The sequence below is a fragment of the Leucobacter chromiiresistens genome (assembly GCF_900102345.1).
Lineage (GTDB): Bacteria > Actinomycetota > Actinomycetes > Actinomycetales > Microbacteriaceae > Leucobacter > Leucobacter chromiiresistens.
In genome coordinates this window covers 225,585-337,687 of sequence record NZ_FNKB01000001.1, presented here as the reverse complement: position 1 = coordinate 337,687, position 112,103 = coordinate 225,585, and the positions used below count along the sequence as shown (strand labels likewise).

The 112,103-nt window shown below is 71.4% G+C and carries 106 protein-coding genes and 1 tRNA gene (2 of these 107 cut by a window edge); 65 read left to right on the top strand and 42 right to left on the bottom strand.

Annotation, left to right across the window (positions count from 1 at the left end; all coding sequences use genetic code 11):
* On the top strand, window positions 1-412 hold the end of the coding sequence (locus BLT44_RS16095) for a biliverdin-producing heme oxygenase (protein WP_331270906.1). Its footprint begins 650 nt before the window's first position; the window shows 412 of its 1,062 coding nt (coding positions 651-1,062); its start codon lies beyond the left edge, outside the window; it ends in the stop codon at window positions 410-412.
* 100 nt (window positions 413-512) lie between these two features.
* Here BLT44_RS16095 and BLT44_RS01565 read toward each other — a convergent pair whose 3' ends face one another.
* From BLT44_RS01565 to BLT44_RS01545, 5 genes are all read right to left on the bottom strand, one after another.
* Entirely contained in the window at window positions 513-1,787 is a 1,275-nt protein-coding gene (locus BLT44_RS01565; protein ID WP_010155919.1) for an ATP-dependent DNA helicase, read from the bottom strand.
* 44 nt (window positions 1,788-1,831) lie between these two features.
* Entirely contained in the window at window positions 1,832-3,151 is a 1,320-nt protein-coding gene (locus tag BLT44_RS01560) for an MFS transporter (RefSeq protein WP_010155920.1), read from the bottom strand.
* A gap of 96 nt (window positions 3,152-3,247) precedes the next feature.
* A complete protein-coding gene (locus BLT44_RS01555) occupies window positions 3,248-4,138 on the bottom strand; it encodes a class C sortase (RefSeq protein WP_010155921.1) in 891 nt (296 codons plus the stop codon).
* Between the two features lie 29 nt (window positions 4,139-4,167).
* Window positions 4,168-5,550, bottom strand: coding sequence for a SpaH/EbpB family LPXTG-anchored major pilin (locus BLT44_RS01550; RefSeq protein ID WP_010155923.1), 1,383 nt, complete (start codon window positions 5,548-5,550; stop codon window positions 4,168-4,170).
* 94 nt (window positions 5,551-5,644) lie between these two features.
* Window positions 5,645-8,374 carry a SpaA isopeptide-forming pilin-related protein gene (locus BLT44_RS01545; RefSeq protein WP_143025945.1) on the bottom strand — a complete coding sequence of 910 codons (2,730 nt, stop codon included), beginning with the start codon at window positions 8,372-8,374 and terminating at the stop codon, window positions 5,645-5,647.
* A gap of 297 nt (window positions 8,375-8,671) precedes the next feature.
* On the opposite strand from BLT44_RS01545, the gene dnaK reads away from it, so the two are divergent.
* The 8 genes from dnaK (at window position 8,672) to BLT44_RS01505 (ending at window position 17,726) form a co-directional block, all read left to right on the top strand.
* Window positions 8,672-10,522 carry a molecular chaperone DnaK gene (dnaK, locus tag BLT44_RS01540; protein WP_010155925.1) on the top strand — a complete coding sequence of 617 codons (1,851 nt, stop codon included), beginning with the start codon at window positions 8,672-8,674 and terminating at the stop codon, window positions 10,520-10,522.
* A 2-nt stretch (window positions 10,523-10,524) separates the two neighbouring features.
* Window positions 10,525-11,133 carry a nucleotide exchange factor GrpE gene (locus BLT44_RS01535; RefSeq protein ID WP_010155926.1) on the top strand — a complete coding sequence of 203 codons (609 nt, stop codon included), beginning with the start codon at window positions 10,525-10,527 and terminating at the stop codon, window positions 11,131-11,133.
* Window positions 11,126-12,079, top strand: a complete 954-nt coding sequence (locus tag BLT44_RS01530; protein ID WP_010155927.1) for a DnaJ C-terminal domain-containing protein — start codon at window positions 11,126-11,128, stop codon at window positions 12,077-12,079. Before BLT44_RS01535 ends, BLT44_RS01530 begins: the two co-directional genes overlap by 8 nt.
* 84 nt (window positions 12,080-12,163) lie before the next feature.
* Window positions 12,164-12,586: a heat shock protein transcriptional repressor HspR gene (locus tag BLT44_RS01525; protein ID WP_196794984.1), complete on the top strand. Its 423-nt coding sequence runs from the start codon at window positions 12,164-12,166 to the stop codon at window positions 12,584-12,586.
* A complete protein-coding gene (locus BLT44_RS01520; RefSeq protein WP_010155929.1) occupies window positions 12,574-13,845 on the top strand; it encodes a class I SAM-dependent methyltransferase in 1,272 nt (423 codons plus the stop codon). The genes BLT44_RS01525 and BLT44_RS01520 overlap by 13 nt, the downstream gene beginning before the upstream one ends.
* An 89-nt stretch (window positions 13,846-13,934) precedes the next feature.
* The gene (locus BLT44_RS01515) at window positions 13,935-15,215 is read left to right on the top strand and encodes an MFS transporter (RefSeq protein WP_074689848.1); all 1,281 of its coding nucleotides are present in this window, start codon (window positions 13,935-13,937) and stop codon (window positions 15,213-15,215) included.
* A gap of 94 nt (window positions 15,216-15,309) precedes the next feature.
* Window positions 15,310-16,497, top strand: coding sequence for a glycosyltransferase (locus BLT44_RS01510; protein WP_010155932.1), 1,188 nt, complete (start codon window positions 15,310-15,312; stop codon window positions 16,495-16,497).
* 2 nt (window positions 16,498-16,499) lie between these two features.
* Entirely contained in the window at window positions 16,500-17,726 is a 1,227-nt protein-coding gene (locus tag BLT44_RS01505) for a glycosyltransferase (protein WP_074689847.1), read from the top strand.
* Here BLT44_RS01505 and BLT44_RS01500 read toward each other — a convergent pair.
* Window positions 17,723-18,364 carry a CHAP domain-containing protein gene (locus tag BLT44_RS01500; protein ID WP_143025943.1) on the bottom strand — a complete coding sequence of 214 codons (642 nt, stop codon included), beginning with the start codon at window positions 18,362-18,364 and terminating at the stop codon, window positions 17,723-17,725. The two genes, BLT44_RS01505 and BLT44_RS01500, sit on opposite strands and share 4 nt — an antisense overlap.
* A 225-nt stretch (window positions 18,365-18,589) precedes the next feature.
* Between BLT44_RS01500 and BLT44_RS01495 the strand changes: the two genes are divergently transcribed.
* A tRNA-Ser gene (locus BLT44_RS01495) sits at window positions 18,590-18,677 on the top strand.
* Between the two features lie 46 nt (window positions 18,678-18,723).
* Here the strand turns inward: BLT44_RS01495 and BLT44_RS01490 are convergent.
* The gene (locus tag BLT44_RS01490) at window positions 18,724-20,430 is read right to left on the bottom strand and encodes a long-chain-fatty-acid--CoA ligase (RefSeq protein WP_010155937.1); all 1,707 of its coding nucleotides are present in this window, start codon (window positions 20,428-20,430) and stop codon (window positions 18,724-18,726) included.
* 165 nt (window positions 20,431-20,595) lie between these two features.
* Here BLT44_RS01490 and BLT44_RS01485 point away from each other — a divergent pair, with 165 nt between their 5' ends.
* The 4 genes from BLT44_RS01485 to BLT44_RS01470 all read left to right on the top strand — a co-directional run bounded on the left by BLT44_RS01485 (window position 20,596) and on the right by BLT44_RS01470 (window position 24,148).
* The gene (locus tag BLT44_RS01485) at window positions 20,596-21,735 is read left to right on the top strand and encodes a YihY/virulence factor BrkB family protein (RefSeq protein ID WP_010155938.1); all 1,140 of its coding nucleotides are present in this window, start codon (window positions 20,596-20,598) and stop codon (window positions 21,733-21,735) included.
* Window positions 21,736-21,886: 151 nt separating this feature from the next.
* On the top strand, window positions 21,887-22,930 hold the full coding sequence (locus BLT44_RS01480; protein ID WP_010155939.1) for an iron-containing redox enzyme family protein: 1,044 nt from the start codon (window positions 21,887-21,889) through the stop codon (window positions 22,928-22,930).
* Window positions 22,927-23,127, top strand: coding sequence for a CDGSH iron-sulfur domain-containing protein (locus BLT44_RS01475; protein ID WP_010155940.1), 201 nt, complete (start codon window positions 22,927-22,929; stop codon window positions 23,125-23,127). Before BLT44_RS01480 ends, BLT44_RS01475 begins: the two co-directional genes overlap by 4 nt.
* A gap of 7 nt (window positions 23,128-23,134) precedes the next feature.
* Window positions 23,135-24,148, top strand: coding sequence for a glycosyltransferase family 2 protein (locus BLT44_RS01470; RefSeq protein WP_010155941.1), 1,014 nt, complete (start codon window positions 23,135-23,137; stop codon window positions 24,146-24,148).
* On the opposite strand, the gene BLT44_RS01465 is transcribed toward BLT44_RS01470, so the two are convergent.
* Entirely contained in the window at window positions 24,060-25,304 is a 1,245-nt protein-coding gene (locus tag BLT44_RS01465; RefSeq protein ID WP_040504946.1) for an aminotransferase class I/II-fold pyridoxal phosphate-dependent enzyme, read from the bottom strand. The two genes, BLT44_RS01470 and BLT44_RS01465, sit on opposite strands and share 89 nt — an antisense overlap.
* A gap of 69 nt (window positions 25,305-25,373) precedes the next feature.
* Between BLT44_RS01465 and BLT44_RS01460 the strand changes: the two genes are divergently transcribed.
* Window positions 25,374-25,724, top strand: coding sequence for a TIGR02611 family protein (locus BLT44_RS01460; RefSeq protein WP_010155943.1), 351 nt, complete (start codon window positions 25,374-25,376; stop codon window positions 25,722-25,724).
* A gap of 77 nt (window positions 25,725-25,801) precedes the next feature.
* Here the strand turns inward: BLT44_RS01460 and BLT44_RS01455 are convergent, their stop codons facing one another.
* The 3 genes from BLT44_RS01455 to upp all read right to left on the bottom strand — a co-directional run bounded on the left by BLT44_RS01455 (window position 25,802) and on the right by upp (window position 28,375).
* The gene (locus BLT44_RS01455; protein WP_010155944.1) at window positions 25,802-26,497 is read right to left on the bottom strand and encodes a DUF4870 domain-containing protein; all 696 of its coding nucleotides are present in this window, start codon (window positions 26,495-26,497) and stop codon (window positions 25,802-25,804) included.
* A gap of 171 nt (window positions 26,498-26,668) precedes the next feature.
* Window positions 26,669-27,364: a winged helix-turn-helix domain-containing protein gene (locus BLT44_RS01450; RefSeq protein ID WP_010155945.1), complete on the bottom strand. Its 696-nt coding sequence runs from the start codon at window positions 27,362-27,364 to the stop codon at window positions 26,669-26,671.
* Window positions 27,365-27,736: 372 nt separating this feature from the next.
* Window positions 27,737-28,375 (bottom strand): uracil phosphoribosyltransferase, encoded by a 639-nt coding sequence (gene upp / locus BLT44_RS01445; RefSeq protein WP_010155946.1) that lies wholly within the window; start codon window positions 28,373-28,375, stop codon window positions 27,737-27,739.
* Window positions 28,376-28,431: 56 nt separating this feature from the next.
* On the opposite strand from upp, the gene BLT44_RS01440 reads away from it, so the two are divergent.
* The gene (locus tag BLT44_RS01440) at window positions 28,432-28,866 is read left to right on the top strand and encodes a nucleoside deaminase (protein WP_010155947.1); all 435 of its coding nucleotides are present in this window, start codon (window positions 28,432-28,434) and stop codon (window positions 28,864-28,866) included.
* Between the two features lie 338 nt (window positions 28,867-29,204).
* On the opposite strand, the gene BLT44_RS01435 is transcribed toward BLT44_RS01440, so the two are convergent.
* The 5 genes from BLT44_RS01435 to BLT44_RS01415 all read right to left on the bottom strand — a co-directional run bounded on the left by BLT44_RS01435 (window position 29,205) and on the right by BLT44_RS01415 (window position 34,409).
* Window positions 29,205-30,299, bottom strand: a complete 1,095-nt coding sequence (locus tag BLT44_RS01435; protein WP_010155948.1) for an ABC transporter ATP-binding protein — start codon at window positions 30,297-30,299, stop codon at window positions 29,205-29,207.
* On the bottom strand, window positions 30,296-31,138 hold the full coding sequence (locus tag BLT44_RS01430) for an ABC transporter permease (protein WP_040504949.1): 843 nt from the start codon (window positions 31,136-31,138) through the stop codon (window positions 30,296-30,298). The genes BLT44_RS01435 and BLT44_RS01430 overlap by 4 nt, the downstream gene beginning before the upstream one ends.
* Window positions 31,135-31,980, bottom strand: a complete 846-nt coding sequence (locus BLT44_RS01425; protein ID WP_010155950.1) for an ABC transporter permease — start codon at window positions 31,978-31,980, stop codon at window positions 31,135-31,137. The genes BLT44_RS01430 and BLT44_RS01425 overlap by 4 nt, the downstream gene beginning before the upstream one ends.
* A 157-nt stretch (window positions 31,981-32,137) precedes the next feature.
* Window positions 32,138-33,268 carry an ABC transporter substrate-binding protein gene (locus BLT44_RS01420; RefSeq protein ID WP_010155951.1) on the bottom strand — a complete coding sequence of 377 codons (1,131 nt, stop codon included), beginning with the start codon at window positions 33,266-33,268 and terminating at the stop codon, window positions 32,138-32,140.
* Between the two features lie 178 nt (window positions 33,269-33,446).
* Window positions 33,447-34,409, bottom strand: a complete 963-nt coding sequence (locus tag BLT44_RS01415) for a cation diffusion facilitator family transporter (protein WP_010155952.1) — start codon at window positions 34,407-34,409, stop codon at window positions 33,447-33,449.
* A gap of 137 nt (window positions 34,410-34,546) precedes the next feature.
* On the opposite strand from BLT44_RS01415, the gene proC reads away from it, so the two are divergent.
* Window positions 34,547-35,434 carry a pyrroline-5-carboxylate reductase gene (gene proC / locus BLT44_RS01410; RefSeq protein WP_010155953.1) on the top strand — a complete coding sequence of 296 codons (888 nt, stop codon included), beginning with the start codon at window positions 34,547-34,549 and terminating at the stop codon, window positions 35,432-35,434.
* Window positions 35,435-35,493: 59 nt separating this feature from the next.
* Here proC and BLT44_RS01405 read toward each other — a convergent pair whose 3' ends face one another.
* The 6 genes from BLT44_RS01405 to BLT44_RS01380 all read right to left on the bottom strand — a co-directional run bounded on the left by BLT44_RS01405 (window position 35,494) and on the right by BLT44_RS01380 (window position 40,268).
* Window positions 35,494-36,312, bottom strand: a complete 819-nt coding sequence (locus BLT44_RS01405) for a hypothetical protein (protein WP_010155954.1) — start codon at window positions 36,310-36,312, stop codon at window positions 35,494-35,496.
* On the bottom strand, window positions 36,309-37,469 hold the full coding sequence (locus BLT44_RS01400; protein ID WP_029608176.1) for a hypothetical protein: 1,161 nt from the start codon (window positions 37,467-37,469) through the stop codon (window positions 36,309-36,311). Before BLT44_RS01400 ends, BLT44_RS01405 begins: the two co-directional genes overlap by 4 nt.
* Window positions 37,466-37,759: a hypothetical protein gene (locus tag BLT44_RS01395; RefSeq protein WP_010155957.1), complete on the bottom strand. Its 294-nt coding sequence runs from the start codon at window positions 37,757-37,759 to the stop codon at window positions 37,466-37,468. Before BLT44_RS01395 ends, BLT44_RS01400 begins: the two co-directional genes overlap by 4 nt.
* Window positions 37,756-38,124 carry an SAV_915 family protein gene (locus BLT44_RS01390; RefSeq protein WP_010155958.1) on the bottom strand — a complete coding sequence of 123 codons (369 nt, stop codon included), beginning with the start codon at window positions 38,122-38,124 and terminating at the stop codon, window positions 37,756-37,758. The genes BLT44_RS01395 and BLT44_RS01390 overlap by 4 nt, the downstream gene beginning before the upstream one ends.
* Window positions 38,125-38,236: 112 nt before the next feature.
* Window positions 38,237-38,902, bottom strand: coding sequence for a potassium channel family protein (locus tag BLT44_RS01385; protein WP_029608177.1), 666 nt, complete (start codon window positions 38,900-38,902; stop codon window positions 38,237-38,239).
* Complete coding sequence (locus BLT44_RS01380; protein ID WP_010155960.1) at window positions 38,895-40,268, bottom strand: TrkH family potassium uptake protein; 1,374 nt, start codon at window positions 40,266-40,268, stop codon at window positions 38,895-38,897. Before BLT44_RS01380 ends, BLT44_RS01385 begins: the two co-directional genes overlap by 8 nt.
* Window positions 40,269-40,490: 222 nt before the next feature.
* Here BLT44_RS01380 and BLT44_RS01375 point away from each other — a divergent pair, with 222 nt between their 5' ends.
* From BLT44_RS01375 to BLT44_RS01360, 4 genes are all read left to right on the top strand, one after another.
* On the top strand, window positions 40,491-40,955 hold the full coding sequence (locus BLT44_RS01375; protein ID WP_010155961.1) for an ArsR/SmtB family transcription factor: 465 nt from the start codon (window positions 40,491-40,493) through the stop codon (window positions 40,953-40,955).
* Window positions 40,956-41,070: 115 nt separating this feature from the next.
* Window positions 41,071-41,169, top strand: a complete 99-nt coding sequence (locus BLT44_RS01370; RefSeq protein ID WP_005504750.1) for a 30S ribosomal protein bS22 — start codon at window positions 41,071-41,073, stop codon at window positions 41,167-41,169.
* Between the two features lie 112 nt (window positions 41,170-41,281).
* The gene (locus BLT44_RS01365) at window positions 41,282-41,575 is read left to right on the top strand and encodes a glutaredoxin family protein (RefSeq protein WP_010155962.1); all 294 of its coding nucleotides are present in this window, start codon (window positions 41,282-41,284) and stop codon (window positions 41,573-41,575) included.
* 37 nt (window positions 41,576-41,612) lie between these two features.
* Window positions 41,613-41,915 (top strand): Dabb family protein, encoded by a 303-nt coding sequence (locus tag BLT44_RS01360; protein ID WP_010155963.1) that lies wholly within the window; start codon window positions 41,613-41,615, stop codon window positions 41,913-41,915.
* Between the two features lie 88 nt (window positions 41,916-42,003).
* On the opposite strand, the gene BLT44_RS01355 is transcribed toward BLT44_RS01360, so the two are convergent.
* Both BLT44_RS01355 and BLT44_RS01350 read right to left on the bottom strand, forming a co-directional pair.
* The gene (locus BLT44_RS01355) at window positions 42,004-43,335 is read right to left on the bottom strand and encodes a flavin-containing monooxygenase (RefSeq protein ID WP_010155964.1); all 1,332 of its coding nucleotides are present in this window, start codon (window positions 43,333-43,335) and stop codon (window positions 42,004-42,006) included.
* A gap of 192 nt (window positions 43,336-43,527) precedes the next feature.
* The gene (locus tag BLT44_RS01350; RefSeq protein ID WP_010155965.1) at window positions 43,528-44,439 is read right to left on the bottom strand and encodes a LysR family transcriptional regulator; all 912 of its coding nucleotides are present in this window, start codon (window positions 44,437-44,439) and stop codon (window positions 43,528-43,530) included.
* 159 nt (window positions 44,440-44,598) lie between these two features.
* Between BLT44_RS01350 and BLT44_RS01345 the strand changes: the two genes are divergently transcribed.
* The 7 genes from BLT44_RS01345 (at window position 44,599) to BLT44_RS01315 (ending at window position 53,101) form a co-directional block, all read left to right on the top strand.
* A complete protein-coding gene (locus BLT44_RS01345; protein ID WP_010155966.1) occupies window positions 44,599-45,021 on the top strand; it encodes a RidA family protein in 423 nt (140 codons plus the stop codon).
* Window positions 45,022-45,025: 4 nt separating this feature from the next.
* On the top strand, window positions 45,026-45,703 hold the full coding sequence (locus BLT44_RS01340) for a DUF1028 domain-containing protein (RefSeq protein WP_010155967.1): 678 nt from the start codon (window positions 45,026-45,028) through the stop codon (window positions 45,701-45,703).
* On the top strand, window positions 45,696-46,847 hold the full coding sequence (locus tag BLT44_RS01335) for a M20 family metallopeptidase (protein WP_010155968.1): 1,152 nt from the start codon (window positions 45,696-45,698) through the stop codon (window positions 46,845-46,847). Before BLT44_RS01340 ends, BLT44_RS01335 begins: the two co-directional genes overlap by 8 nt.
* Before the next feature lie 145 nt (window positions 46,848-46,992).
* A complete protein-coding gene (locus BLT44_RS01330) occupies window positions 46,993-48,456 on the top strand; it encodes an MFS transporter (RefSeq protein ID WP_010155969.1) in 1,464 nt (487 codons plus the stop codon).
* Window positions 48,453-49,943, top strand: coding sequence for an aldehyde dehydrogenase family protein (locus BLT44_RS01325; RefSeq protein WP_010155971.1), 1,491 nt, complete (start codon window positions 48,453-48,455; stop codon window positions 49,941-49,943). Before BLT44_RS01330 ends, BLT44_RS01325 begins: the two co-directional genes overlap by 4 nt.
* A gap of 160 nt (window positions 49,944-50,103) precedes the next feature.
* The gene (locus BLT44_RS01320) at window positions 50,104-51,540 is read left to right on the top strand and encodes an aspartate aminotransferase family protein (RefSeq protein ID WP_010155972.1); all 1,437 of its coding nucleotides are present in this window, start codon (window positions 50,104-50,106) and stop codon (window positions 51,538-51,540) included.
* 148 nt (window positions 51,541-51,688) lie between these two features.
* Window positions 51,689-53,101, top strand: a complete 1,413-nt coding sequence (locus tag BLT44_RS01315; protein WP_010155973.1) for a purine-cytosine permease family protein — start codon at window positions 51,689-51,691, stop codon at window positions 53,099-53,101.
* A gap of 24 nt (window positions 53,102-53,125) precedes the next feature.
* Here BLT44_RS01315 and BLT44_RS01310 read toward each other — a convergent pair whose 3' ends face one another.
* The 3 genes from BLT44_RS01310 to BLT44_RS01300 are packed head-to-tail and all read right to left on the bottom strand — an operon-like array spanning window position 53,126 to window position 57,040.
* Window positions 53,126-54,259, bottom strand: a complete 1,134-nt coding sequence (locus BLT44_RS01310) for an FAD-dependent oxidoreductase (protein ID WP_074689843.1) — start codon at window positions 54,257-54,259, stop codon at window positions 53,126-53,128.
* Window positions 54,256-54,963 (bottom strand): SDR family oxidoreductase, encoded by a 708-nt coding sequence (locus BLT44_RS01305; RefSeq protein ID WP_010155975.1) that lies wholly within the window; start codon window positions 54,961-54,963, stop codon window positions 54,256-54,258. Before BLT44_RS01305 ends, BLT44_RS01310 begins: the two co-directional genes overlap by 4 nt.
* Complete coding sequence (locus tag BLT44_RS01300; RefSeq protein WP_074689841.1) at window positions 54,956-57,040, bottom strand: FAD/NAD(P)-binding protein; 2,085 nt, start codon at window positions 57,038-57,040, stop codon at window positions 54,956-54,958. The genes BLT44_RS01305 and BLT44_RS01300 overlap by 8 nt, the downstream gene beginning before the upstream one ends.
* Before the next feature lie 186 nt (window positions 57,041-57,226).
* Between BLT44_RS01300 and BLT44_RS01295 the strand changes: the two genes are divergently transcribed.
* The 7 genes from BLT44_RS01295 to pdxT all read left to right on the top strand — a co-directional run bounded on the left by BLT44_RS01295 (window position 57,227) and on the right by pdxT (window position 65,471).
* Window positions 57,227-58,870, top strand: coding sequence for a TIGR04028 family ABC transporter substrate-binding protein (locus BLT44_RS01295; protein WP_010155978.1), 1,644 nt, complete (start codon window positions 57,227-57,229; stop codon window positions 58,868-58,870).
* Window positions 58,867-59,829 carry an ABC transporter permease gene (locus BLT44_RS01290; RefSeq protein ID WP_010155979.1) on the top strand — a complete coding sequence of 321 codons (963 nt, stop codon included), beginning with the start codon at window positions 58,867-58,869 and terminating at the stop codon, window positions 59,827-59,829. The genes BLT44_RS01295 and BLT44_RS01290 overlap by 4 nt, the downstream gene beginning before the upstream one ends.
* The gene (locus tag BLT44_RS01285) at window positions 59,826-60,689 is read left to right on the top strand and encodes an ABC transporter permease (RefSeq protein WP_010155980.1); all 864 of its coding nucleotides are present in this window, start codon (window positions 59,826-59,828) and stop codon (window positions 60,687-60,689) included. Before BLT44_RS01290 ends, BLT44_RS01285 begins: the two co-directional genes overlap by 4 nt.
* On the top strand, window positions 60,686-62,380 hold the full coding sequence (locus BLT44_RS01280; RefSeq protein WP_010155981.1) for a dipeptide ABC transporter ATP-binding protein: 1,695 nt from the start codon (window positions 60,686-60,688) through the stop codon (window positions 62,378-62,380). The genes BLT44_RS01285 and BLT44_RS01280 overlap by 4 nt, the downstream gene beginning before the upstream one ends.
* Window positions 62,381-62,400: 20 nt before the next feature.
* Window positions 62,401-63,735 (top strand): alkylhydroperoxidase domain protein, encoded by a 1,335-nt coding sequence (locus BLT44_RS01275; RefSeq protein ID WP_083351959.1) that lies wholly within the window; start codon window positions 62,401-62,403, stop codon window positions 63,733-63,735.
* Between the two features lie 81 nt (window positions 63,736-63,816).
* Entirely contained in the window at window positions 63,817-64,788 is a 972-nt protein-coding gene (pdxS, locus tag BLT44_RS01270) for a pyridoxal 5'-phosphate synthase lyase subunit PdxS (protein WP_010157888.1), read from the top strand.
* Window positions 64,782-65,471 carry a pyridoxal 5'-phosphate synthase glutaminase subunit PdxT gene (gene pdxT / locus BLT44_RS01265; RefSeq protein WP_074689839.1) on the top strand — a complete coding sequence of 230 codons (690 nt, stop codon included), beginning with the start codon at window positions 64,782-64,784 and terminating at the stop codon, window positions 65,469-65,471. Before pdxS ends, pdxT begins: the two co-directional genes overlap by 7 nt.
* Before the next feature lie 12 nt (window positions 65,472-65,483).
* Here the strand turns inward: pdxT and BLT44_RS01260 are convergent, their stop codons facing one another.
* Window positions 65,484-66,041 carry a helix-turn-helix domain-containing protein gene (locus BLT44_RS01260; protein ID WP_010155985.1) on the bottom strand — a complete coding sequence of 186 codons (558 nt, stop codon included), beginning with the start codon at window positions 66,039-66,041 and terminating at the stop codon, window positions 65,484-65,486.
* A gap of 65 nt (window positions 66,042-66,106) precedes the next feature.
* On the opposite strand from BLT44_RS01260, the gene BLT44_RS15820 reads away from it, so the two are divergent.
* The 6 genes from BLT44_RS15820 to BLT44_RS01230 all read left to right on the top strand — a co-directional run bounded on the left by BLT44_RS15820 (window position 66,107) and on the right by BLT44_RS01230 (window position 71,031).
* Window positions 66,107-67,135, top strand: a complete 1,029-nt coding sequence (locus tag BLT44_RS15820) for an NAD(P)/FAD-dependent oxidoreductase (protein WP_010155986.1) — start codon at window positions 66,107-66,109, stop codon at window positions 67,133-67,135.
* Window positions 67,135-67,788 carry a class I SAM-dependent methyltransferase gene (locus tag BLT44_RS15815; protein WP_010155987.1) on the top strand — a complete coding sequence of 218 codons (654 nt, stop codon included), beginning with the start codon at window positions 67,135-67,137 and terminating at the stop codon, window positions 67,786-67,788. Before BLT44_RS15820 ends, BLT44_RS15815 begins: the two co-directional genes overlap by 1 nt.
* Before the next feature lie 116 nt (window positions 67,789-67,904).
* Window positions 67,905-68,486 (top strand): SipW-dependent-type signal peptide-containing protein, encoded by a 582-nt coding sequence (locus BLT44_RS01245; RefSeq protein ID WP_010155988.1) that lies wholly within the window; start codon window positions 67,905-67,907, stop codon window positions 68,484-68,486.
* A 7-nt stretch (window positions 68,487-68,493) separates the two neighbouring features.
* Window positions 68,494-69,150 carry a SipW-dependent-type signal peptide-containing protein gene (locus tag BLT44_RS01240; RefSeq protein ID WP_231291524.1) on the top strand — a complete coding sequence of 219 codons (657 nt, stop codon included), beginning with the start codon at window positions 68,494-68,496 and terminating at the stop codon, window positions 69,148-69,150.
* Window positions 69,151-69,232: 82 nt separating this feature from the next.
* Complete coding sequence (locus tag BLT44_RS15730; protein WP_074689837.1) at window positions 69,233-70,441, top strand: signal peptidase I; 1,209 nt, start codon at window positions 69,233-69,235, stop codon at window positions 70,439-70,441.
* Between the two features lie 8 nt (window positions 70,442-70,449).
* Window positions 70,450-71,031 (top strand): hypothetical protein, encoded by a 582-nt coding sequence (locus BLT44_RS01230; RefSeq protein ID WP_176783257.1) that lies wholly within the window; start codon window positions 70,450-70,452, stop codon window positions 71,029-71,031.
* Between the two features lie 57 nt (window positions 71,032-71,088).
* Here BLT44_RS01230 and aspS read toward each other — a convergent pair whose 3' ends face one another.
* The gene (gene aspS / locus BLT44_RS01225) at window positions 71,089-72,432 is read right to left on the bottom strand and encodes an aspartate--tRNA(Asn) ligase (protein ID WP_231291525.1); all 1,344 of its coding nucleotides are present in this window, start codon (window positions 72,430-72,432) and stop codon (window positions 71,089-71,091) included.
* 154 nt (window positions 72,433-72,586) lie between these two features.
* On the opposite strand from aspS, the gene BLT44_RS01220 reads away from it, so the two are divergent.
* Genes BLT44_RS01220 through resB form a run of 4 tightly spaced genes read left to right on the top strand, consistent with a single transcriptional unit; the run spans window position 72,587 to window position 76,335 of the window.
* Window positions 72,587-73,231, top strand: a complete 645-nt coding sequence (locus tag BLT44_RS01220) for a histidine phosphatase family protein (protein WP_010155993.1) — start codon at window positions 72,587-72,589, stop codon at window positions 73,229-73,231.
* Complete coding sequence (locus BLT44_RS01215) at window positions 73,228-73,854, top strand: TlpA family protein disulfide reductase (protein ID WP_010155994.1); 627 nt, start codon at window positions 73,228-73,230, stop codon at window positions 73,852-73,854. Before BLT44_RS01220 ends, BLT44_RS01215 begins: the two co-directional genes overlap by 4 nt.
* Window positions 73,855-73,883: 29 nt before the next feature.
* Entirely contained in the window at window positions 73,884-74,684 is an 801-nt protein-coding gene (locus BLT44_RS01210; RefSeq protein WP_143026066.1) for a cytochrome c biogenesis CcdA family protein, read from the top strand.
* Complete coding sequence (gene resB / locus BLT44_RS01205; protein ID WP_010155997.1) at window positions 74,668-76,335, top strand: cytochrome c biogenesis protein ResB; 1,668 nt, start codon at window positions 74,668-74,670, stop codon at window positions 76,333-76,335. The genes BLT44_RS01210 and resB overlap by 17 nt, the downstream gene beginning before the upstream one ends.
* A gap of 267 nt (window positions 76,336-76,602) precedes the next feature.
* Here the strand turns inward: resB and BLT44_RS01200 are convergent, their stop codons facing one another.
* The 4 genes from BLT44_RS01200 to BLT44_RS01185 all read right to left on the bottom strand — a co-directional run bounded on the left by BLT44_RS01200 (window position 76,603) and on the right by BLT44_RS01185 (window position 80,761).
* Window positions 76,603-77,412, bottom strand: a complete 810-nt coding sequence (locus BLT44_RS01200) for an ABC transporter permease (RefSeq protein ID WP_010155998.1) — start codon at window positions 77,410-77,412, stop codon at window positions 76,603-76,605.
* 23 nt (window positions 77,413-77,435) lie between these two features.
* Entirely contained in the window at window positions 77,436-78,320 is an 885-nt protein-coding gene (locus tag BLT44_RS01195) for an ABC transporter permease (protein WP_010155999.1), read from the bottom strand.
* A gap of 85 nt (window positions 78,321-78,405) precedes the next feature.
* A complete protein-coding gene (locus BLT44_RS01190) occupies window positions 78,406-79,581 on the bottom strand; it encodes an extracellular solute-binding protein (protein WP_010156000.1) in 1,176 nt (391 codons plus the stop codon).
* Between the two features lie 118 nt (window positions 79,582-79,699).
* A complete protein-coding gene (locus BLT44_RS01185) occupies window positions 79,700-80,761 on the bottom strand; it encodes an ABC transporter ATP-binding protein (protein ID WP_010156001.1) in 1,062 nt (353 codons plus the stop codon).
* 175 nt (window positions 80,762-80,936) lie between these two features.
* Between BLT44_RS01185 and BLT44_RS01180 the strand changes: the two genes are divergently transcribed.
* Together BLT44_RS01180 and BLT44_RS01175 are read left to right on the top strand one after the other, a co-directional pair.
* Window positions 80,937-81,743 carry a FadR/GntR family transcriptional regulator gene (locus BLT44_RS01180; protein WP_010156002.1) on the top strand — a complete coding sequence of 269 codons (807 nt, stop codon included), beginning with the start codon at window positions 80,937-80,939 and terminating at the stop codon, window positions 81,741-81,743.
* Between the two features lie 36 nt (window positions 81,744-81,779).
* The gene (locus tag BLT44_RS01175; RefSeq protein ID WP_010156003.1) at window positions 81,780-82,520 is read left to right on the top strand and encodes a PDC sensor domain-containing protein; all 741 of its coding nucleotides are present in this window, start codon (window positions 81,780-81,782) and stop codon (window positions 82,518-82,520) included.
* A 16-nt stretch (window positions 82,521-82,536) separates the two neighbouring features.
* Here BLT44_RS01175 and BLT44_RS01170 read toward each other — a convergent pair whose 3' ends face one another.
* Genes BLT44_RS01170 through BLT44_RS01160 form a run of 3 tightly spaced genes read right to left on the bottom strand, consistent with a single transcriptional unit; the run spans window position 82,537 to window position 85,731 of the window.
* Window positions 82,537-83,667 (bottom strand): mannose-1-phosphate guanylyltransferase, encoded by a 1,131-nt coding sequence (locus tag BLT44_RS01170; protein WP_010156004.1) that lies wholly within the window; start codon window positions 83,665-83,667, stop codon window positions 82,537-82,539.
* A 4-nt stretch (window positions 83,668-83,671) separates the two neighbouring features.
* Window positions 83,672-85,216, bottom strand: coding sequence for an aldehyde dehydrogenase family protein (locus tag BLT44_RS01165; RefSeq protein ID WP_010156005.1), 1,545 nt, complete (start codon window positions 85,214-85,216; stop codon window positions 83,672-83,674).
* A 23-nt stretch (window positions 85,217-85,239) separates the two neighbouring features.
* The gene (locus tag BLT44_RS01160; protein WP_010156006.1) at window positions 85,240-85,731 is read right to left on the bottom strand and encodes a RidA family protein; all 492 of its coding nucleotides are present in this window, start codon (window positions 85,729-85,731) and stop codon (window positions 85,240-85,242) included.
* Between the two features lie 343 nt (window positions 85,732-86,074).
* Here BLT44_RS01160 and BLT44_RS01155 point away from each other — a divergent pair, with 343 nt between their 5' ends.
* The 4 genes from BLT44_RS01155 to BLT44_RS01140 are packed head-to-tail and all read left to right on the top strand — an operon-like array spanning window position 86,075 to window position 90,534.
* A complete protein-coding gene (locus BLT44_RS01155) occupies window positions 86,075-86,944 on the top strand; it encodes an ABC transporter permease (protein ID WP_010156007.1) in 870 nt (289 codons plus the stop codon).
* 51 nt (window positions 86,945-86,995) lie between these two features.
* Entirely contained in the window at window positions 86,996-88,039 is a 1,044-nt protein-coding gene (locus BLT44_RS01150) for an ABC transporter substrate-binding protein (RefSeq protein ID WP_010156008.1), read from the top strand.
* A 25-nt stretch (window positions 88,040-88,064) separates the two neighbouring features.
* Window positions 88,065-88,847: an ABC transporter ATP-binding protein gene (locus BLT44_RS01145; RefSeq protein WP_010156009.1), complete on the top strand. Its 783-nt coding sequence runs from the start codon at window positions 88,065-88,067 to the stop codon at window positions 88,845-88,847.
* Between the two features lie 34 nt (window positions 88,848-88,881).
* Window positions 88,882-90,534, top strand: coding sequence for a M24 family metallopeptidase (locus tag BLT44_RS01140; protein WP_010156011.1), 1,653 nt, complete (start codon window positions 88,882-88,884; stop codon window positions 90,532-90,534).
* Window positions 90,535-90,592: 58 nt separating this feature from the next.
* On the opposite strand, the gene BLT44_RS01135 is transcribed toward BLT44_RS01140, so the two are convergent.
* Window positions 90,593-91,486 (bottom strand): LysR family transcriptional regulator, encoded by an 894-nt coding sequence (locus BLT44_RS01135; RefSeq protein WP_010156012.1) that lies wholly within the window; start codon window positions 91,484-91,486, stop codon window positions 90,593-90,595.
* A gap of 199 nt (window positions 91,487-91,685) precedes the next feature.
* Between BLT44_RS01135 and kdgD the strand changes: the two genes are divergently transcribed.
* From kdgD to BLT44_RS01105, 6 genes are all read left to right on the top strand, one after another.
* The gene (kdgD, locus tag BLT44_RS01130; RefSeq protein ID WP_029608182.1) at window positions 91,686-92,615 is read left to right on the top strand and encodes a 5-dehydro-4-deoxyglucarate dehydratase; all 930 of its coding nucleotides are present in this window, start codon (window positions 91,686-91,688) and stop codon (window positions 92,613-92,615) included.
* Between the two features lie 273 nt (window positions 92,616-92,888).
* Complete coding sequence (sdhC, locus tag BLT44_RS01125) at window positions 92,889-93,305, top strand: succinate dehydrogenase, cytochrome b556 subunit (protein WP_143025940.1); 417 nt, start codon at window positions 92,889-92,891, stop codon at window positions 93,303-93,305.
* A gap of 17 nt (window positions 93,306-93,322) precedes the next feature.
* Window positions 93,323-93,766, top strand: coding sequence for a succinate dehydrogenase hydrophobic membrane anchor subunit (locus tag BLT44_RS01120; protein ID WP_010156015.1), 444 nt, complete (start codon window positions 93,323-93,325; stop codon window positions 93,764-93,766).
* Between the two features lie 45 nt (window positions 93,767-93,811).
* On the top strand, window positions 93,812-95,644 hold the full coding sequence (sdhA, locus tag BLT44_RS01115; RefSeq protein WP_010156016.1) for a succinate dehydrogenase flavoprotein subunit: 1,833 nt from the start codon (window positions 93,812-93,814) through the stop codon (window positions 95,642-95,644).
* Between the two features lie 3 nt (window positions 95,645-95,647).
* A complete protein-coding gene (locus BLT44_RS01110; RefSeq protein ID WP_010156017.1) occupies window positions 95,648-96,415 on the top strand; it encodes a succinate dehydrogenase iron-sulfur subunit in 768 nt (255 codons plus the stop codon).
* 82 nt (window positions 96,416-96,497) lie between these two features.
* A complete protein-coding gene (locus BLT44_RS01105; protein WP_010156018.1) occupies window positions 96,498-97,451 on the top strand; it encodes a YihY/virulence factor BrkB family protein in 954 nt (317 codons plus the stop codon).
* On the opposite strand, the gene BLT44_RS01100 is transcribed toward BLT44_RS01105, so the two are convergent.
* The gene (locus tag BLT44_RS01100; protein WP_074689835.1) at window positions 97,402-99,207 is read right to left on the bottom strand and encodes a sigma-70 family RNA polymerase sigma factor; all 1,806 of its coding nucleotides are present in this window, start codon (window positions 99,205-99,207) and stop codon (window positions 97,402-97,404) included. The genes BLT44_RS01105 and BLT44_RS01100 overlap by 50 nt on opposite strands.
* 360 nt (window positions 99,208-99,567) lie before the next feature.
* Between BLT44_RS01100 and BLT44_RS15505 the strand changes: the two genes are divergently transcribed.
* Window positions 99,568-99,882 carry a hypothetical protein gene (locus tag BLT44_RS15505; RefSeq protein WP_010156022.1) on the top strand — a complete coding sequence of 105 codons (315 nt, stop codon included), beginning with the start codon at window positions 99,568-99,570 and terminating at the stop codon, window positions 99,880-99,882.
* Window positions 99,800-101,107: a thymidine phosphorylase gene (locus tag BLT44_RS01095; RefSeq protein WP_074689833.1), complete on the top strand. Its 1,308-nt coding sequence runs from the start codon at window positions 99,800-99,802 to the stop codon at window positions 101,105-101,107. The genes BLT44_RS15505 and BLT44_RS01095 overlap by 83 nt, the downstream gene beginning before the upstream one ends.
* A gap of 74 nt (window positions 101,108-101,181) precedes the next feature.
* Here the strand turns inward: BLT44_RS01095 and BLT44_RS01090 are convergent, their stop codons facing one another.
* From BLT44_RS01090 to BLT44_RS01075, 4 genes are all read right to left on the bottom strand, one after another.
* Window positions 101,182-102,105 carry an ADP-dependent NAD(P)H-hydrate dehydratase gene (locus BLT44_RS01090; RefSeq protein WP_083351957.1) on the bottom strand — a complete coding sequence of 308 codons (924 nt, stop codon included), beginning with the start codon at window positions 102,103-102,105 and terminating at the stop codon, window positions 101,182-101,184.
* The gene (locus tag BLT44_RS01085; RefSeq protein WP_244887458.1) at window positions 102,102-103,964 is read right to left on the bottom strand and encodes a phospho-sugar mutase; all 1,863 of its coding nucleotides are present in this window, start codon (window positions 103,962-103,964) and stop codon (window positions 102,102-102,104) included. Before BLT44_RS01085 ends, BLT44_RS01090 begins: the two co-directional genes overlap by 4 nt.
* Window positions 103,965-104,241: 277 nt before the next feature.
* Window positions 104,242-105,471 (bottom strand): flavin monoamine oxidase family protein, encoded by a 1,230-nt coding sequence (locus BLT44_RS01080; protein ID WP_010156025.1) that lies wholly within the window; start codon window positions 105,469-105,471, stop codon window positions 104,242-104,244.
* Between the two features lie 168 nt (window positions 105,472-105,639).
* Window positions 105,640-106,992 carry an MFS transporter gene (locus tag BLT44_RS01075; protein ID WP_029608185.1) on the bottom strand — a complete coding sequence of 451 codons (1,353 nt, stop codon included), beginning with the start codon at window positions 106,990-106,992 and terminating at the stop codon, window positions 105,640-105,642.
* A gap of 390 nt (window positions 106,993-107,382) precedes the next feature.
* Here BLT44_RS01075 and BLT44_RS01070 point away from each other — a divergent pair, with 390 nt between their 5' ends.
* From BLT44_RS01070 to BLT44_RS01045, 6 genes are all read left to right on the top strand, one after another.
* The gene (locus BLT44_RS01070; RefSeq protein ID WP_010156027.1) at window positions 107,383-107,961 is read left to right on the top strand and encodes a helix-turn-helix domain-containing protein; all 579 of its coding nucleotides are present in this window, start codon (window positions 107,383-107,385) and stop codon (window positions 107,959-107,961) included.
* 119 nt (window positions 107,962-108,080) lie between these two features.
* Entirely contained in the window at window positions 108,081-109,199 is a 1,119-nt protein-coding gene (locus BLT44_RS01065) for an ABC transporter substrate-binding protein (protein ID WP_010156028.1), read from the top strand.
* 11 nt (window positions 109,200-109,210) lie between these two features.
* Complete coding sequence (locus BLT44_RS01060; RefSeq protein ID WP_010156029.1) at window positions 109,211-110,092, top strand: ABC transporter permease; 882 nt, start codon at window positions 109,211-109,213, stop codon at window positions 110,090-110,092.
* A complete protein-coding gene (locus BLT44_RS01055; protein WP_010156030.1) occupies window positions 110,092-110,898 on the top strand; it encodes an ABC transporter permease in 807 nt (268 codons plus the stop codon). The genes BLT44_RS01060 and BLT44_RS01055 overlap by 1 nt, the downstream gene beginning before the upstream one ends.
* Window positions 110,882-111,898, top strand: a complete 1,017-nt coding sequence (locus BLT44_RS01050) for an ABC transporter ATP-binding protein (protein WP_010156031.1) — start codon at window positions 110,882-110,884, stop codon at window positions 111,896-111,898. Before BLT44_RS01055 ends, BLT44_RS01050 begins: the two co-directional genes overlap by 17 nt.
* Before the next feature lie 103 nt (window positions 111,899-112,001).
* A protein-coding gene (locus BLT44_RS01045) for an NAD(P)/FAD-dependent oxidoreductase (RefSeq protein ID WP_010156032.1) crosses the window boundary here: on the top strand, window positions 112,002-112,103 show its start. Its footprint extends 1,269 nt past the window's final position; only the first 102 of its 1,371 coding nucleotides appear in the window; the start codon lies at window positions 112,002-112,004; the stop codon falls past the right edge of the window.

Sequence of the window (112,103 nt, the reverse complement as noted above, 5' to 3'; positions counted from 1 at the left end):
GGCGGATCTCGCGCACCTGATCGGCGCGGACTGGCGGGATCGGATCGTCGCCGTGCCGGCGACGCTCGAGTACGCGGCCCGCATGCGCGAGGTCGCCGCCGAGGGCTGGGTCGCCGGCGTGGTGGCCCACCACTACACCCGGTATCTCGGCGACCTGTCGGGCGGCCAGTACATCGCGAAACGCGTGGCGAAGCAGCACGGGCTGCCGGGCGCGGGCATCGCGTTCTACGACTTCGCCGAGCTGGGCGATCTCGCCGAGTTCAAGAACCGCTACCGAGCCGCGCTCGACGTGCTCGGCGCGCAGCTCGACGCCGACGAGCGGGCTCGCATGCTCGACGAGGTGCGCACGGCGTACGCGTTCAACACGGCGGTGTTCCGCGACCTCGGCCAGGCGAAGCTCGCGGCGGCGTAGCCGGGAGCGCAGCCCACGGCGGCAGCGCCCGGGCGATGCTCACACCGACAGCGCCCGGGCGACGTTCGCGATGGCAGCGCCCGGGCGACGCCCGCACCGCTTACGCCGTCTCCTCCTTGCCGCGCATGAAGCGCACGACGTTCGGGTCGACGATCACGTCGCGCGGCTGCAGGGGCCGCTGCAGGTAGAGCCCGTCGAGGGAGCGCACGCGGCTCAGCGCCACGTAGGTCTGCCCGGCGCTGAAGGCGCGCGGCCCGAGGTCGACGATCGCGGCGTCGTAGGTGTGGCCCTGCGACTTGTGCACGGTCACGGCCCAGGCGAGGCGCAGCGGGAACTGCTCGAACTCGGCGACCACTTCCTTCTCGAGCTTCTTCGTCTCCGAGTCGTACCGGTAGCGGTACCGCTCCCAGACCATCGGTTCGACCTCGAACTCCTCGCGATCCACCTCCACCCACACGGTGCCCGAGACGCGCGACACCGTGCCGATGGTGCCGTTCACCCACCGGCCGTCGGGGTCGTTGCGCAGAAACATCACCTGCGCCCCGGGCTTCAGCTCGAGCACCTCGTCGGCGGGGTAGGTGTTCTCGCGGAACTCGCCGTTGATCTCGGCGACGGCGCGCAGCGACGATCCCTTGATCTCGGCGAGGCGCTGCGCGTTCAGCCGGTTCACGGTCGCGTTCGTGGTCGCCAGGGTGATGACGTCGCGGGGCGCGGGGCGGGCGCCGGCCGCATTGAGCTCGTTCGCCTGATCCTCGGCGACGACTCCGTGGCGCACCGCTCCGAGAATCTGCTTGAACCGGTCGTCGCGCTGCCGGTGCACTTCGAGCAGTTCGAAGGTGGAGAGCGGCGCCGACTTCCACACGTTCGCGTCGAAGAACCACAGCGAGCGGTAGGTGTCGGCGAAGTAGGCGCGCTCGTGCGGGTCGCGCGGCGGCACGGGGGGCAGTTGGTACGGGTCGCCGAACATGATGATCTGCGCCCCGCCGAAGGGGTCGTGCCGCTTGCCGCGCGCGAGGCGCAGCGAGCGGTCGATCGCGTCCATGAGGTCGGCCGACACCATCGAGATCTCGTCGATCACGAGGGTGTCGATGGCGGCGAGCATCTTCTTGAGCTCCGCCGGCTGGTCGAGGTCGTGGTCGGCGATGATGCCGGTGGGGAGCCGCAGCAGGGAGTGGATGGTCTGGCCGCCGACGTTCAGCGCCGCCACACCGGTCGGGGCGCACACGGCGATGATCTTGCTGGTGTTCCACGACAGGTGGTTCAGAATGGTCGACTTGCCGGTGCCGGCGCGACCGGTGATGAACAGGTGCTCGCGGGTGTGCTCGATGCGCTCGTAGACGGCGCGCTGCTCGGCGGAGAGTTCGGGACGGGGCACCCGAACAGGCTACTGCCCCGGGCGCGCCGCCGGGGCGTGCCGGCTCACCGCGTCGTGCGCACGGGCAGGAGCAGCAGCAGGCCGATGAGCAGCACGGCGCCGATGCCGATGATCCCGAAGATGGTCTCGCCGCCGATGGCGATCGCGATGGTGAAGCCGGCGGGGGCGAGGAACGAGACCGCGCGGCCGGTGGTGGCGTAGAGGCCGAAGATCTCGCCCTCCCGCCCGGCGGGGATCAGCCGTGCGAGGAAGGATCGACTGGCGGACTGCACGGGTCCGACGAAGATGCAGAGCATGAGGCCGAACACCCAGAACACCCAGGTGCCGGCGTCGTGCAGCGCGAAGACGAGCATGGCGCAGATCACCATGAGCACGATCGACGAGACCATGACCCGCTTCGCGCCGAGGTGATCCTCGAAGAACCCGACGACGATGGTCGCGAGCCCGGCGACCACGTTCGCCGCGATGGCGAAGAGGATCACGGTCGTGTTGTCGAACCCGAAGCTGCGCGCGGCGATGACGCCGCCGAAGGTGAACACGCCGGCGAGCCCGTCGCGGAAGACGGCGCTCGCGATGAGGAAGTGCAGGGTCTGGCGGGCGTCGCGCCAGAGCCCGGCGATGCTGCGGAACACGTCGGCGTACGCGCGGAGGAACCAGCGCCCGGTGTGCTCGGGGTGGGCGGCGGCGGCAATCTCGGGGACCGCGAAGAACACGGGGATCGCGAACACCGCGAACCACACGGCGGCGAGCAGCATCGCGATGCGCACGTTCCAGGCGCCGTCGGAGGTGACGCCGAACCAGCCCACCTCGGGGAAGATGAAGCCGACCAGGATCAGTGCGAGGAGCACGATGCCGCCGAGGTAGCCCATGCCCCAGCCGATTCCGGAGATCTTGCCCACGTTGCGGTTGGTGGCGATCTGGCCGAGCATCGCGTTGTAGCTGACGCTCGCGAACTCGAAGGCGACGTTGCCGATGGCGAGCAGTACGAGGCCGAAGATCAGGAATTGCTCGTCGGGCGCGACGAAGACCATGAGCAGCGTCGCGGCGACCACGATGCCGGTGTTGATCGCGAGCCACGTCTTGCGACGGCCGGCCTGGTCGGTGAGCCGGCCGATCACGGGGGCGAAGAGCGCCACCACGATGCCCGCGACGAGCAGGGCGATGCCGAGCTCGCGCGAGACCTTCTCCTCCGGGCCGAACGGGGCGCTCGTGATGTAGACGCTGAAGACGAACGTCGTGACGACCGCGTTGAACGAGGCGGAGCCCCAGTCCCACAGCGACCAGGCGAGCACGGTTCGCCTCCGCACGGATTCGGGGGCGCCCGTGCCCGGGGCGGCGGGAGCAGGCAGCACGTGGTCGCTCATGGGATCAGCGTAGCCCGGCCGGGGGTGCCGCGGTGGTCGTGTTCGCGCGTCGTTCACCTCGGGCCCGGCCGTTCGGTGCGCCGACCCGCGCGGGCGTCAGCGCACCGAGACGATTCCGCTGCGCCACACGTAGACGCCGGCGACGAGCGCGCCGCCGCCCAGAATGGCGGCCCACCAGGGCGCGTCGCTCGCGTGCGGGTCGGCGAGGCCCGCCTCGCGGTCGGCCTTCGGCGTCGGGTAGATGCGCTCGGCGGTGACGAGGATGCGCTGCGAGTTGATGCCGAGCGGGGTGCAGGTCACCAGGGTGACGAGGTCGCGGCCCTCCTGCGCCTGCAGCGACTCGGTCTGATCGGGATCGACCACCGTCGTCGACACGACGCGGTACGCGAGCACCTCGCCGAAGGTGGTCAGGGTGAGGGTGTCGTCGACCCGCACCCGGTCGAGGTCGGTGAACATGCGGGCGTCCGCGAGCCCGCGGTGCCCCGTGATGACGGCGTGCGTGCCCGCACCGCCGACGGGGAGCGAGGTGCCCTCGAGGTGGCCGAGCCCGCGGAGCAGCGTCTCGTCGGAGGTGCCGTGGAAGGTCGGCAGGTCGACGTCGATGCGGGGGATGCGCACGCGCGTCATCACTCCGGTCGCGTCGTCGTCGAGCACGGCGCGGTAGTCGAGGGCGTCGTCGGCGATCTCGCCGCCGCCGAGGGGGAGGCGCTCGTTCGCCTCGATGCGGGCGCCGGCCCGCAGGGCGTCGTTGTACTCGCGGGCCTGGGCGATGCTCGCGGCGTTGCGCTCCGCGTGGGCGTCGGTCACCTCACCCGCCTCCCCGAGGAGCCGCGACTGCTCGCGCTGCGCGAACCAGGCGGCGGCCGTCGGGTAGACGAGGATCGTGAGCCCGATCAGCGCGACGAGTGCGATGATCAGCGGCGCGATGGGAGCGCGCCAACGCCGGGCGGGGGTCGTGCGCCCCCGCCCGGCGTCAGCGGCCGTCACCGGACGCCGGTGCCGCGTGCGGTCGCGTTTCAGCGGTGCTGCCGACGCTTGCGCGCGACGACGAGCGCCGCGCCGACGGCCGCGGCGAGCACGGCGACGCCCGCGACGGAGAGCCACAGCTGCCCCTGCGCGCCGGTGAGCGGCAGATCGGGCCCGGTGCGCTGCGCGTTCGCCACGGCGAGCACGACGGGGTCGGCGGTGCCGCTGGCGGGCACCACGATCTCGCGCAGCTGCGCGTCGAGGATGAAGCCGGCGGGGGCCACCGTCTCGCGGATCCAGTAGGAGCGCTCGGAGGTCGCGTCGTTGCCGGTCCACAGGGAGATGTCGGCGGTGCCGGTCTCGTCGGTGGTGAGGGTCGCGATCTGCTCGGTCGCCTCGGCGTCGCTGAAGACGGCGAACTCGGCGTCGGCGAGCGGGTCGGTCTGGTCGCCGGCGACGTGCTTGAGGATCTGCAGCGCGCCCCAGTTGGTGCTGGAGACGCCGGTGAGCGCGGGCGCCCCGTTGGTGCGCACGGTCGCCTGGTTCGTCACGACGCCGTCGCCTCCGAGGCTGTCGACCTCGGTGACGACGCCGATGTGGAGGATCGCGCCAGCGACGAGCTGTGCACGCCCGGTGGCGGTGAGCGCGATCGTCACCGTTCCGCCCGTGTTCGTCACAGTGTAGTCGGTGCCCTGCGCGAAGCCGGGGGTGCGGATCGTGGCGCTCACGAACGACAGCCGCGGGTCGAGGGCGTCGATGATGGTGAAGTCGGTGTACGTGCCGCCCTGGTTGAGGGCGGGCACGGGCGCCGTGATCGTCCAGGTGACCGGTGCGCCGAGCACGAGCGTGTCTGGGGCGGCGACGGTCTTCTGGGGCGTGGTCGCGTTGAGCTGGTTCTTGGGGTAGACGTGCACGTCGTACGTCCACTCGCCGCCGCCGGCCGGGGTGGGCAGCGTGACGAGGAAGGGATCGACGGGCGACACGACGTTGTTGCCGCCGGGATCGGTCTCCTCGACCAGGTACAGGCCGATGGGCAGTGCGGAGCTGATGCTGCCGTCGGCGCCCGTCGTGACGACGGTCGGGGTGCCGAGCGTGAACCCGCCGCCCCGCACGTCGGCGGGCGTCAGGTTGCTGGCGCGCTCCCAGCCGGCCGGCGTCGTGAGCGTGATCGGCCCCGACGCGCTCGCCGTCACCGGGGTGATGGTGAACTCGACGCCGGCGAGGGGGGTGCCGAGGCCCGAGGGGTCGGCGATCTCCGAGCCGTCGCCTTCGGCGCCCTCGCTGCCGGCGTACTTGTGGATGGTGAGCGAGGTCGGCGCCGCGGGGTCGATGTTGTCGGCCAGTGCGGGGGCCGCCGGCGCGGCGACGATCGCCGCCGCGGCGATGGCGCCGACGGCGAGCAAGCCCCAGAGGTGGGAGGCGGTGCGTCTCATGGTGTGTGGGTCCTTTCCTGCAAGGGAATCAGCGTGAGTGCGTGAGTTGGTGGGTGCGTGGTGCGTGACGGGCGGTGATGCGTGCGTCTGCGAGTCATGGAGTGGCGCGGGGTGCCTGGCTCACCGCCCTTCGTCGAAGCCCGAGCGCGATGGCGGCGATGACGCCGCCGCCGAGGATCGATGCGCCGATGAGCGTGAAGGCGTCGGATCCGGCGCCTCCGGTGAAGGGGAGCTCTGGGCCCGTGACCTGCGCGTTGGCGTAGGCGCCGAGGCCGACCGTGCGCTGCGTCGCGGTGATGGTGAATCGGTGGACGGCGGGGTCGCGCACGAACCCGGCGGGCGGGGAGGTCTCGGTGAGCGTGTAATCGCCCCAGGCGAGGCCGGTGACGCGGAAGCCGCCGGCGCTGGGGTTCGCGTCGCGGCCCGTGCAGGCCGCGGCGGAGGCCGCGGTGCAGTCGTCGATCACGACGGCGGTCGACCCCGGGCCGGTGAGGGTCCATCGGGATCCGGCGAGCGCGTCGCCGTCGGGCCCGACCTTCGACCAGGTGACGTCGCCCGGCAGGTCGCGGTTGGTGAGGGTGCACGTGGCCTGCTGCCCGCGCGCGATGGTGAGCGTGCTGGTAGCGGCGGAGAAGGCGGCGCCCTGGCAGGCCACGCCGGTGAGGTCGTAGCCGTCGAGCTGGCGCTCGCTGATCACGTAGGCGCCGGTGGCGACGGTGCGCGTCTGGCCGGTGGTGAAGTCGAGCCGGGGCGATCCGGTCTGCTGCGCGTGCAGCCGCCCGTTCCACGCTGCCGGCGCGAGGGCGCCGCCGAAGCTGTTCGTCACCTGCTTGACGAGCGTCAGGGTCTGCTCGCAGGTGACGGTGTTCGTGATCGTGAGCTCGTTCGCGGCGGCGGGGAGGGTGACGGTGGTGGGTGCGCCGAGTGCCGGCGTTCCCGTGATTCCGGATCCCGAGATCGTCGCGGCGGTGAGCCGGCAGCCGGGCACGACCGCGGGATCGAGGGTCACCTGCTCGGAGACGGCGACGTTCTGGCCCACGGCGAAGCCGCTGCGCTGCTGCCCCCACTGCGGGGCGCCCGTCGTGGTGCCCTGCGGTGAGAGGCCGAGGGTCGCGTTGATGCCGGCGGGCTGGCTGCCCTGGGCGAACTGCTGGCCGTCGACCACCCAGACCTTGTTCACGCGCAGGGTCGCCGGCCGGGTGGAGTTCGTGAACGTGCACACGATCGACTGGCCCGTGGTGGGCACGGTGAGGGTTCCCGAGGTGCCGGTGCCGGAGACGAGCGGGGTGGTGGAGCCGTCGACGCGGCACTCGTAGGCGGTGGTGTAGTCGGAGAGTCGGGTCTGCCCGGCGGCCGTCTCGGTGAAGGTCAGCGTCGCTCCGCGGCCGGTGGGCACGGGCCCGACGCGCTGCGTCTGCACGCCGACGGCGTCGCCGCTCGTGGTGGCGGTGCCCACCGTGGTGGCTCCGTTGGTGAGGCTGAGCGTGAACTGATCCTCCGCTTTGGCGCGGGCGTTCACGCGCTTCTCGACGGTGACGGTGGGAGGGGGGGAGCACGAGGCGAGGTCGGTGCTGTCGGTGAGCGTCGAGTTGACGACCTGGCGGTTCGTGAAACCGGGCATCGTGTACGCCTCGACGGTGGTCTGCGAGCCGAGGAAGAGGCGCCCGCTGGCGTCGAACGCGATGCCGTTGACGTTCGACTGCGAGGCGAAGCTGCTGAGCGCCGACGAGGGGATCAGGCCGCCGTTCGCCGCCGCGAGGTTCGCCGCGGTGACGGAGTGCAGGGTGGCCGTGGTGCCCGTGCCGCGCAGGATGAACATGTTGCCGTTGGCGTCGAAGTCGAGGTCGCCGTTGGCGCCCTGGCCCGAGTCGGCGCCCGCATTGATGTACCCGAGGTAGGTGAACGCGCCGGTCGCGGGAACGTATCGCCAGATCTTGAACTGCAGGGTCGCGGTGCCGCCGACGGTCACGGACTGGAATCCGCCGAAGTTGAAGTTGCCGGTGCTCTGATTCACCGCGCCGGCGATGAGCGTTCCGGTGTAGGCGCCGTTCGCCGCGGTGGTCGTGTTGTAGGTGTGGCCGGTGTTCGTCCAGGCGTTCGTCGTGGTGTTGAACGACCACATGGTGGCGGTGCGCCCGGTGTTGGTGCGCTCGTAGGCGTAGACCCGTTCGCCGCCCGTTCCGACCCCGAGGCCGTTGAAGCTCGTGACTCCGGTGGCGGGCGGGCTGATGTTGGTCACCGTCTGGCCGGTGACGGATCGCAGCTGGCCGGTCGACGACACCGAGTAGTAGGTGCCCGCGACGCAGGCGAGTGCGGCCTCGGCGCTCGCGTCTCCCGTGAACCGGGGCGGGCCGTTGGCGTTCGGATCGGGCGTCTCGGGTGCGGGGGGCTCGGCGCTCGGGTCGGTCGGCTCGGTGGGTTCGGGCGTCTCGTCGGCGGGCTGCGGCGTCGGGGCGGGGTCGCCCGCGTCGGCGGTCGGCTCGGGCTCCTCGGCGTCAGCCGGGGCCTCGGGCGTCGTCGTCTCGGCGGGCGCTTCGGCGGTCGACTCGGCCGGTGCCGCCTCGCCGGTCGCGATCGCCGCCTGCGGGGCGAGCTGGGCGCCGGTCGCGCAGAGCAGCGCGGCGAGCACGGCGGTGGTGCATCTGCGCAGCGCGAGCGCGCTCCGTCGGGGATCCGTCGCGCTGCGCGGGCGGGTTCTCCAGTACATCGTCAGTGCTCCGGCGGGGAAACGTGGTGCGAATGCTTTCGGCAGCGACTGGCGGTGTCGCGCCGAATGGACGATGCGGAAGCGCTGCGATCCCCCTCGCAGTTCTGTGATACCCATCCCCCAAATGGACGATCCCAGCCTATGCAGGTTCCTCTCAGACTTTCAAGGGCGACGCGCGAGGTTGACGTCACCCGCCCGCATGTCGTAGGCATAGGCGACTCCGAGGCGCAAGCTGAGAGTTGAGTGGGTTGGGCTCAACTTTCGCGCCGCAGACTTGACCTGCGGCGGAGCCCGAGTAAACTTGAGTCCATCAGGCTCAACATCGTGCATCGCCGCGAGCCGCGGGGGTGCGATCGCGAGTGCAGACCCGGGCAGGCGCCCCGCCTCCCGACCCGATCGACAGAAGGAGCACATATGTCACGCGCAGTAGGCATCGACCTCGGCACCACGAACTCGGTGGTCGCGGTTCTCGAGGGCGGCGAGCCCACGGTCATCGCGAACGCCGAGGGCCTCCGCACCACCCCCTCCATCGTCGCATTCACGAAGGACGGCGAGGTGCTCGTCGGCGAGACCGCGAAGCGCCAGGCCGTCACGAACGTCGACCGCACCATCTCCTCGGTCAAGCGCCACATGGGCACCGACTGGAAGACCGACGAGATCGACGGCAAGCGCTACACTGCGCAGGAGATCAGCGCCCGCACGCTGCAGAAGCTGAAGCGCGACGCCGAGACCTACCTGGGCGACAAGGTGACCGACGCGGTCATCACCGTGCCCGCCTACTTCAACGACGCCGAGCGTCAGGCCACGAAGGAGGCCGGTGAGATCGCGGGCCTCAACGTGCTCCGCATCATCAACGAGCCGACCGCGGCCGCTCTCGCCTACGGGCTCGATAAGGGCAAGGAGGACGAGCTGATCCTCGTCTTCGACCTCGGCGGCGGCACCTTCGACGTCTCCCTCCTCGAGGTGGGCAAGGACGACGACTTCTCGACGATCCAGGTGCGCGCCACCGCGGGCGACAACCGCCTCGGCGGCGACGACTGGGATCAGCGCATCGTGCAGTGGCTGATCCAGCAGTTCAAGAACTCCACCGGCGTCGACGTGGCCAAGGACAAGATCGCGCTGCAGCGCCTCAAGGAGGCCGCGGAGCAGGCGAAGAAGGAGCTCTCGAACTCGACGAGCACCCAGATCCAGCTCCCGTACCTCTCGCTCACCGAGAACGGCCCGGCGAACCTCGACGAGACCCTGTCGCGCGCGAAGTTCGAGGAGCTCACGAAGGATCTGCTCGAGCGCACCCGCAAGCCGTTCAACGACGTGATCGCGGAGGCCGGCGTCAAGGTCTCCGACATCGCGCACGTCGTGCTCGTCGGCGGATCGACCCGTATGCCCGCCGTCACCGAGCTCGTGAAGTCGCTCACCGGCGGCAAGGAGCCCAACAAGAGCGTCAACCCCGACGAGGTCGTGGCCGTGGGCGCCGCCCTGCAGGCCGGCGTGCTGAAGGGCGAGCGCAAGGACGTGCTGCTCATCGACGTGACGCCCCTGTCGCTCGGCATCGAGACCAAGGGCGGCATCATGACGAAGCTCATCGAGCGCAACACCGCCATCCCGACGAAGCGCAGCGAGACCTTCACCACTGCGGAGGACAACCAGCCGTCGGTGGCCATCCAGGTGTTCCAGGGCGAGCGCGAGTTCACCCGCGACAACAAGAACCTCGGAACGTTCGAGCTGACCGGCATCGCGCCGGCTCCGCGCGGCGTGCCGCAGGTCGAGGTCACCTTCGACATCGACGCGAACGGCATCGTGCAGGTCTCCGCGAAGGACAAGGGCACCGGCAAGGAGCAGACGATCACGATCTCGGGCGGCTCGACCCTCTCGAAGGAGGACATCGAGCGGATGGTGCGCGAGGCCGAGGAGCACGCTGCTGAGGACAAGCAGCGGCGCGAGGCCGCGGAGGTGCGCAACAACGCCGAGCAGCTCGCCTACTCGGTCGAGAAGCTCATCTCGGAGAACGACGACAAGCTGCCGGAGGACGTGAAGACCGAGGTGCAGGGCGACCTCGACGCGCTGAAGCAGGCGCTCGCGGGCGATGACGACGAGGCCGTGAAGAACGCCTCGGAGAAGCTCGGCCAGAGCCAGACGAAGCTCGGCGAGGCGATCTACGCGGCGGCCCAGTCCGAGGCGCCGGCCGAGGGCGGCGCCGAGCAGCCGTCGAACGACGACGACGTGGTGGACGCCGAAGTCGTCGAAGACGATGAGGAGAAGAAGTAACCATGGCGAACGAGGAACAGCGCACGCCCGGGGAGGACCCGAACGCTGACGAGGTTCCTGCTCAGGAGCCGGAGTCGCAGGACTCCGGCTCCGCGCCCCAGCCCGATCTCACGGTCGAGGACATCCTGGAGGCGGAGCAGAGCGACGCCGCGGCAGATGCCGACAGCGCGGACGCCGGAGCGTCGGCGGATGCCGACAACCCGTACCTCGACGACCTGCGGAGGCTGACGGCCGAGTACGCCAACTACCGCAAGCGCACCGAGGCGAACGCCGCCATCGAGAAGCAGCGCGCCATCGCGGCGGCGGTCTCCCCGATGCTCACGGTGCTCGACGACCTCGATCGGGCCGAGAAGCACGGCGACCTCGCCGAGGGCTCCGCCTTCGCGACGATCGCGCAGAAGATCCGCGGTACGTTCGAGCGCATCGGCGTGCAGAGCTTCGGAGAGACGGGCGAGGTGTTCGACCCGCAGATCCACGAGGCGATCGCACAGGTCCCGGTTCCCGGCACTGAGCAGCAGACGGTGCTCGACGTCATCGAGCGCGGATATCGCATCGGCGAGGTCGAACTGCGCCCCGCCAAGGTCGCGGTGGCGGTGGGAGCGGATGGCTAGTCAGGATTGGCTCGATAAGGACTTCTACCAGCTCCTCGGCGTCTCGAAGGATGTCGGCGACGCCGAGCTGAAGAAGACGTACCGCAAGCTCGCACGCAAGTACCACCCGGATTCGAACCCGGGCGACACCGTGGCCGAGGCGAAGTTCAAGGAGATCAGCGAGGCCTACTCGGTGCTCTCCGATCCCGAGCAGCGCGCGGAGTACGACCAGATCCGCGCGATGGGCGCCGGCGGTGCCCGCTTCACGGCGGGCGGCGGCGGAGGCCAGGGCTTCGAGGACGTGTTCGGCGGCATGTTCGGCGGAGGCGGGCGCAACACCCACTTCCAGACCGGCGGGCCGCAGGGCTTCGAGGACATCTTCGGGGGCATGTTCGGCGGCGGGGCCCCGCAGGGCCCGCAGCGCGGACGCGACATCCAGGCGACGACGACGCTCGACTTCGAGACCGCCGTGCAGGGCAAGACCGTCACGCTGCAGGCCTCGACCGGTTCGGTCAAGGTCAAGATTCCCGCAGGCGTGGCCGACGGCCAGAAGATCAAGGTGCGCGGCAAGGGCGAACCGAGCCCGACGGGCGGGCCGGCAGGCGACATCATCCTCACGGTGAGCGTGCGCAAGCACCCCGTCTTCGAGCGCGAGGGTCAGAACCTGCGCGTCAAGCTGCCGGTGACGTTCTCCGAAGCCGCGCTCGGCGCGACGGTCGAGGTGCCGACGCTCGGCGGCGCCCCGGTGAAGCTCAAGGTGCAGCCCGGTACGCCCAGCGGGCGGGTGCTGCGCGTCAAGGGTCGCGGGGTGTCGAGCTCGAAGGGCACCGGCGACCTGCTGGCCGAGGTGCAGATCGTCGTCCCCTCGCACCTGTCGCCCGAGGCGACGGAGGCGCTCGAAGCATTCCGGGCCGTCGAACCGCAGGAGAACCCGCGGGCCGATCTCCTGGCTCGCGCGAAGGGGTGACCCACCCCTGATCGATCGGGGAGCGGAGCGCGGTGCATCTGCCGCTCCGCTCCCCGCCCAGTCTCACGAAAGCAGGTCAGCATCATGGCGAGTCCTCAGATGGACCGTTTCACGCCGGTGTTCGCGATCGCCGCGGCCGCCGAGCTCGCCGAGATGCACCCGCAGACCCTCCGGCAGTACGATCGGGTCGGCCTGGTCTCGCCGCAGCGCACCCGCGGCAACACGCGCCGCTACTCGCTGCACGACGTCGCCCGGCTGCGCGAGGTGGCGCGGCTGTCGGCGGAGGGGCTCAGCCTCGAGGGCATCAGGCGGGTGCTCGATCTCGAGGATCAGGTGCGTCAGCTCGAAGGCCGGGTGCGCGACCTGGAGCGGGCGCTGACCGAGGAGCGCCTGCAGCGCCCCGACCGACGCGTCTTCGCGGCGGGCTCGGCCGGCGGCGAGGTGGTGACGCTGCGCCGGGGCACGCGCATGCGCCGCAACGCCGAGGTCGTCGTGTGGCAGCCGTGAGCGCAGACGCCTCCGGTCGGGGAGGCGGCTCCGCACCGGCAGGCGCCCCCGCAGGGGGAGACGGCTCCGCACCGGCAGGCGCCTCCGCTCCGGGAGACGCCGACGAGCGGCTCGCCGACCTCTTCGCGCAGCTGACGCGCGATCCCGATTTCGACGCCGAAGAACTGCAGGCGCACGACACGGCCGATCAGCTCATCCTGCGCTCCGCGGTCGAGGATCTCGCCGAGCGCCCGCCCGCCGAACCGGTGCACGGCGCCGACATCGCGGTCATCGGAGATCGCCACGGGGCGCTCACCCTCGGGGCGGCGACGCTGTTCGGCGCCCGGGGCATCCGCACCCACCAGGACGCTCTGCTCGGCGAGCGCGCGCTCGACCAGAACGCCGCGCGTCTGCAGCTGACCGCGCGCTACACCCACCACCCGCTCGATGCGGGCCTGCTGGCCGGCGCCCGCGTCGTGCTGCTGCAGCTGCCGCGGGGCCTCGAAGCGCTCGCCGAGGTGTCGGAGGCGATCGCCCGCTGGGCCGCGCCCGAGGTGCGCGTGTTCGCGGGCGGCCGGGTGAAGCACATGACGCGCGCGATGAACGAGGTGCTCGGGCGCGACTTCGCGAACGTCACGGCAGGGCTCGGCTGGCGCAAGTCGCGCGTGCTGCGCGCCGAGTCGCCGCGGGATCGAGCCGACGAGCCGGCGCGCTTTCCGAAATGGGGCGACGACCCCGACCTCGACTTCTCGATCGCGGCGTTCGGCGCCACCTTCGGCGGCCCCGTGCTCGACCACGGCAGCAGACTGCTGCTCAGCACCCTGAGCGACGTGCGCCGCGACCCGGCCGCCGTCGTCGACCTGGGCTGCGGCAACGGCGTGCTCGCGGTCTCGGCTGCGCGCCGCTTTCCGGGCGCGCAGGTGCTCGCGACCGATCAGTCCGCCGCCGCCGTCGCGGCGACGGCGCTTACCGCGGAGGCGGCCGGAGTGGCGGATCGCATCGCGGTGCACCGCGCCGACGCCCTGGAAGCGGTGCCCGACGGCTGGGCCGATCTGATCCTGCTCAACCCGCCGTTCCACTCGGGTGCCGCCGTGCACGCGGGCGTCGGCCACCGGCTGATCCGGGCGTGCCGCCGCGCGCTCGCGCCGGGGGGCGAGCTGCGGCTCGTCTTCAACTCGCACCTCAGGTACCGGCCCCTGGTCGAGCGCGAGGTCGGCCCGGTGCGGCAGCTCGCGCGCACCTCCGCGTTCACGGTGCTCGCGGCGACGCGCGACGCCTGACGCCGCCCGAGCCCCCGACGACGCGCTGCGTGCCGCGCCGCACCGAGCCGCGAGGCTTCGCGGCCCGCCGCGAGTACTGTGGAACCGACATGACCACCTCCGCCCCCGCATTCCTGTGGCGCCTGGCCCCGAGCATCTACGGGCCGTCGGTGCTCTTCTCGCTCGGCGAGTACGCGATCCTGCCGCTCGTCGCCGTCATCGCCGTCGACATGGGCGCGAACCTCGCGCTCGCCGGGGTGATCGCCTCGGCCGCGGTCGTCGGCCAGGTGCTCGGCAACCTCCCCGCCAGCTGGGTCGTATCGCGGGCGGGCGAGCGCGCGGCGATGCTGATCGCGGCGGCGGTCGCGCTCGTCGGGTGCCTCGGGCTCGCCTTCGCCCCGACGCCCGCGCTGCTCGGCGTCGCCGTGCTGCTGATCGGCTTCGCGGCGGCCGCCTTCGGGTTGGCGCGGCACGCGTTCATGGCGACCCGCGTGCCCCTCCGCTTCCGGGCGCGTGCGCTCTCGCTGCTCGGCGGTACGAACCGGCTCGGGCGATTCGTCGGCCCGTTCCTCGCGGCGGCCGTGATCGCGGCGACCGGCGATCCCGAGGCGCCCGTCTGGGCGTTCGTCGCGTGCCTCGTGCTCGCCTCGGGGCTCGTCGCGTGGGCGCCCGATCCCGAGCGCCGAGTGCCGGGCCCTGCGGGCGAGCCGGGCCCTGCGGGCGAGCCGGAGGCTGCGGGCGAGCGGGAGGTTGCGGGCGTCGCGCCGCGCACCGGCGTGCTGGGCGCGGTGCGCGACGGCGGGGCGGCGCTGCTGCGCGTGGGGGGCGCCGCCGCGATCCTCTCGGGCATGCGATCGATCAGAGACGTGCTGCTGCCCCTCTGGGGCGTCTCGATCGGGCTCGACGCCACCCAGGTGGCGCTCGTCGTCGGCATCTCGGGCACCGTCGACTTCCTGTTCTTCTACACGAGCGGCCAGATCATGGACCGCTACGGCCGGCTCTGGGCGAGCCTCCCGGCGATGATCGTGATGGCCGCCGGCTTCCTGGTGCTCGCCGGCACGCACGACCTCCCCGGGGCGGCGGTGTGGCTGCTCGCCATCGCCGTCGTCGTCGGGCTCGGCAACGGCCTGTCGAGCGGCATCAACATGACCCTCGGCGCCGATCTCGCCCCCTCCGAACGGCCCGCCCCCTTCCTCGCAGCCTGGCGCACCCTCACCGACTTCGGCGGCGCCGTCGCGCCCCTCGCCGTCTCCGCGCTCGCCGCCGTCTCGCTGCCCGTGGCGAGTCTCGCCGCCGGGGCGCTCGCCGTCGTCGGAGCCGTCGGATTCGCCCGCTGGATACCGCGCTACCTGCCGCACGTCAGCAGAACGCCGCCGCGATCCGGCGACTGAACGTGCGCTGAGCTGCGCTTTGTAGACTGGAGGCGCTTCGCGCACCGCACGCGCGAACCCGCACTCATCTCCGACCGAAGGACTCCCGCGCACCGTGAGCACCACCGATCGCCAGGCGCCCCTGCGCATTCTGCAGGGCTGCGACACCTTCTCGCCCGATGTGAACGGAGCCGCACGGTTCGCCGAGCGGCTTTCCGCCGGTCTCGTGCAGCGGGGGCATGACGTGCACGTCGTCGCACCGTCGAAGCGCCACAGCCAGCACGGCAGCTTCGTCGAGACCATCGAGGGCGAGCAGATGACCGTGCATCGGTGGGCGAGCTGGCGCTGGTACCCGCACGACTGGCTGCGGTTCGTGCTGCCGTGGCGGGCGCGCGGCTACGCCCGCACGCTGCTCGACCGCGTGCAGCCCGACGTGATCCACATCCAGTCGCACATCGTCATCGGCCGCGCGCTCGCCATTGAGGGCGCGAAGCGGGGCATCCGCATCGTCGCCACCAACCACGTGATGCCCGAGAACGTGCTCGACTTCACCCTGCTCCCCGAGAAGGCGAAGCGGCTCTTCGTGCGCTGGGGCTGGAACGCGGCCGATCGCGTGCTGCGGCTCGCCGCGGCCGTCACCACGCCCACGCGCCGCGCCGCCGACTTCCTCGAACGCAACACGCACCGCCGCGGCGTGCGGCCGGTGAGCTGCGGGCTCCGCGCCTCCGACTACACCGCCGACCTCACGCCCCGCACCGCGAACACGCTCGTCTTCGTGGGGCGGGTCACGCTGGAGAAGGAGATCGACGTCATCCTCCGCGCGATCCCGCGCCTCGACGCCGACCTCGACGTGCACTTCACCGTCGTCGGCGACGGCGACCAGCGCAAGCACCTCGAGAAGCTCGCCGCAGACCTCGGCATCTCCGACCGGGTCGAGTTCACCGGCCGCGTCACCGACGCCGAGCTGCGCGCGCACCTCACGAGCGCGAGCGTGTTCACCATCGCATCCATCGCCGAGCTGCAGTCCATCGCCACCATGGAGGCGATGGCGTCGGGCCTGCCCATCGTCGCCGCGAACGCGATGGCGCTGCCGCACCTCGTGCACGACGGCGAGAACGGCTACCTCTTCCAGGCCGGCAACGACCGCGAGCTCGCGAGCCGCATCACGCAGGTGCTGCGGCAGACCCCCGAGGAGTACCTGCGCATGCAGCAGGCCTCGCTCGAGGCGGTGACGGTGCACGACATCGACCGCACCCTCGACACGTTCGAGGAGCTGTACCGCGGCGAAGCCGACGCGCGCTGACGATGCACATCCTCGTCGTCACCGACCAGCACCCGGAGTCGCTGGGCGGCGTGCAGGTGGCGATCCGCATGCAGCGGCGCGCGCTCGAGCGGCTCGGGCACCGGGTCACGGTGGCGGCCCCGGCCCTGCACCGTCGCGGGCACGCCACGGCGGCGGCGGATCGCGAGGCGTACATCGACCTCCCCTCTCGGCCGATCACCCGCGATCGCGAGTACGGGATCACGTGGCCCGGGCGGCGCACCGACCGCGCCCTCGCCCGCGCGCTCGCGGAGCGACCGCCGGTCGATCTGGTGCACGTGCAGGGCGACTTCTGGGGCGCGATGACCGGGGTGCGCGCCGCGCGGGGCCTGCGCGCGCCGATCGTGCACACGATGCACAACCACGTCGACGAGGGCACGCGCGCCGTCACGCCGCTCGCGCCGCTCGCCTTCGCCGGGCTGCGCGTCTGGCGGCGCCTCGCCCTCGGCGGCGCACGCGGCGCGGTGGATCGGGCGTCGCGCGGCGCCTGGCGCTACCTGGCGGAGCTCGCGGCCGAGGCCGACGCGGTCACGGCGCCGTCGCAGCACTTCGCCGACGCGCTGCAGCGCCACGGCGTGAGCACGCAGGTGCTCGTCACCCCGAACGGCGTCGACGACGAGGCGATCAACGCCGCTCGGCGCGTCGCCCGCTCCGAGCGGAGACGGCCGAAGCTCGTCTGGCTGGGGCGCATGAGCCACGAGAAGCGGGTGCTCGAGTTCATCGACGCGATCGGGCGCGCGCAGATCGACGCCGATGTGACGCTGCACGGGGCGGGGCTGCTGCTGTCGCGCGTCGAGGAGCGCATCGCCGCGCTCGGCCTCGCCGACCGCGTGACGGTCGCCGGGCCCGTGCCCTACGCGTCGGCCCTCGCCGCGCTGCGCGACGCGGATGCGCTCGTGCAGACCTCCATCGGGTTCGAGACGCAGGGGCTCACGCCGTTCGAGGCCGCCGCGCTCGGCACGCCGACCGTCTTCTCGGATGCGGAGATCGCCGAAGACGTGGACGTGGCGCAGAAGTGGGTCGTCGCAGACGGATCGGTCGATGCCCTCGCCCGTACGCTGCGGCAGGCCGTGTCAGATCTCGCGGCCCGCCCCGGAGCGCTGCGCGTCGACGAGACGGCCGCTCCGCGGTTTCTGCAGTCGGCCCGCACCGCCGAGATGCTCGCGGTGTACGAGGCCGTGCTGACGGCCGGCGACTGGCGCGCGGTCTAGAACCGCCAGACGGCGGCGGTGAAGCCCTCCGGCGGTGCCGGGGTCCAGTCGGTCTCCTCGGTGACGAGACCCGATCCGCCCGGGCTGTTCGACTGGATGATGGTGAAGGTGCCGTCGTCGTTCACCTCGGTGATGAGCACCGTGTGCACGCCGGTCACCCAGGAGGTGGGGGAGGCCGTGTACTCGTACTGGATGATGTCGCCCGGCTCGGCGTCGGCGAGCGACATGCGCGTCGCGCCCGTGTAGTTCGCGACCGGATCGCCGCTGCCCGTCCAGGCGCCGTTGCCGGCCTTGACCCAGCGCTGCGCCGACATGATGCACTCGCCCGGGGCGTTCCAGCCCGTGGGGCGGCTCGTGCCGATCTCGCTCTTCGCGAGCTCGATGGCCGCCTCGACGTCGTATCCGTGCGGCACCGATGCGACATCCTGCTCCACCTGCAGCACCGATTCGATCGAGGCGCCGGCGAGGGCGTCCTCCGTGGTGTCGAGCTGCTGAGCGACGGTCGTAACGGGCTGTACGGCTGCGGCCGGCGAGGAGAAGCTCTCGAGAGGCACCTCGGCCGCCGCTGGTGCTGCGCCGACGGCGAAGGTTACTGAAGAAACCAGGCCGACTACGAACACCTTGGCAGATACATTCACGCGATAAACTCCGGACTTTCCAACACAAAGCGCCGGGCGGATGGCCCGAGCGCCTCACCTAGTATGCGTTACCGTTCCGTTACTTTCAAGTCCGGTAGTCAGCTCGCGTACATCTTCGGCGTGATCGCGCGCGAAGCTCGGGGCTCGCGGCCGCCCGGCTCGACCCCTGGTTCGGTGTGTCAGCGAGAACCCGCTAGACTGGTGCGCGCTGGCTTCGGCCAGTGAGGAGGATTCGCCTAGCGGCCTATGGCGCACGCCTGGAACGCGTGTTGGGTTCACGCCCTCGGGGGTTCAAATCCCCCATCCTCCGCCATTCGGGGCCCGTCGCACTGCGGCGGGCCCCGCTGCGTTTCAGCGGCTCACTCGCCCGAGCCCGCGAGCAGCGACTCCCGCACGCTGCGGCGCAGCACCTTGCCGATGAGCGAACGCGGCAGCTCGTCGACCTGCACGAAGCGGCGCGGCACCTTGTACGGCGTCAGCCGCGCGCGGCAGAAGTCTCGCAGGGCGCCGGGGTCGAGCTCGGCGCCGTCGCGCAGCACCACCGCGGCCACGACCTCCTCGCCGCCGTCGGGTCGGGGGAGCCCCACCACGGCGGCCGCGTTCACGTCGGGGTGGGCGAACAGGGTGTCTTCGACCTCGCTCGGCGACACGTTGAAGCCGCCGGTGATGATGAGCTCCTTGAGGCGGTCGACGATGGTCACGAAGCCGTCCTCCGAGACCTCGGCGATGTCGCCGGTTCTGAGCCACCCGCCGGGCAGCAGCGCCTCTGCCGTCTCGATCGGACGGCCCCAGTAGCCCTGGAAGACCTGCGGCCCGCGCAGCAGCAGCTCACCCGGATCGCCGAGGGCGACGTCGACGTTCGGGTCGTCGGGGTCGACGACGCGGATCTCGGTGCTCGGAAACGGCACGCCGACGGTGCCCGGTCGCCGGGTCGGCCCGATCGGGTTGCCGAGCGCGACGGGCGAGCTCTCGGTCATCCCGTACCCCTCGACGAGCAGGCCTCCGGTGGTCTCCTCCCACCGCTCGACCGTCGCCACCGGCAGGCTCATCGCTCCGGAGATCGCGAAGCGCACGCTCGAGAGGTCGAGAGACCCCCGGGACGCGGCGCGCGCGAGCTGATCGTAGATCGGGGGCACGGCGGGGAGGAAGGTGGGCGGGCTCTTGCGGGCGGCCGCCGTCACGAGCCCGACGTCGAACGTCGGGAACAGCACCAGCTTCGCGCCGATGCTCATCGCGAAGGTGAGGCAGAGCGTCATGCCGTAGGCGTGGAACAGGGGGAGCACCCCGTAGAAGGTCTCCTCGCCGCGCTGCAGGCCGGGCACCCAGGCCTCGCCCTGCATGGCGTTCGCGCGGAGGTTGGCGTGCGTCAGCATCGCCCCCTTGGGGGATCCGGTGGTGCCGCTCGTGTACTGCAGCAGAGCGAGGTGGTGCAGTTCGGGGGCGGCGACGCGCCGCGACACGCGTCGGTGCCGCAGCAGCTCCTTCCAGTCGAGGAGATCCTTCGCCCGGGGCGCGGCGGTCAGCTTCGCCCGCGAGGCGCGCGCGGCGGGGAGCGGCAGGCGCAGCAGCAGGCGCTTCGACCGCGGCATGGCCGCGGTGAGGTCGACGCTGATGATGCGCTCGAGGGCGAGATCGGCGGGGAAGCCCGCGACGGTGTCGGCGACCTTGTTCCAGACGATCGCGAAGCGCGCCCCGTGATCCTCGAACTGGTGGCGCAGCTCGCGCGCGGTGTACAGCGGATTGTGCTCCACGACGACGGCGCCGAGTCGCAGCACCGCGTAGAACGCGACCACGTGCTGCGGGCAGTTGGGCAGCACGATCGCGACGCGATCGCCCTTCGCGACGCCGATGCGGCGCAGGCCCTCGGCCACGCGGTCGACCTGCTCGCCCAGCTCGCGGTAGGTCGTGCTCGCCCCGAAGAACTCGAGCGCGACGCGGGAGGGGAAGGCGCGCACGCTCGCCGTCAGCATCTCGGGGAGCGTCTGCCACGGATCCTCGATATCGGCGGGCACGCCGTCCGCGTACGAGGCCAGCCAGGGTCGAGCAGCGAAGGGAGCGGCGTTCATGCCTCCATCCTGCCGCCTCCCCCCTCGGCGCGACAGCATATGGCGCTCGGCCGCGCGAGGCACTATAGGGCAGCCGGGGCACTGGCGCGACCCCGATGACGCCCGCCGGGGCCCGTACTTCACTGGAGACTCCGCACCTCGAGCCGGCACGGGAAGGAACACCCCATGAGCACCCAGAAGACATCGCAGGCCGACCGTCGGGGGCACGCCCCCGATCCCGATGACGATCGGAAGCCGGACGGGCCGACCGATCTCGAGAAGCGCTCGTGGAAGTACGTGCTGCGCAAGACGATCCGAGAGTTCTCGGCGGATCAGTGCACCGACATCGCCGCGAGCCTCACGTACTACGCGGTGCTCGCCCTGTTCCCGGCCCTGATCGCGATCTTCTCCCTGCTGGGGGTGTTCGGTCAGGGCCCGGCGGCGACGGACGCGATTCTCGGCATCGTCGACGAGGTCGCCCCGGGCGGCACGGCCGACGTGGTGCGCGGCCCGATCGAGCAGTTCGCGGGCTCGCCGGCGGCGGGCTTCGCGCTCGTGAGCGGTCTGGTCGTGGCCATCTGGTCGGCCTCGGGCTACGTCACGGCCTTCAGCCGCGCGATGAACCGCATCTACGAGATCGAGGAGGGCCGGCCGTTCTGGAAGCTGAAGCCGGCGCAGCTGCTCGTCACGATCATCGCGCTCGTGCTCATCGTGATCGCCGCCGTGATTCTCGTGGTCTCGGGCCCCGTCGCCGATGCGGTCGGCTCGACGCTCGGCATCGGCGAGACGGCGACGATGATCTGGTCGATCGCGAAGTGGCCCGTGCTGCTGGTCGTCTTCGCACTGATTCTGGCGATCCTCTACTACGCCACCCCGAACGCGAAGCAGCCGAAGTTCCGCTGGATGAGCATGGGGGCGTTCCTCGCGCTCATCCTCCTGGCGATCGCGACGGCCGCCTTCGGCTTCTACGTCGCGAACTTCTCGAACTACGACAAGACCTACGGATCGCTCGCCGGCGTCATCATCTTCCTCCTGTGGCTGTGGATCGCGAACAACGCGATCCTCTTCGGAGCGGAGTTCGACGCCGAGCTCGAGCGCGGGCGCGAGCTGCAGGCCGGCATGCCGGCAGAGGATCGCATCCAGCTGCCTCCCCGCGACACGCGCAAGAGCGACAAGGCCGCGCAGAAGGAGCAGAAGGACATCGCGGAGGGGCGCCGCATCCGCGAGCGCAACAGCGACGACGGCGTCGCGACCGGCGATGGGGCGGATCGCACGCGCTCGGATCGCACGCGCACCGACCGCCCCCGCAGCGATCGCAGGGAGTAGACCCCGCGGCGCAGGCCGCGCAGACCCCGCGGCCCACACCGCGATCCGATGGTCGAGCGCCCCGGCTGCATATCGCACTCCGGGGCGCTCCGCCATGCCCTGTTCGGGCGGTGCGCCCGCCGACAGGCTGGGGCCGAGAGATAGGAGAACCATGTCCGTCACCGTCGACACCCCCTCACCACTGCTCGCCCTGCAGGCGCGCGGGCCGCTCAGCGAGGCCCTGCTGCACGGCCTCTCCGGGGCGGGAGACACCGCCGACGCTCCAGACGCGGCGCGCCAGGCGGTCGCCGCGTCATCGAACGTGACCCGCGACGACGACGTGCAGCTCGCCCTCTTCCTCCTCTACGCCTGCTTCTACGGCTCGCTCGACGGCATCCCGGCGGAGGCGGAGTGGAACACGGCGCTCATCGAGACGCGCGCCGTGCTCGAGGCCGCATTCGAGGCCGAGCTGCGCGCGAGCGTGCCGGTGCCCGACGCGCCCGAGGCGCGGGCGCGCGACGTGGCGAAGGCGCTCTTCGACCTCACCTCCGCCGACTCCGGCCCGAGCCTGTCGCGGTACTTCGCGAAGCGCGCGACCGAGGAGCAGGCGCGAGAGTTCCTCATGCAGAAGTCGATCTACACCCTGCGCGAGGCCGACCCGCACTCGTGGGCGATCCCGCGGCTGTGCGGGGGCGCGAAGGCGGCGCTCGTCGAGATCCAGGCCGACGAGTACGGCGGGGGTCGGCCGGATCGGGTGCACGCAACGATCTACGCGAAGACGATGCGGGGGGCCGGCCTCGACGACGCGTACGGCGCCTACCTCGACGACGCTCCCGCGATCACGCTCGCGTCGCACAACATGATGTCGATGTTCGGCCTGAACCGGAGGCTCGTCGGCGCGATCGTCGGGCATCTCGCCGCGTTCGAGATGACGTCGGCGATCCCGAACCGCCTGTACGGCGACGGGTTCCGCCGCCTCGGGTACGACGAGCAGGTGACCGACTACTTCGACGAGCACGTCGAGGCCGACGCGGTGCACGAGCAGATCGCGGGGCGCGATATGGCGGGGGCGCTGGCCGAGGATCGGCCGGAGCTGCTCGCAGACATCATGTTCGGGGCGGCGGCCTGCCTCACCGTGGACGGCTGGATGGGGGAGCACATGCTCGAGTCGTGGACCGAGGGTCGATCTTCGTTGCGCGCGGGAGCGGCGTCGTGACCGGCGAGGAGCCGACGGTGACGCCGTACCCCGACGGTCCCCTCATCGTGCGCGGGGAGATCGCCCTGCAGACGGTGGACGGCGAGCCGATTCCGCAGAAGCGGCGCACGGTGGCCCTCTGCCGTTGCGGGCTGTCGACCATCAAGCCCTTCTGCGACGGCACGCACCGGCTCTCGGGCTTCCGCACCGACGACTGAGCGGCGCATGAGCGAGCGGGAGCCTGCGGAGGTCGTCATTCCGCTGCGGTGGAGCGACGACCACGCGCTGGCGGAGTTCACCGCGTATCTGCGCCGGCTCGCCGCCTGGGTCGACGTCACCGTCGTCGACGGATCGGACGCGGCCCGCTTCCGCGTGCACGCCGAGGCGTGGCGGGGGATCGCGCGGCACCTGCCCGTGCGCCCGCCCGCAACCGGAAACGGCAAGGTGGTCGGCGTGATGGCGGGCGTCGAGGCCGCCCGCCACGAGTTCGTGGTGCTGGCCGACGACGACGTGCGGTACGACCGGGCCGCGCTGCGCGCCGTGCTCGCCGCCCTGCACGGGGCCGATCTCGTCAAGCCGCAGAACGTGTTCGAGCCGGCGCCCTGGCACGCGCGGTGGGACACGGGGCGCAGCCTGCTGACCCGGGCGCTCGGCGACGACTTCCCGGGCACGTACGGCGTGCGCCGGGCGACGTTCAGCGCGATGGGCGGGTACGACGCCGACGTGCTGTTCGAGAACCTCGAACTGGAGCGCACGGTGCGGGCCGCCGGCGGCAGGGTCGTGTCGCGCCCCGACGTGTACGTGGTGCGGCGCCCGCCCTCCGCCGCCCACTTCCGCTCGCAGCGGGTGCGGCAGGCGTACGACAGCTGGGCGCAGCCCGCGCGCATGCTCGCGGAGGCCGCGATCCTCCCCGCACTCGTCCGGGTGTGCGCGAAGCGACGGCGGGCCTCCGGGCCGCTCGTGGCGGTGCTGCTGCTCGCCGCGGTGCTGCTGCTCGCCGAGCGCGGGCGCCGGGCGCACGGCGGCTCGGCCGTGTATCCGCCGACGGCCGCACTCTGGGCTCCGCTGTGGGTGCTCGAGCGCGGGGTGACGATCTGGGCGGCGATCGGGCTGCGGGCCCGCGGCGGGGTGCGTTACGGGCGGGTTCGCCTCATGCGCGCGGCGCACTCGGAGGCGCAGCTGCGTCGCGCAGCGTCGCGAGGCGCGCGATCGCGGTGCGCAGAGTCTGCTCGTCTTTGACGAACGTGAAGCGCACCCACGGCGCGAGCGCCGGGGCGGTCTCCGAACCGGCGCGGCAGAACGCCGAGACGGGCACGCACGCCACGCCGACCTCCCAGGGCAGCATGCGCGCGAACGCGGCGCCGTCTGGCACCGCCTCGCTCAGGAACGGCGTCGCGTCGGCGCACACGAAGTACGTGCCGCCGGGAACGACGAGGTCGAAGCCGGCCGCGCGCAGGCCCGCGATGAGCAGGTCGCGGCGATCCGACAGCGCATCGCGCAGCTCGCGGATGTCTGCGTCGCCATCGGTCAGCGCCCGGGCGATCGCGGGCTGGAACGGTGCGCCGCCCGAGTAGGTGAGGAACTGCTTCACCGAGGTGATCGCCTCGATGAGCGGGGCGGGTCCCACTGCCCACCCGATCTTCCACCCCGTCAGCGAGAACGTCTTGCCCGCCGACGAGATCGTCACGGTGCGATCGCCCATTCCGGGCAGCGCCGCGATCGAGTGGTGCCGGGCGCCGTCGAAGACGAGGTGCTCGTACACCTCGTCGGTCAGCACGATCGCATCGACGCGCTGCGCCGCCTCGGCGATGCTCGCGAGCTCATCGGCGCTCAGCACGGCGCCGGTCGGGTTGTGCGGGGTGTTGATGAGGATCACGCGCGTGCGCTCCGTGATCGCCGCGGCGAGGGCGGCCCGATCGACGCGGAACGTCTCGCCGTCGTGCCGCAGCGGCACCGTGGTGTGGGCGGCGCCCGACATCGCGATGAGCGCCGCGTACGCGTCGTAGAACGGCTCCAGGGTCACCACCTCGTCGCCCGGCCCCGCGAAGGCGAGCAGCGCCGCAGCGAGCGCCTCGGTCGCACCCGCGGTGACCAGCACCTCGGCGGCGGGGTCGACGTCGAGGCCCGTGCGGCGGCGTCGCTGCTGCGCGATCGCCTCGCGCAGCGGGGCGATGCCGCGCCCCGGCGGGTACTGGTTGTCGCCGGTCAGGATCGCCTCGGCGGCGATGCGCCGAATCCACTCGGGGCCGTCGGCGTCGGGGAATCCCTGGCCGAGGTTCGCCGCGCCGGTCTCGTTCGCGAGCGCCGTCATCTCGGCGAAGATCGTGGGGCGGGTGGAGCCGTCGGCCGCCGCCAGCCCCGCCGCGGCCGCCACGGATCGCCATCGTTCGCTCATCCGCCCAGTCTAAGCGCGCACCCACCTGGCATGCGGCGGGCTGCCAGCGTCGCCCCGTAGCCTCCCCGTATGCCCGCATCGCACCCGCACGAAGCCGCCCCCGACGGCGGGCGCCGTCGTCACTGGCAGCGCGCGGCACGAGCGTCGGCGCGCGTGCGGGCGCTCATCAGGCGCCTGCCCTGGCTCGACGCGCTCTACCGCATCGCGCTCACCGCGTTCGGCGCGATCATCGTGATCGCCGGGCTGATCCTGGTGCCGCTGCCCGGGCCCGGCTGGCTCATCGTGTTCTTCGGGCTCGCGATCCTCGGCACCGAGTTCCACTGGGCGCGCCGCCTGCTGGGCTGGGTGCGCATGGCGGTGGCGCGCGTGACGGAGCGCTGGCGCGCCTGGCGCGCGCGCCGCGCCGCGTACAGCACGTGACGCGCCGCCCCTGAACGACCGCGGCGCCCCGGATCTGCGTGTGCAGGTCCGAGGCGCCGAGGCCCGAGCGCGGTGCGCTACTTGACGAGCGGGATGTTGAAGATGAAGCCCGGCTGCTCGCCGCGGCGGAAGCCGTCGCTCGCCTTCACCGCTGCGATGATGTGGAAGATGAAGAGCACGAGCGACCCGATGCCGAGCAGGAACCCGAAGATGAACCCGATGTAAGGGATCAGGGCCAGGATCCACGTGACCACGCCGACGCCCACGCGCAGCAGCGAGAAGTTCAGGTTGTCGCGCTGGTACGCGTACACGCGCTGATCGCCCTTGTCCTTGTCGATCAGGTAGAAGATGAGTGCCGGGATCCAGGAGAAGAAGACCGACAGCCAGTAGTTCAGCACTACGTTCGTGGCGGGGTCGGCGGCCGGCTGACCGTACCCGGCGGGCGGCTGCTGGTAGCCGCCGGGGGGCGGCGTCTGGCCCGGAGCGCCGTAGTGCGGGGGCTGCTGCGGCTGCTGGAAGCCCTGCTGCGGCTGCTGCGGCTGCTGCGGCTGCTGGTACTGCGGAGCTTGCGGGGGGACCGGCGGTGCGGCGGGCGCCTGGTACTGCGGCGCCTGGAACTGGGGCGCTGCCGGGGGAGCCGTGGGAGCGGCCGGGGGAGCCTGCGGCACCGTGGGCGGTGCGGGCGGAGCCGGTGGCGTCGTCGGCGCGGGATCGCCTGAACCGTGGCCGGCGGGCTCGCGGCCGGGCTGATCCTCAGGGGGCAACGTAGTCATGTTCGGTCTCCTTCAAGACGTAGGATGCGCCTTTGAGGCTACCGCAGGTGACTCGCGTCGCGGTAGCGCCTTGCGCGGCAGGGGAAACGCCGTGCGCGGCGCGTGCTGGCCGCGCGAGTCGAGTCGCGCGTGCGGCGCGTCGCGAGCTGCGGCGCGCGGCAGGCGCATCGCCTAGAACGCGTCGGGGCTCGGCGCGGCGGTGTGGAGGATCGCCACGTCAGCATGGCGGTCGAAGCGGTAGCCGGTGCCGCGCACCGTGCGCACGATGTCCTGGTACTGCGCGAGCTTCACGCGAAGGCGGCGGATGTGCACATCGATGGTGCGCTCGCTCGGCACCTCCTCGTCGCTCCCCTCGCTCCACAGCGCGGCGATGAGCTCTTCACGGCTGATGGTGCGACCCTCGCGCAGCACCAGGTACTGCAGCAGCTCGAACTCGCGGAACGTGAGGGCGGCCGTCACGTTGTCGAGCAGCACGCGCTTGCGCGAGAGATCGAGGATCACCCCGGAGGCGGCATGATCCTGCTCCTCGGCCTCGTGCTGCTTCTGACGGGCTACCGCGGCCGGGTCGCCGAGCGCGAGGCGCACGACGTCGACATCGCGACCGCCGGTCTGCTCGGGGGCGAGGGCGACGGCGGCGTAGGTCTCGGCGGCAGGAGCGAGTTCGGCGACGAGCTGCTTGATGCGGGTGACGATGGCGCCGAGCTTCGGATCGCCGTCGGCGATCTTGTCGTCGGCGAGGCCGACGTAGAGCGCGAAGCCGCGCACCTCGGTGCCCTCGGGAACACGGCGTTCGGGGGCCGACTGCGGAGCGAGGTCGGCGGCGAGGTCGGGGCGGGCTGCGCGGAGGGTCTGCGTGGTGGCGTTCATGATGATGTCCTTGCGTGGTGTCGAATGCGATCGGCGCTGCGGTGCGCGACGCTTCGGCCGGTGATCGGCCGGTGGTGCGGGCGATACGGTGCGCGGCTCTCGCAGATCGGAGAGAAGCGGCGCTCGGTGCGGAGGGCACCCCGTGATCACGGCGACGGGACGTGTCGCCGGGTGGACGTACTGCTCAGAAGACGTTCACATGCACATTCGACAACGCATGACACTCTGCCCGGCCATCATCATGCCGGGGTTCCCAAAGTTCACCTCGAAGGCGGACTGGGGACGAATGGTCTCATGCATAACCGCAAGTTAAGCAAAGCATTGCTCCGGGTGTCAAGCGCCAGCCGGAGCAATCGCTCGATCGAGGCGCCGTCAGTCGCCGGCGGTGCCGTACAGGCGGTCGCCCGCATCACCGAGGCCGGGCACGATGTAGGCCTGCTCGTTCAGCCCGTCGTCGAGCGCGCCGAGCACCAGCGTCACCTCGCGATCGCCGGCGGCCTGCTCGATCGCCTCGACGCCCTCGGGGGTGCCGAGCACGCAGATCGCCGTGACATCGTCGGCTCCGCGGTCGAACAGGAACTTGATGGCAGCCGCCAGCGATCCGCCCGTCGCGAGCATCGGATCGAGCACGAAGCACTGGCGCCCCGCGAGCGACTCGGGCAACCGCTCGGCGTACGTCGTGGGCTGCAGCGTCTCCTCGTCGCGAGCCATGCCGAGGAACCCGACCTCGGCCGTGGGCACCAGCTTCACCATGCCCTCGAGCATGCCGAGCCCGGCGCGCAGAATCGGCACGATGAGCGGCAGCGGCTCGCTCAGCTTCACGCCCGTGGTCGGAGCGACCGGCGTCTCGATCGCGTGCGGCTCGACCCGCACCTCGCGCGTCGCCTCGTAGGCGAGCAGCGTCATGAGCTCCTCGATCAGAAGCCGGAACGTCGGCTGGGAGGTCTTCGTGTCGCGCAACACGGTGAGCTTGTGGGTGATGAGGGGATGATCCGCAACGAAGACTCGCATGCGCCTATTCTATTGGCGTGACCCCCATCCCCCCATCTCGCTCGGAGCTGGCGTCGATGGCCCTCGCCCTCGCCGCGGCGCGCGAGGCGGGCGACGCGGGCGAGATCCCGGTCGGCGCGCTCGTGCTCGACGCCGACGGGGCGGTGATCGGCGCGGGCCGCAACGTGCGCGAGGCGGTGCCGGATCCGACGGGCCATGCCGAGGTCATCGCGATCCGCGAGGCCGCCGCAGCCCGCGGAAGCCGGGTGCTCGACGGGTGCACCCTCGTGGTGACGCTGGAGCCGTGCGTCATGTGCGCCGGCGCCATTCTCGCGGCCCGCATTCCGCGCGTGGTGATCGGGGCGTGGGACGAGAAGGCGGGCGCCGCGGGCAGCGTCTACGATCTGCTGCGCGACGGGCGTCTGCCGCACGCCGTGCCGGAGGTGGTGGGCGGAGTGCGCGCCGACGAGTGCGCCGCCCTGCTCCGCGCCTTCTTCGAGCACCGCCGCTAGTGGTCGGCGCTGCGGGCGCCGCTCCGCCGCCGCGCCGCTCCGCCGCTCCGCCGCTCGGCTCCGCTCCGCCCCGCTCCTCCGCTCCGATTCTGCGAGCGGGGTCACTTTCGGAGGGTGTTGCGCCGCATCGGAGCCTCGACACCCTCCGAAAGTGACCCCGCTCGCACTGGTGGGCGCGGGCGCGCAGGCGCGCAGGCGCGCGGGCGCGCAGGCGCGCTCCGAGCCGCGCGCCTCCTCCGTGCGAGCGGGGTCACTTCTCGTGCGTGTCGGCCGCGCGACACCCACGGAAAGTGACCCCGCTCGCAGGATGAGCAGCGGGCGGCCGATCAGCCGCCCGGTCAGGCGCGCGGCGCGACCGTCACCGGCTCGGGGGCGAACGAGACCACGACGCGGTCGCCCGCGCGGAACAGCTCATCGGCGGCGTGCTGCGACGCCAGCTCGGCGCCGTCGTCGAACTGCACCACGGTGCGCCGGATCGGCCCGAGGAACCCGCTCGACAGCACCGTGCCGCTCAGCGGCGAGGCGAAGGTTCCCGGAGCCTCCGCCGCGAGCCGCACGTGCTCGGGCCGCACATACGCCGTCACGGGGGCGCCCGAGACGCCGGTGGTGCCCGCTGCGGCCGGCGCGATCAGCGGGAGCAGGGCGCCGCGCACGTTGACGCGATCCTGCTCGCGCGTGCCCGCGAGCCGGTTCGAGAGCCCCACGAAGTCGGCGACGAAGGGCGACGCAGGCCGTCGGTACAGGTCTTCGGGGGTGCCGAGCTGCGCGATCCCGCCGCCCTCCATCACCGCGACGCGGTCGGAGACGGCGAGCGCCTCCTCCTGGTCGTGCGTGACGAAGACGGTGGTGATGCCGAGCTCCGTCTGGATGGCGCGGATCTGCTCGCGCAGCCGCACCCGCACCTTCGCGTCGAGAGCGGAGAGGGGCTCGTCGAGCAGCAGCGCCCGGGGCCGCGTGACGAGCGCGCGGGCGAGCGCCACGCGCTGCTGCTGGCCGCCCGAGAGCTCGTGCGGGAACCGCTCGGCGAGGTGCGAGAGCCCGACGATCTCGAGCATCTCGCCGATGCGCGACGCCCGCTCGCCCTTCGGCACCCGACGCATGCCGAGCCCGAACTCGATGTTGCGGGCCACCGTCAGGTGCGGGAAGAGGGAGTACTGCTGGAACACCATGCCGATGTCGCGTCGGTTGACCGGCACATCGGTGACGTCGTCGTCGCCGATGCGCACCCGGCCCGAGGTAACGTCTTCGAGGCCCGCGATGCAGCGCAGCGCGGTGGTCTTGCCGCACCCCGACGGGCCGAGCAGGCACACGAGCTCGCCGGGTTCGAGCGCGAGGTCGATGCCGTGCAGCACCGTGGTCGCGCCGTACGCCTTGGTCACCGCTTCGAGGCGCACCGCCGCGCCGGCTCGGGTCTGGGTCGTGGTGGCGTTCATGATCGGGGCTCCTGAGGGGTCGAGGGGCGGGAACCGCGCCGTGCGCTGCGGCGCGGCGCGCCTTCGGTGCTGCTCACGAGCAGCAGCACGAGGAAGGCGCCGACCAGCGAGAGCAACGATACCGCGACGGCGACGAAGGGGTCTGACTTGGAGATCTGCAGCAGTGCCGTCTGCAGCGTCATCCGGTTGAGCAGCGACGAGACGGTGAACTCGCCCAGCACGATCGCGATGGTGAGGAGCGACGCGGCGAGGATGCCGCGGCGCACGCCGGGGGCGATGACGCGCAGCAGCACGGCACCCCACCCGGCGCCGAGCGAGCGAGCGGCCTCGGCGCGGGTGCGCGCGTCGATGCCCTGCAGGTCGGCGGCGATCGCGCGGTACGCGAAGGGCAGCACCAGCACGCCGTACGCGAGCGAGAGCGTCCAGGCGCCCGAGCCGACCATCGCGCCGAGCGCGCGGTAGATCGGCGCGAAGCCGACGACGAGCACGATGGCGGGGATCGCGATGGGCAGCACGGTGAGCAGGTCGAGGGCGCGCTCCAGTCGTGGGAAGCGCAGGTGCACGAGCACGATGGTCGGGGCGAACACGCCGAGCACGATGACGAGGGTGAGTGCGGCGAGCACGAACGAGTTGCCGAGCCCCTGGAAGAGGGGCCGGTAGGCGCGCGCGTTCTCGGGGTCGAGCAGCCCCGCCCAGTGGTCGAGGCCGTACCCGCCCGAGGTCTGCCGGAGGGTGAACTCGAGCATTGCGGCGAGCGGGATCAGGAAGACGAGGCCGATGAGCGAGATCACGGCGTACGCGACGCCCCGCGACGGTCGGCCGGGCACGCGCGCGCTCATCGCTGCCACCGCCCGGCCCGGGCCATGAGCCTGCTGTAGGCGAGCATCACGACGGTCATGACGAGGATCATGCCGAGGGCGAGCACGCCGGCGGTGGCGGAGTTCGACCCACCGGTCTCGCCGATCAGGGCGGCGCGGATCTGCAGCGGCACGATCTGGGAGCCCTGGCTGATGAGCGCTGCGGCGGTCGCGTACGACGAGAAGGCGTTGGCGAAGAGCAGCAGCAGCGAGCCGACGAAGGCGGGTGCGAGCACGGGGAGCCCGACGCGCCGCCAGTAGGCGACGCTGCCGCCCCCGAGCGTCGCGACGGCCTCCGCCCAGCCGGGCTTCAGTGCGACGACCGCGGGCAGGAAGGTGATGACCATGAGGGGCACCTGGAAGTAGACGTACGGGAGGATCAGCCCGGGCAGCTCGTACAGCCACACGCCCTCGGCGTAGATGTCGACGCCGAGCCGCTCGCGCAGGCCGACGGTCACGAGGCCCTGGATGCCGATCGTCGCGACGAAGGCGAACGCGAGCATCACGCCGCCGAACTGTGCGAGCACCGAGCTCGCGGCGTCGATGACGCGGCGCAGCGGCCCCCGCTCGGGGAGCGCGGCGAGCGCCCAGCAGAGGATCGCGCCGATCACGGCGCCGATGACGGCGGTGATGCCGCTCAGCCACACGCTCGCGCCGAAGGCCCCGAGCGTCGCCGGGGCGGCGAGCACCTGCAGGTTCGCGAGGGTGAAGCCGTCGGCGTCGGTGAAGCCGCTGCCCACGGCGAGGGCGGTGGGCACGGCGAGGAAGAGCAGGATGTACGCGGTGAACGGGACGAGCCCGATCACCGATGCGAGGCGTTTCACGTAAGCTCCGGAAGTGTCGGCAGAGCGGGATCGGGAAGGCGGGTGCGGGCGCGGTCCGGCGCGGGCCGGAGCGGGTGCAGGCGGGTGCGGGTGCAGGCGGGTGCGGACGCACGCGTGCGGTGGGGGCGGCTCGCGCCCCCACCGCACGGATCCTGCGCTACTTGATCGCGTCGGCCCAGCGCTCGGCGAGGAGGGCGTTGGCGGCCGCCGTGTCGTCCTCGGTCGGGGTGATCCAGTCCTCACTGCTCGTGCCGAAGGTGGCGGTGTCGAGCAGGGAGGCGTCGACCGAGCCGGCCTCCTGCAGCGCGTCGGCCCGCACGGGCACGGCGTTCGCCTCGAGGAACAGCGTCTGCACCTCGTCGGAGAAGATCCACTCCTGCCACAGGCGGGCGGCGGCCGGGTTCGGCGCGTCCTTGTTGATGGCCTCGTTGTAGAACGAGACATAGGCGGGGCCCTCGAGCACCGTCGTCTCCCAGCCGGGCTTGTCGGCGGCGGCCGCGATGTTGTTGAACGACCAGTCGAAGACGAGGGGGGTCTCGCCCGACGCGATCGTCGCCGGCGTCGGGTCGACGGTCAGCAGGTTGCCCGCATCGCGCAGCTCGGCGACGAAGTCGACGCCGGGCCCGAAGTCGTCGACGCCGCCGCCGTTCAGCGACGAGATCGAGCCGACCGCGGCGAAGGCGGCGCCGGCCTGGGTCGGGTCGCCGTTGAGCACGACGGAGCCCGTGTAGTCGTCGCCCAGCAGGTCGTCGATCGCCTGCGGCTCGGGCAGCTTCTCGGAGTCGTAGCCGATCGACATGATGCCCGAGTAGTTGTTCACCCAGAGGCCGGTGGCCTCCTTGTTCGCGTCGGGGATGTCGTCCCAGGTCTCGACCTGGTAGGGCGCGAACTTGTCGACGTTCTCGAGCGCCACGGCACTGCCGAGGTCGAAGACGTCGGGCGCCGTGTCCTGCCCCTGCAGGTTCTCGGCGGCCTGGATCTCCTCGGCGCTCGACGCGTCGGGCGATGCGGAGTTGACGGTGATGCCGTACTTGTCTTCGAAGCCGGTGATGATCTCGCCGTAGTTGGCCCAGGTCTCGGGGAGCGCGATGACGTTGAGCTCGCCCTCCTCCTGAGCGGCGGCGACGAGCGCGTCCATGCCGCCGAAGTCTGCGGCGCTCGTGGCGGTGGCGGCGTCGGTCTCCGAGCCGCCCTCGGCGTTGCTCGCCGTGGAGCAGGCTGCGAGCGAGCCGCCCATGAGCAGGGCGGTGATCACAGCGGCGGAGCGCAGAATGGCGCGAGAGGTCACGGGTGTTCCTTCCAACGTATGGGGTTCGGATCGCCGGGAGGCGCGTGCGGACTCGCCCCGTGAACGGGCGGCCGATCCGAGACCCCACGCTAGAAGTGCGCGGTGACCGGGAAGGAGCGGTGCGGTGGCTGCACGGTGAACGGTGCGTGCACCGCGCACGGCGTGAGCGTCGGCGGCGTCAGTCGCTCGACAGCATCACGATCGAGCTGGTCGACGGCGTGTCCGCGTTCGGGTCGAGGTACACGTCGGGCTCGATGTAGATGACGCGCGCTGCGGGCACGGCCTCGCGAACGCGCCGTTCGGCGAGGTTGATGATGACGGAGACCTCGTTCATGGTCTTGGTCGGGGCGATGTCGATCTTCGCGCCGACCATGAACTCGTCGGGGCCGAGGTACAGGGTCTTCATGTGGATGATGCGATTGACGTCCTGCGACTTGAGCAGGGCGGTCTCGATCTTGGCGACGTCGTCGTCGTTCGCGCCCTCGCCGACGAGCAGGCTCTTCACCTCGACGCCGAGCACGATGGCGACGGCGACGAGCAGCGCGCCGATGGCGACGGTCGCGATGCCGTCGAACAGCCCGTTGCCGGTGAGCACGGTGAGGCCGACCCCGATGAACGCGAAGACGAGGCCGAGCAGCGCCGCCATGTCTTCGAGCAGCACGACGGGCAGCTCGGGCGCCTTCGAGCGGCGGATGAACTGGAACCAGCTCGACGTGCCCTTGTGGGGGCGGCTCTCGCGGATGGCCGTGCGCAGCGAGAAGCTCTCGAGCACGATCGCGATGGTGAGCACGAGCAGCGGCAGCCACCACACCTCGAGGGCGTGCGGGTGCTGGATCTTGGAGATGCCCTCGTACACCGAGAACACGCCACCGATGGAGAAGAGCACGATGGCGACGACGAACGCGTAGACGTAGCGCACGCGGCCGTACCCGAACGGGTGCTCCTTGTCGGCCTTCTGCTGCGCGCGCTTGCCGCCGATGAGCAGCAGCACCTGGTTGCCCGAGTCGGCGAGCGAGTGCACCCCCTCGGCGAGCATCGAGGAGGAGCCCGAGAAGGCCCAGGCGATGAACTTCGTCACCGCGATCCCCAGATTGGCGAGTAGTGCCGCGATGATCGCCTTGCTGCCGCCTGTCGCGCTCATTCCAGATGCCTCCCGTGTTGGACCCCGTGTGCCCGAATTGCTGGCCCAAGTCTATGACGCGCGTCGGATCGGAACGGCACGGAAGCGAACAAGGTCGGGGCCCGCATTCTGTCGGCGGCCCTCCATACACTGGGGGAATGGACGAAACGACTGCTGACGGCACCCGCGCGCCGGGCCGCACCCCCGACCATTCCCGACTGCCCCGCACCGCGATGATCGGGGTCGGCTCGATGGGCGGTGCGATCCTGGCCGGTCTGCGCGCGCCCGAGGTCGACATCGAGCGCCCCATCGCCGTGACCACCCGGTCGGAGGCGAGCGCGGAGGCGTTCGCCGGTGCGGGCGACGTGACGGCGCTGTCGTCGGAGCGGGATCCGGAGGCCAACCGTCGGGCGGTGCGCGGCGCCGCACTGGTCGTGCTCGGCGTGAAGCCGTGGATGGTGCGCGACGTGGTGCGCGAGATCGCGGGCGACCTCGCGCCGGGCGCCGTCGTGGTGAGCGTCGCCGCGGGCGTGACGAGCGCGGCGATCGAGGCTGAGCTGCCCGACGGCGTGGCGGTGGTGCGCGCGATGCCGAACACGCCGTCGACCATCGGCCTCGGCGCGACGGGCATCGCCGGCGGGGCGTCTGCGAGCGAGGAGCAGGTCGCCCTGGCGCAGCGCATGTTCGCGACCGTGGGCGAGGCGCTGATCGTGCGCGAGGATCAGATCAACGCGGTGGCCGCGGTCTCGGGGTCGGGCCCCGCCTACCTCTTTCTGTACGCGGAGGAGATGACGGCGGCGGCGGAGCGCGCCGGGTTCGATGAGGATCAGGCCCGCACCCTCGTCAAGCAGACCATCGTCGGGGCGGCGCAGCTCTGGGCGCACAGCGACGAGACCCCGGAGACGCTGCGGCGCAAGGTGACGAGCCCGAAGGGCACCACCGAGCAGGCGGTGCTGGAGCTGCAGCGCGGCGGCTGGGCGGAGTTGTTCGACCGCGCGCTCGCGGCGAACGTGCGCCGGTCGGAGGAGATCGAGCGGGGGGAGTGAGCGGCGGTTCCGGGAGCGGCCGTTCCGGAGACGGTGGTCCGGGGAGCGGCCACGCCGCGTCACGATGGGTCGTGGCGGTGGGTGAGGAAGCAGCGAATCGCCTGCTGGGGGTCGGCGAGCGCGCTGCGGTGCTGGGGGCGGTGCAGGAAGAACTGCAGGATCGCGGCGACCGTCACCGGGTCTGAGCCGAGCTCCAGAGCTCTGACGCTGCTCCGCCGGCCGCTGCTCTCGACGATGACGAGGTGCGGTTTGCCCGCCTCGACTGCCTCGATGGCTGCGATCTCCTCCCATGATGGAGTCCGCTCGAAGGACGAACTCGCGAATGTCAGTCCTCGCTCCTCGAGGTGCACGCCCGGGGGAAGGCGCAGGTGCCGTGCGAGCTGAGCCAGTCCGTACGCACTGAGGGGAATGACCGCCAGGACTCCCCAGGCGAGCCGCGGGAGATCGAGCACGCTTCTCCCCGCGACGACGAAGAACTCCCAGGTGTACACGGCGTTGGCGATGCCCAAGAGGAGACCGTTGAGGAGCAGGAGGGCCGCGATGCAGCGGTGCATCCGCTGCGGATAGCCGATCCACAGGCCGGTCGCGCGCGTGAAGTAGCGAATGCGGTGCGGCCGCGCGGCCACCCGGTGCGTCGCCCAGGTCAAGGCGAGCACAATCGCTGCATTCACGACGAAGTACGGAGCCACCGCGAAATGCCAGCCTTCGGGATCGCTGAAGAGCCATGCCGCGGCCCAGAGACCGGTTGCGATCACGAATGCTGCGGAGAAGAAGCGCAGAGCTCCGAAGACTCCGCCGCCGGCTATGGTCGGAGCATCGGTGCCGACAGCGGGGAACTGCAGGAGGCGCGATGCGCCACGGCAGGTGCGCGCGCTCATCGGATCAGCGGAGGGCGTAGGTTCGGGTCGTACCTCGCCCGCAGTCGGTACTCGTCGTGCAGGCCGGCGTCGACGGCCTCTCTCGTGCGCAGGGGGATCCAGGCTCCCCACGCCGCTTTCGAGGCCGCGCTTCCACCCGAAGATCCGATAGCGGCAACGAGTGGAACGATGAGTGGGCCCACGTACGGAACGGCTACAGCGAGCCCCCCGATCGCCGCTCCGACTGCTCCGCCGACGGCCCCGCCCACGACACCAGCACCGACTTCGCCCGGCGAGGCGCCGCCCGCGAGCTCTACTGCGGCGCCGATGACGCCCGTTGCGGCGCCGCCGCCGCGCAGCAGCAGCTTGCCCGGTTCGAGCCGGGCGATCTGCTTTTCGACCTCTTCGAGCGCGGTGCGGTTGCCCGCCTTGTCGAACTCGTCGACTCGTGCTTGGCGGCGCGGGTCGTTCGAGCGCGTGTCCTTGCGGTGCTCGTCGGAGGCTTCCTCGAACGACCGCTGGCGCTCGATGAACTCATCGAGTCGGGAGCCGACCCGCCGCTCCGCGTCAGCCAAGAGCGTTTCCAGAAGATCGAACCCGTTGAGGTCGAAGTGCTGCAGAATTCGATCGAGGCCGGTGATGCCCTGCAGCTTGCCGATGAGCGGAACGATGTTGTCGGTGATCCACGCAGTCGTGTCGTCGAACCAGAGCGCGACGAGCCGGCGAATCTCGAGGAACATCTCGATCCGATCGGCGTATGCTTTCGCCGAGGCCGGGTCCGGCGTCAGGCACTCGCCGGTGGGCGCGAACTCCACCGGTGACTCGGGCGGTGCCATGAAACGGTCCGCGATCACGGGAATGCCGGCGGCTGCGGCGTAATCCGCGTGGTCCGCGAACGTCGACCTGCCCCGAGAGATGCGCTCCGCGAACGCCGTGAACACGTCTGCGGCTTCGCGAGCGTAGGCTGCAATGGGCTCGCAGGCGAGCTGCAGCTTCGTCGCCGCCGCCTGAAAACTCAGCACCGCGTCGCCCTGCCACGAGTACTGGATGTCGCTTCCCAACCTCGCAAGCCCATCGGCCAGTTCGTCGACCCCTGCCGCTGCTGAGGTCATCCAGTCGACGACGTCCCAGATGGAGCGCCTGTCCCCGGGAATGTGAAGATCGATCGCCGGCATCATGAGAGCGAGAGGCCTTCCATCTGCGTGAAGACCTCCGCGGCGTCCTCGTCGCCGGCGAGCAGGTCGTCGACGGCTGCGATGCCGAGATCGAGGAGGCCCGTGAGTGCGATCTGGGCCTTCTCGGCGAGTTCGTGGATCGCCACGACGATGACGCCGAGGTCGGCGGACGCCTCGCCCGCATCCGCAGCGGCTGGTACCGCGGAGAGCGCTGCGCTGAGATTCTCACTCCGATGCTCCATCTTCGCGAAGAGCGATACCACCGCGTCTCCGTCGATCGACAGGCTCGTCATGACAGGCGCCCTCCCCCGAGCAGCTCGATCGGGATGTCGGGGTCGAACGCGACGAGGTCGAACGGCTGCTCGGCCTGCAGCGCATCGAGTGCGACGACCTCGACGACGGCCCAGGCCTGCGACGGGCCGCAGGAGCCGACGAGCCGATCGAGCGCCGTGAACGCGAGGAGGGCGACGCGCTCGTCGGTGGTGCGCAACCGCTCGGCGATCCGCGAGCCATCGGGCAGCAGTCGCACGGGGAGGTACAGCAGCGGCGGGACGATGCGCTGCGGATCTCGCCCTCGTGCGTTCGCGGCGGCTGCGCGCCCGGCTCTCGCTCGGGCGCCGCGCAGGCCGCTGGTGTCGTGCAGGGGGTCGTTGAGCATTGCGCACTCCGGTGGTTCAGTAGGAAAACCACCCCCCCGCGGGAGAACCTACCCGGTTCGGCGCCCGAGTGCCAACACGCCCGGCGCAGCGGTGCGCGCGGCGCCGGCAGCCCTAGCCGATGGCGGCGAAGCGCTCCACGTCTGCGGCGGTGCCGCTCACGATGATGAGGTCGTGCCGCGAGACGACCGTCTCCTGCGTCGCGTGCGTGAAGGGCTGCCCCGGCGTCTTCACGCCGACGACGGTGACCCGGTACCGGGTGCGCACCCCGCTCTCGCTGAGCGAGCGGCCCCGGATGGAGCGCGGCGGGTACATCTTCGCGATCACGTAGTTGTCGTCGAATTGGATGAAGTCGAGCATGCTGCCGCTCAGCAGGTGCGCGACGCGCTCGCCCGCCTCGCGCTCGGGGTAGATGACGTGGTGCACGCCGATGCGCTCGAGAATCTTGCCGTGCGAGATGGAGATGGCCTTCGCCCAGATCTGCGGCACCCCGAGGTCGACGAGGTTCGCGGCGATCAGCACGCTCGACTCGATCGACGCTCCGGTGGCGACGACGGCGATCTGGAACTCGTCGGCGCCGATCTGCTTGAGCGCCTCCATGGAGCGCGCGTCGGCCTGCACCGCATGGGTGACGCGGTCGGCCCACTTCTGCACCAGGCCCGAATCGGTGTCGACGACCAGCACCTCGCGATCCTGACGGTCGAGCTGGCCCGCCGTTGCGGCGCCGAAGCGCCCGAGGCCGATGACGATCACGGGGGCGTCACTGCGAATATCAACCAACGATCGGCCTTTCTTCAGGGAGGCGGAACATGCGCGACCGGCTCGTCGCTGCGACCGCCGCCGCCAGCGTAACGGTTCCGACGCGGCCCGCCCACATGGTGGCGGCGAGAATGTACTTGCCGGGGTCGTCGAGCTCGCCCGACAGCCCGGTCGAGAGGCCGCAGGTGCCGAAGGCCGAGATCACCTCGAACAGCACGATGTCGAGCGGCTCGCCGGTGAGATGCATGATGGCGACCGAGGCGGCGAGCACGATCGTCGCGCCCCAGATGAGCACGGAGACGGCGACGCGCAGCACCTCGTTGGGGATGCGGCGGTCGAACGCCTGCATGTCCTTGTAGCCGCGCGCCTCGGCGTACGCCGCGAGGAACAGCACGGCGATGGTCGTCACCTTGATGCCGCCCGCCGTCGACGCGGAGCCGCCCCCGACGAACATGAGCATGTCGACCACGAGCAGCGTCGACCCGTTCATGTCGTTGGGATCCATGACGCCGAGCCCGCCCGAGCGGGTCATCACCGACATGTACACCGAGCTGAAGAGCGTGTCTCCCAGATTCTGCGAGCCGAGGGTGCGCGTGTTGTTGAACTCGAGCGCCGCGATCGCGATCCACCCGAAGACGACGAAGAGGAGCGTCGTCGTCAGCGTGAGCTTCGCGTGCAGCCCGAGCCGCTTGTGCGCGCGCCACCCGCCGCCGATCACGTACCGGTAGAGCGCGAAGATCACTGGGAAGCCGATGCTGCCGAGGAAGACGCCCACGGCGAGCACGCTGAGCAGGTAGGTGTCGGTCGCGAATGGCTCCAGCCCGCCGGGCAGGGGCACGAACCCGGTGTTCGTGAACGCCGACGCGGCGAGGTAGAACCCGTTCCAGAGGGCGTGCCAGAAGTCGTAGCCCTCGGCGATGAGGCGGGGCGTGATGAACACGGTGAGCGCGAGCTCGATCACGACGAGGCTCGTCGCGACCGCCGCGAGCAGCCCGCCGATCTCGCCCAGCCCCACGGCCTGGCTCTCGGACACGTCGCGGCCCATCCGCATCGGGTTCGTGTCGCCGGCGGCGAGCAGTCGCGAGCGCAGGCCGAGCCGTCGGGTGACCGTGAGGCCCAGAATGCTGGCGAGGGTGAGCACGCCGATGCCGCCGATCTGCAGGCCGGCGAGGATCAGCAGGTCTCCGAAGAGCGACCAGTGCGTCGCCATGTCGACCGTCGAGAGTCCCGTCACGCAGATCGCCGAGACCGCGGTGAACAGCGCGTCGGCGAGCGGGGTCACCTCGCGCGCGCGGCTCGCGATCGGCAGCGAGAGCAGCGCCGTCCACACCAGGATCAATGCGGTGAAGACCAGCAGCGCCACACGTGCGGGCGACGAGTGGATCATGCTGCCGATCCATGACTTCAGCGAGAGCAATCCGGTGAACCGGACGCTCGCAGCGCGTGTCCTCACGACTCCTGCTTTCGGGCGATGGCGAGAACCGAGGAGCGTACCGGCCTCGATTCGATGCTGTCATGCTACACACGCGCGGCGGCCCGCGCGTACGAGGGCGCTCCGCGGCGCCGGGATCGAGCGCGGAACGGGACCGCTGCGGCTACTCTGGTGGCTATGCCAGATATCTTCGGAGTCATCGCCGACGCCACGCGTCGCGACATTCTGCAGGCGCTGCTCGAGAAGCACGTGCAGAGCGCTGAGATGAGCGTGTCGGAGATCGTGAGCCGGCTCGGCATCAGCCAGCCCACGGTGTCGAAGCATCTGAAGGTGCTGCGCGAGGCCGAGCTCGTGGTCGTGCGCGAGAAGGGGCAGCACCGCTACTACTCGCTCGATCCCGAGCCGCTCGAGATGATCGAGGATTTCGTGATCCCCTTCCTCTCGGCAGGTTTCGAGACGGAGGTCACGGTCGAGTACCTGTCGGAGAGCGGCGAGCGCGTGCCCGGGCCGGGCATGGACGACGAGTTCGACGAGGTGCTGCCCGAGGAGGCGACCGCCGCCGCCGAGCGGATCGGCCGCGCCGCCGCTCGCGCGGAGCACCGGGTGAAGGAGCTCGTCGCCCGCTTCAAACTGCGCGGCTGACGGGCTGCGCGCACCGGCTCGCACCGCTCGGTTCGCATCTGCGACCGACGCCAGCTAAGATGTATGTTTTATGGGCCCCGACTCCCAGCGGCCCGAGAGACGTTGTGAGGTTAATGTGGGTTCAGTAATCAAGAAGCGTCGCAAGCGCATGTCGAAGAAGAAGCACCGCAAACTGCTTCGGAAGACGCGTCACCAGCGCCGCAACAAGAAGTAATCGGAGCCGTCGCGAGACGGATCGCCGAGGAAAGGCGCCGACCCCGCGGGGTCGGCGCCTTTCGCATGCCCGGAAGACGGGGCCGGCGCGGTGAACGTAGAATCGGAGCATCATGTCTCCCGTTCGCCTGACCCTGATCGGCAAGCCCGGCTGCCACCTCTGCGACGACGCACGCCTGGCGGTCGACGAAGCGCGGCGGCGGCTCGACGCTGCGGGCATCGCGGTCGCGGTCGAGGAGCTCGACATCACACGCGATGCGGCGCTCGCCGAGGCGCACGCCGAGCACATCCCCGTGGTGCAGATCGACGGCCGGCGGCACGCGATCTGGCGCGTCGATCCGGATCGCCTCGTCGCGGCCGCGACGAAGGCCGCCCGCAACCCGCTGCGCGCCCTGCGCCGCCGATAGACCGCCCGCCCCACCCCGACACCGTCAAGGAGCCCCCATGGCACTGCGCCACATCGTCAGCTGGAAGTTCGCCGGAGAGACCCGCGAGGAGCGCGACGCGCACGCGGCACGAGCGATCGCCGCGCTCGAACCGCTGCAGTCGCTCGTGCCGTCGGTGCGGGCGCTCTCCGTGCACCGCAACGAGCTCTTCGACGGGGCGAACTACGACCTGACGCTGATCGCCGATTTCGACGACGAAGCGGGTCTCGCCGAGTACGCCGCCCACCCCGACCACCTGCCCGTGATCGACCTCATGAAGAGCATCACCACGGCGCGAGCGGCGAGCGACTTCACCGTCTGACGGGCGGGCGCGGCGGCCGCGGCGTCGCACGCCACGCCCGCCACGCCCGGGGGAGATTCCGCCGAGACCCTGCGGCGGAGCCGAATCCCTATCCGGCGTACGCGATTTCGGCAGGGGCTCGGCCGGCGGGCGGGGGCTCGGCGCCGGCGCCCGCCGCGTACGAGTTGCCCGCGTACGCGACGTACCCGCGCTGGATGTCGATCTGGTCGGCCACGTACTTCGCATCGTGCCAGACGCCCCAGATGAAGCTCGACCCGCGGCGGGACTGCCACGGGATGCCCAGGAAGTAGACGCCCGGCTCGACCGAGACGCCGCGCTGCTGCAGCGGCCGCCCGCGCTCGTCGAACGCCTCGACCTCGAGCCACGAGTAGTCGACGGTGAACCCCGTCGCCCACACGATCGACGTGATGCCGCGCTCGGCGAGGTCGAGTTCGAGCAGCGGGTGCGACACGCACTCGGGCGTGGGGCCGAACTCGCGGGCGGCGGGCTCCTCGGGCAGGTCCAGCCCGTTCCGCTCGATGTACGCGTCGGCCTCGTCGAGCAGCGAGAGGTAGTTCTCATCGCCGCGCGCGATGTTCGCGGCGAGGTCGGCGCCGAAGCGCAGCACCCCGTTCGCGTACGCGTTCGCGCGACCCACGAGCGTGATGCCGGATGCGGCGAGCTCGCGGAAGTCGATGGTGCGGCCGCCGTTCGCGCCGCTCACCGCGATGGTCACGTGCTCCGCGCCCTGCGGGGGAGCGGCCGCCTCCCACTTGCCGAGCACCCCCAGCCACCAGACGAAGTTGCGGCCGCGGTAGCGCTGCGGCGGCCGGTCGTGCGGGCCCACGGCGAGCACGACGTCTCGGCCGGATCGCCGCAGCTCGTCGGCGATCTGCACGCCGGAGGAGCCGGCGCCCACGACGAGCACGCCGCCCTCGGGCAGCTGCTCGGGGTTGCGGTAGGCGCTCGAGTGGAGCTGGTGCACGCCCGCGTCGGCGGGCACCAGCGGCGGGATGGAGGGGTTCTGGAAGGCGCCGGTCGCGGCCACGACGTAGCGTGCGCGGATGGCCCCCGAGGTGGTCTCAGCGAGGAAGCCAGGTTCGCCGGCGACCTTGCGCACGCGGGTGACCTCGACGCCGGTGCGGATCGGCAGCGCGAAGCGGCGGGCGTACTCCTCGAAGTAGGCGGCGACGCGATCCTTCGGTGCGAACGCGTCGGGGTCGACGTCGTCGAACTCCATGCCGGGGAAGCGGTCGTGCCAGGCGGGGCCGTTCGCGACGAGCGAGTCCCACCGCTCCGACCGCCAGCGCTCGGCGATGCGGCGGCGCTCGAGCACGATGTGCGCGATGCCGCGCTGCGACAGGTGTTCACTCATGGCTACGCCGGCCTGGCCGGCTCCGACGACGAGGACCTCCGTGTCCTCGATCTGCTGGCTCGTCATACGTCACTTCTCCACTCGCGTCGCTTCGCTGCTGACGCGCCCCGGGCGATGCCTCGGTGCGCTCCGGGCGTTGGGGCGGCCCGGTGCAGTTCAGACAACCGCACGAGGGGAGTGCTGCGCCAATACACGTTCGCGGTGCACTCGATCGCTCAGGCAGATCGCGCGCCGACGAGTGATCGCTTTTGCGGATCGTCAGGCGGGTGCGAAGAGCGTGCGGATCGCCTGCTCGACGGCGCGCCCACGGCTCGTGCGCCGCACCTGCGCGAGCGACGAGACCTCCAGGGTGAGGCCCGGGGCGTCGTCGGAGATCTCGACGGCGACCGTCTCGGCGCCCGCGTACGTCTGCGCGGTGCGCGGCCGCTGATTGAGGATCGAGAAGCCGAGCCCCATCGCCACCATGGAGCGCACGGTCTCGTAGCTCCGGCTGCGGTAGCGCAGGTTCGGGGTGATGCCCGCCTCGGTGAGGATGCGCACGAAGTAGTCGGTGCTGCTCGGGAGATCGAGCAGCACGAACGGCTCGTCGGCGAGCTCGGCGAGCGCGAGGCGCTCGCGGGAGGCGAGGGGATGCGAGCGCGCGAGGATCACGTACGGCCGGAACTCGGCGACCCGCGTGTTCTCGATGCCGTCGCCGCTCGGGAGGTCGTACGTGACGGCGAGCTCCGCGCTGCCGTCTCGCAGCGCGGCGAGGCACTCCGCGTGGTCCCCCTCGCGCACCGTCACCTCGAGCTCGGGGTGCGCGTCGCGCAGCTCGCTGAGCAGCCGCGGGAGCACGAACGGAGCGAGCGTCGTGAAGCAGGCGATCGTGATGGCGCCCTGCACGTGGCTCTGATCGGCTCGAATCGTGTCGATCGTGCTGTGCAGCGACCCGAACAGCTGGTGGGCGTCGCGCAGCAGGGTCTCGCCGGCGTGCGTCAGAATGAGCCCCTTCGAGTGCTGGCGGATGAAGAGCGACGCGCCGAGCGAGCGCTCCAGTTGCGTGATCGCCGTCGACACGGCCGATTGGGCGACGTGCAGCTCGGCGCTCGCCGCCGTCATGTTCAGGGTCTTCGCGCATTCGGCGAAGTACACGAGCTGCGTCAGCGTGATGGGGAATCGTTGCGCCATGCCGGGCCTCCTCGCTCGATCGCGCGCCGTCGAGACGCGCTCGGCACGATCTGATCGACAGATGACGTGCGTAACTTTTAGCTATTTTACAGATGCCGAGGGCGCTTCGAGAATGAAGTGAAGCCGGGCGCACGAGCGCCACTCGACGAGGAGGAACCCGTGACGGAAACGACCCACGTGCGTCTGCGCAAGTTCAACACGAAAGAGACGTATCCCGAGCAGAACCTCGACAACGACCTGTGCCAGGCGGTCGTGGCGGGCGGCGTCGTCTACCTGCGCGGGCAGATCGGGCAGGACCTCGACACCCGCGAATCCGTCGGCATCGGCGACGTCGCCGCCCAGACCGAGCAGGCGATGGCCAACATCGAGATGCTGCTCGCGGAGGCGGGCAGCCGACTCGCCGACATCGTGAAGGTCACCATCTACATCGTCGATCCGCGCTACCGCGAAGACGTCTACCGCACCGTCGGCAAGTGGCTGCGCGGCGTCTACCCCGTCTCGACCGGCATCGTCGTGCAGGCCCTCGCCCGCCCCGAGTGGCTCGTCGAGATCGACGCGACCGCCGTGCTGAGCGAGCGGTGAGCGCATGACCTTCTCACTGCTGCTGCGCGACCCCGAGTCGGGGGAGTTCGGATCGGCCATCTCGTCGTCCTCCCCCGCGGTGGCGGCGCGCTGCGTGAACCTCGCCGACCGCGTCGGCGGAGCCCACTCGCAGAACGTCACCGACCCGCGGCTCGGCCACCGGCTCCTCGACCGCCTGCGCGCGGGCGACGCGGCGGCGCAGGCCCTCGAAGCCGTGGTCTCCGCAGCCGACGACGCCTCGATCGCCTACCGTCAGCTGCTCGTGATCGACGCCGAGGGGCGCACCGCGGTCCACTCGGGTGCGCAGGCGCTCGGCGTCTTCGGCTCCGCGGAGCGGGAGAACGCCGTCGCGGGCGGCAACATGCTCGCGAGCCTCGACGTGCTCGACGCGCTGGTGGAGACGGCGCTCGCCTCGGAGGGCCCGATCGAGCAGCGGCTCCTCGCAGCGCTGGAGGCCGCGATCGACGCGGGCGGCGAGGCGGGCCCCGTGCACTCCGCCGGCATCTCCGTCGTCGCGAACGCCGGCTGGCGCGTCACCGACCTGCGCGTCGACTGGTCGGAGCACCCGATCGTCGAACTGCGCCGAGCGCTCGACGTGTGGCTGCCGCAGCGCGACGCGTACGTCGACCGCGGCCTCGACCCGTCGGCCGCGCCGTCGTACGGGGTGCCCGGCGATGAGTGACGCGCTGAAGGAGCGCATCGCCGCCGAGCGCGAGCGCATCGACGCCGACCTCGTCGCGCTGTCGAACCGCCTGCACGGCGACCCCGAGCCGGGCTGGCGGGAGCACCGCTCGTCGACTGCGGTCGCCGCGCTGCTCGCGTCGCACGGATTCACGGTCGAGCGCCCCTACCTCGGCCTCGACACCGCGCTCCGGGCGACCTTCGGCGATCCGGGCGCTGCGCGCTTCACCGTCGGGCTGCTCGCCGAGTACGACGCCCTGCCCGGGCTCGGCCACGCCTGCGGCCACAACCTGATCGCCGCCATGTCGACGGGGGCCGCCATCGCCCTCGCCGCCGTCGCGAACGAGGTCGGCGTCGCGGTCGAGGTGATCGGCACGCCCGCCGAGGAGGGCGGCGGCGGCAAGATCGAACTGCTGCGACGCGGCGCATTCGCCGAGCTCGACCTCGCGCTCATGGCCCACCCCGCCCCCGTCGACGTGGCCGAAGCCCGCCCCTTCGCCGTGGCGCACTGGCACGTGCAGTACGACGGCGTCGCCGCTCACGCCGCCGCCTACCCCGAGCGCGGGGTGAACGCGAACGACGCGTTCATCATCGCCCAGACGGCCATCGCGCTGCTGCGGCAGCAGCTCCCCTCCGGAGTGCGCGTGCACGGCGTGCAGACGCGCGGCGGAGAGGCGCCCAACGCGATCCCCGAGCGCACCGAGGGGCGCTGGTACGTGCGGGCCGAGACCACGGAGCAGCTCCTCGCACTCGAAGCGCGCGTGCGGCGCTGCTTCGAGGCGGGCGCGCTCGCCACGGGCACGACCCTCACCATCACCCCCGAGAGCGAACGGTACGCCGAGATGCGCACCGACGTCGAGGCGCTCGAGGCGTACCGCCGCAACGCGATCGCGCTCGGGCGCGACTTCGACGTGCCGCCCGAGGCGGCCACCATGAACCGCGCCTCGACCGACATGGGCAACGTCTCGGCGGTCGTCGACGCGATCCACCCCTACATCGGCGTCGGCGGCACCGCGTCGAACCACCAGCCCGCCTTCGCCGAGGCCTGCGTCGGCCCCGCAGCCGAGCGAGCGCTGCGCGACGGCGCCACCGCGCTCGCCTGGACCGCGCTCGACGTGGCCCGGGCGCGCGGCGGATCCGGGTAGCCGCCGCCCGCAGCCGCCGAGCCGCCCCCGCGGGCCGCGGAATGCGGAGGCGCGCCGCACGCCGAGCGCGGTGCGCCGATCGCACGCGCGCGATCCGCGATGCCCTCGCGACCCATCACTCCTCCCAGCAGCAAAGGAATCGTCGATGTCGACCTCCGAACCCATCCGAGAACTCAGCGAACTCGTCGACCGCAAGAGCCTGCGCAAGAGCGTCGCCGCCGGCGCCATCGGCGTGCTCGTGCACTGGTTCGACTGGGCCGTCTACGCGTACCTCGCCGGCACCATCGCGTCCGTGTTCTTCCCCGAGGAGAGCGCGACCGCGGGCCTGCTCGCGACCTTCGCCGTCTTCGCCGTCTCCTTCCTCGTGCGACCGATCGGCGCGATCATCTTCGGGCGCCTCGGCGACCGGCTCGGGCGCAAGCAGACGCTCTCCATCGTGATTCTCGCGATGGCGCTGTCGACGCTCGTGCTCGGCATCCTGCCCGGCTACTCCGCCATCGGCATCGCCGCTCCGATCCTGCTCATCATGACGCGCATCGTGCAGGGCCTTGCGGCCGGGGGCGAGTTCGGCAGCGCCGCCGCCTTCCTCGGCGAGTTCTCGCCCGCGAAGCGCCGCGGCTTCGGCGTCAGCTGGCTCGAGTTCGGGAGCCTCCTCGGGTTCCTGCTCGCCTCGTTCGTCGTCTTCCTGCTCAACCTCGCCTTCGACCCGCAGCAGATCGCCGACTGGGCCTGGCGCATCCCATTCCTCGTCACGGTGCCGCTCGGCTTCATCGGCCTCTACATCCGCCGCAAGATCGAGGACACCCCCGAGTTCCAGCAGCTGCAGCAGCTCGAGACCGTCTCGCACGCCCCCGTCGCCGAGGTCTTCCAGCGCAACCTCAAGGAGTTCATCCAGACCTGCGGCATGGAGATCTTCATGAACGTGACGTTCTACGTCGTGCTCGTGTACCTGCTCACCTACCAGGAGGTCACCGTCGGCATCGACGCCGGCAGTGCCGCGCTCCTCTCGACGCTCGCCTCCGCGCTCGGGCTCATCGTCGTGCCCCTCGCGGGCATCCTCTCGGATCGCGTCGGGCGCAAGCCCGTGCTGCTCACGGCGGCGATCGCGCTCACCGTGCTCTCCGTGCCGCTGTTCATGCTGATGAACGATCCCGCGCCGTGGGCGACGTTCGCGTCGACGCTCGGTCTCGCCCTGATCCTCGCGATCGTGCTCGGCACGCACGCCGTCACCGTCGTCGAACTCTTCCCGACCCGTACGCGTCAGACCGGCCTCTCGATCGCCTACGCCGTCACCGCCGCGCTGTTCGCCGGCACCGCGCCGTACCTGCTGACCTGGCTCATCGACGCGACCGGCGACCAGCTCGTTCCCGGATACTTTCTGGTCGGCGTCGGCCTCGTCGGCTTGGTGACCGTGCTCAGCCTGCCCGAGACCCGCGGCATCTCGCTGCTCAAGGCGCAGGATCTCGAGACCGCGACCGTCACGATCCCCGACCTCCGCACTGCGCCGGGCACCCCGGCCGCCGCGGCCTCGAAGACCACCAGCACCGACACCCCCAGCACCAGCACCACCAACACCACGAACACCCTCGCCGAAGGAGACCGGTCATGACCCAGACTCACGCAGAATGGCAGGCCGCAGCGGCCGCGCTCCCCTTCGACGGCAGGCCGGTGATCGACGGCGCCCGGGTCGACGGGAGCTCGGGGCAGACCATCGCGAAGACCAACCCGGCGACGGGAGCCGTGCTGTCGCAGATCCACGCCTGCACCGAGGCGGACGTCGACACGGCGGTCGCATCGGCCCGGCGCACCTACGCATCCGGCGCCTGGTCGCGCGCGGGCGCCGGCCACCGGCGCGAGCGCCTGCTCGAACTCGCGCGGCTGATCGAGGCGCGGGCCGACGAGTTCGCGCTGTACGACTCGCTCGACATGGGCAAGCCGGTGCGCGAAGCCGCGACGATCGACGCTCCCGGCTCCGCGGCGCTCTACCGGTTCTACGGCGAGGCCATCGAGAAGCAGGAGGATCTGATCCCCGTGACGCCGCCGGGATCGACGGCGCTCGTCACGCGCGAGGCGCTCGGCGTCGTCGCGGTGATCGTGGCGTGGAACTACCCGCTCGAGATCGCGACCTGGAAGCTCGCGCCCGCCCTCGCCGCAGGCAACTCGGTGGTCGTCAAGCCGCCGGTGGAGGCATCGCACTCGACGCTGCTGCTCGCCGAGCTCGCGATCGAAGCCGGAATCCCGGCGGGCGTGCTGAACGTGGTGACGGGGCGGGGATCCACCGTGGGCCGCGCGCTCGCCCTGCACGACGACGTCGACATGCTCGCCTTCACCGGATCGACCGAGGTCGCGAAGCAGCTGCAGCAGTACGCGGGGCAGTCGAACCTGAAGCGGCTCGCCCTCGAAGCGGGCGGCAAGAGCGCGAACCTGATCTTCGCCGACTGCGACGACCTGCGAGCCGCCGCCGAGAAGGCGGCCTTCGGCAGCTTCTACAACCAGGGCGAGGTGTGCTCGGCCAACTCGCGCATCTTCGTCGAGCGCGAGGTGTACGAGGAGTTCCTCGCGCTCTACGCGGAGGCGGCGCGGGCCTACGCGCCCGGCGATCCCCTCGACCCCGCGTCGGGCATCGGCGCGCTCGTCTCCGAACGGCACGCCGATGAGGTGTGGGCGACGATCGAGCGGGCGCGGCGCGACGGCAGGATCGCCGCGGGCGGCGCCCGGCCCGAGATCAACGGTTCCCGCGCCTTCATCGAGCCGACGATCGTGACCGACGTACCGGCCGACCACGAGCTGCACACCCGCGAGATCTTCGGCCCAGTGGCCGTCGTGGCCCCGTTCGACACGGAGGAGGAGGCGATCGCGCGCGCGAACGAGACGCCGTACGGCCTCGCCGCGTCGCTGTGGACGGGCAGCCTCTCGCGGGCGCACCGCGTCTCGCAGCGGCTGGTGGCCGGCACCGTCTCGGTGAACACGGTGGACGCGCTCGGCTTCACCACGCCGTTCGGCGGCTTCAAGCAGTCGGGATTCGGGCGAGACCTGTCGGTGCACGCGCTCGAGAACTACACCGACTACAAGACGACGTGGCTGCAGTGGGGGTGAGCCCGCCGGCGACCGCCGCCCCGCACCTCCATCACTTCAGGTGATGGCGAACACCTCGAAAGACTATTTTACCGATCGAGCGGGCGCTGGGACACTGGGATCCGACCCGGCTTTCCCTCCCTCACCGCCCAGTCACCGCCGACTGAAAGGACCAGAGAACATGACGCTGCAGCCCGAGACCATCGCAGAGCGCGCACCCGAGAGCGAGGTGCCGAGCGGCATCGCCGAGATCGCGAAGCGGCACCTCGTGATGAACTTCACCCCCGCCGGCAAGTACCGCGACGACGAGCTGCCGGTCTTCGTGCGCGGCGAGCACTGCTCCGTCTTCGACGAGAGCGGACGGCGCTTCTTCGACGGGCTCGCCGGCCTCTTCTGCGTGCAGCTCGGCTACACCCACGGCGCCGAGGTCGGCGACGCGGTGCGCGAGCAGCTCGCGGCGCTGCCCTACCAGACCACCTGGAGCGTCACCCACCCGCCGGCCGCCCTGCTCGCCCAGAAGATCGCCGAGCTCGCGCCCGGAGACCTGAACCGCGTGTTCTTCGCATCGGGCGGCGGCGAGTCGAACGAGGCCGCGATCAAGCTCGCCCGGCAGTACCACATCACCCGCGGCGACCACGCGCGCTACAAGTTCATCGCCCGACGCGTCGCCTACCACGGCACGAGCTTCGGGGCGATGTCGCTCAACGGCATGACCGACGTGCGCAAGATGTTCGAGCCGCTCATGAACGGGGTGCGCCACACGCACAACACGAAGCGCTACCGCCGGCCCGAAGGCGAGACGGCGGAGCAGACCACCGCGTTCCTGCTCGCCGAGCTCGAATCGCTGATCGTGCAGGAGGGCGCCGACACGATCGCCGCGATCATCATGGAGCCGCTGCAGAACGCCGGCGGCAGCCTCACCCCGCCGACGCCCGAGTACTTCGCGGGGGTGCGCCGCCTCTGCGACACCCACGGCATCCTGCTCATCGCCGACGAGGTGATCACCGGGTACGGTCGTCTCGGATCGTGGTTCGGGTCGGCCCACTACGGCTTCCAGCCCGACATGATCACGTTCGCCAAGGGCATCGCCTCGGCCTACATGCCGCTCGGCGGCGTGATCGCGAGCGACCGGATCATCGAGACCGTGCTCGACGGGCCCGTCGGCATGTTCAACCACGCCCTCACCTACGGCGGCCACCCGGTCGCGTGCGCCGCGGCGCTGAAGAACCTCGAGATCATGGAGCGCGAAGGGGTGGTCGAGAACGTCGCCGCCCTCAGCCCCTACCTCGGGGAGAAGCTCGGCGAACTCGCGGAGAAGCACGCCGGGATCGTCGGCGACCTGCGCGGCGACGGCTTCCACCGCAGCTTCGAGCTCGTCACCGACCACGCCGCGAAGCGGTGGAGCGCGGAGGCGCTCCCCGCCGCGGACTTCGTGAGCGGGCACCTGAACCCGGCGCTCGCCGAGGTTGGCCTGCTGTGCCGCGTCGCCATCGACGCGGAGGGCAACCCGCTCGTGCAGGTGTCGCCGCCGCTCGTGATGACGCGCGACGACATCGACGAGCTCGCATCGCTGCTCGACCGGGCGTTCACCCTCGCATCGGATCGCGCGGGGCTGTAAGCCCCGCCGCCTCTTCGGGCGGCTCACGCGTGCGTCACCGAGGACGCACGGGGCGAGCCGCCCGCGTCGCCTCGCACGCATCGCGCGGGGCGATCCCGCGCTGCCCGGAAGCATGCGCACGCGATGAGCACTCGAAGGAGAGAGAACCATGTCGCAAGAACCCCCCGTCGTCACCCAGACGTTCGTGCGCTTCGAACAGCAGCACATCATGCCGATCCCCGAGAACGAGCGCACCGGCACCAACTGGTCGCTGTTCGCCATCTGGGTCGGCCTCAACATGATGCCCCTCACCGTCGTCACCGGCGCGGTGGCGAGCGGCGCGTACGGCCTGCCGATCGGCTGGAGCATCGTCGCGATCCTCGCGGGCAACGTGATCGGAGCGTTCGGATCGGCGCTGCACGCGTCGCAGGGGCCGCACCTCGGCATTCCGCAGATGCTGCAGGCCCGCGCCCAGTTCGGCTACCTCGGGGCGAGCCTCTTCGCGCTGATCGCGTTCGTGATGTTCATGGGCTTCTTCGCGAGCATCCTGATCGTCGCGAAGGACGCGCTCGCCGCCGTCTTCCCCGAGTTCGACGGCACCGTCGCGATCCTCGCGTTCGCGGCCATCGGCATCGTGCTCTGCGTCTTCGGCTACGACCTGCTGCGCAAGACGATGGTGTGGCTGTCGATCGTCATCGCCATCGCGGTGACGGTCTCGATGATCATGTTCTGGACGAAGCCCGAGGTCACCTCGCAGCGCGCGGAGGCGGCGTTCACCTTCGAAGGGTTCTTCGCGATGCTCGCCATCGGCATCGTCTGGCAGCTGGCGTACGCGCCGTACGTCTCCGACTACTCGCGATACCTGCCGAAGACCACCGGCCCGAAGACGGCCTTCTGGAGCACGTACCTGGGGCTCGTGGTGAGCTCGGTGTTCGTCATGACGCTGGGCGTGCTGCTCGGCGCCGCGAACCCCGAGAACCCGCTCGCGGCCCTCGGCGACTTCCTCGGCCCGGTCGGCATGATCGTGCTCATCGTCTTCGCGGTGAGCTCCGCGCTCATCAACGGCGTCGAGCTGTACTCGGCCGTGATGAACGCGCTGACGGTGATGCAGTCGAATTTCAAGACCGTCATCACCTCGGCCACCCGGGTGTGGACGACGATCGCGTGCGGCGTGCTCGCCACGCTGATCGCGATTCTCGGCCAGGGCGACTTCATGACGATGTTCGAGAGCTTCCTCACCCTGCTGCTGTACGTGCTGATCCCGTGGTCGGCGATCAACCTCGCCGACTACTTCATCGTGCAGAAGGGCCACTACGCGGTGGCGGATCTCTTCGACCCGACCGGCGGGCGGTACGGCAAGTGGAACGCCGTGGGGCTCGCGAGCTACGGGATCGGGCTGCTCTCGCAGGTGCCCTTCATGATCACGCCCCTGTTCACCGGCCCGCTCGCGGCGCCGCTCCAGGGCATCGACATCGCGTGGCTCGTCGGGTTCGCCGTGACGGCGGCGGTGTACCTGCTGCTCGTGCGGCGTCGCGCGGGCAGCAGCGCGCTCCCGGCCGAGCGCGAGACCGCCGCCGCCTGAGCGGCCCGGCGCCCTCGGCCCCGCTCAGCGGGCGTGCGCGCGCAGCCGGAAGCGATCCGGCGGCGTCGCACGCCCCTGTGCGGCGTCGGCGAGCACGCGGCCGATCGCGGGCGTGAACTTGAACCCGTGGCCCGAGAACCCGGCGCCGACGGTGATCGGCCCGACCGTGTCGAGCACGAACCGGCCCGAGGCGGTCGAGGTGTAGGTGCAGCTGATCTCCGCCGGTGCGTCGCCGTCGAGCCCCGGGAACCACTCGGAGACGTAGCGGCGCAGCCGTTCGCGCTGCGCATCGCTCGCGCGGTAGGTGCGCTCGTCGGGGTCGACGACGTCGCCGACCCGGTGGAAGCCGACCTTCACGCCTTCGCCCGGGCTCGGCATGCCGTAGACGGGCGCGCCGAACTCGGCCGCGAGCTCGGGCGGCAGCATGTGGTTGAAGGAGGGCCACGCGAGCGAAGCGGATCGCGGCGGGAAGTGGGCGGGGTGCTCCTCGGTGACCACGAGCGGCGGCAGGTCGATCAGGTCGCCGAGCAGCGCCTCCGTCCAGGCGCCCGCGGTGACGGTGACGTGGTCGGCGTCGAGCGCGCGCTCGGCTCCGTCGGCGCCCCGAGCGGTCACCCGCACGCCCGAGCCGCCCGCCTGCGGCTCGATGCGCAGCACCCGCTCGCAGCGCTCCACGAGCGCACCGCAGCGGATCGCCGCGGCCTCGAGCGCTGCGAGCGCCCGCGCGGCGTGCACGATGCCGGCCTCCGCGCTGAACAGCACATCGCCCGCGAACCGCATGCCCGCCCACCGGGCGGCGGCCTCGTCGGCGCTGAGCAAGGCGACTGCGGCGCCTCGGGCGACGAGCGCGTCGTGCGCCGACGTCACGACGTCGGCGTCTCCGTGCGTCGCGAGTCCGTGCAGCCCGAGCAGTTCGGTGCGCGACTCCGCCTCGAGCGCGCGCCACAGCGCCACCGCCTCGCCGAAGAGGTCGAGGTACTCGTGCTCGGCGTAGGCGTTGTTGAGGTTGCGCGTCGATCCGTGCGAGGCGCCGCGGGTGTGGTGCGCCTCGAAGCGCTCGAGGAGGCGCACGCTCGCGCCGCGCGCGGCGAGCTGCCAGGCCGTGGCGAGACCCATCGCCCCGCCGCCGACCACGAGGTGCTCGGTGCGCTCGCTCACAGCCGTGCGATCTCCTGGCGCGGCCGCACGGCGATGTCGGTGAGCTGCACGTCGGCGGGCGCGTCGACGACGAAGCGCACCGTGCCGGCGACCGACTGCGGGCGGATGTAGCGCTCGGGCGTGTACCGGTCCGCCGGAATGCCCGCCCGCAGCATGTCGGTGTCGGTCTGGCCGGGGGCGATGGTGACGACGCGCACGCGGTGCGGCTCCTCGTCGATGCGCAGCACGTCGGCGACGCCGCGCAGTGCATGCTTGGTCGCGGTGTAGACGGCGCTGCCCGCGACGGGCCGCGTGCCGGCGCCCGAGCCGATGAAGACGACGGTCGCGGCGGCGGCGCGCAGGAGGGGGAGCGCGGCGCGGGTGAGCAGCGCGGGGGCGGTCACGTTGACGGCGAGGTGGCGCTGCCAGTCGGCGGCGTCTGCGGCCTCGACCGACCGGTGATCGCCGATGGCCGCGGCGTGCACGAGCACGTCGAGTCGGTCGAGCTCCGCGATCCTGCCCGCGAGCTCGTCGTGGTCGGTAACGTCGAGGCGCCACGCGGTCGCCCCGGTCTCGGCGGCGATCGCGCCGAGCCGCTCGGGGTTGCGACCCACGGCGATGACGCGGTGGGTGCGGGCGAGGTCGCGCACGATCTCGCGGCCCATGCCGCTGGAGGCGCCCGTGACGAGGGCGACGGGTCGGTCGGTCGAGTGCGGTTCAGGCACGGAGGGCTCCTTCGCGGGGGCGGATGGGGGCGGCGGCGCGGCGCGCGACGGCGATCAGGCTGCGCGCCACGCGATCGGTCTCGCGCAGCATGGGCGGGTCGGTGCCCGGCATCGGGCTGATCACGGTGTCGTGGAGCGCCGCGTCGACCGGGATGCCGGCGACGTGCACGGCGTCGTCGAGCGAGCCGTCGGCGTGCACGAGCAGCCCGGTGCCCGGGTCGATGTCGAAGGCGCCGGTCTCGCACGCCTCGCCCGTGCGCGTGCGGATGCGGAAGGGTCGCGCGCGCCCCTCGGCGACGAGGCCGCGCGCGAGCGGGTCGGCGGTGTCGGCGAGGTGGTGGAAGTGCATCCAGGAGTCGATGAGCGCATCGGCGGTCACCTGCGAGTCGGCGACGAACGGGGACACCGCCGTGAAGCCCGCCTCCGTGATGGTGACGCGGGCGCGCGGGCCGATGCAGCGCACGAGGCCCGCGTCGGCGAGCGCGAGCAGCTGCCGGTTGCGGAACGCCGGTGGCCCCGATCCGGCCATGCCGCCGACGGCCATCAGCATCGCGAAGCCCGAGCCCCGCGATTCCGCGTCGAAGCCGCCGAGCGAGCCGACGCGGTTCGCGACGCCGCGGGCCGAGCTCACCGACCACAGGCCCGCCTTGAAGGCGCTGTCGCGGCCGAGCGCGGCCTCGTCGAGGTCGTGGGCGACGCGCCGCTGCACCCAGGCGTCGAATGTGGCGGCGCTGTCGAAGACGTGCTGCACCGGCCGCATCTCGCCGAGCAGATCGAGCCGGTCGGCGGGGGCGGGCACGAAGGGGGCGATCGCGTCGGCGACGTCGGCTGCGACCGCTTCGAGCGGCGTGTCGGCGCCGTGCACGGGGTCGCCGTCGAGGTGGGGCCGGATCGCGGCGGCGATGACCGACTCCACGTGATCGGCGGGCGCCAGCGTGGCCGTCGGCCGCACCCGCCGGAGGGTGCGGTAGTGGTCGAAGTGGGCGTCGGCGACGACGCGCGGCCAGAACTGCCGGTCGAAGTCGATGGGGCGGGGCACCGCCGCCCAGTCCACGCCGAGCAGGAACCGCTGCTCGGGGCGCGGCGGCAGCGATCCGTAGAGCGTCTTCGCGCGGAACGGGACTCCGCGCCCCGAGGTCACGTGCAGCACGGGCTCCCGGCCGGAGGGCTCGTAGCGGAGCCCGCCGCGCGCACCCGGGTCGTCGACGAACGCGCCCCCGCGTTCGAGCGTGAGGAGCGCCATCGTGTCGAAGAACCCCATGCCCATGCCGCGCACGATGACCGGCGCGCCGGCGCGCACGCCGCTCAGATCCTGCTCCACGGGGCTGGCCGGCCGCACCCAGGTCAGCTCGGGGCGCTCGGCCAGCACGGCGGCGAACTCGCGCTCCTCGGTGGTGTCGATGCCGGGCATCCACCCGGTCGCGAGCACGACGGCGTCGGCGACGACGGGCGCCCCCTCGCGCAGCTCGATGCGCTGCCCTCCGCCCGGGTGCGGTGCGACGCCGACCGCGCGGTCGCGGTGCCGCACCACGCGCACGTCGTCGGGCAGCTCGGCGATCGCCCGGTCGAGGCACCACTGCAGGTACTCGCCGTAGAGCGCGCGGCTCGGATGCGATTCGGGGCGGAACGCCGCGAGCTCCTCGCCGTACGCCTCGGCGAAACCGGGCCGGATCGGGTGGGCGTCGACCGCCGCGGCGCGCTCGGCCGGGATGCGCGCGATCGCCTCGGCGGCCGCGGGGGGCGGCGGAGGGCCCGCCGATCGGGTCGCGAGGGCCAGGAGGCCCCACTCGTAGAGTGTCGGGCCGACGCGCACGGGGCCCGTCACCGTGCTCCCGGGTTCGGTGAAGAGCGTGACGGCGTCGGCGAGGGTGTTCATGCAGAGCTCGCGGGTCTGGTCGGTGCGCCAGATGCGTCCGGCGCCGAACTCGGTCTCCTCGACGAGGTGCAGTTCGAGGGCGGCGGCGCCGCTGCGGTCACCGGCGCCGAGCAGGTGCGCGCCGATCCGCTCCACGAGGGAGGTGCCGCGCGGCCCGACTCCGATGATGGCGATCTTCGCGGCCGTCGGAGTGGGGGTCATGCTTCCGTTATACGCCGCCCGCTGCGGGGCGGCGCGATCGGATGACCGTTTATGACGCGTGGGGTTCATGAAGTTCTGTGACACCGATGACTTCCGCTAGCTTATGAGAGCTATAACCTTAACCGGATCGCCCGGGCAGCAAGAACGGGCGCCGTCGAATGTGCCACGAGCAGCAGAAGGAGCACCATGAAGAAGCACCGCATCGCCTGGATCGCCACGATGGCAGTAGCCGCGATGGCGATCACCGGGTGCTCGGCGAACGCGGGCGGCGGCTCCGGCGACGGCGCGGCGCAGGAGGGCGGCACGCTCACCTACCTCGAGCCGCAGACCTGGAACACGCTCTACCCGCCGGCCGCGGGCTTCTACCCCAACGGCGGCGTCGTCAACCAGGTGACGGATCGCCTGCTCTACCAGAACCCCGAGACCCTCGAGCTCGAGCCCTGGATCGCGAGCGAGCTGCCCGAGGTGAACGCCGACGCGACCGAGTACACCTTCACGCTGCGCGAGGGCGTCACCTACTCGGACGGCACGCCGCTCGACGCGGAGAACGTGGTGAAGAACTTCGACCTCTACGGCAAAGGCGATACGGATCGCGCGCTCTCGATCTCCGAGGCGATCAACAACTATGAGCGCGGCGAGGTCGTCGACGAGCGCACCGTGAAGTTCCACTTCAGCGCGCCGTCGCCCGGCTTCGCCCAGGCGACCTCGACCATCAACTCCGGCCTGCTCGCCAACGCGACACTCGACCGCACGAACGAGGAGTTCGGGCCCGGCAACGCCACCGAGATCATCGGCAGCGGCCCCTTCGTCATCTCCGACGAGCAGATCGGCAAGGAGACCGACCTGGCCGTGCGCGAGGACTACGACTGGGCGCCGGAGTCGCGCGAGCACCAGGGCCGCGCCCACCTCGACGCCGTCAACATCATCGTCGCGGGCGAGTCGAGCGTGCGCGTCGGCACCGTCACGTCGGGTCAGGCGCAGATCGCCCGCTCCATCCCCGCGCCCGACGAGGCGCAGTTCACCGGCGACACCCTGTCGCTCGTGCACGCAGCGACGAACGGCGTCAACAACAGCCTGAGCTTCCGCTTCGCCCACGCCCCGCTGAACGACATCAAGGTGCGCCAGGCCATCATCGCGGGCATCGACCGCGAGGCCATCGTGAGCACCCTGTTCACCGAGAACTACCCGCTCGCCACCGGCATCCTCGCGAAGACCGCGCTCGGCTACACCGACACCTCGGAGTTCTACGAGTACGACCCGGAGCAGGCCGAGCAGCTGCTCGACGAGGCCGGATGGAAGCCGGGGTCGGACGGCATCCGCGAGAAGGACGGCGAGCGCCTGTCGATCACCTTCAACGAGGCGCTGCCGCAGCCGCGCTCGAAGGAGGTCGTGACGCTCATCCAGGAGCAGCTCGCGGAGCTCGGCATCGAGGTCGAGCTCTTCCCCGGCGACCAGGCGGCGCAGGACGAGGCGCGCCTCGACGCCGACACGATCCAGGTGTACCACTCCATGGTCGGCCGCGCCGACTACGACGTGCTCAAGTCGCAGATCTTCTCGACCAACCGCAACGCGAACCTCAACCTCGACACCGCCACCGGCACGATCCACGACCCCGAACTCGACGCGGCGCTCGCCGAGATCGCGTCGGTGCCCACCTCGGATGAGCGCGCGGCCGCGTCGGCGAAGGCCCAGCAGATCCTGGCCGAGCAGGCCTACGTGCTGCCCCTGTTCGAGGAGCCGCAGGTCTTCGGCCTGCAGGCCTCCGTGCAGGGCTTCCAGACCGAGTCGATCGGTCGGCCCTCGTTCTACGACGTGCAGCTCGGCGAGTGAGCCGGGCGGCGCTGCTGCGGCGCGTGGGCCAGGCGATCCTGGTCCTCGCGCTCGCCTACACCGCCGCGTACGTGCTGCTCGCGGCGCTGCCGGGAGATGCCGTCATGGCGCGCTTCGGCAACCCCGACCTCGGGCTCTCGGCCGAGCAGCTCGCCGAGATCCGGGCGAGCTACGGGGTCGACCGGCCCTTCCTCGTACGGTTCTTCGACTCCGTCGGCGCCTTCCTGCAGGGCGACCTCGGCTACTCCGTGCAGAGCGGAGCGGCCGTCTCCACCCTGCTCGCCGAGGCGCTGCCCTCGACGCTGACCCTCGCGGTGGTCGCACTGATCCTCGCCGTCTTCCTGGCCGTGGTCATCGCGTTCACCGCGAGCTACGGCGCGGGCAGCTGGCTGCGGCGCCTCTTCCGCAACCTGCCGCCGCTCTTCGTCTCGCTGCCGGTCTTCTGGATCGGCATCGTGCTCATCCAGGTGTTCTCCTTCCAGCTCGGCCTCGTGCCGACGATCGGGGCGACTGACGTGCAGGCGCTCATCCTGCCCGCCATCACCCTCGCGATCCCCATCGCGGCGCCCCTCGCCCAGGTGCTGCTGCGCAGCATCGACGAGGTCAGCGAGCAGCCGTTCATCGCGGTGGTGCGGGCCCGGGGCGCCAGCACCAGCTGGCTGCTCTGGCGCAACGTCGCCCCGAACGCCCTGCTGCCGGCGATGACGATGGCCGGCCTGCTCTTCGGCGAGCTCGTCGGCGGCGCGATCGTCACCGAGGCCGTCTTCGGGCGGGTCGGCATCGGCGCGCTCACCGCGCAGGCGGTCGCCAACCGCGACACCCCCGTGCTGCTCGCCGTGGTCGTCATCGCGACCGTCGTCTTCGTCACCATCAACCTCGTGGTGGATCTGCTGTACCCCGTGCTCGACGCGCGGCTCAGGCAGCGCACCGCGCGAACGCAGAACGGAGTGCCCGCATGACCGCGATCGACGTCTCGGCCGCGCGCGCGGTGCCGCCGGCCGCCCGGCGCGGCTTCTCGTGGCGCGCGCTCCTGCGCCCCGGCCTCATCGTGCCGGTGCTGATCCTGCTCATCGCCCTCGCCTGGGCGGTGGCGCCCGGGCTGTTCACCTCGGTCAACCCGACGGCGAACGTCGGCCCCGCCCTGCAGGGCCCGAGCGCCGAGCACTGGTTCGGCACCGACGCGACCGGCCGCGACCTGTACGCGCGCGTCATCCACGGCGCCTCGCAGTCGATCAGCGCGGCGCTCATCGCCGTGCTCGTCGGCCTCGTCGTCGGCTCGCTCATCGGCATCACCGCGGGCGCCGTGGGCGGTTGGGTCGACGAGGCCCTCATGCGCGTGGTCGACGTGCTGCTCGCGATCCCGACCCTGCTGCTCTCGCTCAGCATCGTGATCCTGCTCGGCTTCGGCACCGCGAACGCGGCCATCGCCGTCGGTGCGACGTCCATCGCCGTGTTCGCGCGCCTCTCCCGCTCCCAGGTCGTGAGCGTGCGCGCGAGCGAGTTCGTCGAGGCCGCCTACGGGTCGGGCGGCGCGTTCTTCGGCGTGCTGTGGCGCCACATCCTGCCGAACTCGCTCACCGCCGTCATCGCGCTCGCCGCGCTGCAGCTCGGCTCCGCGATCCTGCAGATCTCCACCCTCGGGTTCCTCGGCTACGGCGCCCCGCCGCCCACGCCCGAGTGGGGGCTGCTCATCGCCGAAGGGCGCAACTACCTCGCCACCTCGTGGTGGCTGACCGCGCTCCCCGGCATCGTAGTGGTGCTCGTGGTGCTCGCGACCAACCGGCTCAGCCGTGCGATCGGCGATGGAGGACGCGCATGACCGCCGCACCCCTGCTCAGCATCCGAGACCTCGCGGTGCAGTACCGCACCCGCCGCGGCACGGTCGACGCGGTGCGCGGCGTCGGCTTCGACGTGCGCGCCGGCGAGGTCACCGCGGTGGTCGGGGAGTCGGGATCGGGCAAGACCACGGTCGCGCAATCCGTCATCGGCCTGCTCCCGTCGAACGGGCGGGTCACGGCGGGCAGCGTCACGCTGAACGAGCGGCGCCTCGGCACGACCGAGCTCGTCGGGCTCCCCGAGCGGCGCTGGCGCGACCTCCGCGGTCGGTGCATCGGGCTCATCCCGCAGGATCCCGGCAACTCGCTCAACCCCGTGCAGCCGGTCGGCAAGAGCATCAGCGAGTCGCTGCGCATCCACGGCCGGCCGAGCCGCGACGAGGTGCGCGATCGCGTGCACGCGCTGCTCGAGCAGGTCGGCATCGACCAGCCCGTCAAGCGCGCCCGGCAGTACCCGCACGAGTTCTCGGGCGGCATGCGGCAGCGCGTGCTCATAGCCGCGGCCCTCGCCAACGACCCCGAGCTGATCATCGCCGACGAGCCCACCAGCGCGCTCGACGTCACCGTGCAGCGCACTGTGCTCGACCTGATCGATCGCCTGCGCGAGGAGACGGGAACCGGTGTGCTGTTCATCACGCACGACCTCGCGGTGGCGGCCGACCGGGCCGACAGCGTCGTCGTGATGCGCGGCGGCGAGGTGCAGGAGTCGGGGCCCGCGGCGCAGGTGCTCGCGAACCCCGCCTCGGCGTACACGAAGCAGCTGATGGCCGACGCCCCGTCGTTCGGCAGGCTCGTCGACCGTGAGACCGTCGTCCTTGCAGCCGAGCCCGCCTCGGCGACAGCCGAGCCCGGCTCGGCGACGGCCGGGCCCGCATCCGCGGCCGCCCTCGTCGAGGTGCGCGACCTCCGCCAGGTGTTCGGGCGCGGGTCCGACGCGTTCGTCGCCGTCGACGGCGTCTCGTTCGCCGTCGCACCCGGCACGACGCACGCGCTCGTCGGCGAATCGGGATCCGGCAAGACCACGACCGGCCGGGCGATCGCGGGCTTCGCCGCGCCGACCTCCGGAAGCGTGCGCGTCGCGGGCACCGAGGTCACCGAGCTGCGCGGCGGCGCGCTGCGCCAGTTCCGCCGCACCACGCAGATGGTGTACCAGAACCCGTACGGCTCGCTCGATCCGCGCCTCTCCGTGGGCCAGACCCTCGCCGAGCCGCTCGCCAACTACCGCATCGGCACCGGAAGCCGCGCCGATCGCGCCGAGCGGGTGGCCCACGCCCTCGAGGTCGTGTCGCTGCCCGCGGAGTTCTCCCAGCGCCGCCCCCGCGAGCTGTCGGGCGGGCAGCGGCAGCGCGTCGCCATCGCACGCGCGCTGATCGTGGAGCCCGAGCTCGTCGTGCTCGACGAGGCCGTGTCGGCGCTCGACGTGACCGTGCAGGCGCAGATCCTCCGGCTGCTCGCGCGGCTGCAGCAGGAGCTCGGCCTCACCTACGTATTCATCTCGCACGACCTCGCCGTGGTGCGGCAGATCTCCGACACCGTCACCGTGCTGCAGCGCGGCCGGCAGGTGGAGCACGGAGCCACGGAAGACGTCTTCAGCAACGCCCAAGACCCCTACACCCAGCGCCTCATCGAGGCGATTCCCGGCGCATCGCTGACGTCGGGCCACTGGGAGATCTGACGCAGAAGGAGCACCCGCTCATGACCACCCCCGCATCCCGCGAATCCGGCGCGGTCGCGCCGCCCGTCGACGTCATCGCCGCGCTCACCGGCATCGCCCCGGGCGACGCGCTCGATCAGGCGCGCGATCGCCGACCCGAGTCGCGCCAGCACGCCCAGGGCAGTTTCGAGGCGCTCTTCGTGCCCGTCGACGCCTCCCAGGTGTCGCTGCCCGAGCGCGCGGCGGTCGCCCTGTTCGTCGCGCGCCTCCACCGGGAGCCCGAGGCGGTCGCGTTCTACGGCGCGCTGCTGCGCGAGACGGGCGACGGGGCGGGGCTCGAACCGCTCATCGTCGCCGAGGCCGAGCGCGCGGCGGGCAGCGGCCCGTACGGATCCTTCCGGGCCGAGAACGCGCCCGAGAGCGTCGCCGGCCCCGAGTACGCGGTGGAGTCGGTGGAGGCCGCCTACGCGCTCGGCGACCGGCTCGCGGCGGCGCTCGAGCACGCGCACATGCTGGTGCTGCACCCGCGCGACGCCGACCGGGAGCGGCTCGGCCGCCTGCTCGACGCGGGCTGGAGCAGCACGGGCATCGTCACCCTGTCGCAGCTCGTCTCCTTCCTCGCCTTCCAGCTGCGCGTGGCGCACGGTCTGCGCGAGCTGCGCGAGAGCATCGGCGGCGCCGCGGCGGCCGACTCCGACGCGCTCGCGTCGTTGCCCGCGCACGTCGCGGTGGCGGCCCGCGAGCGAGCGGGCGCGACGGCGGAGCGCGATCCCGCGATCGCGACCGAGTCGCTGCCGCCGGCGCCGCGCGTCGACGAGCCGCAGCGGTTCACGCAGGACGTGCTCGGCTGGAAGCCCTGGATCGAGCCTCTGCCGGTCGCCGAGTTCACCGAGGCCCACTACGAGGCGCTCGTGCAGCGCGACCGGGTGCACATGCCCTACTTCCGGCTGCTCGCACGCGACCCCGAGGCGCTGCGCGAGCGCACGCTCACCGACCTCGACATCTTCTTCAACACCGATGCCGGGCTGCCCCGGGCGGAGCGCGAACTCGCGGCCGCCGCCGCGTCGCGCCTCAACGGGTGCGTCTTCTGCGCATCGGTGCACTCCCGCTTCGCCACGGAGCAGGGCGCGGATCGCGGTGAGGTGCAGCGCCTGCTCGACGAGGGGGTGGGCGCTCGCATCTCGGCGAGGATCGACGCGATCGTCGACGCGACCGTGGCGCTCACGGCGACCCCGCCCCGCTTCGGGCAGCAGGAGATCGCGGCGCTGCGCGCGGTCGGGCTCGGCGAGCTCGAGCTGCTCGACGCGATCCAGGCCGGAGCGTTCTTCAACTGGGCCAACCGCCTGATGCTCTCGATCGGCGAGCCGAGCGTCTGACCGCGTCATCGGATTGGTCCATCGCAAGTCGCAAGTCATGGACCTTGAGGTGGACCATCTGGGCCGGGCAGGGTGGTGCTCATGACTGCACAGACTGCCTCCGCCGCCCACCACGATGCCCCCGCCGTGCCCGACGCCCCCGGCGAGCATGACGCCCCCGCCGCGCCCGGCGCCACCGTCGGCTCGCCCCTCGTCAAGCGGGGGCTCGCCGACATGCTCAAGGGCGGCGTCATCATGGACGTCGTCACCCCCGAGCAGGCGCGGATCGCCGAAGACGCGGGCGCGGTCGCCGTGATGGCACTCGAACGCGTTCCCGCCGACATCCGCGCGCAGGGCGGTGTGGCGCGCATGAGCGATCCCGACCTCATCGACGCCATCCGGGCGACCGTCTCGATCCCGGTGATGGCGAAGGCGCGCATCGGGCACTTCGTCGAGGCGCAGGTGCTCGAAGCGCTCGAGGTCGACTACATCGACGAGTCGGAGGTGCTGTCGCCCGCCGACTACGCGCACCACATCGACAAGCGCGGGTTCACGGTGCCGTTCGTGTGCGGTGCGACGAACCTCGGCGAGGCCCTGCGGCGCATCGCGGAGGGAGCGGCGATGATCCGCTCCAAGGGCGAGGCCGGCACCGGCGACGTCTCGGAGGCGACGAAGCACATCCGCACGATCCGCGGCGAGATCGCCCGGCTCTCGGCGCTCGGGGCCGACGAGCTCTTCGTCGCCGCGAAGGAGCTCGCGGCCCCCTACGACCTCGTCGCCGAAGTGGCGGCGAGCGGACGGCTGCCGGTGGTGCTCTTCACGGCGGGCGGGGTGGCGACGCCCGCCGACGCGGCGATGATGATGCAGCTCGGCGCCGACGGGGTGTTCGTCGGATCCGGCATCTTCAAGTCGGGCGACCCCGCGAGGCGCGCCGCGGCGATCGTGCGGGCGACCGCCCGCTTCGACGATCCCGGCGCCATCGCCGATGCATCGCGCGGGCTCGGCGAGGCGATGGTGGGCATCAACGTCGCCGACCTGCCCGCACCGCATCGTCTGGCAGATCGGGGATGGTGACCCGCCCCCGCCCGGCGCCCGTGGTCGGCGTGCTCGCGCTGCAGGGCGGCGTGGCCGAGCACGGCGGGATGCTCGAGCGGCTCGGTGCGCGCGTCGTGCTCGTGCGGCGCGAGCGCGACTTCGCGGGGGCCGACGGCCCGCGCCTCGATGCGCTCGTGCTGCCCGGCGGCGAGTCGAGCACGCAGGATCGGCTGCTCCGGCTCTTCGATCTGGCGGACGGCCTGCGTGCGGTGATCGCGGAGGGGCTCCCCGTGCTGGGCACCTGCGCCGGGCTGGTGCTGCTCGCCCGGGACGTGCGGGATGCGGCTCCCGGGCAGCGCTCGCTCGGCGTGCTCGATGTCGCCGTGCGGCGCAACGCGATCGGTCCGCAGACGGCCTCGCGCGAGGTCGAGCTCGCGGTCGATGCGGAGGACGTCGTGGGCCAGCGCGACGGCCGGGTGCGTGCGGCGGTCATCCGCGCGCCCGAGGTGGCCTCGGTCGGGCCCGGCGCGCGCGCCATCTGCCGGGCGGGCGGGCGCGCGCTCGGTGCGACATCGGCGCCCGCGTTCGCGCATGCGGGCGACGATGGGGGCGTGTCGCGAGGTGCCCGGCCCCGCCTCGGTGCGGTCACGGGGATCGCGGTGCACCCGGAGCTGACCGGCGATCCCGCGTTCCACCGGGCCCTCCTCGCGCAGGTTCGCTGACCGCCCCGCCGATCAGGTGCTGTGCAGGTGCAGGCGCTCGCCCACCGTGTTGAAGATGCTGATCACCTCGCAGGGCGTCGATCCCTCGGCCCGCATGCGGTGCGGCACGGAGGTGTCGAACTCCGCCGCCTCGCCCCGCCCGAGCACGTGCTCGCGGTCGGCGAGGGCGAGGTGCAGCCTGCCCGAGAGCACGTAGAGCCACTCGTGCCCCTCGTGCACCTGCAGCTCGCGCTCGGCGGCCTCTGGTGGCCGGGGGTGGTAGGTGATCTTGAAGGCGCGCACCTCCGAGGCCTCCCGGGTCAGCGGCGCGATGGTCATGCCGTCGCGGCGGATCGCGGTGCGGTGCACGCGGGGGTCGCGATCCGGCGCATCGAGCAGGTCGTCGACGCGGATGCCGAGCTGCCGCGTGACGGGCAGCAGGAGTTCGAGGCTCGCCTGCCGCTTGCCCGATTCGAGGCGGGAGAGCGTGCTCGGGGACATGCCGGAGCGTGCGGCGAGCTCGTCGAGCGTCCACCCGCGCTCCTGGCGGGCGGCGCGGAGGCGGGGGCCGAGGCGCTGCAGTTCGTCCATGACCACTCTTTGCTGTTTTTGCAAACTGAATTGCAAGTATCGCATACTGACCCGAAACTGGACGCATGACAGACACCACCTGGGATGCAATCGTGATCGGCGGCGGAGCGGCGGGCCTCAGCGCCGCGCAGGCGCTCGGCCGCTCGCTGCGCCGCACGCTCGTGCTCGACGGCGGCGAGCCGCGCAACCGCTTCGCCGCGCACATGCACAACGTGCTCGGCCTCGACGGCACGCCGCCGCTCGAACTGCTCACCCGCGGCCGCGCCGAGGCCGAGGCCTATGGCGTGGAGTTCCGCTCGGCGACCGTGCGCTCGGTGCGCGACGCCGATGGCGGCGCCGGTGATGGCGACGGCGATGGCGACGGCGATGCCGGTTCGCCCCGGGCCGGAGCGCCCCTCGCCCCCGGCGGATCGGTGTCGATCGAACTCGACTCGGGAGCGGTGCTCCGCACCCGGGCGCTCATCGTGGCCACCGGCGTGACCGATGTGCTCCCCGAGATCCCGGGGCTTGCGGAGCGCTGGGGGCAGAGCGTGCTCCACTGCCCCTACTGCCACGGGTGGGAGGTGCGCGGGCAGCGCATCGCCGTCGTCACGACCGCGCCGATCGGCCTGCACCAGGCCAAGCTGCTGCGGCAGTGGAGCGACGACGTGACGGTGTTCACCGCGGGGCTGGTCGGGCCCGACGGTGCGAGTGCGCTCGATGCGGCGACCGAGCGGGCGATGCTGGCGCGGGGCATGCGTCTCGCGCTGGCGCCCGTCGCCGAGGTGCTGGGCTCGGGAGCGCAGGTCACCGGGGTGCGCACCGCCGACGGTCGCGAGTACGGCGTCGACGCGATCTTCACCGGCTTCACGATGGTGCCGCACGACGCCTTCCTCTCGAGCATCCCGCTCCAGCGCACCGAGACCCCGATGGGCTCCTGCATCGCGGTCGACCCGATGCAGTGCACGAGCCACCCGCGCATCTGGGCGGCGGGCAACGTGGTCAGCCCCGCCGCTTCGGTGCCGCTCGCGATGGGTGCCGGCAACATGGCCGGCGCAGCGGCCAACGCCGCGCTCGTCGACGAGGATTACGCGCTCGCCGGGGCGGTGGCGTGATGCACGCGGACCCCGAGGCGTCGACGGACCCGGTCGTGTTCTGGGAGCAGCGGTACGGATCGTCGCACCGCGTCTGGTCGGGAGCGGTCAACCGGGCGCTCGCCGATGTCGCCGAGCACTGGGCTCCGGGCCGCGCGCTCGATCTCGGAAGCGGCGAGGGCGGCGACGTGCTCTGGCTCGCGGAGCGCGGGTGGGATGCGACCGGCATCGACCTCTCCGAAACCGCGGTCGCGCGCGCCAACGCGGTCGCGGCCGAGCGCGGTCTCGCGCGTGCGCGGTGCATCGCGGCCGACCTCGCGGTGTGGAGCGATGACCCCGCGGCGATCGAGGGCGACGCAGCGCCCTACGATCTGGTCGCCGCGAGCTTCTTCCAGTCCGCGGTGGAGCTGCCGCGCGAGCGCATCCTCCGGGCTGCGGCGCACCGCGTCGGCCCGGGCGGGCGACTGGTGCTGATCGCGCATGCCGCCGCCCCGCAGTGGTCGTCGCACCACGGCGAGGAGTTTCCGACGCCCGAATCGGAGTTGCGCGCGCTGGCGCTCCCCGATGCCGACTGGAGCGTGGAGGTCGCCGAGGTGCGCGAGCGCGCGGGGCGCGGGCCCGACGGGGAGGTGCACCCGCTCAGCGATTCCGTCGTGGTCGTTCGGCGGCGCTGAGCGGAACGGTCGCCGCCGGGCGGCCGCCCCTATCGTGACGCTCGTCTTTCACGTACCCTGTCACCATAGATTCGTCATAGGAAGATTGGCGAACTCGCTACAGGGGGGTAGACGACATGACGATCGAGCGCGCGGAAACCGCACCGAGCACACGGCAGGGCTGGACGAAGGCGCGCGCGATGCTCGCCGGGGGGCTGGTGCTCGGCGTCGGCGCCGCCATCACGCTCGCGGCCTGGACGGACGACGAGTGGGCCACCGGGCTCTTCGGCAGCGGCACGTTCGGCATCGAGGGGTCGACCGACGGCACTGCGTTCGCCGATCATCCCGCGGAGGCCGACGCCGCGGACCTCGACTTCACGGTGGCCGCCGAGAACCTCGCACCGGGCGACGTGGTCTACGCGCCGTTCGCGGTGCAGCTCGAACGCGACTCGACGTACGACGCCGAGGTCACGATCGCCCAGGCGGTCGACCCCGCGCTCACGGGCGTCAGCGCCGACTACGTCTTCACCACGGCGCTCGGGTGCTCGGAGGCGGCGTACGCGGCCGGCACCGACGAGAACGCGGCGACCTTCGCCCTCGACAGCCTCGCCGACGTGCAGAACGTGTGCTTCCGGGTGACCGCCGGCGACGACCTGGCGCAGGGCGTCACCGGCGGGATCACCTGGAACTTCGCGGCGGTCTCGGGCGACGCCCTGTAGGCCCGCCGTGGAGCTGGGAGGCCGGCCGAGCCGCGCGCGGCGGCACGGCACGGGGTCGGGAGGCCGGTTCGCGAAGACGCGGGCCCTGCTGGCGGGCGCGCTCGTGCTCGGGGTGGGCGGATCGCTGACGCTCGCGGCGTGGACGGACACCGAGACGGCGCGGGCGACGTTCACGGCGAGCACGTTCGGCATCGTGGGGTCGGCGAACAACGGCGCGAGCTACGTCGACAACACGGCGGCGGCGCCCGCGGCGCTCAGCTTCTCGGTGACGCCGGCCGCGATGTCGCCGGGAACGGTCACGTACGCGAAGTTCCTGGTGCGGACCACCGATGCGACGAACGTCACCGGAACGGCGGCGCTGAGCGCCGCGACCACGACCACCAGCTCGGCGACGAGCCTCGCCGGCTTTCTGACGTACGGGGTGCGCGTCATCCCGTCGGGGCAGGCCTGCGACGCGACCAGCTTCGCAGCGTCCACGAGCATCGTGGTGCCGAACGGGAGCGCCCTGACGGTGGCCGGGAGCAGCACGACCGCGCTCGCCGCCGGTGGGGCGTCGCCGGTCGCGTACTGCTTCGCCGTCACCCTGCCCGCGGACACCTCCAACGCCGCGCAGGGGACGAACACGACCGCGACGTGGACGGTGACGGGCGCATCGACGTCGTGATCGTCGCGGGAGCGGGGACGCCGGGCGGCGTGCGCGCGATCCCGAGCGACGACCGATGCACGAACGGGCGAGAGGGGAAGCGATGAGGCGGGGCGACGCGGCACGGGCGGTCGGCAGCGCGCTGCTGAACCTCGCCGCGCTCGGAGGGCTCGTGTGCATCGTGCTCGTCGTGCTCTCGGCGCTGTGCAACGTCTCGCTGATCATGTTCAAGACCGGGTCGATGTCGCCCACCATCCCCGCCGGTTCGCTGGCCGCGGTGCGCGAGATCCCCGCGAGCGAGATCGAGGTCGGCGACGTGCTCACCGTCGACCGCGCGGGCGAATTGCCCGTGACCCACCGGGTCACCTCGGTCGCCGGAGCGGGCGAGAGCCGCACGATCACGATGCGCGGCGATGCGAACGCCGCCGACGACCCGATGCCGTACACGGTGACGAGTGCGCGCGAGGTGCTGCTGTCGGTGCCCCACCTCGCGAAGGCGGTGGTGTGGTTCTCGAACCCGTGGGTGCTCGGAGCGCTCACGCTCTCGGCGTCCGCGCTCGTCACCTGGGCGTTCTGGCCGCGGGGCGGCGGCGATCGGCGGCCGCGCCACGGATCCCGGTCGTCTCGCGAGCGCGGTCGCACGCCCGCCGGGGCGGTCGCCGTCGGAGCGATCGTCTGCGGCATCACCGCGTCGGCCCTGGCGCCGAGCGGCGCCGAGGCGGCCGCCGGCCCCGGAGCCGCCGCGCACGCTCAGGCCGCCCCCGTGGTGATCGAGAGCGAGCACATCACGCTCACGTCGATCGGCGACGACGACGCGATGCGCACGCTGCGCCCGGGAGTGCCGGTCGCCTGGCAGGTCGGGGTGCGGGTCGACGCCCCCGAACCCGGGCTCGTGGAGGTGCTGCTCGAGGCCACGGGGTCGCGCGACCTCGGGCTCGAGCTCGACGTGCGCAGCTGCGACGTCGCCTGGGAGGGGGCGGCGTGCGCGGGCGACGAGCAGGTGCTCGACGGGCGCGATCGCGTCGCCGTCGGTGCGGCCGCGACGCCGCTCACCTCCCTGCGGCCGTCGGAGGAGCGGTGGCTGCTGCTCACCGCCGTGATCCCGGAGCCCGCGACCGGCATGGTCGCCCTCACGCTGCACGCGACGGGCGGCGGCGACGCCGTCTCGACGCGCCCGCGCGAGGTCGCACCGCTGCCGACCACGGGCGCCGGTCCGGGTTGGGCGCTCGGCGTCATCGCCGTCGCGGCGGGGCTCGCCGCAGCGGGCATCGCGTCGCTGGTGCGCGGGCGACGGACGGCGGCGCAGCCGTGATGCGCCGCGTGATCCGGCACCGCGGGCTGCGGGGCGCCGCCCACCGCCCGCGGCAGGGGGCCGAGCGCCCGCGGCGGATCCGCACCCGCCTCTGCGCCGCCGCCATCGCCCTCGGCATCATCGCGACCGGGCAGCTGAAGCCCCCGCAGCAGACCGAGGCGCTCTGGACGGACGGGGAGGTCGGGCGCGCGACCCTCACGGCCATCAGTGTGCCGATCCCGCCCTACGGCGGAGAGTGCGGGATCGTCGGCTCGTTGCTGAACCTGGGGCAATCGTCGCTGACGATCCGATGGCGTCTGCCCGCCGGGTACACCCTCGCCGACGCCCGAATCGGATACACCGGTTCGAACGGCCTCGTACCGGCGGTCGACACGCTGCTCGGCACCGGCCTGCGCACCACGCAATCGAACGGCGTGCTCACGACGGAGCTGACCGGGGCGCTGCTGAACGCCGCACTCGGAGCGTCGCGGAGCATCTCCGTGCTGGTCGTGCACCCCAGCGGATGGACGTCGCCGACGCGAACCGTCGTCGGAGACTGGCCGCTGCTGGGTCTCGGGGCCGCCACGTGCACGATGACACCGGCGACGTGAAACGCCGACGGCGCCCGTCCGCAGCAGCGGAGGGCGCCGTCGGCGAGACCGGCCGGGTTACGGCAGCAGGCGGTTCGGCCCGCGGAACAGGTACGTGACCTCGCGGATCGACTGCTGCTGCAGCATGAGCATCAGCACGCGGTTCAGGCCCATGCCGAAACCGCCGTGCGGGGGAACGCCGTAGCGGAAGAAGTCGAGGTAGAAGCCGAGCTCCTTCGGATCCATGCCCTTCTCGACCGCCTGCGCCTCGAGCACATCGATGCGGTGCTCGCGCTGCGCGCCCGTCGAGATCTCCGTGCCGCGGTAGATCAGGTCGTAGCTGCGCGTGAGCTGCGGGTTCTCGGGGTTGCGCATGTGGTAGAACGGGCGGATCGACGCGTCGTAATCGGTGAGGAAGACGAAGTCGTGCCCGTACTTCTGCTTCACGTGCGCGGCGATGCGGCGCTCGCCCTCCGGATCCATGTCGGCGTCGGCGCGGGGCACCTCGTAGCCCTCGGCCTTCACGATCTCCTTCGCCTCGGCGAGGGGGATGCGCGGGAACGGGCGCGACGGCACCTCGATCTCGATGCCGAAGAGCTTCTCGATCTCGGCGCCCAGCTGCTCCTTGACCGCCGTGAGTCCGGCGACGAGCAGCTCCTCGTGCAGCTCCATGACGTCTTCGGGGGAGTCGATCCAGCTCAGCTCGGTGTCGATCGACGTGAACTCGGTCGCGTGACGCGACGTGAACGAGTGGTCGGCGCGGAAGGCGGGGCCCACCTCGAAGATGCCGCCGAAGCCCGCCGCCTGCGCCATCTGCTTGAAGAACTGAGGGCTCTGCGCCAGGAAGGCCTTGCCCTCGAAGTACTCGACCTCGAAGAGCTCGGCGCGCGACTCGGAGGCGCTCGCCATGAGCTTCGGCGTCTGGATCTCGATGAAGCCGCGATCCACCCACACCTGGCGCAGCGCGTGCAGGAAGGCGGTCTGCACGCGGAACACGAGGTTCTGCTCCGGGCGGCGCAGGTCGAGGAAGCGCCAGTCGAGGCGCACGTCGATGTTCGAATCGCCGGCGACCGGGTTGTCGGGGAGCGACGCCGCGACGACCTCGATCTCGTCGATCTGCACCTCCACGCCGCCGAGCTTGACCCGCTCGTTGTGCTGCAGCTCGCCGGTGACCGTGACGAACGACCCCTGCGTCAGCTCCGAGATCGTGGTGGTGCGGGGCACCAGCACATCGGATCGGGGGTTCTCGGGATCCGGCTCGCGCAGCACGCCGCCGTTCACGAGCTGCACCGCCCCGGTCTCGTCGCGCAGCACGACGAACTGCACGTACCGCTGGTCGCGTACCTTCTCCACCCATCCGGAGACTCGCACAGTGCCGTCTTCGCGGGCGGCCAGGTCCTTGATCAATACACGCTCAGTCACCCGGACAGTCTAGCCGTCGCGGTGGATCGCGCCGCACGGGCCTCCCGGCGTGCGGGCAGCGGGCCCGGGCGCCGGCGCCGCGCCTCACGTCGCCGGGCAGCGGACCCGGGCGCCGCCTCCGAACTCCCAGACACCCCCTCCGTACAATGGAGGCGTGAGCGACAAACTGCTGCATCTGGTGCGCCACGGCGAGGTGCACAACCCGGATCGCGTGCTCTACGGCCGCCTTCCGGGCTTCCGCCTGTCCGAACGCGGGCACCAGATGGCCGAGGCCGCCGCGCTCGAACTCGCGGGCAGCGACCGCCTCGTCTCCCGGCTGCTCGCCTCGCCGCTCGAGCGCGCGCAGCAGTCGGCGCGGCCGATCGCGAGCGCGCTCAGCCTCGAGATCGTCACCGAGGAGCGCATCATCGAGCCGACCAACTCATTCGAGGGCATGGTCAGCTCGGGCGCCGATGCCGCCTTCTCGAAGCCGCGGTACTGGCACCGCTACTGGAATCCGTTCCGGCCGAGCTGGGGCGAGCCCTACCGCCAGATCGCCGACCGCGTGCGGGCCGCCATGAACGACGCGTGGGAGTCGACCCGCGACGGCGACATCGTCATGGTGTCGCACCAGTCCCCGATCTGGATGGCGCACCTCGACATCGCCGGCAAGCCCCTCTTCCACAACCCGTCGTCGCGACGCTGCGAGCTGTCGAGCATCACGACCTTCGAGCAGCGCGGAGAGCGCTGGTTCGAGGTCGACTACCGAACCCCCGCCGCCGGGCTCACCGACGACGCCGTAGATGTAGGAGCCGTATGAGCCTGCGCCGCACCGCAACGACCATCGCCCTCACCCTCTCGGCCGCGCTCCTGCTCTCCGGGTGCACGGGCGAGGGCGCCGACCTCGCGTCGCAGTTCGAGGAGGGCAGCGACAAGGGGTACGTCTCGGGCGACGGATCATCGCTCAGCATCTCGGAGGCGGAGCGCACGGAGCCCGTCGAGTTCTCGGGCGTCGACGAGAGCGGTGCCGAGTTCGGGTCGGCCGACACCCGGGGCGATGTCACCGTCGTGAACTTCTGGTACGCCGGGTGCGCCCCCTGCCGGGTGGAGGCCCCCGATCTGGTGGCCGCCCACGATGAGTACGCCGATCAGGGCGTGCAGTTCGTGGGCGTCAATACGCGCGATCAGGTCGCCCAGGCGCAGCAGTTCTCCCGCGAGTTCGGCATCGAGTACCCGTCGATCATGGACAACGCCGGCGGCCGGTCGGTGCAGCGCGCGTTCGCGGGCGAGGTGCCCCTCAACGCGGTGCCCACGACGCTGGTGCTGGATCGCGATGGGCGCGTGGCGCACCGCGTGCTCGGGCAGCTCGCGAGCGCCTCCCAGCTCACCACGCTCATCGACGAGACGCTGGCCGAGTCGAGCGACACCGCCGGCGAGCAGTAGCAGTGGAGCACATCGTCGCCGACGGACAGCTGCTCGTCGCTTCGCTGATCGCCATCGCCGCGGGGCTCCTCTCCTTCCTCTCCCCGTGCGTGCTCCCGCTCGTGCCCGGCTACCTCGCGTATGTCGGCGCGACGGCAGGAGCACCGCAGGGCGGTGCGAACGGTCGCGGTGCCGCGTCAGCGGCAGCCCGCGGAGCGCAGCGAGGGGTGGCGACCGCAGGAGCGCCGCAGGGCGGTGCGGTCGAGCGCGCGCCGCGCGGGCGCGTGCTGCTCGGCTCGGTGCTGTTCGTGCTCGGCTTCACCGTCGTGCTGGTCGCGTTCCTCGCCGCTGCGGGCACGGTCGGCGTCTGGCTGCTCGAGTGGGAGCCCGTCATCACCCGGGTGATGGGTGCGGTGATCGTCGTCATGGGGCTGGTGTTCATCGGCCTCTTCACCCGGATGCAGACGACGATGAAGATGCGCATCAAGCCGAGGCTCGGTCTGGCGGGCGCTCCGCTGCTCGGCGCGGTCTTCGCGATCGGCTGGACCCCGTGCATGGGCCCGACGCTGAGCATGATCATGACGTTGAGCCTGCAGCAGGGGTCGGTGGGCCGATCCGTGGTGCTCGCGATCGCGTACTGCATCGGACTCGGCGTGCCCTTCGTGCTCGCCGCGCTCGGCTTCGGCTGGCTGACGCGCACGATGACGTTCTTCAAGCGGCACATCCGTGCCGTGAATCTGATCGGCGGCGGGCTGCTGATCCTCATCGGTCTCCTCATGGTGACCGGCCTCTGGAGCAAGATGATGTACGCACTGCAGGCGGTGATCGGCGGATATGTCACGCCCCTCTGATTACGACGACGGAAGCGGCGCGGGCGGCGCGATTCGCGCCGAGTCGCCCGAGCTCGGGCTCACCGGCTGGTTGCGGTGGTTCTGGCGGCAGCTGACCAGCATGCGCGTCGCGCTCGTGCTGCTCCTGCTGCTAGCGGTCGCGGCGATCCCGGGATCGCTCGTGCCGCAGCGCAGCGCCGACCCGAACGGCGTGGTGCAGTACGAGGCCGATCACCCGAAGCTGTTCCCCATTCTCGACGCCTTCCCCATTCAGGCGTTCGACGTGTACGGCTCGGTGTGGTTCTCGGCGATCTACCTGCTGCTGTTCATCTCGCTGATCGGCTGCGTGATCCCGCGCATCGCCCACCACTGGAAGGCGTGGCGCGGCCGCCCGCCGAAGACTCCGGCGCGGCTCGAGCGCATGGCCGGCTTCTCCGAGGTGCGGCTCAAGAACCCCGAGGCGAGCGACGAGGATCGCGCGGCGTTCGCCGAGCGCGCCGTCGAGGAGGCGGCTCGCGTCTTGCGGAAGCTGCGGTACCGCACGGAGATCCAGCGCGTGACGCGTCGCGGCGTGGAGACGGTGTCGGTCTCGGCTGAGCGGGGCTACCTGCGCGAGACGGGCAACCTGCTCTTCCACATCTCCCTGCTGGGGGTGCTCATCAGCGTGGGCGTCGGCGGCGTGTTCACCTTCAACGGGCAGAAGGTGCTCGTCGAGGGCGAGACGATGGTGAATCAGCTCATCGACTACGACACCGTGAACACGGGTCGCGCCTTCGACTCGTCGAGTCTCGACCCGTTCGGGCTGAAGCTCGACTCCCTCGACGTGACGTACGTCACACCCGACGACGGCAACACGGCCGCGATCGGGCAGGTGCGCGACTACACGGCGAACCTCGAACTCATCGACCCCGAGAACGGCGAGGTCAGCGACGAGACCATCCAGGTGAACCACCCGCTGCGCGTGCACGGCTCTCCGATCTACCTGATCGCGAACGGGTACGCGCCCCGCATCACGGTGAAGAACGCCGCGGGAACGGTGGTGTACAGCGAGGCGATGCCGTTCATCCCGCAGGACAACATGACGATGACGTCGCTCGGCGTGGTGAAGGTGCCGTACGGCATCACCGACGGCGCCGGCGAGCAGGTGCAGGTGGGCCTGCGCGGCTTCTTCTACCCCACGAAGGCCGATCTCGACACGGGCGCCTACACGTCGAACTACCCCGACCTCGAGAACCCCGTGCTCACGCTCGACGTGTTCGTCGGCGATCTCGGCATCGACGACGGGGTGCCGCGCTCGGTGTATTCGCTCGACACCTCGAAGATGGAGCAGCTGACGGGTCGCGCGGTCGACGCCGAGTCGATCGAGCTGGTGCCGGGTCAGACGGCCGACCTGCCGAACGGCATGGGAACGATCACGCTCGACGACGTGCCGCGGTACGCGTCGTTCGACGTGATGCGCAACCCGGCGCAGACCTTCGTGCTCGTCTTCGCGCTGCTCGCGCTCGGCGGGCTCGTGTGGTCGCTCTTCGTCGCGCGCCGGCGCATGTGGGTGAAGGCCGTGCCCACCGACGACGGCCTGGTGCTGCAGTACGCGGCGCTCGCCCGCGGCGACGACCCGGCGCTCGAGCGCGCGGTCGAGGAGCTGCGCGACACGCACCGCGACCGCCTGTAGCGCGCCGGCCCGCGCGGGCGCGCGCCGGGGCCGCGCGCCCGCCCGCACGCGCCGGCCCGCGCGGGCGCGCGCCGGGGCCGCGCGCCCGCCCGCACGCGCCGGCCCGTGCGGGCGCGCGGCGCGGCGGCCCGCCCGCCCCTCCCCGCGAGACTGAGGGGTACGCGCGAGACCGAGGGAATACGCGGTGCGGATTCCCTCGGTCTCGGTGCGAGTGCTCGGTCTCGGTGGGGCGGAATGCGGGCGCGCGCCCTCGCCCCCGCCGCCTCGCTACTTCGCGTCGGTGACGGCCGACACCCGCTGCGAGATGTACACCGGGATCAGCGAGAGCAGGATCATCACCGTCGCCACGACGTTCACCTGGTTCACCTCGTTGGGGCGGGCCATCTGGTTCATGATCCAGAGGGGCAGCGTCTCGACTCCGGGGGGAGCGGTGAAGATCGTGACCACGATCTCGTCGAAGGAGAGCGCGAAGGCGAGCAGGCCGCCGGCGATGAAGGCGCTGCGGAACTGCGGGAAGGTCACGAGCCTGAACGTCTGGCCGATGCCCGCTCCGAGATCCATCGACGCCTCGTCGAGGTTCGGGTGCATGCGGCGCAGTCGCGCGATCACGTTGTTGAACACCATGACGACGCAGAAGGTGGCGTGGGCGATGATCATGCCCCAGTAGCCGACGTTGATGCCCATCGGCTTCAGCACCTGGAAGTAGGTGTTCGACAGCGCCACACCGGTCACGATGCCGGGGAGGGTGATGGGGAGCACGATGAGCAGGTTGACGGTCTGCTTGCCGAAGAATCGGAAGCGCTGCAGGGCGAACGCGGCGAGCGTGCCGAGGAGGAGCGCGAACGCCGTGGCGACGGATGCGACGATCACGGAGTTCAGCAGGGCGGCGTGTACTGCCGGGTTCGTGAGCGCCTTGCCCCACCACTCTAAGGAGAAGCCGGGGATCGGCCACCCCGAGACCCGGCTCGAGTTGAACGAGTTCATCACGATGACGAACAGCGGGATGTACATGAATCCGAGTGCGATCACCGTGATGACGGCGAGCGCGACGCGCGTGGTGCGGTTCAGACGTAGCATGGCGGTCTCCTGCGGGTCTCGGATCAGAGGTTGTCGAGCGCGCCGGTGCGGCGCACGGCGCTGAGGTAGATGATGACGAGCACGATCGGCACGAACGAGAACGCCGCGGCGAGGGGCGGGTTCAGGTTGATGTTCTGGGCGATGATGCTGCCGATCATCTGCGTCGATCCGCCGACGTACATGGCGGCGATGTAGTCGCCCAGGCTGAGGGAGAACGTGAAGATCGATCCGGCGATCAGCGCCGGCAGCAGCAGGGGTGCGACGACGGTGCGAATAGTGCGCGCTCCGCTCGCGCCGAGGTCGGAGGACGCGTCGAAGAGGTTGGTGGGGATCTGTGAGACGGCCGCGTAGACGGGGATCGCCATGTAGGGGAACCAGAGGTAGACGAGGGTGAGGATGACGGTGAGCGTGCCGAAGCCGGGGCCGGTGATGCCGAAGGGCGAGAGCGCCCAGTTGAAGAACCCCTCATCCGTCCAGACGAGGCGCATAGCGATGATCTTCACGAGGTAGCCGGCCCAGAGGGGCAGCGTCACGAGGATCGCGAGCACGGCGCGGAGTCGCGGGCCGGCGACCTTCGCCATGAAGACGGCGAGCGGGATCGCGACGGCCGCGCAGATCGCGGTGACGGCGAGTGCGATGCCGAGGGTGCGCAGCGCGGTCGACAGGTAGGCGGGAACGGTGACGAGCTGCTCGAAGTTCTCGAGGGTGAAGCCGGGTTTCACGCGGGAGGTGAACGGATCGGTCGTCCAGAACGCGGTGAGCAGCAGCAGCACGAGCGAGAGGATGTAGACGCCGAGCAGCCAGGCCATCGGCAGGGTCAGGAGCGACGCGAGGCGGCCGCGCGGGTGGCGGTAGAGCGCGGTCGAGAGCGGCTTGGTGCGACGCTCGAGGGTCGGCGGGTGCGACACGATGGTTCCTCACTGACGGATGGTGGTGTGGGGGGAGTGGTGCGGTGCGGGTGGCCGGGGCGCGGCCCCGGCCACCCTGCGGGCGTCAGCCCTTGACGGTCGCCCAGGCGCTGGTCCAGTCCTGGTAGTTGGTGCACTGCACGTCGGTGCGGCCGTCGAGGCACTGATCGATGGGCGTGGTCCAGAACCACACCTTCTCGAAGTACTCCTCATCGGTCGCGTTGTAGTAGTCGCAGTGCTCGCGCGCCTCGTCGCTCGTCTCGCAGAAGGCTGCGTTGGCGGGCGCCATGCCGAAGTTCATCGCGATCTGGCCGTTGACCTCGGGGCTGCTGGTGTAGTCCATCCAGGCGTAAGCGCAGTTCGGGTGCTCGGATTCCGCTGCGAGCATCCACGCATCCGACCAGCCGGTCGAGCCCTCCTCGGGCAGCACGCTCTGGAACTTCTCATCCTGCGTGGCCTTGCGCAGCACCTCCCATGAGGTGCCGACGACGGAGTTGCCGCCGGTGAACGAGGTGACGTTGGTGGCGGGCGACCAGTACTCGGAGACCATGCCGTTCTGCTGCTGCAGCAGCTCGACGGCGGCGGCCAGCTGCTCCTCGTCGAGCGCGTAGGGGTTCTCGATGCCGAGGTCGGGCTGCGTCGCCATCAGGTAGATCGCGGCGTCGGCGATGTAGATGGGGCTGTCGTAGGCGGCGATGTTGCCGGCGTAGGGGCTGTCCTCCTCCCATACGACGTCCCAGCTCGTCGGCGCTTCGGTGACGACCTCGGAGTTGTACTCCAGGATGTTCGCGCCGCGGCCGATCGGGATGCCGTAGACGTTGCCGTTCAGCGTGTCGTAGAGCTGCCCCTTCATGCCCTCGACGATGTCGTCGCCGAAGTTCGGGATCAGCTCGGTGTTGAGCGGCTGCACGTTGCCGTCGACGATGAGGCGGAGGCTGGCGTCGCCGGAGGCGGAGACGAGGTCGTACTCTCCGGTGCGCATGAGCTGCACCATCTCGTCGCTCGTGGCGGCGACCTTGCGGTTGACCTTGCAGCCGGTGTCGGCGGTGAACTGGTCGGCCCAGGCGGGCTCGACGAAGCCGGACCACGCGACGATGTTGACCTCCGACTCCATGTCGCCGAGCGACTCGACCGCGGGGAGGTCGGGGACGTCGATCTCGATCTCTCCGGGCGCCGAGTCGCCGCCGCTGCTCGAGCAGCCCGACAGGGCGAGTCCGGCTGCGGCGATGAGCGCTGCCGGGATGGCGAGTTTCTTGTGCATCGTTACTCCTTCGTAGGCGATTGGGTGGTGCGGGTGGTGCGGGTGGTTCGGGTGGTGGTTCTGCGGGGGTCGCGCACGGGGTGCGCGTGCATCGCGGGGGATGCGGATCCGGGGGCGGTCAGACGCTCGGCACGGCGACCGCATGGTCGCGCGCGAACCGCAGACTCACGGTGTCGCCGCGGGAGATGCTGGGGGTGGTGCGCGGGGTGTCGGTGTTCTGCGTCTCGGAGATGAAGCGCGTGCCGCCGTCGGTCTCGACGAGGTAGCGCGTGTGCGCGCCCGCGTACACGGTTTCGACGATGGTGCCGGGGAGTGCGACGTCGGCGGCGTCGACGGGCGAGGTCGGGTCGACGAGCCGCACGCGCTCGGGCCGCACGCTGTGCGCGGCGCCGGTTCCGAGGATGCGCTGGGCGGTGGCGTCGGCGAGCAGGTTGGTGACGCCCAGGAACTTGGCGACGAACTCGGTGCGGGGGAACTCGTAGACCTCGCGCGGGCTGCCGACCTGCTCGATCTTGCCGTTGTTGAAGACGGCGACGCGGTCGGAGAGGGTCAGCGCCTCCTCCTGGTCGTGGGTGACGAAGACGAAGGTGATGCCGACGTCGCGCTGGATCTGCTTGAGCTCGAACTGCATCTGCTCGCGGAGCTGCTTGTCGAGCGCTCCGAGCGGCTCGTCGAGCAGCAGCACCTTCGGGCGGAGGATCAGGGCGCGCGCGAGCGCGATGCGCTGGCGCTGACCGCCCGAGAGCTGGGCGGGGGATCGCTCGGCGACGTGGGCGAGCTGCACCTGCTCGAGCGCTTCGGCGACGAGGCGTCGGCGCTCCGCCGCGGGGACGCCGCGGACGGTGAGGCCGTAGGCGACGTTCTGTGCGATGGTGAGGTGCGGGAAGAGGGCGTAGTCCTGGAAGACCGTGTTGACGTCGCGGTCGAAGGGCGCCGACTTCGTCACGTCGGTGCCGTGGAGGAGGATCGTGCCGGCCGTGGGCTCTTCGAAGCCGGCGATCATGCGCAGCACGGTCGTCTTGCCCGAGCCCGATGGGCCGAGCATCGAGAAGAACTCGCCGGCGCGGATCTCGATGTCGAGATCGTTGACGGCGACGAGGTCGCCGAACTCCTTGCGCACGCCGCGCACCGATACGGCGGTGTCCCCCTGCAGATCTGGGGCGGGGACTGAATGTGTCATGCGGATGCTCCTCAACGTCGTTGTCGGCCCGATGAGAAGAACCATAACATATGGGTTTATAGGTTTAAATACGCGGGGCGTCCCGCAGGTTACAGTTCGATCACGGAGCGGTGGCGGCAAAATCTCAGACCAGTCGTGACACACTCGGTACGTTCGTGAGAATCGGAGGAGAACGGTGAGCGCACACACGCCGACCTCGCCTCCGAGTCGCCTCCGCACCGCGGCCCTCGCCCCGATCGGCGACGAGGGGCGCATCGAACTCGTCGAATCGCGGATCGTCCAGGCGATCTCGGTCGGAGCCTTCACCGAGGGCGAGCGCCTCCCCAGCGAGACCGAGCTGTCGGCGCTCCTCGGCGTCGCCGTCGTCACCGTCCGCGAAGCCCTCGGCGGGCTCCGCCATCGCGGGCTCATCGAGACGAAGCGCGGCCGCAACGGCGGCAGCTTCGTGCGGCCCAGCCACGGCTCGGTCGAGGAGGTCAATGCCCGCGCGCTGCAGGCGATGCCGCGCGTCGCCCTCGCCGATCTCGGCGTGCACTACGAGGCCATCTGCTGCGCCTGCGCCGAGTACGCGTGCCAGCGCGCGACCCAGGGGGAGATCGATGTCGTCGCCTCCGTCGCCGAACGCGCGCGCGACCTCGACCGCGTCGCCTGGCGTCGGCGCATCACCGAGATCCAGCTCGAGCTCGCGGCGCTCAGCCAGTCGGTGCGGCTGACCAAGGAGCACGTGCGCGTGCAGACCGAGTTCACGCCGCTGCTCGCGCTGCAGGACCTCGACGAGGGGGCGCGCACCGCGACGCAGCAGGCGCTCATGGCGCAGATCCGCGCCACACGCGCACGCGACGTCGATGCGGCGCGATCCGCCATCCGCGAGACGGTGCGCGCGTCGACCCGCTGGCTCGTCAGCCTGCGCAGCGAGTTGATCGCGACGCCGCGCGATGCCGATCTTCGTGGCACACTGGAATCGCGTCGTCGGGAGAGGTGACCCTCCGGCGACCTCGAAGAAGAGGAAGAGAGTGCCGTGACCGTCGCGCCCGAACCCGCAGATGCCCCGCTCCGCGAGGCCCTGCGCCACGTCGATGAGTTCTTCGACGGCGTATTCGCTCCGCTCGACCGATGGGTGCCGACGCTCGCCTCGGCGCTGCGCCGCCAGTCCGAGCGCGGCTCGCTGACCGGCAGGCACCTCGCGGCCCTCGCGAAACCCGGCGCCTACGAGGTGCTCGACACGGAGGGGCGCCCGCTCTACGGCGCGGGGTTCTGCGCCAGCGACGAGCTCGTGGGCGAGGGCAACCCGCTCGCGTGGTGGCAGGGGCCCGACCGCGCCCTGCTCGCGTCGTCGACGTTCGGCCCCGGGCAGGCGGCCATCGACCTGATGCGCCTCGAGTGGTACCGGGTGCCCGAGGCGACGGGGGATCGCCACGTCGCCGGCCCCTTCGTCGACTACCTCTGCTCGAACGAGGTGACCATCACCTCGGCGGTGCCGCTGCTCGTCGGCGGCGACTTCTGGGGCGTCGTGTGCGCCGATGTGCTCGTCTCGTCGCTGGAGGAGGCGCTGCTGCCCGTGCTCGACGGGCATGCAGGATCGACGCTCGTCAACGCGAACGGGCGCGTGGTGCTGTCGAACGACCCCGACTTCGAGACGGGCGACCGCTACCCGGGCGCCGACCCCGACGACGGGCTCGGGGCGCTCGAACGCTCGGAGGGCGCCGTGCGCGTGCTGTCGTCGCAGCGGTACCCGTTCTCGCTCGTCGTGGCGGCGTGACCGCCGGGCGCCCCCGCTAGAGCAGGTGGCCGCCGCCCGTCACCTTCATGCGGCTGACGAGGTGCTTCACGTCTTGCGCGCGGCTCTTCGACGTGACGAGCAGCACGTCCGCGGTGTCGACCACGACCACGTCCTCGACGCCGACGAGCGCCACGAGGCGGCTGCTCTCCGAGACGACGATGCCGCTCGACGCGTCCGAGAGCACCTGCGCTCCGTCGCCCAGCACGGCGAGGTCGCTGCCGCGGCCCCGCGTCAGCAGGTTCGCGACGGAGGCGAAGTCGCCCACGTCGTCCCAGTCGAAGTGCGCGGCGACGCACACCATCTTGCCCGCGGCGGCGGCCGGCTCGGCCACGGTGTAGTCGATCGCGATCTTCGGCAGGGTGGGCCACAGGCGCTCCCGCACATCGGCGCCCCGCTCAGTGTCCCAGGCGGCGGCGATCTCGCGCAGCGCCGAGACGAGCGCGGGCTGCTGCAGCGCCATCTGGTCGAGCAGCACGGTCGCGCGCGCGATGAACATGCCCGCGTTCCAGAGGTACCCGCCGTCGGCGAGGTAGCGCTCGGCCTGCTGCGCGTCGGGCTTCTCTACGAACTCGGTGACGTCGTAGACGTCGAACGGCGCCAGGTCGCGCCGCGCATCGCCCGTCGAGATGTAGCCGAAGCCGGTCGCGGGGTGCGAGGGGTGGATGCCGATGGTCGCGATGTACCCCTGATCCGCCGCCTGCACCGCGGTGGTCACGGCCCGCTGGAAGAGCACGTCGCCGCGGATCACGTGGTCGGCGGCGAAGGAGCCGAGGATCGCGTCGGGGTCGCGCAGCTCCAGGATCGCGGCGGCGAGGCCGATGGCCGCCGACGAGTCCTTCGGCTCGCTCTCGGTGACGAGGTTCTCGGCCAGCAGGTCGGGCAGCTGCTCCGCGACCGAGTCGCGGTGCGAGCTGCCGGTCACCACCATCGTGCGGCCGGCCGGCGCGAGCGGGGCGAGCCGATCCCACGTCGCGCGCAGCAGCGAGTCCCCCGAGCCGGTCAGATCGAGCAGGAACTTCGGCGCGTTCGCGCGCGACAGCGGCCACAGGCGCGACCCGACGCCGCCCGCGGGGATCACGCACGTGAGACGTTCGATGGCTGGGGCGTGCGCGGAGCTCTCGGTCATGCGTTCAGCCTAGTGCGCGGCCCCAGGAGATCGACTCACCGGCCGCGCTGCGCCTCTGGGGGATCCCGAGGGGGTTGGCGTCGCGCAGCGCCGCGGGGAGATAGGCGCTCGGCGCGTTCTGGAAGGCGACCGGGCGGAGGAAGCGGCCGATCGCCGCCGTGCCCACCGAGGTGCTCGAGTCGTTCGTCGTCGCCGGCCAGGGCCCGCCGTGCTGCTGAGCGGGGGTCACCGCGACGCCGGTCGGCCACCCGTCGAAGATCACGCGGCCCGCGTGCTCGGCGAGCGCGGAGACGAGCGCGGCGAGTGCGGGATCGGCGCCGGCGTCGGCGGCGGAGGCGGCGTCGGACGTGCCGTCGCGCTCGCTGCGGCTCAGATGGAGGGTGCCGGTGAGCGAACCGGTGATGAACTCGCCGACGAGCGGTGCGAACGGCTCGCCCGCGGGCACGTCGACGATGACGGAGCAGGGGCCGAAGTGCTCCTCCGCCAGTACGTCGGGGTGCGCGCGCAGCGTGTCGAGCGAGACGCGCACGATGGTGGGCGTGACCCAGCCGTCGTCCTCCGCATCGATGCGCGTCGTGCCGCAGACGACGGGGTCGACGCCGTCGGTGGCGAGCACGGCCTCGAGCTCGGCGCGGTAGGCCTCCGCGATGCGCGGGGCGAGGAGGCGGTGCTCCGCCGCGCCCGCGGCCGCGCCCGCCTCGGCCAGGGCGTTCAGGAAGGCGTCGTCCGGGGCGGCGAACAGCAGCCCCGGCTTCGTGCAGAGCTGGCCGGCCGATCCGGCGACGCTCGCGACGTAGTCGGCGGCGAGCGCCGGTCCGTTCTCGGCCATCGCGGCCGGGGTGATGAACACCGGGTTCACGCTGCCGAGCTCGCCGTAGAACGGGATCGGCGCCGGTCGCGCGGCGGCCAGGTCGGCGAGGATGCGCCCGCCGCGCGTCGAGCCGGTGAACGAACCGGCGCGCACGCGGGCGTCCTGCACCGCGGCCACTCCGGCCTGCTGCCCGTGGATGAGCTGCAGCGTTCCCGCCGGGAGGCCGAGATCCCGGACGATCCGCTGCGCGACCCCGGCCGTCGCCTCGGAGAGCTCGGGGTGGCCCGAGTGGGCCTTGACGATGAGCGGGCACCCGGCGGCGAGGATCGAGGCGGAGTCGCCCCCGAGCACGGAGAACGCGAACGGGAAGTTGGATGCGGAGAAGTTGAGCACGGGGCCGACGGGGATGCGGGTGCGGCGCAGGTCGGGCCGCGCGCCGAGCACGAAGCCGGGGTCGGCCTCGTCGATGCGGGCATCCGCGCCGTCGCCCGCGCGCACCGCTTCGGCGAAGAGCCGGAGCTGCACGGCCGTTCGCGCGACCTCGCCGTCGAGGCGGGCGCGGGTCAGCCCGGTCTCCTGCTCCGCGATCGGGACGAGGCGATCCCGCGCGGCTTCGAGCGCGTCGGCGAGGGCGATCAGCAGTGCGGCTCGGGCGCGGGGCTGCTGCGCGGCGAGCGCGGGCGCGGCGGCGGCCGCTCGGTCGAGTACCAGTTCGAGTGCGTCGGGCGTGGTGTCCATGGTGTGCTCCGATTCGGTCGGGTTCAGTGCGCGGCGGGGTGCAGGGCGAGCTCGAGGTCGATCTCGACGGTCGCGTTCTTGGGGAGGCGCGGCACGCCGATCGCGGTGCGGGCGTGCCGCCCGGCCTCTCCGAGTGCGGCGCGGAGCAGCCGCGAGGCGCCCTCGGCGACGGCGGGCTGGTCGGCGAAGTCGGGGCCGCTCGCGACGTACACCTGCAGCTTGAGCAGTTGGGCGACGCGGTCGAGGCCGACGGCGCGCTCGATCTGGGCGAGCGCGTTCAGCGCGCAGAGTTCGGCCGCCTCCCGGCCGCGGGCGGCCTCGGCGTCGGTGCGCACGGGCCCCGTGAATGCGATGTCGCCGTCGCGCCGGGGGATCTGGCCCGAGACGTGCGCGAGATCTCCCCGCACGAGCACGGGATCGTAGGAGTACGCGCCGGCCGCGGGCGTCGGCAGCACGTGCCCGAGGTCTGCGAGGCGCTGCACGGGCGTGATCGGCGGTGCGGGAGTGGTGCTCATCGCGGTGCTCCTGTTCTCTGCGGAGGGGATGGTGATGGCGGGCGGGCGGTGCGCGGCGCCAGTGCCAGTGCCAGTGAAACCGGCGCATCCGTTCGTGTCCAGTATCAAAAGGGGTTCGACTGATGCCATCGGGGTATCGATCCCTCTGCGAGCGAGGTGCCCGCTGGTCGATACCCCGAAAGACTCAATGGATGCCGAAAGAGTGTTAGACAGGTATCTTCGATCGCTTTGATACTGAGGGTCATGCTTCGTCCGCCTCATCGTCGAGGACTCGTCGAGAGTGGATGCGCTGTCAAGATGACTCGCTCCGTGCCGGTCACCGCACCTTGAACTTGGGAAGGCCATGAACATCGATACTTCGAAGCACACTTCCGTCAGAGATCCGCAGAGCATCGCCGCTCCGTCCAGTCTCACCCAGACGCTCGCGATCGCCCCGGCCGCGCGCAAGCGCTCCCTCCCATCCGGCGTCGACAAGGCGGTCAAGGCCGCGGTCGGCATGCTCGCGATCCTCGCGATCTGGGAACTCGTCGTCCGGGTCTTCCAACTGCCGGCCTACCTGCTCGTTGGCCCGATCGCGGCCTTCGAGAAGCTCTTCGCACAGCCCGACTACTTCGCGCACCACGCCTGGGTCACGGTCACCGAAGCCCTCGCCGGCTTCGCGCTCGGCACCGGTCTCGGAGTGCTCTGCGGGGCGACGCTCTTCTACATTCCGGCGGTGCGGCACTTCCTCTACCCGGCGCTCATCGCCGTCGACACGATCCCGAAGGTCGCGCTCGCCCCGCTGTTCATCGTCTGGTTCGGCTTCGGATTCGAATCGAAAGCGTTCGTGGCGATGGCGATCGCGTTCTTCCCGCTCGTCATCAACACCTTCGACGGGCTCTCCGCCGTGCCCAACGAGCTGAAGGAGCTCGCCCGCATCAACAACGCGAGCGCGTGGATGCGGATGCGCAAGATCGAGTTCTGGTACGCCCTGCCGTCGATCTTCTCCGGAGCCAAGATCTCGATCTCGCTCGCCGTGGGCGGCGCCGTCGTCGGCGAGTTCATCGCCGGCACCGACGGCCTCGGGCAGGTGATCCTCCGGGCGAACGCGCAGAGCGACCTCGCCACGATGTTCGCCGCGTTCATGGTGCTCGCCGCGATCTCCCTCCTGCTCTTCTACCTCATCACCCTCATCGCCGCCCGCCTGCTTCCCTGGCGCAACCACGTCAAGTAGCGCCGGCGCACCACACCCCCAGCATTTCCGTTCGAGAAAGGACGCCCGCACATGCGCGCACAGAACACCACGGTCGCGGCGATGCTCGCCGCCACCGCGCTCCTCGCGACCGGCTGCGCCGGACCCGGGGCCGCCGGAGCCGGAGGCTCCGACCAGGTCGACTTCATGCTCGACGTCGCCGTGCTGCCGAAGCACGCTCCCTTCTACGCCGCCGTCGACGCGGGGTTCTACGAGGCGGAGGGCATCGACGTCGAGATCATGCCCGGCTCGGGATCCGCGAACACAGTGGCCTCCGTCGACACCGGCCGCGTCGACTTCGGCTGGGCCGACTACAACGTGTCGATCCTCAACCGCGCCCAGGGGGCCTCGATCCGGCAGGTCAACCTCGTGCAGGCGAAATCCGCCTACGCCGCCCTCGCGCTCCCCGACTCCGGCATCGCCGACTGGGACGACCTCAAGGGGAAGACGGTCGCGACCGAGGGCAACGGCGCCATGGTCGCGATGTGGCCGGCCGTGCTCGACAAACTGGGATGGAACGAGGGCGACGTCGAGATCGTCTCCGCAGCCGGCGAGGCCAAGATTCCGGGGCTCATCGCGGGGCAGTGGGACGCCAACCTCGCCCTCTCGGTCTCGGACGGCCCCACCCTGATCGCCGAGGGCTACGACCCGGTGGTGCTGAACTGGGCCGACCTCGGTCTGCTCTACTACGGCAACGGCATCATCACCTCCGACCAGACCATCGACGAGGATCCCGAGCTCGTCGAGCGCTTCAACCGCGCCACGCAGCGCGGATTCGCGTGGGCGTGCCAGAACCAGGAGGAGGCTGCGGCCTCGTTCGACGCGGCGGTGCCCGGCTTCGACGCGGCAGCGGTCGCCGACGGCATCTCCGGCCAGTGCGACCTCATGTGGGACGACGAGAACGTCGAGTCGGGCTTCGGCACGATGAGCGACGCCGGCGTGCAGCGGCAGATCGACCTCGCCGCCGAGTTCCTCGGCCTCGAGAACCCCGACGACGTCGACCCCTCGGACATCTACACGAACGACTACCTCGAGCCGCTCGGCCCGGACGAGCAGATCGAGGCGCCGTCCGCGTGAGCGGAGGGCGGAAAGGATACGCATCATGACGATCACCGAACCGGTCATCAGCGTCCGCGACGTGGGCATGACCTACACCGCGCGAGACGGAGCGAGCAACACCGTGCTGCGCGGGTGCGACTTCGACATCGCGCCCGGAGAGTTCGTCTCCATCGTCGGGCAGTCGGGCGGCGGCAAGACCACGCTGCTCAAGATCATCTCGGGGCTGCTCGAGAACACCGAGGGCGAGGTGCTCGTGCGCGGCCGCGGGGTGAAGGAGGCGCTCCGAGACATCGCGATGGTCTTCCAGAGCCCCACGCTGCTGCCCTGGCGCAACAACCTCGCGAACGTGCTGCTGCCGATGGAGTTCCGGCGCCGTTCCACGGCGGAGGCGAAGGCGCACGCGCTCGAACTGCTCGAGCTCGTCGGCCTCGGCGACAAGGCGAAGAACTACTCCTACGAACTCAGCGGCGGTATGCAGCAGCGGGTGTCGATCTGCCGCGCCCTCGTGTCGCACCCCGAGATCCTGCTCATGGACGAGCCCTTCGGCGCGCTCGATGCCATGACGCGCGATCAGATGAACTTCGAGCTGCAGCGCATCTGGCAGGAGACCCGGCGCAGCGTCCTGTTCGTCACGCACAGCATCCCCGAGGCGGTCTGGCTCGCGGATCGCGTGCTCGTCGTCGGCGACCGCCCCGGGCGCATCATCGCCGCCATCACGGTCGATCTGCCCCGGCCCCGCTCCAAGGACTCGCGGTACGCCGACGAGTTCGCCGACCTGGTCGCCCGGGTCGAAGGGCTGCTGGGCGTCGAAGCCGGCATCAGCTGAACCAGTACACGAAGAAGTGAGGAAGCAACGCACCATGGCAAGAATCATCTGCGACCCGCAGGCAGTCGCCGAGCGCTACGGCTTCGTGCCGAACGAGCGACTCCTGTTCTCGGCGATCCGCCTCGACTCGTTCCCGTTCGTCACGCCCCTCATCTTCGAGGATTCGGGCACCGAGGTGATGCTCGCGCGCCAGCAGGAGCAGGGCAACATCGTGACGGGAGGCGGCGTCGATCCCGAACGCATCCGCTTCTACGAGCCGTGGGTCACGATCGATCCGCGCCCGGTGGCCGACTTCCCGGCCGCGCCCAACCTTCCGGCGCTGGTCAAGGAGCTCGTGGGGGAGGGGCCGGTCGACCTCGATCCGCGTGCGCCCTACACGCACTACCTCAAGCTGAGCGGCGAGGTGGACGTGCGCGTCGAGCTCCCCGAGGCCGCGCCCGTGCGGGTGTACGAGATCGATCAGGCCGCCGTGCTGGCGCGCTTCTCGGGGTGGCGCTCATCCGGCATCCCGGTCGCGCAGCGGCTCATTGCGGAGGTCGACCACCTCGCCGGGCTCGAGCGCGAGCTCTCCGCCGACGCCGACACGCGGTTCTCGGCACTGGCCGATGTCGCCGAGCAGCTGGGCGTCGACGCGATCCTGCTCTCCTCCGCACCCAACTACTCGGAGGTCACCGGCACGGTCTGGCAGCCGGGAGCCGTCGCCCTCTGGGCGGACGGACGCGTGTTCGCGATCGCGGAGCAGCGGGTGGAGGGCGTCGAGGGAGCGCTGCACGGCGCCTATGGCTCCGCAGCAGAGGCCGTCACCGCTCTGGCGACCGGGCCGCGACTCGCGTTCGAGGAGCAGTGGGAGCACAGCTCCCTCGGCATCCGGCTCACCGACGCGGGCGTCGTGCTGGTCTCCGCATCGCGAGCACTCGGATCGTGGCGCGACGAGCGCGACGCCGAGGATCTCCCGTTCCAGCTCATCGCGGCGCGCGCGTCGACGACGGCGATCGAGCAGACCGTCGCGTGGGCACACGAGCACCTCGACGCCGGCGAGGCGTTCACCGAGAACGAGCTGTACGCGCGGTACCTCGAGTTCCTCGCGCGTTTCCGCACGGAGCACGAGATCCCGTTCGACGTCGAGCCATACTTCACGAACCTGCACTCGTCGCAGCGGATGCTCTTCCCCGGGCCCCCCACCGACTTCAGGATCGACGAGACCACCACGTGCGTGCAGCTCGACGCCGGAGTGAAGGTCGTGATCGACGGCGTCGTCGTCGCCACGAGCGACATGGCGCGCTCGGTGCTGCGCACCCCGGAGGGGCGGGAGGCGTACGAGCTGCTGACGCGCGCGGTGCGCGAGGCCATCATCCCCCAGCTGCGCCCCGGCGTGGTCTGCGAGGACGTGCATGCGCAGACGCTCGAGCACCTCGCCACGATCCGCCCGCGGATGCGGGAGATCGGCCTGCTCGGCGACGAGGTCGACTTCGACGCCGAGTACCGCAAGCGCAACGTCGGGCACCTCATGGGCAAGCAGGAGTCGTTCGCGAACGAGCTCAGGCCCGGGTACCGCTTCGTCCTCCGCGAGGGCTCGTACGGTGCGGCCGAGATTCCGTGGCGGTACGACCGCCACGCGATCGGAGTCGAGGATCTCTGGTACATCGGCGCGGAGCGCACCTACAACCTGACGCTGCGCGAGCACTGAGGGGCGCGGATCGACGCCCGACGCCCACGGCGCGCTGAGCCCGACCTCCGCGTCGCGCTCAGCGCGCTTCCGCGGCCCTGCGGAGCTCGTGCACGATGCGCCGCGTCAGCGGCCGGGCGTCGTCGGCGCGCCACACCGCGTGCAACTCGACGGGCTCGGGCTCGCCGGTGACGATGGGGGCGTAGGTGACCCCGGCGATGCCGAGCGTCGCCGCCGATTCGGGCACCAGGGCGACCCCGGTGCCCGCGGCGACCAGGGCGACCATGGTCGACACCTGGCTGACCGTGAACCGGTGCTTCCAGCGGGAGATCGGCATCATCCGGGTCGCGATGTCGTAGAAGTAGCGCGCCTCGACCGGCGAGTGCATGATGATGTCCTCGTTCGCCAGATCCTCGACCCCGATGGGGCTGGTGCGGCGCGAGAGCAGGTGCCCCTCGGGGAGGGCGACGAGCAGCCGCTCCCGGTGGATGCGCTGCGAGCCGAAGTGTGCCGGGTCGAAGGGCGGTCGGCCGATGGCGACGTCGATCTCGCTCTTCGTGAGCGCGTCGAGCTGGTGCTTCGTCACCATCTCCTGCAGCTCGATCGTCACGTCGGGGAGCGCCTGCGAGATGCGGGCGAGCATCGGGCCGAGCAGGGTGAACGCGCTGGAGGCCGTGAACCCGATGCGCACGACGCCCGACAGGCCGGCCGCAACGGTGCGGGCGATGTGGGGCGCCCCGTCCGCGATCGCGAGGATGCGGCGGGCCTCGTCGAGGAACGCGCGCCCCGCGTCGGTGAGTTCGACGCGGCGGTTGCTGCGGTGCACGAGCTGCACGCCCACGATGGCCTCGAGGCGCTGGATCTGGCGGCTGAGCGGCGGCTGCGTCATCTGGAGGCGCTCGGCGGCGCGGCCGAAGTGCAGCTCCTCGGCGACGGCGACGAGCGCGCGCACCTGGTCCAGGGTGTAGGTCATGGTCGCTCCCGGGTTCGACGGTCTGCGTTCGCGGTCGCGCGCGCGTCTCCTCCACCATACCTTTGCGGCATAAAACGATCCAGAAGGAATGTTGGACAGGTATCGCACGCGGAACTTAGCGTGAAGCCATCGGATCACCGGCATCCCGATCGCCCCATCGCAACGGCGCGTTTCCCATAGTCACTGGAGGTCGCACATCGTGCCCAACTTGGAACCATCAGCACTCGCGAGTCAGGTCGGCTCAGGCCTGCTCTCATTCCCCGTCACCCACTTCGACGCCCAGCAGGAGTTCGCGGAGGACCCGTACCGCGAGCACATCGAGTGGCTGAGCGACTACCCGGTCGCCGGCCTCTTCGCGGCCGGCGGAACGGGGGAGTACTTCTCGCTCACCCTCGACGAGGTCTCGCAGGTGGTGGCCGCCGCCGTGCAGCAGGTGAACGGACGCACCGCCGTGCTGGGCCCCGCCGGCGGCTCCGTTCGCAGCGCGATCGCCCAGGCGCGCGCCGTCGAGGCGGCCGGAGGCGACGGCATCCTCCTCTTCCCGCCGTACCTCACCGAGGCCGGCCAGGCAGGCCTCGAGGCGTACGTGGAGGCCGTCTGCCGGGCCACCCGGCTCGGCGTCATCGTCTACCACCGCGCCAATGCGCAGTACTCCGCCGAGACGCTGCAGCGCCTCGCGGATCGTCTCCCCAACTTCATCGGCCTGAAGGACGGCGTGGGCTCGATCGAGCAGATGACCCACATCTACTCGACGCTCGGCGACCGGCTCACCTACGTGGGCGGCCTGCCCACCGCGGAGACGTTCGCCCTGCCCTACCTCGAGCTCGGCGTCACCACCTACTCGTCGGCGATGTTCAACTTCGTGCCCGAGTTCGCCATCGACTTCTACAACGCCGTGCGGCGCCGCGACCACGCCGCCGTGTTCGCGGCGCTCCGCGACTTCGTGCACCCGTACCTCGACGTGCGCAACCGGGTGCCCGGCTACGCGGTGTCGATCGTCAAGGCGGGCCTCGACGCCGTCGGCCGCACCGGCGGACCGGTGCGACCGCCGCTGCAGGAGCTCACGCCCGCGGATCGCGACGACCTCGCGCGGGTCATCGAGCGCGCGGCGGTGCCCGCGCTCGTGTGAGCCCGTATCGGCCCATTCGCGGCGACTACTGCGGAGTCGAGCGCCTGTCCGGCGCTCGGCTCCGTTCGCGTTCCGCGCCCGTTCGGCGATGAATCATCGGACGAGAAGCGCTCCGCCGCAGCGATCCGCCGCGTTCGGGAGCGCTCCCGAATGGTGTCATAATGGTTCCGCAGTGGATTCTCAGCCACGCTCTCTGTCGGAACGACCCGCGCGTGGCGAGATGGCTCTGTCAGCCGCCGGGCGTCGCCCGGCGAAGCACGAAGGAGGAAGCCTGTGTCAGCCCAAACGGCAGCAGCCGCACCCGTGGCGAAGAAGAAGGTTCGCCCCGGCGGCACCCTCTACCGCGGCAACGAGGGAATGTGGTCGTGGGTGCTGCACCGCATCACGGGTGTCTCCATCTTCTTCTTCCTGCTCGTGCACGTGCTCGACACCGCCCTCGTGCGGGTCAGCCCCGAGGCGTACAACGCCGTCATGAGCACCTACAAGACTCCCGTCATGGGCCTCGGCGAGGCCGTGCTCGTCGCGGCGATCGTCTTCCACGCCTACAACGGCATCCGCATCATCCTCGTCGACTACTGGAGCAAGGGCGCCAAGTACCAGCGCACCATGTTCTGGGTCGTCATGGGGCTCTGGGCGGTGACGATGGCCGGCTTCCTGCCGCGCCACCTGATGAACGTTTTCGGACACTGAGCGCGAGGAGCACAGACATGTCATTGACCATTGACACTCCGCGCGCTGCGACGCCGGCGAAGAAGCGCACCAACTGGGAGAAGTGGGGTTGGGTGTACATGCGCGTCTCGGGCGTGCTGCTCGTCGTGCTGGTCTTCGGCCACCTCTTCTCGAACCTGATGATCGGCGACGGCGTGCACGCCATCGACTTCGGCTTCGTCGGGGGCAAGCTCTCGCAGCCGTTCTGGAAGGTGTGGGACACCCTGCTCCTCTGGCTGGCGCTCATCCACGGCGCGAACGGCATGCGCACGATCGTGAACGACTACGTCGCCCGCCCGCGCCTCGCGAAGGGGTTCAAGCTCGCGCTGTTCCTGTCGGCGGCCCTGCTCATCCTGCTCGGCACCATCGTGATCTACACGCTCGACCCGTGCCCCGCGGGTGCAGACCCGGCGCTCGTCGCCTCGTTCTGCCCGACGCCGTAACCCCCGCGCGCAGCACCGGTTTTCGCAACGAAGAATAGGATTCACGTGACCACAGACACCCACCAGGGCGAAGACGTCACCGTCAAGGACGGCGTCACCTATCATCAGTTCGACGTCGTCATCGTCGGCGCCGGTGGCGCGGGCATGCGAGCCGCGATCGAGGCGGGGCCCAAGGCCAAGACCGCCGTGATCACGAAGCTCTACCCGACGCGCTCACACACGGGCGCGGCGCAGGGCGGCATGGCCGCAGCGCTGGCCAACGTCGAGGAGGACAACTGGGAGTGGCACACCTTCGACACCGTCAAGGGCGGCGACTACCTCGTCGATCAGGACGCGGCTGAGATTCTCGCGCGCGAGGCCATCGACGCGGTCATCGACCTCGAGAACATGGGCCTCCCGTTCAACCGCACGGCCGAGGGCAAGATCGATCAGCGGCGCTTCGGCGGTCACACGCGCGATCACGGCAAAGCGGCGGTGCGCCGCGCCTGCTACGCGGCCGACCGCACCGGCCACATGATCCTGCAGACCCTCTTCCAGAACTGCGTGAAGCTCGGGGTGAACTTCTTCAACGAGTACTACGTGCTCGACCTGGTCATGACCGAGGTCGACGGCGTGCGCAAGCCGTCGGGCGTCGTCGCCTACGAGCTCTCGACCGGCGATCTCCACGTGTTCCAGGCGAAGTCGATCGTCTTCGCCACCGGCGGATTCGGCAAGATCTTCAAGACCACCTCGAACGCGCACACCCTCACCGGCGACGGCGTCGGCATCGTCTGGCGCCAGGGCCTGCCGCTCGAGGACATGGAGTTCTACCAGTTCCATCCGACGGGCCTCGCGGGTCTCGGCATCCTCCTCACCGAGGGAGCGCGCGGCGAGGGCGCGATTCTGCGCAACGCGTCGGGCGAGCGCTTCATGGAGCGGTACGCCCCGACGATCAAGGATCTCGCGCCCCGCGACATCGTCGCCCGCTCGATGGTGCAGGAGGTACTCGACGGCCGCGGCGCCGGCCCGCACAAGGACTACGTGTACCTCGACTGCACCCACCTGGGGGCCGAGGTTCTCGAGACGAAGCTCCCCGACATCACCGAGTTCGCGCGCACCTACCTGGGCGTCGACCCGGTGACCGAGCCGGTGCCCGTCTTCCCGACCGCGCACTACGCGATGGGCGGCATCCCGACGAACAACGACGCCGAGGTGCTCTCCGACAACACGACCGTCGTGCCCGGCCTGTACGCCGCGGGCGAGTGCGCCTGCGTCTCCGTGCACGGGTCGAACCGCCTCGGCACCAACTCGCTGCTCGACATCAACGTGTTCGGCAAGCGCTCCGGCAACAACGCCGCCGACTACGCCAATCGCGCCGACTTCGTTCCGCTCCCCGAGGATCCGGCGAAGATGGTGCGCGAGATGGTGGAGGCGTTCCGCAATGGCACCGGCACCGAGCGCGTGGCCGACCTGCGCCGCGAACTGCAGGAGGCCATGGATCGCGGCGCACAGGTGTTCCGCACGGAGGAGTCGCTCACCGAGGTGCTCGGTGTGATCCACAACCTGCGGCAGCGCTACCTCAACGTCGGGGTGCAGGATCGCGGCAAGCGGTACAACACCGACCTGCTCGAGGCGATCGAGCTCGGCTTCCTCCTCGATCTCGCGGAGGTGCTCACCTACACGGCGCGCAACCGCAAGGAGAGCCGCGGCGGCCACATGCGCGACGACTACCCGAATCGTGATGACGAGAACTACATGCAGCACACGATGGCGTACCTGTCGGGCGACCCCCACTCGGCAGACCCCGAAGATCACATCCGCCTCGACTGGAAGCCGGTCGTCGTCACCAGGAACGAACAGGGCGAGTTGCGCTACCCGCCGCTGGAGAGGAAGTACTAGGTCATGAGCACTGCAACCGCTGAAGCTCCCACGGCTGAGGCTCCGGAAGCACCGAAGCCGTTCACCGTCACCCTGCTGATCCGCCGCTTCGACCCCGAGTCGGGCCGGGACGCGTTCTGGGAGGACTTCGACGTCGAGATGTACCCGACGGACCGCATCCTCGACGCGCTCCACCGCATCAAGTGGGACCAGGACGGCACCCTGTCGTTCCGCCGCTCCTGCGCGCACGGCATCTGCGGGTCGGATGCCATGCGCATCAACGGCCGCAACCGCCTCGCCTGCAAGACACTGATCAAGGACCTCGACATCTCGAAGCCGATCTACGTCGAGGCGATCAAGGGTCTGCCGCTCGAGAAGGACCTCATCGTCGACATGGAGCCCTTCTTCGCGGCCTACCGCGAGGTGCAGCCGTTCCTCGTCGCGAGCTCCGCTCCCGAGGGGGGCAAGGAGCGCCTGCAGACCATCGAGGATCGCGAGCGCTTCGACGACACCACGAAGTGCATCCTCTGCGCCGCGTGCACGACCAGCTGCCCGGTGTTCTGGACGGACGGGCAGTACTTCGGGCCCGCCGCGATCGTCAACGCGCACCGCTTCATCTTCGACTCGCGCGACGACAACGCCGAGGTGCGCCTCGACATCCTGAACGACACCGAGGGCGTGTGGCGCTGCCGCACCACCTTCAACTGCACGGATGCCTGCCCGCGCGGCATCCAGGTGACCAAGGCGATCGCCGAGGTCAAGGCCGCCATCCGCTCCGGCAAGGTCGCGTAGCGCGCACCGAGGCTCTCCCCTCGCTCGCCGTGACCGAATGACGTCGCCCCGGAACCCTTCCGATCGCTCGGAGGATTCCGGGGTGACGCTCGTCTCCGAGGTCGTCGAGCGCGGCCGGCGGCGCTGGGCCTGGGCGCAGCGGCTCCGGCCGGTGCGCACCTACCTGCACTTCTCCGACGTCGGCGGCGTCGTGCTCTCCGGCGGCATGAGCTACCAGGCGCTGTTCGCGGTGTTCGCGGCGCTGTGGCTCGGCTTCGGCATCTTCGGCATCGTGCTGCGGGGCCGACCCGAACTGCTCGACTCGATCATCGCGCAGATCAACCTCTTCATCCCCGGCCTCGTCGGCGCCGGCGGCGCGGTGTCGATCGACGAGCTCATGAGCGCACGCGCGTTCGACTGGTCGAGCGCCATCGCCGGACTGGTGCTCGTGTGGGTCGCGCTGAACTGGTTCACGGGCACACGTAGGTCGATCCGGATCATCTTCGGACTGGAGGTGCGGCTCTACCGCAACCCGGTGCTGCTGAAGCTGCGCGACTTCGTGCTCGCCATCATCTTCTTCGCCGCGATCCTCGTCTCCGCCGCGCTCACCGTGCTGAGCTCGAATCTCGCCGACCACTTCCTCTCCTGGATCGGGGCGAGCGAGACCAGCTGGTTCGTGAGCACGCTCGGCATGATCGTGCGCTACGCGGCCGTGTACGCGTTCGACATCGTGCTGCTCGTCGCCATGCACCGGTACCTCGCCGAGGTGCGGGTGCCGCGCATGCGGCTGATCGTCGGCTGCGGCATCGGCGCGCTCGTGCTGCTGGGCCTCAAGGCGCTGGGCGGCGTGCTCATCGGGGGCGCGACGAACAACCCGCTGCTCGCGACGTTCGCGGTCTTCGCGGGGCTGCTGCTCTGGTTCAACCTCATCTGCCGCGCGCTGCTGCTCACGTCGTCGTGGATCGCGACGGGCCTCGACCCGGAGCTCGGACGCCTGCCCGAAGGGACTACCGAGCCCGACAGCCGGGCCCCGCTGGAGCGCCGCTCGTCGCGCTGAAGTCGATGGGCGTCCAGCGAGAAGCCTGACCGGCGCTCGTGCTGAGCTGCACTTCGATCGTCGCTCCGTCACTCGGATCGGGCAGCGAGATGGGCGTGCTCGTGTACCAGATGCCCAGGCCGTTCGGGCCGGGGATGACTTGCATCCGTTCGAAGTGCTCGACCGCCTGGTCTCCCGAGACCACTCGGGCGACGACGAGCGAGCCGTACAGCTCGGAGCGGCCCTCGATGTAGACCCGCCCGTCGAGGCACTGCGCCCAGCGCAGATCGGTCGGAGCGAACGGGTCGGCTTCGGGCTCGGGCTCGGGTTGCGGTTCGGGCTCGGGCTGCGGTTCGGGCTCGGGGTGCGGGCCGGGGCCCGGCGCGGGTTCGGGCTGCGGAGCGGGCGCGGGCTGCGCACCCGACCCGGGAGCCGGCTCGGGCCGCGGTGCCGGAGGCTGCGGAGCCTCGCCCGCGGGCGCGGCCGGCTCAGCGGGCGGGGCGACCTCCGTCACCGGAACCTCGACGAAGACCGGGTCTGCGCCCGCGCCCGGATCGGCCCCGCCGACACCGCCCCCGTCAGCGCCGCCCGCGTCGCCGCTCGGCTCATCATCTCCGAGCTCGCGCTGCTCGCCGTCATCGGGACCCGCATCGGCCCCGTCGTCCGCATCGGTCGCGTCCGCCGATCCGGCGTCGACCGATTCGGCGGCGACCGCAGGCGTGCTCGCGGCGTCGGCGGACCGCGAGAGCACGACGGCGCCGCCGCCGATCACGAGCGCTGCCGCCGTCGCCGTGGCGATGAGCAGCGTCGCCGATGCGCCGCCGAAGAGGCCTCCACCTGCGACCGCGCCCGCCGGCGCCCCGGCCGAACCCGCGCTCGCGCTCGAGGAGCCCGCCCCGGCGGCTCCGCTCGCGCCGTCGGCGCCCGCGGGCCCGGCCGAGGCGCCCGACCCGGCACCGTGCTGAGGGGGTCCGACCGCCATCGCCGGCGCCGCCGCACCCGCGCCGCCGAGGAACCCGTAAGCCGTGCCGCCGCCGAGCAGAACGCCGATGAGCACGAGCGCGAGCCGGCGGTTGAGCACCGTGTACTCGGCGGCGACCCGGGCGCACGTCTCGCACGAGTCGAGATGCGCCTCGACCTGACGGCTCACCGCGGCCGTGAGCTTGCCGCGCTGGTAGCGCTGCAGATGCCCGAGCGTGGAGCGGCACTCCGCGTCGCGCAGGTCCCGATCGACGTGCGCCTCCACCCAGGCCGAGCGCAGCGCCTCGCGGGCTCGCTTCGCGAGCGCGGAGACCCCGTTCGGGGTGAGCCCGAGTATGCGGGCCACGTCGCGCCGCGGCAGGGTCTCGACCTCGGTGTACCAGAGCACCGCCTGCCACCGCTCGTTCAGCGTGCCGAACGCGCGAGCGGCCGCGGCCCGGTCGAAGGCGTCGTCGTGCCACGGCGCGACCTCCGCGTCGTCGGGCAGGTGATCGAAGTCGTCTCGCGCGTCTTCGGGTCGGCGCCACGTGTCGGCCGCGATCGACTGGATCGTGCGGTAGAGGTAGGGGCGGAACGCTCCCTGCGGGCCGCGGCCCGACAGTACGAGCTCGAGGATGCGCAGGTACGCCTCGGAGACGATGTCGTCGGCCGAGGATGCGGAGCCGAGGTGCCGGGCGGCGACCAGACCCGCTCCGCTGTGCCGCTTCCAGAGCACGGCGAAGGCGGAGGTGTCTCCGCCGCGCGTCGTGTCGAGCAGTTCAGCGTCGGTGAGATCGGCGAGTACCGGGTCGAGCATTCGGGGTCTCCTCGTGGTGCACGTACCCCAATGATCGAGACCCGCGCGCACGCGTTCCCGTGACGCCGCAGACATGCCGCGACGAAACCCCCGACACATAGTATGCGCCGAATCGGCCGAAAAACCGAGTCGAGGGCTCAGGTGCGCAGAAGATTCGGCAAACGCGCGTCACGATTCGGGGGTTCTCGCGTCTCATATGCAAGCCCGGTTCTCGCCTCGCCCCCAACCCAGTAGTACCCCGAGGCGGGAGCCGGGCGATCCCGCAGCGCTCGCCGCACTGCCCGCCACCCCGTTCGCCCTGCCCGCCCCGCCATGGAACCCACACGCCCGAAGCACCCGCACGTCCCCTGGAGCACCCCCATGCCGCTCAGCCGCGACCATCGCACGCGCCGCATCGCGACCTGGGTGCGCAGCGTCGTCGCCGCGCTCGCGATCGCCGCAGCGCTCCTCGGCTCCGCGGCGCTCGCGATCGCGGCGCCCGCCGCGGAGGAGACACCGGCGCCGGCGGAGACGGGTGGAGCGCTCATCTGCCTCGGCGCGATGCTGACGCTCGGCACCGCGCTCGCGAGCCGGGCCGGTCTACGCTGGAGGCATGGAGCAGCAGCGCGCGGTGGAGCCGCACGACGTCGTCGACCTCATCACCGCGAAACGGCACGGGAGGCCGCTCGCCCCTGACGAGATCGCGTGGCTCATCGACGCGTTCACGCGGGGAGTCGTCGCCCCGGAGCAGATGAGCGCGCTGCTCATGGCCATCGTGATCCGCGGCATGGATCGCGACGAGATCCGCGCGATGACGGAGGCCATGATCGCGAGCGGTGAGCGGATGGACTTCACCGAGCTCGGCCGCCCGGCGATCGACAAGCACTCGACGGGCGGCGTCGGCGACAAGATCACCCTTCCGCTGGTGCCGCTGCTGGCGTCGCTGGGCGTCGCCGTGCCGCAGCTCTCGGGGCGCGGCCTCGGGCACACGGGCGGCACGCTCGACAAGCTCGAATCGATTCCGGGGTGGCGGGCGTCGCTCACGAATGACGAGATGATCGCGATGCTCACCGACATCGGCGGGGTGATCTGCGCGGCGGGCTCGGGCCTCGCTCCGGCGGATCGCAAGATGTACGCCCTCCGCGACGTGACGGGCACGGTCGCCGCCGTGCCGCTCATCGCCTCCTCGATCATGAGCAAGAAGATCGCAGAGGGCGCGAACGGCCTGGTGCTCGACGTGAAGTTCGGCTCGGGCGCCTTCCTCCCCGAGGTGGATGACGCCCGCGAGCTCGCGACGACGATGGTGCGACTCGGGGCGGACTCGGGTCTGCGCACGGTCGCGCTGCTCACCGACATGGATGCGCCCCTGGGGCGCGCCGTCGGCAACGCGAACGAGGTGCGCGAAGCGGTGGAGGTGCTCGCCGGCGGCGGCCCGGCCGACGTCGTCGAGCTCACCCTCGCGCTGGCGCGGGAGATGCTCGCGCTGGCCGGGATGCCGCACGTCGACCCGGCTCCGGCGCTGCGCGACGGGCGAGCCATGGATGCGTGGCGGCGGCTCATCGCGGCGCAGGGCGGCGATCCGCTCGCGGCGCTCCCCGAGGCGGGGGAGCGCGAGATCGTACGAGCCGAGGCCGACGGCACGGTGCAGCGGGTCGACGCGCGATCCGTCGGCGTCGGAGCGTGGCGGCTCGGCGCGGGCCGCGCCAGGCCGGGGGATCCCGTCGATCACGCCGCGGGCGTCGAGGTGCTCGTGCGGCCGGGCGACCGGGTGCGCGCGGGCGACGCCCTCTTCGTGGCGGCCTGCGACAACGCGGGGCGCATGGCGCGGGGGCTCGAGGCGCTGCGCGGCGCCGTGGAGCTGGGAGCCGGCGCGCCCGCCGCCCGGCCGCTCGTGGCGGGCCGCATCACCGCCGACATGTGAATGCGGCGCCGCGCGCGGCGGCGGTTCGGTCAGCTGCAGTGCGGTCAGCTGCAGTGCGCTCAGCTGCAGGGCAGTCAGCTGCGCTGCGCGGCGAGATCCGCGAACGCGCGGGGGATCGCGGCGGCGACGTCGGCGGCCGCGATCGGCCGGCCCGACCCGTCGGCCTCCGCGTCTCCCGAGGCGCAGCGGGCCGCGTGGTCGTGCAGCAGCGCGGCGGTCGCGCCGAGGCGGCCCAGCAGCTCGGGCTCGTCGCGGAGCTCCGCGGCCCGCCCCGCGACGAGCGCTCCGAGCAAGCCCGCCAGCACGTCGCCCGTGCCCGCGGTCGCGAGCCACGGCGTCGCCGGGCCGACGAGCCGCGACCAGCCCGCAGCCGACGCGCACACCGTGACCGAGCCCTTCAGCAGCACCGTCGCGTCGAGCGCTTCGGCGAGCCGTGCGGCGGCGCGGGCGCGGGGGGCGGGCTCCGTTCCGTGCGCGTCCCAGTCGTCGGGGAGGTCGCCGAGCCGGGCGGATCGCCAGAGGCGCTCGAACTCGCCCGCGTGGGGGGTGAGCACCACGGGGGCGGTGCGGCCGTCTCCTGCGGCCACGAGGTCGAGCGCACCCGCATCGATCACGATCGGGGCGTCGCCCGCGAGCAGGGCGCGCAGGTCGCGCAACTCCGCCGCGGAGCGCGTCGCCGCGTCGGTGCCCGATCCGACGACCCAGGCATCGCACGGTCGCCCGGTCGACGGGCCGAGCACCGTCTCCGGCCGCACGGCGAGCACCGCGGCGGCGGGCGTCGGGAGCCCGAACGGGGGAGCGGCGTCGTCGACGGGCGGCACGTAGCGCAGCATGCCGACTCCGGTGCGCCAGGCGGCGCTCACCCCGAGCACCGCCGCGCCGGGGTAGTGCGCCGCGCCGGTGCGCACCCCGAGCACGCCCCGCCGGTACTTGTCGTCGCCCGGGCCGGGCCGTCGCAGCGTCGCCGCGGCGTCGAGCTCCGCCCAGCGCTCGGTCACGCCGATGCCGCTTCCGCCTGCAGCCCCTCCAGGTACGCCCGCACCGAGCGCTCCAGATCGCCCAGTGCGCGCTCTGCGCCGGCTCGCCGCTCCGCCGCGGCGCCCGCATCGCTGAACGTGTCGAGGTAGACCTTCAGCTTCGGCTCCGTGCCGCTCGGGCGGATCATGACGCGCGATCCGTCCGCGAGGTCGTAGCGCAGCACGTCGGCGGGCACCTCCGCGGCGCCGGGCACGAGCAGATCGCGCGCGTCGGCGACCCGGGCGCCGCCGAGCTCGCGGGGCGGATCGCGGCGCACCCGGGCCGCGAGCGCGGATGCGGCGGCCATCGACGGGAGCCGCAGCGTCACCTGACCGCTCGCGAAGTGGCCGAACCGCTCACTCGCCGCGTCCAGGCGGTCCCAGATCGTGCGCCCCTCCGCGGCGAGCTCGCGCACCATCGCGATCGCATCGGCGCTCGCCGAGATTCCGTCCTTGTCGCGCACGACCGCGGGGTGGATCAGGTAGCCGAGCGCCTCCTCGAACCCGAAGACGAGCTCGGGCACGCGCGACACCCACTTGAACCCCGACAGCGTCTCGGCGTAGTCGAGCCCGTAGGCGTCCGCGACCGCGCGCAGGGCGGGCGACGAGACGATGGTGCAGGCGAGTGCGCCGCGCACCGCGACCTCGCGCTGCCGCGCCTCCGCGACCGCCCGCTCGGCGGCGCGCCACCCGAGCAGCAGGCCCAGCTCGTTGCCGGTCAGGCGACGGTATCCGGAGGCCTCGGCCGGGTGCGGGGCCGCGAGGGCGAGGCGATCCGCATCGGGGTCGTGGGCGACGATGAGGTCGGCGCTCGCCGCGCGCGCGGTGCGGTAGGCGAGGTCGAGCGCGCCGGGCTCCTCGGGGTTCGGGAAGTCGACGGTCGGGAAGCGGCCGTCGGGCAGGAGTTGCTCGCGCACGGGCGTCACCCGCGGCAGGCCGCAGGAGAGGAAGACGCGCTGCGCGAGCTCGGCGCCCACGCCGTGCATCGCGGTGTAGACCACGCGGAGATCGGTGTCGGAGCCGAGGGCCACCCCCGGTGCGTCGGGGCGCTGGGGCAGGCCCGCGAGCACGGCGGCCGACGTCTCGGCCACGTAGGCGTCTGCGACGCCGGAACCCAGCACCGAGTACCCGTGCGCCCGCGGCAGCTCGCCCACCGGGGCGGCTGCAGCGCGCTCGATGTGGGCGGCGATCGCGGTGTCGGTGGGCGGCGCGATCTGCGATCCGGCGTCGGCGTCGCCGAGATAGACCTTGTAGCCGTTGTCTCGCGGGGGATTGTGGCTCGCCGTGATCATCACGCCGGCCGACACGTCGAGGTGGCGCACCGCGAACGCCGTGAGCGGCGTGGGGCCCGACTCGGGCAGCAGGTACGTCGAGATGCCCGCGCCGCTCATCACCTCGGCCGTGTCGCGGGCGAACACCGCGGAGCCGACCCGGCCGTCGTACCCGATCACCACGGACGGGGCGTCGGCGGCGCCCCGCCGCTTCGCCTCCTCCCACAGGTAGGCCGCGAACCCGGCGGAGGTCTGGGAGACGACGACCCGGTTCATGCGCTTCGGGCCCGCGCCGAGGCGCCCGCGGAGCCCTGCCGTGCCGAACGCCAGGCGGCCGCCGAACGCGGAGCGGAGCTCGGAGACGGCGGCCGCGTCGCCGGCGGACGCGCGCTCGATCAGCGCTCGCGCCTCGGCACGCGTGCCCGCGTCGATGTCGGCATCCGCCCACGCCGCCGCCTCGGCGAGGATCGCCTCCAGCTCCGCGCTCGTCGGCGCCTCCTCGGCCTGCGCGTGCTGCGACGCATCCGACGCCCGCGCTCTCCGCGGCGATCCCATCCCGGTCTCAGCCATCTCGGCAGCTCCCTTCCCCTGGTACAGCAGGTCTCAAGCTACCACTCCCGGGTGCGGGTCATGCTGCCGTGCGATGATGGTGCACGCGCTCGAGACCCGGGCGCTCCACGACGAGAGGACGCCCGCATGTGCTCACCGGTTCGCTGTTCCACCTGCAACAAGGCGACCTGGTCGGGGTGCGGGCTGCACATCGAGGAGGCCCTCGCCGGCTTCGCGAAGGATGAGCGCTGCACCTGCGAGCGCTAGCCGCTCACGCTGAGCACTGAGCGCTGAGCGCTCACGCCTCGAACTGCCGACGCAGCGCGGCGGCGGCTCGGTACCCGGAGGCCACCGCGCCCGAGAGCGACTGCGCCAGGCCGGTGTGCTCGCCCGCGATGGCGACGCGCCCCGCCGAGCGGTCGAACGCCGGCACGTCGGCCGGATCCCAGTCGAGGCCGGCCGCCGTGTACGACCCGCGGGTGAAGGGGTCGTCGGCCCAGGTGGTGAGCAGCACGTCGCCCTCGATCTCGAGTTCGGGGCGCATGCGCCGCAGCTCCCGCACCCAGCTCGCCGGGCCCGAGGCCACATCGAGCGCGTCGAGCGCGAACGGACCGCCCGCGAACGATGACAGGGCCTTGATGCGGTGCTCCCCGTCGACCGACAGCGATCGCCACGACCACCACGTGTGCTCGGCGTTCTGCAGCGCGATGTCGTCGTCGACGCGCGAGAACGGCACGCCGAGCTTCGCGGCGACGGCCATGAAGCGGTGGTCGAGGGCGCGCTGCTGATCGTCGGGCAGCGAAAACCCGAGCTCGAGATCGCGCAGCACCGGCAGCGGCACCGCGAGCACCGCCGCATCCGCGTCGATGCGTGCGCCGTCGGCGAGCGTCACCTGCACGCCCTCGGCGGTCTGGTCGACCCCGGTGATGGGATGCTCGAGGCGCACCCGGTCGCCCATGCGGCGCGCGATCTCGATCGACAGGCTCTGGTTGCCGCCGACGAGGCGGCCGCCGTCTTCGACGTAGCCGCTGAACGTCGACTCGTCGCGCAGCAGCACGGCCTCGGCGCTGATGAGGTTCGGGTCGGCCGCCGCCGACGTGGTCGTGCGCCGGTAGACCGGGTCGAGGCGGTAGTCGGGGCCGAGGGCCTCGGCGAAGGCGCGCTCCAGCGGCACCCGCGTCTCCCCGTCGGCGATCATGTCGCGCAGCGTGTTCGCCACCAGGGCGACCGTCGCGCCGAGCTCGGCGAACGTGATCACGCGGCCGTTCACGGTGCGGCGCCCGTAGCGCACGTTGTGCGAGAGGATCGGCACGCCCACCTCTGCGGCCAGGCGCCTGATGGCGAACTCCGTGGGGAAGATGTACTCGCCGCCGCGCTCCGTGATCTCCCCGTTGCCGAGACGCGCGGACCACGTGCGACCGCCGACGCGATCCTTCGCCTCGAGCACCGTGCACCGATGACCGGCCTTCTCGAGCTCCCATGCGGCCGTGAGGCCCGCGAGACCGGCTCCGATGACGACGACGTTCATTCCCTGTTCCTCCTCGAACCCGGCTCGCGCCTGACCCCGCTGAACGCTGCGTTCAGTGATCTGCCGCTCACTGTACAGTCGCCGCATGCGTCGCGCAACGGCGACGGCCCGCGCGCATCGGGGTGAGCGATGCGCGCGGGCCGTCGGAGGACTCGGCGGGCTGACGGGTCAGGCGTCGATGTCGACGTGCTTCGTCTCCTTCGTGAGCAGCAGCGCCACGAACGTGATGAGACCCGCGCCCGAGAGGTACAGGCCGACGAGCAGCGGGCTGCCGTCGGCGAGACCCCACAGCCAGACGGCCACGATCGGGGCGAGCGCCGCACCGAGGATCGACGACACGTTGTACGCGACCGCCGAACCGGTGTAGCGCACGTTCGTGGGGAACATCTCGGGGAGGAACGCGCCCATCGGGCCGAACGTCAGCCCCATCAGGGTGAAGCCGAGCGCGAGGAAGAACATGACCATCGGCGTGCTGCCGCCGCCGAGCAGCGGTACGAACAGCAGGCCGAACAGCACGATCGCGCCGGTCACCACGAGCAGCGTCTTGCGGCGGCCGAAGCGGTCGGCCAGCGGCCCCGAGACGAGCGTGAAGATGCCGAAGAACACGACGCCGAACACCAGCATCAGGATGAACGCGTTGTAGGTGTAGCCCGCGCCCGAAACGTCGGCGTCGGTCGGCCGCGTGCCGTACGTCAGCGTGTACGACGTCATCAGGTAGAACAGCACGTAGGTGGCGAGCATCGCGAACGTGCCGAGGATGAGGCCCTTCCAGTGGAACTTGAAGGCCTCCGCGATCGGCATGCGCTTCACGCCGCCCGACTGCTTCGCCTGCTCGAACGCGTGCGACTCGACGAGCTTGAGGCGCACCCAGAGGCCGACGATGACCATCACGGCCGAGAAGAGGAACGGGATGCGCCAGCCCCACTCGAGGAACGCCGCCGAGGGCTGCCCGGGGGTCGCCGGGTCGGCGAGCAGATGGTTGATCAGGTAGAAGAGCATGTTGGCGATGATGAAGCCGATGGGGGCGCCGAGCTGCGGGAACGTGCCGTACCAGGCGCGCTTGCCCGCCGGCGCGTTCTCGGTCGCGACGAGCGCCGCACCCGACCACTCGCCGCCGAGCGCGAAGCCCTGAGCGAGGCGCATGATGAGCAGCAGCACCGCAGCCCAGACGCCGATCTGCGAGTGCGTCGGCAGGAGCCCGATCGCGAACGTCGCGATGCCCATCGTGAGCAGCGAGGCGACGAGCGTGGTCTTCCGGCCGAGACGGTCGCCGAGGTGGCCGAAGAAGATCGCGCCGACCGGGCGGGCGAGCATCGCCGCGCCGAAGGTCGCGAACGAGGCGAGCAGCGCCGTCGTCTCGTTGTCGGACGGGAAGAAGAGGTGCGGGAAGACGAGCACCGCCGCGGTGGCGTAGACGTAGAAGTCGTAGAACTCGATGGTCGTGCCCACGAGGCTCGCGAGAATCACGCGCGAGCGCGAATTGCGGGGCTGGGTCGACGGAGGGGAGGTGGTGGCTGACACAGTGCGGCTTTCGAGAAGGAGTGCGTGTGTGCGAGCAACTCAGACCCGGATCGGGCTCAGTGCGCGACGTCGGGCGTGTCTGCTTGTGGCGGACCCCGTAATGATACGCGCGTTTCGCGCACGATTCACACCGGGTCTCCGCGCAGCGGGCTTGAGGTCGCGTGGGAGGAGCCGCGCCGCGAACGTCAGACACGAGCGGTCGGTGACGTGCAGTATCGGGGCGGATAGCGCACGCTACTGACCTTCCACGGGCGCGGCCCTTCGGCAGAGGTCACGAACGCGTATCGCCCGTTGCGCGGCGCGAAGCGAGACTGTACGGTGGGACGAAATCGACTGAACGCACTGTTCAGTATCCGCACTGGTGCGGTACAGCGGTTCGAGGAGGAACCCATGTCGGCAGATGACGCGCTCGAGCTCGGGCGACGAGTGGCGGCGCTGCGCGAGGTGCGCGGCATGAGCCTGCGCGCGCTCGCCGCAGGCGCCGGAGTCAGCTCCAGCTTCCTGAGCCAGCTCGAGAACGCCCGCACGAACGCGAGCGTCGCCTCGCTGCGCAAGATCGCCATCGCGCTCGGAGTGTCGCCGGCGCAGCTGCTCGACGACAAGCTCGCCCACACCCGCGGCGTGCTGCGCGCCGCCGACCGGCCGACGCTGCCCCTCGAAGGCGCCGACAAGTACGTGCTCTCGCTGCCGCCGCTGCGCAACCTCGAGGTCTACGCCGGCCACTTCGCGCCCGGCGGCTCGACCGGGGCCGACTTCTACACGCACGGTCAGTCGCAGGAGATGCTCGTCGTGACGGCCGGCGAGATCGTGCTCGAACTCGGCGACGACCGGTACACGCTGCGCGCCGACGACTCGATCGAGTTCCTGAGCTCGGTGCCCCACCGCGTCGTCAACGAATCGAGCGCCCCGGCGAGCGTGATCTGGATCAACAGCCCGCCCACGCCGGTGGAGGACGCGCACACGACCTGAACGACCACCGCCCCGGCGACAGGACGCGCCGGCCCACGGCCTCAGGGCCCGCCGGGCCGTGCCACCCCTGCGCCGAGGCGCGAACCGCATGCATGACCCATCAACGGAGAGGACGCATCATGAACACACGAACCGCCCGCACACTGACGTCGGGCCTGGCGCTTCTGGGAGCGGCGGCGCTGCTCGCCGGCTGCTCGGCTCCCGGGCCGGCCGCCGACATCGACCTCGGCAGCGGCCCCGCCGAGGTCGGCACCGTGAAGGAGGGCGCCCTCGACGGGATGAACCTCACCTTCGTCTCCTGGGGCGGCGTGTTCCAGGAGGGGCAGATGGAGGCCGTCGGTCGCCCGTTCGCCGAGGAGTCGGGCGCCAACGTGCTCGAGGACGGCCCCACGGAGTACGCGAAGGTGAAGGCCCAGGTCGACAACAACGCCGTCACCTGGGACGTCGTCGACACCGACATCATCTGGGCGCAGAAGCAGTGCGGCGAAGAGGGTCTGCTCATGGACATCGACACGTCGATCGTCGACACGTCGCACGTGCCCGAGGGCCTCGTCGGCGACTGCTACGTGCCCGCCATGCAGTACGGCTACGTGATCCTGTACAACGCCGACACCTACGCGACCCCGCCGACCGGCTGGAAGGACTTCTTCGACACCGAGAAGTTCCCCGGCAAGCGCGCGATCGCGGGCTTCGAAGACGTCGGCCCCGGCGTCTACGAGGGCGCCCTGCTCGCAGACGGCGTGGCCGCCGACGAGCTGTATCCCCTCGACATGGATCGCGCCTACGAGCGCATCGACACCATCCGCGACGACCTCATCTACTGGAAGACGGGCGCCGAGTCGCAGCAGATGATCGAGTCGGGCGAGGCCGACATGGCCCTCGTCTGGTCGGGCCGCGGGTACGCCGCCGTCGCCAACGGCGCCAACTACCAGCCCATCTGGAACGAGTCGCTGCAGATCGTGGAGGCGCTCGGCGTGCCGAAGGGCGCGGCGAACCCCGACGCCGCGATGGCGTTCATCAACTACTACCTGGGCAAGGAGCAGCAGGAGAAGCTCACCGAGCTCACCTCCTACTCGCCGGTGCACGACGAGGCCGCGCCCGAGCTCGACGAACTCGGCAAGGAGTTCCTGGTGACCGACCCGGCGATCGCCGACCAGATGGTCGCGACCGACGCGCAGTGGTGGGCCGAGAACTACGACTCCGAGCTCGAGCGCTGGACGGCGTGGCTGCAGGGATGAGCTGGTAACCCGTGACCACCACGAACCTCCCCGTGGTGCGCGCCGCGAACACCTCGCGGCGCGCACCCGCCCGGGCGCTGCTGCTCCTGCTCCCCGCCTACGCGCTGCTCCTCGGCGTGTTCGCGTACCCGGTGTTCGAGAGCATGTGGCGCAGCGTCAGCGAACCCGAGCTCGGCTTCGGCAACTACACCTGGGCGCTGCAGAACCCGCAGAATCTCGAGATCCTCGGCCGCACCTTCGGCAACGCGTTCCTCGCGACCGTCATCTGCCTGCTGCTCGCCTACCCGTACGCGTTCCTCATGACCGTGGTCGGGCCCCGGGCGCGCGCCGCGCTCGTGGTGATCTCGCTGATCCCGTTCTGGACCTCGCTGATGATCCGCACCTTCGCCTGGATCGTGCTGCTGCAGGATTCCGGCGTCGTGAACACGTTCTTCGAGTTCCTCGGCATCGGGCCCTTCCAGCTGCTGCGCAGCAACACGGGCGTGCTCATCGGCCTGAGCCAGGTGCTCATGCCGTTCATGGTGCTGCCGCTCTACGCCGTGATGAGCGGCATCGACGGCCGGCTCGTCACCGCGGCCCGCTCGCTCGGCGCGCGCCCGTCGGTCGCGTTCCTGCGGGTCTTCCTGCCCCTCTCGATCCCGGGCATCGCGGCGGGCTCGCTGATGGTGTTCATCCAGTCGCTCGGCTTCTACGTCACCCCGGCGCTGCTCGGGTCGCCGTCGGACAGCATGCTCGCGCAGGCGATCTACGCGCAGGTGAGCAGTCTGCTCGAATGGGGCCGCGGCGGAGCGCTCGGCGTGATCCTGCTCGTCGCGACGTTTTTGCTGCTCGCCGTCGTCGGTCTCATCGTGAGATCGGCGCGCCGCAAGGGCCTCGCCGTGGAGGTGTTCTGATGATCAAGATCCATCCCGTCACGCGTGTGGTGCTGTGGGCCTTCAGTGTGCTGGTGGCGTTCTGGCTCATCGCGCCCACCCTCGTGGTGATCCCGCTGAGCTTCACCGGCAAGGCGTCGTTCGCGTTTCCGCCCGAGACGTGGTCGCTGCAGTGGTACGAGTCGTTCTTCTCGAACCGGGCGTGGACGTCGGCGCTCACCAACTCGCTGCTCGTCGGCCTGCTCGTCGCCCTGCTCGCGACGGTGCTCGGGCTCCTCGCGGCCCTCGGGCTGCGGGCGCTCACGAGCAAGCGGATGTCGACCACGCTGCGCATCGGCCTGCTCGCCCCGATGGTGGTGCCGGGCATCGTGGTGGCGATCGGCATCTACGCGGTCTTCTTGAAGCTCGGCCTCGTCGGCACGGTGATCGGCTTCGTGCTCGCGCACACCGTGCTCGCGCTGCCGTTCACGGTGATCGCGATCACCGCGGGGTTCGCGGGCTTCGACGACCGGCTCGAGCTCGCCGCGCTCAGCCTCGGGGCGAGCCGACTGAAGACGTTCCTCACGGTGACGCTGCCGAACATCGTGCCCGGCATCGTGTCGGGGGCGCTCTTCGCGTTCGTCACCTCGTTCGACGAGGTCGTGCTCTCCCTCTTCATCAAGAGCCCCTACCTGAACACCCTCCCAGTGCTCATGTACGCGAGTGTCACTCGCGATACCGACCCGACGCTCGCCGCAGCCGCGACCGTCATTCTCGTGTTCACCACCGTGCTCGTGATCGGCGCGCTGGTGCTGACCGGAAGGAAAAACCGTGCCCGACGAGCGTAACCAGCGCGGTGCGGAGATCCTGCTCGCAGGAGTCTCGAAGCACTACCCGAAGTCCATCGCCCTCGACGACGTCTCCCTGCGCGTCGAGGCCGGCGAGTTCATGACCTTCCTCGGGCCATCGGGATCCGGGAAGACGACCACGCTCAACCTGATCGCGGGATTCACCGATCTCACCGAGGGGTACGTCGAGATCGACGGCCGGCGCATGGACGACGTGCCCGTGCACAAGCGCGGCCTCGGCATCGTGTTCCAGCACTACGCCCTGTTCCCGCACCTCTCGGTGCTCGACAACGTGCTGTTCCCACTGAAGCAGCGCAGAGTGGCGAAGGCCGATGCCGCCGTCCGCGCCCGGGCGGCCCTCGTCACCGCCGGCCTCGAGGGGTACGAGGAGCGTCACCCCAAGGAGCTGTCGGGCGGGCAGCAGCAGCGCGTGGCGCTCGCCCGCGCGCTCGTCTTCGAGCCGAAGGTGCTGCTGCTCGACGAGCCGCTGGGCGCGCTCGACAAGCAGCTGCGGGAGCGCCTGCAGCTCGAGCTGCGGCGCGTGCACCGCGAGGTGGGCCGCACCTTCGTCTTCGTCACCCACGACCAGGAGGAGGCGCTCACCCTGTCCGATCGCATCGCCGTCTTCAACGAGGGCCGCATCGAGCAGGTCGGCACGTCGGAGGACCTGTACGAGCGCCCCGCCTCCCTCTTCGTCGCCGGCTTCATCGGCGAATCCACGAAGATCACGAGCGATGACGGATCGACGATCACGGTGGTGCGCCCCGAGCACGGCGAGCTCCACGCGACGGCCGATGGCGCGGCGCCCGGCCGCCCCGCGGTGCCGGTGACCGTGCGGCAGGCGATCTACCTGGGCTCGGGATGGAAGTACGAGATCGTGCTGCCCGACGGCTCGACCGGCGTCGTGCGCGGCGACCGCGGGCTCGACTGGCTGCACGGCGAGAACGAGTCGGCCTGGCTCAGCTGGAACCCCGGCTCGGCCTCCGTCTTCCCGCTCTGACACCCGGGTCGACGCGCACCCGGCGCGGCGCGCGCCGATCCACCCCACTCCACCCGCCCGCTCTTCTCCCACGACGCCCGATGCGGCAGAAAGACCGATACTCATGATCAACGGCAACGTCTCCCACTGGTGGCAGCAGATCGGGGCACCGACCCCGCGCCCCGCGCTCCCCGGCAACCTCACCGCCGACGTGGCCATCGTCGGC

What these genes read in the sequence shown, in the direction of transcription:
- BLT44_RS01560 (WP_010155920.1), bottom strand. Translation starts at nt 3,151, where the DNA reads ATGAGCGACCACGTGCTGCCTGCTCCCGCCGCCCCGGGCACGGGCGCC.
- BLT44_RS01550 (WP_010155923.1), bottom strand. Translation starts at nt 5,550, where the DNA reads ATGAGACGCACCGCCTCCCACCTCTGGGGCTTGCTCGCCGTCGGCGCC.
- BLT44_RS01545 (WP_143025945.1), bottom strand. Translation starts at nt 8,374, where the DNA reads ATGGGTATCACAGAACTGCGAGGGGGATCGCAGCGCTTCCGCATCGTC.
- dnaK (WP_010155925.1), top strand. Translation starts at nt 8,672, where the DNA reads ATGTCACGCGCAGTAGGCATCGACCTCGGCACCACGAACTCGGTGGTC.
- BLT44_RS01535 (WP_010155926.1), top strand. Translation starts at nt 10,525, where the DNA reads ATGGCGAACGAGGAACAGCGCACGCCCGGGGAGGACCCGAACGCTGAC.
- BLT44_RS01530 (WP_010155927.1), top strand. Translation starts at nt 11,126, where the DNA reads ATGGCTAGTCAGGATTGGCTCGATAAGGACTTCTACCAGCTCCTCGGC.
- BLT44_RS01525 (WP_196794984.1), top strand. Translation starts at nt 12,164, where the DNA reads ATGGCGAGTCCTCAGATGGACCGTTTCACGCCGGTGTTCGCGATCGCC.
- BLT44_RS01515 (WP_074689848.1), top strand. Translation starts at nt 13,935, where the DNA reads ATGACCACCTCCGCCCCCGCATTCCTGTGGCGCCTGGCCCCGAGCATC.
- BLT44_RS01505 (WP_074689847.1), top strand. Translation starts at nt 16,500, where the DNA reads ATGCACATCCTCGTCGTCACCGACCAGCACCCGGAGTCGCTGGGCGGC.
- BLT44_RS01490 (WP_010155937.1), bottom strand. Translation starts at nt 20,430, where the DNA reads ATGAACGCCGCTCCCTTCGCTGCTCGACCCTGGCTGGCCTCGTACGCG.
- BLT44_RS01485 (WP_010155938.1), top strand. Translation starts at nt 20,596, where the DNA reads ATGAGCACCCAGAAGACATCGCAGGCCGACCGTCGGGGGCACGCCCCC.
- BLT44_RS01480 (WP_010155939.1), top strand. Translation starts at nt 21,887, where the DNA reads ATGTCCGTCACCGTCGACACCCCCTCACCACTGCTCGCCCTGCAGGCG.
- BLT44_RS01470 (WP_010155941.1), top strand. Translation starts at nt 23,135, where the DNA reads ATGAGCGAGCGGGAGCCTGCGGAGGTCGTCATTCCGCTGCGGTGGAGC.
- BLT44_RS01465 (WP_040504946.1), bottom strand. Translation starts at nt 25,304, where the DNA reads ATGAGCGAACGATGGCGATCCGTGGCGGCCGCGGCGGGGCTGGCGGCG.
- BLT44_RS01460 (WP_010155943.1), top strand. Translation starts at nt 25,374, where the DNA reads ATGCCCGCATCGCACCCGCACGAAGCCGCCCCCGACGGCGGGCGCCGT.
- BLT44_RS01455 (WP_010155944.1), bottom strand. Translation starts at nt 26,497, where the DNA reads ATGACTACGTTGCCCCCTGAGGATCAGCCCGGCCGCGAGCCCGCCGGC.
- BLT44_RS01450 (WP_010155945.1), bottom strand. Translation starts at nt 27,364, where the DNA reads ATGAACGCCACCACGCAGACCCTCCGCGCAGCCCGCCCCGACCTCGCC.
- upp (WP_010155946.1), bottom strand. Translation starts at nt 28,375, where the DNA reads ATGCGAGTCTTCGTTGCGGATCATCCCCTCATCACCCACAAGCTCACC.
- BLT44_RS01440 (WP_010155947.1), top strand. Translation starts at nt 28,432, where the DNA reads ATGGCCCTCGCCCTCGCCGCGGCGCGCGAGGCGGGCGACGCGGGCGAG.
- BLT44_RS01435 (WP_010155948.1), bottom strand. Translation starts at nt 30,299, where the DNA reads ATGAACGCCACCACGACCCAGACCCGAGCCGGCGCGGCGGTGCGCCTC.
- BLT44_RS01430 (WP_040504949.1), bottom strand. Translation starts at nt 31,138, where the DNA reads ATGAGCGCGCGCGTGCCCGGCCGACCGTCGCGGGGCGTCGCGTACGCC.
- BLT44_RS01415 (WP_010155952.1), bottom strand. Translation starts at nt 34,409, where the DNA reads ATGAGCGCGACAGGCGGCAGCAAGGCGATCATCGCGGCACTACTCGCC.
- proC (WP_010155953.1), top strand. Translation starts at nt 34,547, where the DNA reads ATGGACGAAACGACTGCTGACGGCACCCGCGCGCCGGGCCGCACCCCC.
- BLT44_RS01405 (WP_010155954.1), bottom strand. Translation starts at nt 36,312, where the DNA reads ATGAGCGCGCGCACCTGCCGTGGCGCATCGCGCCTCCTGCAGTTCCCC.
- BLT44_RS01400 (WP_029608176.1), bottom strand. Translation starts at nt 37,469, where the DNA reads ATGATGCCGGCGATCGATCTTCACATTCCCGGGGACAGGCGCTCCATC.
- BLT44_RS01395 (WP_010155957.1), bottom strand. Translation starts at nt 37,759, where the DNA reads ATGACGAGCCTGTCGATCGACGGAGACGCGGTGGTATCGCTCTTCGCG.
- BLT44_RS01390 (WP_010155958.1), bottom strand. Translation starts at nt 38,124, where the DNA reads ATGCTCAACGACCCCCTGCACGACACCAGCGGCCTGCGCGGCGCCCGA.
- BLT44_RS01380 (WP_010155960.1), bottom strand. Translation starts at nt 40,268, where the DNA reads ATGATCCACTCGTCGCCCGCACGTGTGGCGCTGCTGGTCTTCACCGCA.
- BLT44_RS01375 (WP_010155961.1), top strand. Translation starts at nt 40,491, where the DNA reads ATGCCAGATATCTTCGGAGTCATCGCCGACGCCACGCGTCGCGACATT.
- BLT44_RS01365 (WP_010155962.1), top strand. Translation starts at nt 41,282, where the DNA reads ATGTCTCCCGTTCGCCTGACCCTGATCGGCAAGCCCGGCTGCCACCTC.
- BLT44_RS01360 (WP_010155963.1), top strand. Translation starts at nt 41,613, where the DNA reads ATGGCACTGCGCCACATCGTCAGCTGGAAGTTCGCCGGAGAGACCCGC.
- BLT44_RS01355 (WP_010155964.1), bottom strand. Translation starts at nt 43,335, where the DNA reads ATGACGAGCCAGCAGATCGAGGACACGGAGGTCCTCGTCGTCGGAGCC.
- BLT44_RS01350 (WP_010155965.1), bottom strand. Translation starts at nt 44,439, where the DNA reads ATGGCGCAACGATTCCCCATCACGCTGACGCAGCTCGTGTACTTCGCC.
- BLT44_RS01340 (WP_010155967.1), top strand. Translation starts at nt 45,026, where the DNA reads ATGACCTTCTCACTGCTGCTGCGCGACCCCGAGTCGGGGGAGTTCGGA.
- BLT44_RS01335 (WP_010155968.1), top strand. Translation starts at nt 45,696, where the DNA reads ATGAGTGACGCGCTGAAGGAGCGCATCGCCGCCGAGCGCGAGCGCATC.
- BLT44_RS01330 (WP_010155969.1), top strand. Translation starts at nt 46,993, where the DNA reads ATGTCGACCTCCGAACCCATCCGAGAACTCAGCGAACTCGTCGACCGC.
- BLT44_RS01325 (WP_010155971.1), top strand. Translation starts at nt 48,453, where the DNA reads ATGACCCAGACTCACGCAGAATGGCAGGCCGCAGCGGCCGCGCTCCCC.
- BLT44_RS01320 (WP_010155972.1), top strand. Translation starts at nt 50,104, where the DNA reads ATGACGCTGCAGCCCGAGACCATCGCAGAGCGCGCACCCGAGAGCGAG.
- BLT44_RS01315 (WP_010155973.1), top strand. Translation starts at nt 51,689, where the DNA reads ATGTCGCAAGAACCCCCCGTCGTCACCCAGACGTTCGTGCGCTTCGAA.
- BLT44_RS01300 (WP_074689841.1), bottom strand. Translation starts at nt 57,040, where the DNA reads ATGACCCCCACTCCGACGGCCGCGAAGATCGCCATCATCGGAGTCGGG.
- BLT44_RS01295 (WP_010155978.1), top strand. Translation starts at nt 57,227, where the DNA reads ATGAAGAAGCACCGCATCGCCTGGATCGCCACGATGGCAGTAGCCGCG.
- BLT44_RS01285 (WP_010155980.1), top strand. Translation starts at nt 59,826, where the DNA reads ATGACCGCGATCGACGTCTCGGCCGCGCGCGCGGTGCCGCCGGCCGCC.
- BLT44_RS01280 (WP_010155981.1), top strand. Translation starts at nt 60,686, where the DNA reads ATGACCGCCGCACCCCTGCTCAGCATCCGAGACCTCGCGGTGCAGTAC.
- BLT44_RS01275 (WP_083351959.1), top strand. Translation starts at nt 62,401, where the DNA reads ATGACCACCCCCGCATCCCGCGAATCCGGCGCGGTCGCGCCGCCCGTC.
- pdxS (WP_010157888.1), top strand. Translation starts at nt 63,817, where the DNA reads ATGACTGCACAGACTGCCTCCGCCGCCCACCACGATGCCCCCGCCGTG.
- pdxT (WP_074689839.1), top strand. Translation starts at nt 64,782, where the DNA reads ATGGTGACCCGCCCCCGCCCGGCGCCCGTGGTCGGCGTGCTCGCGCTG.
- BLT44_RS01260 (WP_010155985.1), bottom strand. Translation starts at nt 66,041, where the DNA reads ATGGACGAACTGCAGCGCCTCGGCCCCCGCCTCCGCGCCGCCCGCCAG.
- BLT44_RS15820 (WP_010155986.1), top strand. Translation starts at nt 66,107, where the DNA reads ATGACAGACACCACCTGGGATGCAATCGTGATCGGCGGCGGAGCGGCG.
- BLT44_RS15815 (WP_010155987.1), top strand. Translation starts at nt 67,135, where the DNA reads ATGCACGCGGACCCCGAGGCGTCGACGGACCCGGTCGTGTTCTGGGAG.
- BLT44_RS01245 (WP_010155988.1), top strand. Translation starts at nt 67,905, where the DNA reads ATGACGATCGAGCGCGCGGAAACCGCACCGAGCACACGGCAGGGCTGG.
- BLT44_RS15730 (WP_074689837.1), top strand. Translation starts at nt 69,233, where the DNA reads ATGAGGCGGGGCGACGCGGCACGGGCGGTCGGCAGCGCGCTGCTGAAC.
- BLT44_RS01215 (WP_010155994.1), top strand. Translation starts at nt 73,228, where the DNA reads ATGAGCCTGCGCCGCACCGCAACGACCATCGCCCTCACCCTCTCGGCC.
- resB (WP_010155997.1), top strand. Translation starts at nt 74,668, where the DNA reads ATGTCACGCCCCTCTGATTACGACGACGGAAGCGGCGCGGGCGGCGCG.
- BLT44_RS01200 (WP_010155998.1), bottom strand. Translation starts at nt 77,412, where the DNA reads ATGCTACGTCTGAACCGCACCACGCGCGTCGCGCTCGCCGTCATCACG.
- BLT44_RS01190 (WP_010156000.1), bottom strand. Translation starts at nt 79,581, where the DNA reads ATGCACAAGAAACTCGCCATCCCGGCAGCGCTCATCGCCGCAGCCGGA.
- BLT44_RS01185 (WP_010156001.1), bottom strand. Translation starts at nt 80,761, where the DNA reads ATGACACATTCAGTCCCCGCCCCAGATCTGCAGGGGGACACCGCCGTA.
- BLT44_RS01170 (WP_010156004.1), bottom strand. Translation starts at nt 83,667, where the DNA reads ATGACCGAGAGCTCCGCGCACGCCCCAGCCATCGAACGTCTCACGTGC.
- BLT44_RS01165 (WP_010156005.1), bottom strand. Translation starts at nt 85,216, where the DNA reads ATGGACACCACGCCCGACGCACTCGAACTGGTACTCGACCGAGCGGCC.
- BLT44_RS01160 (WP_010156006.1), bottom strand. Translation starts at nt 85,731, where the DNA reads ATGAGCACCACTCCCGCACCGCCGATCACGCCCGTGCAGCGCCTCGCA.
- BLT44_RS01155 (WP_010156007.1), top strand. Translation starts at nt 86,075, where the DNA reads ATGAACATCGATACTTCGAAGCACACTTCCGTCAGAGATCCGCAGAGC.
- BLT44_RS01150 (WP_010156008.1), top strand. Translation starts at nt 86,996, where the DNA reads ATGCGCGCACAGAACACCACGGTCGCGGCGATGCTCGCCGCCACCGCG.
- BLT44_RS01145 (WP_010156009.1), top strand. Translation starts at nt 88,065, where the DNA reads ATGACGATCACCGAACCGGTCATCAGCGTCCGCGACGTGGGCATGACC.
- BLT44_RS01140 (WP_010156011.1), top strand. Translation starts at nt 88,882, where the DNA reads ATGGCAAGAATCATCTGCGACCCGCAGGCAGTCGCCGAGCGCTACGGC.
- BLT44_RS01135 (WP_010156012.1), bottom strand. Translation starts at nt 91,486, where the DNA reads ATGACCTACACCCTGGACCAGGTGCGCGCGCTCGTCGCCGTCGCCGAG.
- BLT44_RS01120 (WP_010156015.1), top strand. Translation starts at nt 93,323, where the DNA reads ATGTCATTGACCATTGACACTCCGCGCGCTGCGACGCCGGCGAAGAAG.
- BLT44_RS01110 (WP_010156017.1), top strand. Translation starts at nt 95,648, where the DNA reads ATGAGCACTGCAACCGCTGAAGCTCCCACGGCTGAGGCTCCGGAAGCA.
- BLT44_RS01100 (WP_074689835.1), bottom strand. Translation starts at nt 99,207, where the DNA reads ATGCTCGACCCGGTACTCGCCGATCTCACCGACGCTGAACTGCTCGAC.
- BLT44_RS15505 (WP_010156022.1), top strand. Translation starts at nt 99,568, where the DNA reads ATGCCGCTCAGCCGCGACCATCGCACGCGCCGCATCGCGACCTGGGTG.
- BLT44_RS01095 (WP_074689833.1), top strand. Translation starts at nt 99,800, where the DNA reads ATGGAGCAGCAGCGCGCGGTGGAGCCGCACGACGTCGTCGACCTCATC.
- BLT44_RS01085 (WP_244887458.1), bottom strand. Translation starts at nt 103,964, where the DNA reads ATGGCTGAGACCGGGATGGGATCGCCGCGGAGAGCGCGGGCGTCGGAT.
- BLT44_RS01080 (WP_010156025.1), bottom strand. Translation starts at nt 105,471, where the DNA reads ATGAACGTCGTCGTCATCGGAGCCGGTCTCGCGGGCCTCACGGCCGCA.
- BLT44_RS01070 (WP_010156027.1), top strand. Translation starts at nt 107,383, where the DNA reads ATGTCGGCAGATGACGCGCTCGAGCTCGGGCGACGAGTGGCGGCGCTG.
- BLT44_RS01065 (WP_010156028.1), top strand. Translation starts at nt 108,081, where the DNA reads ATGAACACACGAACCGCCCGCACACTGACGTCGGGCCTGGCGCTTCTG.
- BLT44_RS01055 (WP_010156030.1), top strand. Translation starts at nt 110,092, where the DNA reads ATGATCAAGATCCATCCCGTCACGCGTGTGGTGCTGTGGGCCTTCAGT.